At 57.6% G+C, this 115343-nt stretch carries 94 protein-coding genes and 1 pseudogene (1 of these 95 running past the window's edge); 58 read left to right on the forward strand and 37 right to left on the reverse strand.

The window, feature by feature from the left end; translation table 11 throughout:
* From GS611_RS16650 to GS611_RS16680, 7 genes are all read left to right on the forward strand, one after another.
* Positions 1–1229, forward strand: a 1229-nt coding sequence (locus tag GS611_RS16650) for an aldehyde dehydrogenase family protein (protein ID WP_171637491.1), incomplete at its 5' end; no start/stop codon positions are given.
* Positions 1230–1263: 34 nt separating this feature from the next.
* Positions 1264–2913 carry an acetolactate synthase large subunit gene (locus GS611_RS16655; protein ID WP_253285086.1) on the forward strand — a complete coding sequence of 550 codons (1650 nt, stop codon included), beginning with the start codon at positions 1264–1266 and terminating at the stop codon, positions 2911–2913.
* Between the two features lie 111 nt (positions 2914–3024).
* Positions 3025–3426 carry a glyoxalase gene (locus GS611_RS16660; RefSeq protein ID WP_171120004.1) on the forward strand — a complete coding sequence of 134 codons (402 nt, stop codon included), beginning with the start codon at positions 3025–3027 and terminating at the stop codon, positions 3424–3426.
* A complete protein-coding gene (locus tag GS611_RS16665) occupies positions 3416–4087 on the forward strand; it encodes an SDR family oxidoreductase (protein ID WP_171120005.1) in 672 nt (223 codons plus the stop codon). Before GS611_RS16660 ends, GS611_RS16665 begins: the two co-directional genes overlap by 11 nt.
* A gap of 146 nt (positions 4088–4233) precedes the next feature.
* Positions 4234–5088, forward strand: a complete 855-nt coding sequence (locus GS611_RS16670) for a DMT family transporter (RefSeq protein WP_253285088.1) — start codon at positions 4234–4236, stop codon at positions 5086–5088.
* Positions 5089–5309: 221 nt separating this feature from the next.
* On the forward strand, positions 5310–6464 hold the full coding sequence (locus tag GS611_RS16675) for an LVIVD repeat-containing protein (protein WP_216598318.1): 1155 nt from the start codon (positions 5310–5312) through the stop codon (positions 6462–6464).
* A 151-nt stretch (positions 6465–6615) separates the two neighbouring features.
* Entirely contained in the window at positions 6616–9420 is a 2805-nt protein-coding gene (locus GS611_RS16680; RefSeq protein WP_253285107.1) for an FAD-binding and (Fe-S)-binding domain-containing protein, read from the forward strand.
* 54 nt (positions 9421–9474) lie between these two features.
* On the opposite strand, the gene GS611_RS16685 is transcribed toward GS611_RS16680, so the two are convergent.
* The 3 genes from GS611_RS16685 to GS611_RS16695 form a co-directional block, all read right to left on the reverse strand.
* On the reverse strand, positions 9475–10188 hold the full coding sequence (locus GS611_RS16685; protein WP_170456304.1) for a cytochrome b561 domain-containing protein: 714 nt from the start codon (positions 10186–10188) through the stop codon (positions 9475–9477).
* 21 nt (positions 10189–10209) lie between these two features.
* Complete coding sequence (locus GS611_RS16690) at positions 10210–10698, reverse strand: YbhB/YbcL family Raf kinase inhibitor-like protein (protein ID WP_171120008.1); 489 nt, start codon at positions 10696–10698, stop codon at positions 10210–10212.
* Between the two features lie 248 nt (positions 10699–10946).
* Positions 10947–11756: a helix-turn-helix transcriptional regulator gene (locus GS611_RS16695; protein WP_171120009.1), complete on the reverse strand. Its 810-nt coding sequence runs from the start codon at positions 11754–11756 to the stop codon at positions 10947–10949.
* Between the two features lie 172 nt (positions 11757–11928).
* Here GS611_RS16695 and GS611_RS16700 point away from each other — a divergent pair, with 172 nt between their 5' ends.
* The 5 genes from GS611_RS16700 (at position 11929) to GS611_RS16720 (ending at position 16732) form a co-directional block, all read left to right on the forward strand.
* Positions 11929–13470, forward strand: a complete 1542-nt coding sequence (locus tag GS611_RS16700) for a sugar ABC transporter ATP-binding protein (protein WP_170456299.1) — start codon at positions 11929–11931, stop codon at positions 13468–13470.
* Entirely contained in the window at positions 13457–14530 is a 1074-nt protein-coding gene (locus GS611_RS16705; RefSeq protein WP_170456297.1) for an ABC transporter permease, read from the forward strand. The genes GS611_RS16700 and GS611_RS16705 overlap by 14 nt, the downstream gene beginning before the upstream one ends.
* 29 nt (positions 14531–14559) lie before the next feature.
* Positions 14560–15669, forward strand: coding sequence for a substrate-binding domain-containing protein (locus GS611_RS16710; RefSeq protein WP_171120010.1), 1110 nt, complete (start codon positions 14560–14562; stop codon positions 15667–15669).
* 176 nt (positions 15670–15845) lie between these two features.
* Positions 15846–16175: an NIPSNAP family protein gene (locus tag GS611_RS16715; protein ID WP_171637495.1), complete on the forward strand. Its 330-nt coding sequence runs from the start codon at positions 15846–15848 to the stop codon at positions 16173–16175.
* Positions 16172–16732 carry a thioredoxin domain-containing protein gene (locus tag GS611_RS16720; RefSeq protein ID WP_170456292.1) on the forward strand — a complete coding sequence of 187 codons (561 nt, stop codon included), beginning with the start codon at positions 16172–16174 and terminating at the stop codon, positions 16730–16732. The genes GS611_RS16715 and GS611_RS16720 overlap by 4 nt, the downstream gene beginning before the upstream one ends.
* Before the next feature lie 40 nt (positions 16733–16772).
* Here the strand turns inward: GS611_RS16720 and GS611_RS16725 are convergent, their stop codons facing one another.
* Complete coding sequence (locus GS611_RS16725; RefSeq protein ID WP_171120012.1) at positions 16773–17891, reverse strand: alkene reductase; 1119 nt, start codon at positions 17889–17891, stop codon at positions 16773–16775.
* 134 nt (positions 17892–18025) lie between these two features.
* Between GS611_RS16725 and GS611_RS16730 the strand changes: the two genes are divergently transcribed.
* Positions 18026–18985, forward strand: coding sequence for a LysR family transcriptional regulator (locus GS611_RS16730; RefSeq protein WP_171120013.1), 960 nt, complete (start codon positions 18026–18028; stop codon positions 18983–18985).
* Positions 18986–19092: 107 nt separating this feature from the next.
* Here GS611_RS16730 and GS611_RS16735 read toward each other — a convergent pair whose 3' ends face one another.
* The 8 genes from GS611_RS16735 to GS611_RS16770 form a co-directional block, all read right to left on the reverse strand.
* A complete protein-coding gene (locus GS611_RS16735) occupies positions 19093–19893 on the reverse strand; it encodes a glycine betaine ABC transporter substrate-binding protein (protein ID WP_171120014.1) in 801 nt (266 codons plus the stop codon).
* A gap of 235 nt (positions 19894–20128) precedes the next feature.
* Complete coding sequence (locus GS611_RS16740; RefSeq protein ID WP_171120015.1) at positions 20129–21136, reverse strand: zinc-binding alcohol dehydrogenase family protein; 1008 nt, start codon at positions 21134–21136, stop codon at positions 20129–20131.
* Positions 21137–21220: 84 nt separating this feature from the next.
* On the reverse strand, positions 21221–22117 hold the full coding sequence (locus tag GS611_RS16745; protein WP_253285090.1) for a LysR family transcriptional regulator: 897 nt from the start codon (positions 22115–22117) through the stop codon (positions 21221–21223).
* Positions 22118–22192: 75 nt separating this feature from the next.
* Entirely contained in the window at positions 22193–23188 is a 996-nt protein-coding gene (locus GS611_RS16750; RefSeq protein WP_171120017.1) for an NADPH:quinone reductase, read from the reverse strand.
* A 64-nt stretch (positions 23189–23252) separates the two neighbouring features.
* Positions 23253–24371, reverse strand: a complete 1119-nt coding sequence (locus tag GS611_RS16755; RefSeq protein ID WP_171120018.1) for an L-dopachrome tautomerase-related protein — start codon at positions 24369–24371, stop codon at positions 23253–23255.
* Positions 24372–24391: 20 nt separating this feature from the next.
* A complete protein-coding gene (locus GS611_RS16760) occupies positions 24392–26785 on the reverse strand; it encodes a transketolase (protein ID WP_171120019.1) in 2394 nt (797 codons plus the stop codon).
* Between the two features lie 142 nt (positions 26786–26927).
* Positions 26928–27437, reverse strand: a complete 510-nt coding sequence (locus tag GS611_RS16765; protein ID WP_253285092.1) for a YbhB/YbcL family Raf kinase inhibitor-like protein — start codon at positions 27435–27437, stop codon at positions 26928–26930.
* A 183-nt stretch (positions 27438–27620) separates the two neighbouring features.
* Positions 27621–28490 carry a polysaccharide deacetylase family protein gene (locus tag GS611_RS16770; protein ID WP_171120021.1) on the reverse strand — a complete coding sequence of 290 codons (870 nt, stop codon included), beginning with the start codon at positions 28488–28490 and terminating at the stop codon, positions 27621–27623.
* Positions 28491–29052: 562 nt separating this feature from the next.
* Between GS611_RS16770 and GS611_RS16775 the strand changes: the two genes are divergently transcribed.
* From GS611_RS16775 to GS611_RS16800, 6 genes are all read left to right on the forward strand, one after another.
* Complete coding sequence (locus tag GS611_RS16775) at positions 29053–29529, forward strand: RidA family protein (RefSeq protein WP_253285094.1); 477 nt, start codon at positions 29053–29055, stop codon at positions 29527–29529.
* A 151-nt stretch (positions 29530–29680) separates the two neighbouring features.
* Positions 29681–30772, forward strand: coding sequence for an NADH:flavin oxidoreductase/NADH oxidase (locus tag GS611_RS16780; RefSeq protein ID WP_171120023.1), 1092 nt, complete (start codon positions 29681–29683; stop codon positions 30770–30772).
* Positions 30773–30928: 156 nt separating this feature from the next.
* The gene (dctP, locus tag GS611_RS16785) at positions 30929–31939 is read left to right on the forward strand and encodes a TRAP transporter substrate-binding protein DctP (protein WP_170456270.1); all 1011 of its coding nucleotides are present in this window, start codon (positions 30929–30931) and stop codon (positions 31937–31939) included.
* Positions 31940–32027: 88 nt separating this feature from the next.
* Positions 32028–32543 (forward strand): TRAP transporter small permease, encoded by a 516-nt coding sequence (locus tag GS611_RS16790; protein WP_170456268.1) that lies wholly within the window; start codon positions 32028–32030, stop codon positions 32541–32543.
* A gap of 1 nt (position 32544) precedes the next feature.
* Positions 32545–33849: a TRAP transporter large permease gene (locus tag GS611_RS16795; protein ID WP_171120024.1), complete on the forward strand. Its 1305-nt coding sequence runs from the start codon at positions 32545–32547 to the stop codon at positions 33847–33849.
* Between the two features lie 527 nt (positions 33850–34376).
* Positions 34377–35171 (forward strand): IclR family transcriptional regulator, encoded by a 795-nt coding sequence (locus tag GS611_RS16800; RefSeq protein ID WP_170456264.1) that lies wholly within the window; start codon positions 34377–34379, stop codon positions 35169–35171.
* Positions 35172–35262: 91 nt separating this feature from the next.
* On the opposite strand, the pseudogene GS611_RS16805 reads toward GS611_RS16800, so the two are convergent.
* The 3 genes and pseudogenes from GS611_RS16805 to GS611_RS16815 all read right to left on the reverse strand — a co-directional run.
* Positions 35263–35409: pseudogene (locus tag GS611_RS16805) on the reverse strand (transposase); the annotation flags it as partial.
* 274 nt (positions 35410–35683) lie between these two features.
* Positions 35684–36265, reverse strand: a complete 582-nt coding sequence (locus GS611_RS16810; protein WP_171120025.1) for an SIS domain-containing protein — start codon at positions 36263–36265, stop codon at positions 35684–35686.
* An 8-nt stretch (positions 36266–36273) separates the two neighbouring features.
* Entirely contained in the window at positions 36274–36786 is a 513-nt protein-coding gene (locus tag GS611_RS16815; protein WP_171120026.1) for an HAD-IIIA family hydrolase, read from the reverse strand.
* A gap of 87 nt (positions 36787–36873) precedes the next feature.
* On the opposite strand from GS611_RS16815, the gene GS611_RS16820 reads away from it, so the two are divergent.
* From GS611_RS16820 to GS611_RS16855, 8 genes are all read left to right on the forward strand, one after another.
* Positions 36874–37812 carry a bifunctional heptose 7-phosphate kinase/heptose 1-phosphate adenyltransferase gene (locus tag GS611_RS16820; protein WP_256368190.1) on the forward strand — a complete coding sequence of 313 codons (939 nt, stop codon included), beginning with the start codon at positions 36874–36876 and terminating at the stop codon, positions 37810–37812.
* Between the two features lie 198 nt (positions 37813–38010).
* Positions 38011–38505, forward strand: coding sequence for an adenylyltransferase/cytidyltransferase family protein (locus GS611_RS16825; protein WP_216598319.1), 495 nt, complete (start codon positions 38011–38013; stop codon positions 38503–38505).
* Positions 38495–39334 carry a hypothetical protein gene (locus tag GS611_RS16830; protein ID WP_171120028.1) on the forward strand — a complete coding sequence of 280 codons (840 nt, stop codon included), beginning with the start codon at positions 38495–38497 and terminating at the stop codon, positions 39332–39334. Before GS611_RS16825 ends, GS611_RS16830 begins: the two co-directional genes overlap by 11 nt.
* A 144-nt stretch (positions 39335–39478) precedes the next feature.
* Positions 39479–40588 (forward strand): hypothetical protein, encoded by a 1110-nt coding sequence (locus GS611_RS16835; RefSeq protein WP_171637497.1) that lies wholly within the window; start codon positions 39479–39481, stop codon positions 40586–40588.
* 326 nt (positions 40589–40914) lie between these two features.
* Positions 40915–41790, forward strand: a complete 876-nt coding sequence (locus GS611_RS16840) for a hypothetical protein (RefSeq protein WP_171120030.1) — start codon at positions 40915–40917, stop codon at positions 41788–41790.
* Between the two features lie 25 nt (positions 41791–41815).
* Positions 41816–42355: a hypothetical protein gene (locus GS611_RS16845; RefSeq protein WP_171120031.1), complete on the forward strand. Its 540-nt coding sequence runs from the start codon at positions 41816–41818 to the stop codon at positions 42353–42355.
* Positions 42352–42984 carry a histidine phosphatase family protein gene (locus GS611_RS16850; RefSeq protein ID WP_171120032.1) on the forward strand — a complete coding sequence of 211 codons (633 nt, stop codon included), beginning with the start codon at positions 42352–42354 and terminating at the stop codon, positions 42982–42984. Before GS611_RS16845 ends, GS611_RS16850 begins: the two co-directional genes overlap by 4 nt.
* Entirely contained in the window at positions 42959–43942 is a 984-nt protein-coding gene (locus tag GS611_RS16855; protein ID WP_171120033.1) for an LD-carboxypeptidase, read from the forward strand. The genes GS611_RS16850 and GS611_RS16855 overlap by 26 nt, the downstream gene beginning before the upstream one ends.
* 130 nt (positions 43943–44072) lie before the next feature.
* On the opposite strand, the gene GS611_RS16860 is transcribed toward GS611_RS16855, so the two are convergent.
* The 6 genes from GS611_RS16860 to GS611_RS16885 all read right to left on the reverse strand — a co-directional run bounded on the left by GS611_RS16860 (position 44073) and on the right by GS611_RS16885 (position 57896).
* On the reverse strand, positions 44073–44744 hold the full coding sequence (locus GS611_RS16860) for an endonuclease III domain-containing protein (RefSeq protein WP_253285096.1): 672 nt from the start codon (positions 44742–44744) through the stop codon (positions 44073–44075).
* On the reverse strand, positions 44737–45894 hold the full coding sequence (locus tag GS611_RS16865) for an MvaI/BcnI family restriction endonuclease (RefSeq protein WP_171120035.1): 1158 nt from the start codon (positions 45892–45894) through the stop codon (positions 44737–44739). Before GS611_RS16865 ends, GS611_RS16860 begins: the two co-directional genes overlap by 8 nt.
* 35 nt (positions 45895–45929) lie before the next feature.
* Positions 45930–47351 carry a DNA cytosine methyltransferase gene (locus tag GS611_RS16870; protein WP_171120036.1) on the reverse strand — a complete coding sequence of 474 codons (1422 nt, stop codon included), beginning with the start codon at positions 47349–47351 and terminating at the stop codon, positions 45930–45932.
* 129 nt (positions 47352–47480) lie between these two features.
* Positions 47481–49448: an AAA family ATPase gene (locus tag GS611_RS16875; RefSeq protein ID WP_171120037.1), complete on the reverse strand. Its 1968-nt coding sequence runs from the start codon at positions 49446–49448 to the stop codon at positions 47481–47483.
* Positions 49445–54862, reverse strand: coding sequence for a DEAD/DEAH box helicase (locus GS611_RS16880; protein ID WP_171637499.1), 5418 nt, complete (start codon positions 54860–54862; stop codon positions 49445–49447). The genes GS611_RS16875 and GS611_RS16880 overlap by 4 nt, the downstream gene beginning before the upstream one ends.
* Entirely contained in the window at positions 54855–57896 is a 3042-nt protein-coding gene (locus GS611_RS16885; protein ID WP_171637501.1) for a hypothetical protein, read from the reverse strand. The genes GS611_RS16880 and GS611_RS16885 overlap by 8 nt, the downstream gene beginning before the upstream one ends.
* 132 nt (positions 57897–58028) lie before the next feature.
* Here GS611_RS16885 and GS611_RS16890 point away from each other — a divergent pair, with 132 nt between their 5' ends.
* Positions 58029–58943 (forward strand): hypothetical protein, encoded by a 915-nt coding sequence (locus GS611_RS16890; RefSeq protein ID WP_171120040.1) that lies wholly within the window; start codon positions 58029–58031, stop codon positions 58941–58943.
* Positions 58944–59373: 430 nt separating this feature from the next.
* Positions 59374–59919: a hypothetical protein gene (locus GS611_RS16895; protein ID WP_171637503.1), complete on the forward strand. Its 546-nt coding sequence runs from the start codon at positions 59374–59376 to the stop codon at positions 59917–59919.
* Positions 59920–59953: 34 nt separating this feature from the next.
* On the opposite strand, the gene GS611_RS16900 is transcribed toward GS611_RS16895, so the two are convergent.
* The 3 genes from GS611_RS16900 to GS611_RS16910 all read right to left on the reverse strand — a co-directional run bounded on the left by GS611_RS16900 (position 59954) and on the right by GS611_RS16910 (position 63033).
* Positions 59954–61258 carry a type II toxin-antitoxin system HipA family toxin gene (locus tag GS611_RS16900; RefSeq protein WP_171120042.1) on the reverse strand — a complete coding sequence of 435 codons (1305 nt, stop codon included), beginning with the start codon at positions 61256–61258 and terminating at the stop codon, positions 59954–59956.
* The gene (locus GS611_RS21335; protein WP_171120043.1) at positions 61251–61589 is read right to left on the reverse strand and encodes a helix-turn-helix transcriptional regulator; all 339 of its coding nucleotides are present in this window, start codon (positions 61587–61589) and stop codon (positions 61251–61253) included. Before GS611_RS21335 ends, GS611_RS16900 begins: the two co-directional genes overlap by 8 nt.
* Positions 61590–61752: 163 nt before the next feature.
* Positions 61753–63033 (reverse strand): hypothetical protein, encoded by a 1281-nt coding sequence (locus GS611_RS16910; protein WP_171120044.1) that lies wholly within the window; start codon positions 63031–63033, stop codon positions 61753–61755.
* 635 nt (positions 63034–63668) lie between these two features.
* Between GS611_RS16910 and GS611_RS16915 the strand changes: the two genes are divergently transcribed.
* Together GS611_RS16915 and GS611_RS16920 are read left to right on the forward strand one after the other, a co-directional pair.
* Positions 63669–64037, forward strand: a complete 369-nt coding sequence (locus tag GS611_RS16915; protein ID WP_171120045.1) for a phosphoglycerate kinase — start codon at positions 63669–63671, stop codon at positions 64035–64037.
* A gap of 125 nt (positions 64038–64162) precedes the next feature.
* Positions 64163–66028 carry a ParB/RepB/Spo0J family partition protein gene (locus tag GS611_RS16920; protein WP_171120046.1) on the forward strand — a complete coding sequence of 622 codons (1866 nt, stop codon included), beginning with the start codon at positions 64163–64165 and terminating at the stop codon, positions 66026–66028.
* Between the two features lie 297 nt (positions 66029–66325).
* On the opposite strand, the gene GS611_RS16925 is transcribed toward GS611_RS16920, so the two are convergent.
* Positions 66326–67264 carry a hypothetical protein gene (locus tag GS611_RS16925; RefSeq protein ID WP_171120047.1) on the reverse strand — a complete coding sequence of 313 codons (939 nt, stop codon included), beginning with the start codon at positions 67262–67264 and terminating at the stop codon, positions 66326–66328.
* 78 nt (positions 67265–67342) lie between these two features.
* Here GS611_RS16925 and GS611_RS16930 point away from each other — a divergent pair, with 78 nt between their 5' ends.
* The 5 genes from GS611_RS16930 (at position 67343) to repC (ending at position 72971) form a co-directional block, all read left to right on the forward strand.
* Positions 67343–68461, forward strand: coding sequence for a hypothetical protein (locus tag GS611_RS16930; protein WP_171120048.1), 1119 nt, complete (start codon positions 67343–67345; stop codon positions 68459–68461).
* Between the two features lie 281 nt (positions 68462–68742).
* On the forward strand, positions 68743–69078 hold the full coding sequence (locus tag GS611_RS16935; RefSeq protein ID WP_171120049.1) for a DUF736 family protein: 336 nt from the start codon (positions 68743–68745) through the stop codon (positions 69076–69078).
* A gap of 202 nt (positions 69079–69280) precedes the next feature.
* Entirely contained in the window at positions 69281–70465 is a 1185-nt protein-coding gene (gene repA, locus GS611_RS16940; RefSeq protein ID WP_171120050.1) for a plasmid partitioning protein RepA, read from the forward strand.
* Entirely contained in the window at positions 70465–71433 is a 969-nt protein-coding gene (gene repB, locus GS611_RS16945; RefSeq protein WP_171120051.1) for a plasmid partitioning protein RepB, read from the forward strand. Before repA ends, repB begins: the two co-directional genes overlap by 1 nt.
* 242 nt (positions 71434–71675) lie before the next feature.
* The gene (gene repC / locus GS611_RS16950) at positions 71676–72971 is read left to right on the forward strand and encodes a plasmid replication protein RepC (RefSeq protein ID WP_171120052.1); all 1296 of its coding nucleotides are present in this window, start codon (positions 71676–71678) and stop codon (positions 72969–72971) included.
* Positions 72972–72983: 12 nt separating this feature from the next.
* Here the strand turns inward: repC and GS611_RS16955 are convergent, their stop codons facing one another.
* Positions 72984–74102: a tyrosine-type recombinase/integrase gene (locus GS611_RS16955; protein WP_171120078.1), complete on the reverse strand. Its 1119-nt coding sequence runs from the start codon at positions 74100–74102 to the stop codon at positions 72984–72986.
* A 126-nt stretch (positions 74103–74228) separates the two neighbouring features.
* Here GS611_RS16955 and GS611_RS16960 point away from each other — a divergent pair, with 126 nt between their 5' ends.
* Both GS611_RS16960 and GS611_RS16965 read left to right on the forward strand, forming a co-directional pair.
* On the forward strand, positions 74229–75113 hold the full coding sequence (locus GS611_RS16960; protein WP_171637505.1) for a DUF1403 family protein: 885 nt from the start codon (positions 74229–74231) through the stop codon (positions 75111–75113).
* Positions 75114–75115: 2 nt separating this feature from the next.
* Positions 75116–75715, forward strand: coding sequence for an SMC-Scp complex subunit ScpB (locus tag GS611_RS16965; RefSeq protein ID WP_171120054.1), 600 nt, complete (start codon positions 75116–75118; stop codon positions 75713–75715).
* On the opposite strand, the gene GS611_RS16970 is transcribed toward GS611_RS16965, so the two are convergent.
* Positions 75712–77064, reverse strand: coding sequence for a hypothetical protein (locus tag GS611_RS16970; protein ID WP_253285097.1), 1353 nt, complete (start codon positions 77062–77064; stop codon positions 75712–75714). The two genes, GS611_RS16965 and GS611_RS16970, sit on opposite strands and share 4 nt — an antisense overlap.
* Positions 77065–77267: 203 nt before the next feature.
* Between GS611_RS16970 and GS611_RS16975 the strand changes: the two genes are divergently transcribed.
* The 5 genes from GS611_RS16975 to GS611_RS16995 all read left to right on the forward strand — a co-directional run bounded on the left by GS611_RS16975 (position 77268) and on the right by GS611_RS16995 (position 94307).
* On the forward strand, positions 77268–77912 hold the full coding sequence (locus GS611_RS16975) for a M23 family metallopeptidase (protein ID WP_171120056.1): 645 nt from the start codon (positions 77268–77270) through the stop codon (positions 77910–77912).
* Between the two features lie 127 nt (positions 77913–78039).
* Positions 78040–79497, forward strand: a complete 1458-nt coding sequence (locus GS611_RS16980; RefSeq protein ID WP_171120057.1) for a MotA/TolQ/ExbB proton channel family protein — start codon at positions 78040–78042, stop codon at positions 79495–79497.
* Entirely contained in the window at positions 79494–80105 is a 612-nt protein-coding gene (locus GS611_RS16985) for a hypothetical protein (RefSeq protein ID WP_171120058.1), read from the forward strand. Before GS611_RS16980 ends, GS611_RS16985 begins: the two co-directional genes overlap by 4 nt.
* Entirely contained in the window at positions 80105–80818 is a 714-nt protein-coding gene (locus GS611_RS16990) for a hypothetical protein (RefSeq protein ID WP_171120059.1), read from the forward strand. Before GS611_RS16985 ends, GS611_RS16990 begins: the two co-directional genes overlap by 1 nt.
* Positions 80799–94307: a hypothetical protein gene (locus GS611_RS16995; RefSeq protein ID WP_171637507.1), complete on the forward strand. Its 13509-nt coding sequence runs from the start codon at positions 80799–80801 to the stop codon at positions 94305–94307. Before GS611_RS16990 ends, GS611_RS16995 begins: the two co-directional genes overlap by 20 nt.
* Here GS611_RS16995 and GS611_RS17000 read toward each other — a convergent pair.
* A complete protein-coding gene (locus GS611_RS17000; RefSeq protein ID WP_253285099.1) occupies positions 94282–94926 on the reverse strand; it encodes a hypothetical protein in 645 nt (214 codons plus the stop codon). The genes GS611_RS16995 and GS611_RS17000 overlap by 26 nt on opposite strands.
* Positions 94927–95324: 398 nt before the next feature.
* Between GS611_RS17000 and GS611_RS17005 the strand changes: the two genes are divergently transcribed.
* The 6 genes from GS611_RS17005 to GS611_RS17030 all read left to right on the forward strand — a co-directional run bounded on the left by GS611_RS17005 (position 95325) and on the right by GS611_RS17030 (position 101101).
* A complete protein-coding gene (locus tag GS611_RS17005) occupies positions 95325–95525 on the forward strand; it encodes a hypothetical protein (RefSeq protein WP_171120061.1) in 201 nt (66 codons plus the stop codon).
* 70 nt (positions 95526–95595) lie between these two features.
* Positions 95596–95955 (forward strand): DUF2958 domain-containing protein, encoded by a 360-nt coding sequence (locus GS611_RS17010; protein ID WP_171120062.1) that lies wholly within the window; start codon positions 95596–95598, stop codon positions 95953–95955.
* Positions 95952–96179, forward strand: a complete 228-nt coding sequence (locus tag GS611_RS17015; protein WP_171120063.1) for a hypothetical protein — start codon at positions 95952–95954, stop codon at positions 96177–96179. Before GS611_RS17010 ends, GS611_RS17015 begins: the two co-directional genes overlap by 4 nt.
* A gap of 350 nt (positions 96180–96529) precedes the next feature.
* Positions 96530–97252, forward strand: a complete 723-nt coding sequence (locus GS611_RS17020; RefSeq protein WP_371732287.1) for a helix-turn-helix domain-containing protein — start codon at positions 96530–96532, stop codon at positions 97250–97252.
* Positions 97245–99173, forward strand: coding sequence for a relaxase/mobilization nuclease domain-containing protein (locus GS611_RS17025; RefSeq protein ID WP_171120064.1), 1929 nt, complete (start codon positions 97245–97247; stop codon positions 99171–99173). The genes GS611_RS17020 and GS611_RS17025 overlap by 8 nt, the downstream gene beginning before the upstream one ends.
* 14 nt (positions 99174–99187) lie before the next feature.
* On the forward strand, positions 99188–101101 hold the full coding sequence (locus tag GS611_RS17030; RefSeq protein ID WP_171120065.1) for a type IV secretory system conjugative DNA transfer family protein: 1914 nt from the start codon (positions 99188–99190) through the stop codon (positions 101099–101101).
* A 43-nt stretch (positions 101102–101144) separates the two neighbouring features.
* On the opposite strand, the gene betI is transcribed toward GS611_RS17030, so the two are convergent.
* Positions 101145–101810: a transcriptional regulator BetI gene (gene betI / locus GS611_RS17035; protein WP_171120066.1), complete on the reverse strand. Its 666-nt coding sequence runs from the start codon at positions 101808–101810 to the stop codon at positions 101145–101147.
* Positions 101811–101918: 108 nt separating this feature from the next.
* Between betI and choX the strand changes: the two genes are divergently transcribed.
* The 7 genes from choX (at position 101919) to GS611_RS17070 (ending at position 106974) form a co-directional block, all read left to right on the forward strand.
* Positions 101919–102845 carry a choline ABC transporter substrate-binding protein gene (choX, locus tag GS611_RS17040; RefSeq protein WP_171120067.1) on the forward strand — a complete coding sequence of 309 codons (927 nt, stop codon included), beginning with the start codon at positions 101919–101921 and terminating at the stop codon, positions 102843–102845.
* A 5-nt stretch (positions 102846–102850) separates the two neighbouring features.
* Positions 102851–103783: an alpha/beta fold hydrolase gene (locus GS611_RS17045; protein ID WP_171120068.1), complete on the forward strand. Its 933-nt coding sequence runs from the start codon at positions 102851–102853 to the stop codon at positions 103781–103783.
* Positions 103770–104603 carry a choline ABC transporter permease subunit gene (choW, locus tag GS611_RS17050; protein ID WP_171120069.1) on the forward strand — a complete coding sequence of 278 codons (834 nt, stop codon included), beginning with the start codon at positions 103770–103772 and terminating at the stop codon, positions 104601–104603. Before GS611_RS17045 ends, choW begins: the two co-directional genes overlap by 14 nt.
* A 1-nt stretch (position 104604) precedes the next feature.
* Positions 104605–105636: a choline ABC transporter ATP-binding protein gene (gene choV, locus GS611_RS17055; protein ID WP_171120070.1), complete on the forward strand. Its 1032-nt coding sequence runs from the start codon at positions 104605–104607 to the stop codon at positions 105634–105636.
* 125 nt (positions 105637–105761) lie between these two features.
* Complete coding sequence (locus GS611_RS17060) at positions 105762–106226, forward strand: MarR family winged helix-turn-helix transcriptional regulator (RefSeq protein ID WP_171120071.1); 465 nt, start codon at positions 105762–105764, stop codon at positions 106224–106226.
* Positions 106219–106593 carry a hypothetical protein gene (locus GS611_RS17065; RefSeq protein WP_171637508.1) on the forward strand — a complete coding sequence of 125 codons (375 nt, stop codon included), beginning with the start codon at positions 106219–106221 and terminating at the stop codon, positions 106591–106593. Before GS611_RS17060 ends, GS611_RS17065 begins: the two co-directional genes overlap by 8 nt.
* Before the next feature lie 60 nt (positions 106594–106653).
* Positions 106654–106974, forward strand: coding sequence for a monooxygenase (locus GS611_RS17070; RefSeq protein WP_171119978.1), 321 nt, complete (start codon positions 106654–106656; stop codon positions 106972–106974).
* Between the two features lie 149 nt (positions 106975–107123).
* On the opposite strand, the gene GS611_RS17075 is transcribed toward GS611_RS17070, so the two are convergent.
* From GS611_RS17075 to GS611_RS17095, 5 genes are read right to left on the reverse strand one after another with little or no spacing between them, the layout of a single operon-like run.
* On the reverse strand, positions 107124–107582 hold the full coding sequence (locus GS611_RS17075; RefSeq protein ID WP_171119979.1) for an SgcJ/EcaC family oxidoreductase: 459 nt from the start codon (positions 107580–107582) through the stop codon (positions 107124–107126).
* Positions 107569–108144 carry a hemerythrin domain-containing protein gene (locus GS611_RS17080; protein ID WP_171119980.1) on the reverse strand — a complete coding sequence of 192 codons (576 nt, stop codon included), beginning with the start codon at positions 108142–108144 and terminating at the stop codon, positions 107569–107571. The genes GS611_RS17075 and GS611_RS17080 overlap by 14 nt, the downstream gene beginning before the upstream one ends.
* Positions 108145–108146: 2 nt before the next feature.
* Positions 108147–108761, reverse strand: a complete 615-nt coding sequence (locus GS611_RS17085; RefSeq protein ID WP_171119981.1) for a glutathione S-transferase family protein — start codon at positions 108759–108761, stop codon at positions 108147–108149.
* Positions 108762–108787: 26 nt separating this feature from the next.
* Positions 108788–109624, reverse strand: a complete 837-nt coding sequence (locus tag GS611_RS17090) for an Ig-like domain-containing protein (protein WP_171119982.1) — start codon at positions 109622–109624, stop codon at positions 108788–108790.
* A gap of 7 nt (positions 109625–109631) precedes the next feature.
* A complete protein-coding gene (locus GS611_RS17095) occupies positions 109632–110873 on the reverse strand; it encodes a hypothetical protein (protein ID WP_216598321.1) in 1242 nt (413 codons plus the stop codon).
* Positions 110874–111114: 241 nt separating this feature from the next.
* On the opposite strand from GS611_RS17095, the gene GS611_RS17100 reads away from it, so the two are divergent.
* Complete coding sequence (locus GS611_RS17100; RefSeq protein ID WP_253285102.1) at positions 111115–111477, forward strand: helix-turn-helix domain-containing protein; 363 nt, start codon at positions 111115–111117, stop codon at positions 111475–111477.
* Between the two features lie 219 nt (positions 111478–111696).
* On the opposite strand, the gene GS611_RS17105 is transcribed toward GS611_RS17100, so the two are convergent.
* Both GS611_RS17105 and GS611_RS17110 read right to left on the reverse strand, forming a co-directional pair.
* Positions 111697–112833 (reverse strand): acyl-CoA dehydrogenase family protein, encoded by a 1137-nt coding sequence (locus tag GS611_RS17105; RefSeq protein ID WP_171119983.1) that lies wholly within the window; start codon positions 112831–112833, stop codon positions 111697–111699.
* Complete coding sequence (locus GS611_RS17110; RefSeq protein WP_171119984.1) at positions 112830–114005, reverse strand: CaiB/BaiF CoA-transferase family protein; 1176 nt, start codon at positions 114003–114005, stop codon at positions 112830–112832. Before GS611_RS17110 ends, GS611_RS17105 begins: the two co-directional genes overlap by 4 nt.
* 97 nt (positions 114006–114102) lie before the next feature.
* Here GS611_RS17110 and GS611_RS17115 point away from each other — a divergent pair, with 97 nt between their 5' ends.
* Positions 114103–114987, forward strand: a complete 885-nt coding sequence (locus tag GS611_RS17115; protein WP_253285104.1) for a LysR family transcriptional regulator — start codon at positions 114103–114105, stop codon at positions 114985–114987.
* Positions 114988–115103: 116 nt separating this feature from the next.
* Here the strand turns inward: GS611_RS17115 and GS611_RS17120 are convergent, their stop codons facing one another.
* A protein-coding gene (locus tag GS611_RS17120; RefSeq protein WP_171637510.1) for an ATPase, T2SS/T4P/T4SS family crosses the window boundary here: on the reverse strand, positions 115104–115343 show its 3' end. Its footprint extends 738 nt past the window's final position; 240 of the gene's 978 nt are visible here — the last part of the coding sequence; its start codon lies beyond the right edge, outside the window; its stop codon occupies positions 115104–115106.

The raw sequence follows: 115343 nt of genomic DNA on the forward strand, positions 1-115343 counted from the left end.
TCTTGGAGCGTTTGGCAGCGAGGATTCTAGAATGTCGTGAAGAACTTGCCCTGCAAATCGCCGTTGAGGGCGGCAAGCCTTTAAAGGACGCTTTGGTAGAAGTTGACCGCGCTGCTCAGAGCACGAAACTCGCATCGACAGTTTTGGCCGAGACTGGCGGTAGGGAAATCCCAATGGACCTCACTCCCGCTGGGCAGGGAAGGATAGCCTTTACGAGGCAAATCCCCATTGGACCAGTTGTTGCGGTTAGTGCCTTCAACCACCCTTTGAACTTGATTGCCCATCAGGTCGCACCCGCGGTCGCGGCCAACTGTCCTGTAATTATTAAGCCATCGATGCAAACACCGATGTCCTGCCTGAGCTATGTTCGCTTGCTGCACGAATCTGGTTTGCCGGAAGAGTGTTGTACTGTTGTGTTGGTGAAGCGAGATGTCGCAGAGCAATTGGTTACGGATCCACGGGTTGCGTTCTTTAGCTTTATCGGATCCGCCGATGTCGGTTGGTCATTGCGAAGCAAGCTTGCGCCTGGTGCCCGGTGCGCACTGGAACATGGTGGTGTAGCGCCAGTAGTGATTGCTGAGGATGCGTGTATCGGCTCTGCTGTGGAGAGTGTTGTCAAAGGCGGTTTTTATCACGCCGGGCAAGTTTGTGTTTCTGTGCAGAGGGTATTTGCGGTAGGGAACGCCGCAGATACATTTGTTGATGAACTGGTCGAAAAAACTTCCGAACTCGTCACTGGTGATCCGCGAGAACCGGACACGGATGTTGGTCCATTGATTTCAACTGGAGAAGTTGACCGAGTTTCTGGCTGGGTTGACGACGCAGTTCTGGGAGGTGCGAACCTGCGGTGTGGTGGTGCCCGAATATCAGAACGAACCTATGCACCGACCGTTTTGATTGATCCTCCCGAAGATAGTCAAGTCGCAAAGTCGGAGGTATTTGGTCCAGTTGTTTCGGTGTTCAGATGCGCGACAGTTGAAGAGGCGGTCTCCAGAGCAAATGACGTTGACGCTTCGTTTCAGGCCGCCGTGTTTAGCGAAAGCCTGGATACCGCACTAGCAGTTGCCGAAAACTTGCGTGGCTCTGCGGTGATGGTCAATGATCATACCGCCTTTCGTGTTGATTGGATGCCATTCGCTGGTTTGGGGACATCAGGTCTGGGCGTCGGCGGGATCAAAGGCACTTACCATGACATGACAGTCGAAAAGATGACTGTAATTCGACGTTGAGCATCTCGTCGGTCACCAACAGTATCAACAAAAAATGGCAGAGGTAGAAATGAAGGCTGCGGAACTGCTTGTGAAATGCCTTGAGAATGAAGGTGTCGAGTACATCTTTGGCGTCCCTGGCGAAGAGAATATCGATGTGATGGACGCACTTGTGGATAGTTCAATAGAGTTTGTCACGACACGCCATGAACAAGGGGCAGCGTTTATTGCGGACGTGTATGGACGCTTAACTGGACGCGCAGGAGTGTGCCTTTCAACGCTAGGGCCTGGTGCGACAAATCTGGTTACCGGGATTGCGGATGCAAACATGGATCGTGCGCCAGTTGTGGCGATTGCAGGGCAGGGTTCGACAGCGCGTATGCATAAGGAAAGCCATCAGATTTTGGATCTTGTGAACCTGTTCGAGCCTATCACCAAGTACGCAACGCAAATTCCTTTGCCCGAAATTATTCCTGAAGTTGTCAGAAAGGCCTTTAAGATCGCACAGACTGAAAAGCCGGGCTGTGCATTCATCGACCTGCCTGAAAACATTGCAGGCTCCAACCTCCCACCGGCAACGCCACTTCGTGTACAACAACCGGTCGATCCTATTGCACCGTCTGGAAAATGTGCGGAAGTAGCTCAAATGGTGGATGCTGCAAAATCAGTGATGATTATCGCTGGCAATGGCGTCATCCGGGAAAAAGCATCCTCTGCTTTGGTAGCCTTCGCAGAGGCAATCAATGCCCCTGTTGCAACAACGTTCATGGCTAAAGGGGCGATTCCATTCAGCCATCCATTGTGCCTTGGAGCTATCGGGTTGCAGGCAAAAGACTTCGTTAGCTATGGCGTTGACGCTGCTGACCTCGTGATTTGTGTGGGTGTGGATATGGTCGAGTATCATCCTCGCCTATGGAATCCTGAGTGTACCAAGAAAATAATTCACATCGATCGGAGCCCGGCTGAAGTTGATGAACACTACATTTTGGAAGCGGGCATCGTTGGTACAATTCGTGATACACTTGCCAGGATTTCTGCAAAGGTGAAGGCAAGGCCCGCCTCCCAGCTTCATGAACTCCGAATGAGCATTGCGACCGAGGTGTCGGAGTTCCAGAACGACGGCAGTTTCCCTGTTAAGCCTCAGAAGATTGTTTGGGATCTTAGGCAGGCGCTCGATGTGGAAGACATCGTCATTTCTGATGTGGGGGCGCACAAGATGTGGATGGCGCGCATGTATCAAGCCGAACGTCCAAATACCTGCATCATTTCGAACGGCTTTGCTTCAATGGGCATTGCGCTACCGGGCGCTATCGCTGCCAAACTGGCTTTCCCAGATCGTCATGCCGTTGCAGTGTGTGGAGACGCTGGCTTCATGATGAACAATCAGGAAATCGAAACCGCTATCCGACTGGGCCTTGATTTAGTGGTTCTGATTTTTAACGACAGCAAATATGGACTGATTGAATGGCATCAGCATCGGCATTTTGGACGTGCAACAGGCATTGAATTTGGCAATCCCGATTTTGTCAAGTTTGCAGAAAGCTTTGGCGCCAAAGGATATCGCGTAGAGAGTAGCGAAAGCTTGCTACCTATTCTGAGCGAAGCTCTGCACGACGGCACGGTGTCGATCATCGACTGTCCAGTGGACTACTCAGAGAACATGAAGCTTACCCGAAAGCTACAGAGTTTGGTGGTGCCTTTGTAGGAAGAGGTTTGTGCGAATTTTTTAAGTAACTCAAACTCTCATGTTTGCTTTAGCACTCTAATTGTCCGCACCCTTTTGCACCATCTTCTAATGAGAATGATGGGGGCATACATGCAACTTGATCACATCACAATTCGTACTTCTAACCTCCCAGAGGCGCGGGAGTTCTTCCTTGAGGTTTTTCCGGATTTGGAAGAACGCCCGCGACCCAAAGCGATTCAAGCAATCCCAGGTCATTGGCTCTTTGCGAAGGATGAACCCATCGTTCATCTCATCGGTTCCCACGATGGACACTTGGACCGGGGAGGAGAGGCGTGGGATCATATTGGCTTTCGTTTGAAGGGATATGAGGCGTTCCGTGCGCGGCTTGATCGGTTGAAGATACCATTTGCCCCGATGGAATTGCCTGAGTTGGGAGAGCGTCGGCTGTTTTTCAGAACGCCTGGCGGGCCCGTAATCGAAACAGTATTTCGCGAACCCCCAGAACAAGAAGGAACACTAGATGGGCTTTGAAAAAACCACGAAAACTATCGTTATTGGCGGCACCTCAGGGATTGGTCGTGCAGTGGCAGAGTTGTTGAGTGCGCGGCCGGGTGAGGTGGTGGTGGCCAGTCGTTCAAACGGGCTCGACATCTCAGACGAGGATCAAGTGAACGAGTTTTTTAAACGGCAAGGATTGTTTGACCATCTTGTGGTGACAGCTGGATCGCACGCCCCAAGTGGGAAATTGATCGGTCTGAATTTGAACAGCGCAAGATCAGCATTTGATACGAAATTCTGGGGAAGCGTGAATGCGGTTCACGCTGCCGCGTCAAATATTCGACCCGGAGGAACAATCACCTTAACGTCCGGTTTTCTGGCGCGGCGCACGGTGCCAGGGACGTTTGTCAAAACGGCAATGAATGCTGCCCTTGAGGCGACCGCCAAGATACTCGCGCGTGAGTTGGCACCGCTGCGCGTCAACGTAGTCAGTCCCGGTCTGACGGAGACAGAAGCCTACTCAGGAATGGAAGCCACCGCTCGCAGCCAGATGCTTCAAAATGCGGCGGCAAGCTTACCGGCCGGTCGAGTTGCGCAACCTCATGACCTCGCTGCGGGCTACTTGTTTGCCATTGATACGCCGTCTGTCACAGGCGCTGTCATTGATATCGAAGGCGGAGCACTTGTCGCATAGGTTTGACCTCAGTTCGATGTCAAAAATCTCGATTTTTGGACGTTAGGACTGTTAGCCCGATGATCCGGTCACCTGATACGAGAGAATCCTGCAAGCCAGGTCGGTGTACACGGCGCCGACCTGCGTCTTTTGATGCGCCGTATCTGATGCTATGGATTTCGATTGTCATTTTGGGGATTAACTGGCCCATCATGAAGCAGGCGTTGCTTCATGTGACCCCGTTTTGGATGGTCACGCTACGCTATTGCCTAAGCGTGCCAGTAATCGCTGTTTTTGTAATAGTCGCGCGGCATAGATTGCCGAAGTTTGAGCGGCGGGATCTGCGTGTTATTCTTGGCGTCGCGCTGCTTCAGTTTGTTGCGCAGATGGGGTTGGTGACGCTGGCCCTGCAATGGGTGCCAGCCAGCACCGCAAGTATTCTCATATACACCACGCCGGTGTGGTTGGTGCTGATTGACCGGATTTTATGTCGACAACAGGTTTCGCCACGTCGACTTTGGCCGACGCTGGCCTCTGCGACTGGCTGTGTTCTGGTCTTGTTAGGAGCCGGTCAGGTTGGAGACGTGGGGCCGCTGTTATTGATCTTGCTCGCCGCGCTATTCTGGTCATCTTCGATGAAGCTTATCGCGACGCATAACTGGATGGGCGATGTCCGGGATGCGCTTTTCTGGCAATTTCTGGTTGCAGGGGTGATCTCTCTTCCAATTGCGTTCTGGATGGAAGGGGGGATGAAGTTCCATTCTTTATCGTTCGCCGGGTTGGGGCTTCTTGCATTTGTCGGTCCGGTGGCCACGGGGCTTGGGTTCGGACTGATGGTGGCGGTAGGGCGAACGCTTCCTGTATCGCAAATCGCGTTGTTCAGTACGTTGTCACCGGTGATTGGCTTTGTGAGCTCTGCACTCTTGCTGGGTGACCCTTTGAATTTGATGATTGTGGTGGGTGCGGGAACGCTGCTTCTGGCGCTTGTGTGGGGAGCCTTATCAAGCAAGTCTTCTGCTTAGATTTAAATTGGCCGAAAATCTACAAAAACTGACCTGAGCGCGAATGCAGGCCAATCTTTCCTTTCGCAAAATATCGGCAACTCGGGGTGTGACCCCGCTTTCAGGAATTATCTGAGGATGTTGCGATGACCGTGCTGGATCTGCCCAAACCCGACTATGCAAACAATATGAAACTGATCGGTCATTCTGATCAAGGCGGTCGCCCGGATGGGGTGCAGTTGATGATCAACAAGGGTTTTGCGTTTACTGGGCATATGTTTTCAAAGGGGTTTAGCGTGATTGATGTGCGCGATCCCCACAACCCAAAACCCGTGGCATATGTGCCTGCACCGGCTAACACGTGGAATATCCACCTTCAGACCCATGAAGACCTGCTTCTGGTGATCAATGCAAAAGACATGTTCGCCTCGGCAGAGTTCCAGGATGAAACCGAGTATTACAAAGGGGCATTGGGCAAGAAGGTCGGCACAGCGCAGCAGACACGGCAGCGCGACTGGACCGCCGGTATGACGGTTTACGATATCTCCAACCCGGCTGAGCCAAGAAAGATTTCGTTCATGCCTGTTGAGGGCGGGGGGATTCATCGGATTTGGTATACAGGCGGGCGTTGGGCTTATGCGTCTGTGCTTCTGGACGGGTTCACAGATTACATCTTCATGACAATCGACATAGCCGATCCAGCTAATCCGAAAGAGGCAGGGCGTTTTTGGTTACCGGGCATGAACCTGGCTGCTGGTGAAGAACACAATGGCGAGCGGCGAGGTGGGTTGCACCATGCCATCATTCATGGCGATACGGCTTACGGAGCTTGGCGCGACGAGGGCATGGTGGTCATCGATGTGACAGACCGCAGCAATCCGGAATTGATTGTCCATAAAAACTGGTCCCCGCCGTTTGGTGGCGGCACGCACAACTGCCTTCCACTGCCGGACAGAGACCTGCTGGTTGTTGTAGACGAAGCGGTGCTCGACAACTGCGAAGACGGGATCAAGCACATCTGGATGTTTGATAACCGTGTGCCTTCAAGCCCGGTCAGTATCTCGACGTTCCCGATCCCGTCAGAGGCTGAGTATTGCAAGAAAGATGGGCATTTTGGGCCCCACAACATCTATGAGAACCGGCCCGATGGGTTGGTGAGCGATCAGTTAATTTTTTCAACCATGCAGAATGCAGGCATTCGCGTGACTGACATTTCAGACGCCTATCGCCCCATGGAAGTGGCGGCCTTTGTTCCGCCCAAGCCAAACCGGTTGATTGATCACCGTCCGGGCCGTCCATTGGTGATCCAGAACTGTGATGTCTATGTGGACAAACAGGGACTTGTATACGCAAACGACTACAATGGCGGGTTGTTCATTCTGGAGTATCAAGGCTGATATGAAAGATGTGCCTGTCGGAATACCCAGTGTAACGGAGACGGTTCAGAAATATCTTGCTGCGCTGCAAGGTGCGGGTTTTGTCGGAGAGGCGAAGTCTGATCTCGCGGATCGTGTTGCCTGTTCGACCGACAACTCAATTTACCAGATCATGCCGCAGGCCGTGATCTACCCGTTTGATGGGGATGATCTGACCCTTGCGGTTCAGGTCGCACAAAGGGCGGAGTTCACATCGGTGGTGTTCCTTCCAAGGGGGGGAGGGACATCAACCAATGGACAGTCATTGGGGGACGGTGTTGTCGTGGATACATCCCGGCATATGCGCCGTATTCACGACTATGATCCCGAGACAGGGCTGGTGCGTGTCGAACCCGGTCTGGTCCGTGATAAGCTGATTGATTTTCTGGCCCCACATGGGCGGTTCTTTGCGCCGCATGTCTCTACCACAAGCCGGGCGACGATCGGTGGCATGGTGTCAAATGACAGTTCGGGTAAAGGCTCCGTGGTTTATGGAAAGACCTCGGATCACATACACTCGATCGAGCTTGTTCTACCCGATGGAAACGTGGCGACGTTCGATGCGAAAGGTGCATTTGGCGACAACGACGTAACCCAAGCGGCCGACCGTATCTGTCGTGACGTTGAGAAAAAACTGGCGCCACATTTTGACGAGATAGCGTTGCGCTTCCCAATAATGAAACGTGGCTTTACCGGTTATAATCTGAAAGAGGCTCGGGCACGGGATGGGGGGCTCAACCTGCTAAAGCTCGTGGCCGGGTCAGAGGGGACCCTGGGGTTTATCAAATCTGTCACCCTAAAATCCGAACCGATCCCTGCCCATACGGCGCTTGCGGTGTTGGTGTATGACAGCCATGACACCGGACTAAGGGCGGTCCCGGATCTGCTGGAAGCTCGCCCTCATGCCATCGAATTTATAGACGACAAAATTCTCGGAGCGGCTCTTCGATCTCCTTTTGCTGAGGATGTTCGCCAGGTCCTGGGGATCACAAATGAAGGTGGTGCTTTTGCTGCGCATTTCTTCGAGATTTCAGATGAGGATGAGCAGGAACTTGCGCGTAGACTTGACAGTCTTAAGGAACATTTGGACAGCCGCATCGCACCTGCGTTGCGCCCCATCGGCATTAAGATCCTTGGATCACCTGATGATATCGCACGCGTCTGGGAAATCCGCCGGGCGTGTCAGGGGCTGCTCGCGGGATTTGACAAAAACAAACGCGCGGTCGCGTTTATCGAAGACTGCGCAGTGCCACCTGAAAACCTGGCTGACTTTGTCGCAGAGCTGGAAGCCGTTCTGGAAGCACGTAACATTCCTCTGGGGATGTATGGGCATGCTGATGTGGGGTGTGTGCATATCCGGCCGCTCATGAACCTAACGGCGGAAGATGAGCGCCGCCAGATCCGTCAGATTTCGGATGCAGTGTTCGCTCTTACGCAAAAATATGGTGGGCTGTTGTGGGGAGAGCACGGCAAGGGGCTGCGAAGCGAGTACTCCGAACAGGTGATTGGCAGCGACCTTGTTCAGGTTATGCGCCAGATAAAGACGGTGTTCGATCCGTCGAACCGGATGAACCCAGGAAAAATTGCGCGGCCAATAGATGACCGGGCACCTGTTTTGGCCTTGGATGAGGTTCCGATGCGCGGTGCCTTTGATGCACAAATTGGGCCCGTGTTGGCAGAGCAGTTTTCCAACACCCTGAGGTGTGATGGTAATGGCGCCTGCTTTAACCAAGATGCCGCACAGCCATTTTGTCCGTCATATAAGATCACAGGCGATCGCCGTCTCTCGCCCAAAGGTCGCGCCGGCATGCTGCGTGAATGGGCGCGAGCACGCTCGACTGGTGATACCGTCGGTGCGCGCGATATCGCCGACGAGCTCAACGTAATCCTCGAGACGTGCCTTGCATGCAAGGCCTGTGCAGGGGTGGGTTGCCCAGCGAAGGTGGATATCCCCGAGATGAAATCCCAGTTCCTGAACTGGTATCATGAGGACCACAAGCGACCCGCCGCAGATCTTCTCGTAGCCAACCTCGAGCGGGTGGCACCAATGTTGGATCGGATTGGCGGTCTGGTAAATTTTTTGCAATCTACCGTGTTGGTCAGGTGGAGCATGGCGCATGGATTTGGGTTGGTTGACTTGCCGAAGCTTCGCCATCGCCGCGGTTTCTTCGATCAGTTGCAAAAGCTGAATGTTCAGACCATGTCTGCGGCCACCCTGCTTAGGATGGGAGACGCGGAGCGGGCAGGGACTGTTGTAATTGTTCAGGACTGTTTCACAAGTTTCTATGACGCCGACGTTTTGCTGGCCCAGGTTGAACTGGTCAAAAGGCTTGGCTACACCCCGGTCCTGTTGCGCTATCGTACCGGGGGCAAACCCTTACATGTAAGAGGGATGTTGAAGCGGTTCAGGCAGATAGCGCAGCAGAACGCACATGATCTTGCGGAACTATCCAAAGCTGGATTTTCGATTGTTGGTGTCGATGCGGCAACCACGTTGATGTATCGACACGAATACCTAGAAACGCTGCCTGATTGCCCAGATCTAGGCGTGCGACTGCTCAGTGAATGGCTGGATGCGCAAGACTTGCCTCTGCTTGACGGAGATACCTGCTACACGATGATCCAGCATTGCACCGAGCGCTCGCTGGAACCGCAAACCTCTGTGCAATGGCAGAGTATTTTTGAACGCTCTGGTCTATCGGTCAATCTTGTCAAAGCCGGGTGCTGTGGAATGTCAGGCTTGTTTGGCCATGAGGCTAGCCATCAGGAGATGTCGCGTGGGCTTTATGACGAGAACTGGCGGGCGGTGGTCGAAGCCGAAGCGGAAGGGGGTTTGGTTGCAACCGGTTACTCCTGTCGCTCCCAGGTGAACCGTTTGTCAGACGTACAGGCGCTCCACCCAGCCCAGATCTTGTTAAGCCACCTAAGAAATCGTTGATGTTCATCTGATGAATACATCGGGTGCATATCTAGTGCACCCGATGTCATACATTCAAAGCTCTTCGCGCTCCTTGTTGTAAGGATGTGTCCGGTCATTCCCAAAAACCGAGCGATAGGTGTCGTATCGTTTCCCCAAATGCTCTCGCCAAACAGAAAGCCCAAGCAATAAGATGCTGACCACCACGAGAACTGCGGTCAGGATGGGCATCGGGTATTGCATCAGGCCGGAACCGACAGCTGCGGCAGCACAAAGCATGGTAAAGAACCCTGCGGTTTTGTGGTAAGATTCCATGCGGCGGCGGCGTGGGGTCATGCTGAAATGGTCTCCTTCCCAGGTTTTGGGATCTTCGGGGTCAGCGATCTCGTAGTACCGTCCCCCGTGGGAACCGCGAAAGAATGCCGAAATACCTTGCAGAACCCCAAGTCCGATTGTTGCAAGGCCAAAGATGGAATGCAGCGATCCGGAGACGCCTTGGCTGACGACCAGCGCAACCAACATGCCCGCCAGAGACAGAAGAATTGCCAAGTTCAGCCCCCACTGATGAATGTGAAACCAAACCCACTCCGGACGCCATATGGTTCGATAAGCGGTGATCCCAGTTTTGGTGGGTTTCGGTTTGAAATAGCGCAAAGAGATAATGCCAATGGGGACCAGCACGAACCACACGGTAACCATCAGGATGGCGTGATAATTCCAGTGGATTTCAACCGTGCGGCCAAGGAATTCGAGATAGACCTCTTCGGGGATGTTGTGTTGAGTTTTCATGGTTCCTCCCTCAAATGCGGCTTATTCTTCGCGTGGCCCCGCAATGACCGTAAAGCTGGCTTTGGCCAGTGTGTGCTGGTGAATAAAAAAACCGGCAAGGGCTCCTGTAGCGTTGTCCGGAATGTCCAATGTCTCGGCATCCAGTGCATGCAGATAGAACGTGTATCTGTGCTTACGACCCACCGGAGGGCATGGCCCAAAATAGCCTGGCTCACCAAAATCTGTATTCGCTTCTTTGATACCCTCCGGCAACGGCCCACTGTTTAATCGGGTAATATGCCTTGGAATGTCATAGGCGACCCAATGCCAAAATCCACTGCCTGTGGGGGCGTCTTGATCATAGAAGGTGAGAGCAAAGCTCTTGGTCCCAGCCGGTACGTTCTGCCATTCGAGCCTTGGGCGTTCGTTCTCACCGCTGCAACCAAAACTGTTCAGGTATTGTGCGGCCGAAATGTTGGCGTTTTCTTCAAGTGTGGTGCTGTTGAGTTGCAGTGTTTGCTGATCCGTCACATTTCTCTCCTAGGCCGGAAATTCTGACGACATCGGACCACTTGCGCATTTTAGCCACTGACTCGGTGGGGGTGCCTTCAACACTCATCTGTCCCAATATCGCCCATTTTCGGTATTTTTGCCAAAAACGGACACTCAGGCATGCGAGATTCGGACAAACTCCTTGGAAATTCGGTCAAAGGCTTCGCGCTGGATGTGCTGGAGGTCTCTTGCTTTGTCGACAGTGCATTGATCCATTCGTCAGCCTTTTAGAGGCTAGATATTTTTTCCGCACTTGGGCGCACCGATCTGGCAAACGCGGAAGGTGTCTTTCCGACATAGTCCAAGAAGGCGTTTGAAAAGGCGGAGCTGCTGGAAAATCCCACCTCAAAGGCAGTCTCGGTCACAGATTTCTTTTCTTTGCGCAGCAGTTCCATGGCCTTGTTCATGCGGAGTTCCCGAATGAACTCCCGCCAGCTTTGCCCTAGTTCGGTTTGCATATGGCGCCGCAGAGTACGTTCGGACATTCCAACATGTTCGGCGACTTCGGGCAAAGAGGTGGCTGGCCCGCGCGACCGCGCAAAATCTATGACCCTCTGGATGGCTGAGTTCTCTGCATAAGGTGTCCACATGATCCTCTCATGTTGGAACCAGCCCGGGACCATATCCCCCAATGTCACAAAAAAGGCCTTGCTTTTGCGTCGACTCCGCTCTTCTTCCGGGCTCCATTTCAGCGAATACTGCGCCATATGCGCCGCGATATCGGGGATTTGGCCAACCCAACAACCGTCGTGGTTCCAGGTTACTTCATGCTTGCAGAACTTCATCACCAAACCAGAAGAGGGCATTCGAATCCGAATTCGAAACATTCGGCCGGCTGGTATGAAAACCATGTAGTCGGCGGGGATCGCCCACTCACCATTGTGGCCGTAAAGCTCGATCTCTCCGGATTGACACATCACCAGTTGCCCGGCGGGTTCTTGCTCCGACTGAAATGAGCTGCGGTCGGCCTTGAACGCTATGGAATGGCTATGCTCCGGGTCGGTGATGCTAAACGGTTTATCCATCTGAATTTCCATAAAATAAGCTTCCCAGCAATGCGATAGAGTGGGTTCTTTGCACAAGTGTCGACGTGGCCGATTCAAGAAACATATTGGCCGATTATCGAATGCGGGACAAGTCCGAAATAGTGGATAAATGTCAAATCGTTTAATTTAGGACACCTGAGTTGGCGATGATGGGAGGAAGAACATGGACAAAGAGCGCATCAAAAATGCGGGCGTTCCAGTCTTGTCAATCGAAGGGTTGAACAAGCGGTTTGGTGGAACGAAAGCCGTGACAGATGTCAGCTTTACTGTTTCAAAAGGGGAGATTGTCGCGCTTCTCGGCGAGAATGGCGCGGGCAAGTCAACTCTGATCAAAATGCTCGCCGGGGTTTATTCGGCCGATAGCGGACGCTTCTTGTTTGAAGGTAGCAAATTTGATCCCAGAGGCTCAAATCCGGGCGTGGCATTCATTCACCAGGATTTGGGACTGATTGAATGGATGACCGTCGCCGAGAACATCGGCTTGATGCAGGGGTCGTTTGAACGTCGGTTTGGTCTGATCAACTGGCGATTGACCCGTAAGCGTGCCAGCGAAGCCCTTGCACTGGTTTCCGATGCAATTGACCCGGATATGCGGGTGCAAGAGTTGACGCGTACTGAGAAATCCCTAGTCGCGATTGCGCGGGCTCTCGCGCGCAATGCCAAGTTGCTTGTGTTGGATGAGCCCACGGCGAGCCTTCCGCAGTCAGATGTTGAAATGCTGCACGAGGTTTTATGCCGCCTCAGGGAAACCGGTGTGGCAATGATCTATGTGTCGCATCGCCTGGATGAGGTATTTGCGATCGGCGATCGTGCAGTGGTGTTGCGAGATGGGTTTCTGGTTGGAGATGAGCCAATTGGAAAGCTGGATGGCGATAGCCTGATCCAGTTGATCATTGGGCGCGCATTGGAAGAGGTGTTTGTGCACCCACCCGCGATGGAAAACAGCCCCGTTGCGCTTCGACTGTACGAGATGTGTACCGAAGATGTGGGACCAGTGAGTTTTGAACTGCGCCGCGGAGAGGTCCTGGGGTTGGTTGGGCTTCGCGGCGCGGGGCAGGACGCCGTCGGACACGCCTTGTTTGGACGCAGCCCGATTGAACAAGGCCGTGTCGAGCTTGAAAACGGCGCGCCTCTCAAAACCTCGCATCCACAACAATCCATCGAGCAAGGAATCTGCATGGTGGCTGGTGATCGGAACGCTGAATCCATCGCTCCAGGTCTGACCATTCAGGAGAACCTTTTCATCAACCCGGCGCTGACTGGGCGTAGTAACCTGTCGTTTCGCACACCTGCCGATGAGGCTCGCGAAGCGCGCAGCATTGGTGACGCGTTCGATATCCGCCCCAACGATCCAGCGGCACCCATTGAAACTCTGTCAGGTGGCAACCAGCAGAAAGTTGTGATGGCCAGGTGGATGAGCGTTGGAGGCTCGGTCCTGATCTTGGAAGATCCAACTGCGGGCGTGGATGTTGGGTCAAAAGCCGACATCTACGCACTTCTGGCCAAAGCGCTGGAAAACGGGCTTGCGGTGCTACTTATTTCGACCGATTTCGAAGAGGTGGCCGCATTGAGTCACCGCGCTTGCGTCTTTCATGACGGCCAAATTGTTGCGGAGATCCCGCAAGAAGACCTCTCAATCACATCCCTACTGAATGCCGCGTCTTTGGATCCGGCGAGCAAGGAGCCCAGCCATGCAATCGCTTGAATCCAACGCACTCGAACCGACACAGGCACAGTTGAAAGGCCTTTCGACCCCCGCAAAGATCATACGCTTCCTGCCAGTTTACGGTCTGCCGATCCTGACGCTCGGGTTAATCCTGCTGTTTTCAGTTTTGCTACCTCAAACTTTCCCGACCTATTTGAACTTGCGCGCAATTCTAGGGGAAAAGTCGGTAATCGCGTTGCTGTCGTTAGCCGCAATGATCCCGATGATGACGGGCCGGATCGACCTGACAGTAGGATATGGGATCGTCATTTGGCACGTGCTCGCGATCAGTTTGCAAACGGTCTATGGATTCGATTGGACCATTGCCGTCGTCATCGTGTTGCTTGGGGGCTGCGCTTTGGGTTTGCTGAATGGCCTGTTGGTCGAGGTGGCTCGGATTGACAGCTTTATCGCCACGCTAGGAACGGGCACGGTCATTTACGCATTGGCGCTTTGGCATACCGGCGGTCGACAAGTGATCGGTGCGTTGCCCGAGGCGTTTACTGGCATCTATGCACACACAATTTTCGGCCTGCCAATTGCAGCGTTCTATGTCCTGGCTATCGCAATCGTGCTGTGGGTGGTGTCCGAATACCTGCCAATTGGCCGCAATCTTTATGCCATTGGCGCAAACTCGAGAGCAGCTGAACTGAACGGTATCCGTACCCGCCGTTATGTGATCGGAGCATTTATCGCGTCTGGCCTGATCGGTGCGATTGCCGGGATTGTTCTGGCGGCGAAACTGCGCATTGGCCAGGCCAGTGTTGGGCTCGAATTCCTTCTGCCTGCCTTGGTCGGTGCATTTCTGGGATCCACGACCATCAAACCGGGGCGCGTGAATGTCTGGGGCACGATGGTTGGCGTGATCATCCTGGCTGTCGGCATCTCGGGGATCCAGCAACTTGGCGGTGCGTTCTTTGTGGAGCCACTCTTCAACGGGGCCACCCTTTTGATTGCGATCGGCATTGCTGGCTACGCACAGCGCAAGCGGAGCTCCGTGCGTCATGCCCGTGTTCCCGACGTGAAAGCGGAAGCCAACGACCAACAAAAACAAGCCTGAAACATAGACGTTCAACGAGGAGGAAAACCATGAACACGACACTTCAAAAAGCGGTCTTCGCCGCGATGCTGGCCGGATCGGCGTTTGGCGGACAAATGGCGCTGGCAGATGCGGTCAGCGATGCCAAAGCCTACGTTGCTGCTGCCTCGGCGCCCAATGCACCCTGGACTGGGCCGACGGCCGGCCCGGAAGCCCAGCAAGGCAAAACCGTGGTCTATGTCTCTGCGGATCAGCGGAACGGAGGCGCACTTGGAGTGAGCGAGGGCGTCAAGGAAGCGGTTGCAGCCATTGGTTGGGATCTTCGCATCATTGATGGACAAGGATCGGTTTCCGGGCGCTCATCCGCTATGCAACAGGCGATCGCGTTGCAACCTGACGGAATTATCCTGGGCACGATCGATGCCAATGAACAGGCCGAGGCGATCCGTCAGGCGGATGAGGCGGGCATTGTGGTTGTAGGATGGCATTCGACCGCCTCCACTGGACCGTCGGACAAACATCCGATTTTCACAAACATCACGACCGACCCTCTTGAGATTTCGCGAGCTGCGGCGTCGCTTGCGGTCGCCGACAGTGATGGCACGGCAAATGTGGTGATTTTCACGGACAGTGTGTACGAGATTGCGATCGCGAAATCCGATGCCATTGCCGAAGTGATCAGTGCCTGCGAAGGGTGTAAGATCCTCTCAGTCGAAGACACGCCTCTGGCCGAGGCTAGCACGCGGATGCCGCCCCTGACAAACGCGCTGCTGCAGCGTTTTGGGGATGACTGGACCTATTCTCTGACCATCAATGATCTGCCGTTTGATTTCATGGCTCCGGCTCTGATTTCGGCGGGCAAGGAGCAAGGTGGGTTCCCGAGGAATATTTCGGCAGGAGACGGGTCCGAGGCAGCATTCCAGCGCATCCAGCAGAACTTCTATCAATACGCGACTGTTGCGGAACCGCTTAATCTGCATGGCTGGCAGGCCGTTGATGAAATGAACCGTGCGCTGGCGGGAGAAGAGCACTCTGGATTTGTGGTGCCGGTTCATCTCTTCACTCCTGACAACGTGATGGAAGATGGTGGCGCCGATCTGTCTTATGATCCCGGCAATGGTTATCGCGATGTCTATCGCAGCATCTGGGGTGTGAACTAAGCCTTACAGGTCCAGGACTATGGCAGGCCCGCCTAATAGGGCCTGCGACTGGATCGGCTGCTTATGCATGATCCAGCCCCTGCCGGAAGTGACCTCTCCCCACGCTTCCGGCAGATTTCTGTTCAAAAAGGACCGAGTTCAGACGCACAAGATACATCTCACCGGAAGGAAACAGCATGTTATTTGACCTCAGAACATACCGCACCCGCCCCGGTACATTGCCAAAGCAATTGGCGCTATACGAAGAACTTGGGTTCGAAGCGCAAAAGCGGCATTTGGGAAACCCTGCCTTTTATGGTGTCGTCGAAAGTGGCGATGTGAATGCCTATGTACATCTTTGGCAGTATGAGAATGCGGCGGATCGCGAGACGCGCCGCAAGGCCCTTTATGACGACGCCGATTGGTTGGCGTATCGTCAAGCCGGCGCGGAGCTGGGCTATCAAACCGAACAACACAACACGTTGCTGAACCCTGCCAAGTTCTGGCTGCCCGGAACACGCAAATGAACCAGGATACAACAAAACCCGATCCGCTGGTTTGGGGGCAGGGAGGCCCTGTTTTCGAGGTGTTTCTAGAGCCAACTTGCCCGTTTTCAGCAATTGCTTTTGGAAAGCTCGCTTCTTTGCAAAAGGAGTTCGGAGAGAATGGGCTTGTTTTGCAGGTTTGGTTGCAGTCGCAACCCTGGCACATGTTCTCAGCAATTATCTGTCGCGCGATCCTGGCCGCGTCCTGCTGTGCTGATGGAAAAGCGTCTGCCTGGGCTGTGATGGAAGCCATTTACTCTCAACCTGAGAATTTCGAGTTTGAGCATCACTGCTCAGGTCCGAATATGGACGTGACGCCGAATGCTCTTATCGAGCGGATTGAATCTGTCAGCGGTGTCCCGTTGAAAGAGCAGTTTGCGCGGCATGATCTGGATCGGGAAATCAAAAAGCACGTCAAATATGCCCGGCAAAACGGCATTCACGCCTCCCCGACATTTATGGTCAACGGCATCGTAGATCCCGGTTTGGGAAGCCGCGATCCCATTGGAAACTGGGTGGATGCCCTGAGACAAGCGTAATGCGTTGGCGGCCCCATCAGGCCGCCAACCGTTGTTGGATTTATTCACCTGCGATTTCGAGCGCATCGTCGTGGTCAGGATAGTCGGAATACCCTACCGCAGTTCCACCAAACAGGGTTGCCGGGTCGAAATCGGCCAAAGGCAGACTTTCAGAAAACCGGCGAGGCAAGTCTGGATTGGCGATGAATGGTCGGCCATAGGCCACGATGTCGGCCAACCCATCGCTGATGATTTTCTCGCCACGTTCCTGAGTGTATTTTCCAGCAACGATAATGGTTCCCGAATACACCTTGCGTAGATCGTGGCGGAATTGTTCGGGTACGATAGGGGCATCATCCCAGTCGGCTTCGGACAGATGAACATACGCAATCCCGATGTCGTTCAAAGCCTCGGCGGCTTTCAGGATCACCTCGATGATCTCGTCATCTGCCATGTTGCGTTGGGTGATGTAGGGCGACAGCCGAATGCCGGTCTTGTCGGCGCCAATCTCATCGGCGACGGCTTTGGTGACCTCGCGCAGGAAACGGATACGGTTTTCCTGTGACCCGCCATAGTCATCCGTGCGCTGATTTGAAGACCGACGCAGGAACTCGTCGATCAGATATCCGTTTGCCCCATGAATTTCGACACCGTCAAATCCAGCGGCAATCGCATTGGCCGCACCTTGTCGGAAATCTTGAATGATGTCTGTGATCTCGGCTTTTGACAGCGCCCGCGGAACAGGGCAATCTACCATGCCACCTTCGCCAGTTTCCGGGTCAACGATCCAAACTTGTGCGTCTGGTGACAGAGCGGATGGCGCAACGGGTTTGCCATCAGTGTGAAAGCTTTCGTGGCTCATCCGCCCCACATGCCAAAGCTGCAAAAAGATGTGCCCTCCGACCTTGTGAACCGCATCTGTAACCAGTTTCCAGCCTTCGATCTGATCCGGGGTGAAGATGCCCGGGGTGAACGAGTATCCTTTGCCCTGGTTAGAGATTTGGGTGGCCTCGGTGATGATCAGGCCGGCGCTGGCACGCTGTGCGTAATACTCAGCCATCATTGCATTTGGGATATCGCCGGGTTGCGTTGTGCGGGCCCGCGTCATCGGCGCGACAGCAATGCGGTTGGGGAGGTTGAGGGGCCCCATCGTAAGGGGTTTGAACAGTTCTTTAGTCATGAACCTAGGTCCTTTTAGTTTTAAATTTGTTGCGAGCAGTTACCTGCTTGGCATTTCCAGTTGGACCTTCGCTTTTTTAGAAAAACTTGTTAATAATCGTGTCAGCATAAAACCTTTTAGGATTCTCAAAGAATATGATCGAGAAAATTTCTGATCTGAGGCTGTTTAAACGCATCGTGGAACTTGGTTCACTTAGCGCGGCTGCAGGTGATATTGGGATCTCTCCAGGCTCAGCCTCTCTTCGCTTGTCAGCCATGGAGAGATCAGTCGGTGCCACCTTGTTTCGCCGGACTACACGACAGTTGCACCTAACATCGGCAGGCGAAGAGTTTCTTGAAGTTTCGTTAAATATTCTCAATGATCTGGCTGCTTTTGACGAACAGATTTCGCGTGAAAAACGAGAACTGTCCGGAATGATCAAGGTGACGGCCCCAGTGGATCTAGGCCGAAACTATATCGCTCCGTCGTTGGATCGGTTTGTCGAAGCGAACCCCGGTATTTCGGTGGACCTGGTGTGTACCGACCGCGTGACAGACCTAACTGAACGCGGGATCGATATTGCAGTGCGATACGGGGCGCTAATGGATAGCAGCTTGCGCATTCGACGCGTGTCCTCAAACAAGCGGATTCCGGTCGCTTCTCCTGAATATGTGGAGCGGGAAGGCGTTCCGGAGCACCCGAAGGATCTCGGGAGCCATGACTGTATGCTGCTGTCTTCTTTGGGGGACAAGAATGATACTTGGACATTTGTTGAGAACACCAAGGCGCTGACGGTGCGGGTCTCAGGTTCCAGGGCAACAAATGATGGTGAGGTGTTAAGGCGGTGGGCTCTAGAAGGCAAAGGTATCGCGTTGAAGTCTGCCTGGGATGTGGCGGAAGATTTGAACTATGGCCGTCTTGTGCCACTTCTGGTCCCGTTCTGCCCCCCCTCCGTGGATTTGCAGCTAGTATTCCCTCCGCTCGCGCGTCAACCGACAAAGGTGCGACGTCTGGCAGATCATATCATCCGGGAACTGAAGATTCTCGACAGATGCCTGGAGACCATTAGTCTGAAGCCGCACTATTTGACCAATGACGGTGCCGCTTGTGAATGAGTAAGCCGAGGCGCTGCCGTCCACCTTGGAGAAATCAGATGTGCACAGAATTGGACCGAACGTGAAAGCGCTTCGGGTTATTTGAGTGGAAGTGGCAGATTGCCCAATTACCCTGTGGCAATCCAAGCCTCGCACAAATCGGGGTTTGCTGCGATCCACGAGCGGGCGACATCAGATAGATTACGCCCATCGATACAGATTTCGCGATCCAAGCGAGACACCGTTTCATTCCCGAGGTGCATACGGTCAAGAAGTGCGCGGCCTTGGGCATTCAGCTTGTGGACCGCATCCTTTCGTAGCATCAAGGTTGCGTCGTCTCGCCCACCAAGCAAGCCCAATGGATCCTCTAATTCACGCAATTTGGACTGCCCGTGCAGCCACTGAGGATGCCAGAGCGGCACGATCGCCAATTCGCCCTTGGCTTCTGCATCCAAGTAAGCAGAGGTACACTCATCAAGAGTTCCATTTTCAAAGTGGAACCCTAGCGTATCAAGTTGATAATCTCGAACCAATTGCTTCGAAAATCTGCTGATGCCAGCTCCGGGACCAATGCCCTGAATGCGCTTGCGAAACAGTGCGGCAACCTGTGGATCAGCCAGATCAGCAACCGAGCGAATGTGCTGCGGGGCCCGGTCTGAAACGCCCCAGATGCAATAAGGGTTATAGATGACAGAGAGTTTCAGCAGATCGTCTGCGTACGGCCCGATGTAAGGTCCATGACTTGCAGGAAGCCACGCGGATACGACAAGATCCACCCCACCTGCTTTTTGCATGGCGTACATGTCCTCATGGGGGGCTTCTTTCACGTCCACTTCATGGCCGGTTCTTGTTAGCAGCTCACAAAGAACTGCCGCCGCTGCCTTGTGAAAGCTAAGCGCGATTTGCCCAACAACCAAAGGTGTGCTCATCTGAAATTTCCTTTGTTCAATATGCAGTTCCGGTCCGGAGCCGAACGAACGTTTCGGAGTTTAGGCACATTGCCGGATCGGAACAGATCATGTGCGTGTGAGCTGTTTGCTCCACGGCACCTATCGTTGAACCAAGTGACATTGCAGCGATGTCAAAACAATCAGCCAGTTGGAAAATCACAATTTGCCAGATCTGAAGAATGGAGGAGGTGGGAGCCTCCTCCGCTACGCGACTTTAGTAAGTCACAGCGATCTTACCGATTGTAGCGCCTGTTTCGATGGATTGATGGGCCGCCTTGAAAGATTCAGCGCTCAACCCTGATAACTCCTGTGTAACGGTCGGACGCAGCTTGCCAGTATCAGCGAGGTCTGCAATTTGAGAAAGTATCTCTCCTTGCCGCGACAAATCGGACGTGCTGAACAAGGATCTCGTGAACATAAGTTCCCATACGAAGGTCACGGACTTGCCCTGAAGTTTTGAAAGATCAACGCCACCATTGAACTCAACAATGGCACCGATTGTACCCTGCGGCGCAATGAGGTCCGCCATGGCATCCCAATGCCCTTTGGTGTCTGCCGCGTTGAAAATGTAATCTACATTCTCAAACCCAAGATCGTGCACGGATGACACCAGATTGCGGTGATCAGCCACATGATCCGCGCCCATACGCTGAACCCAGTCACGGGTTTCCGAGCGTGAAGCCGTTGCGATGACCGTCATTTTCGTCAGGGCTTTTGCAAGCTGGATCATGGTTGAGCCAACACCGCCTGCTCCACCGATGATCAGCAGCGAGCCGCTCTGACCTTTGGACAGTTTCATGCGATCAAATAGCGCTTCATAGGCCGTCAAAGATACCAGAGGCAGGGCTGCGGCTTCTGCATTTGCCAGGGTTTGAGGAGCTTTTGCGGTAATCCTAGCATCCACCGCCTGATACTCTGCATAAGAGCCATCGCGGGTGACATCGCCAGCGTAAAACACGCGGTCCTCAAGCGTAAAGCCTGTTACCGCCGAGCCCATTGCTTCAATGGTTCCTACTGCGTCATATCCGAGGACCCGCGGGGTTTCCCTGTCTTGATCCTGCGCCGATCGAATGCGGATTTTGGCATCTGCAGGGTTCACGGAAACTGCATCAATCCGCACAATCAAATCGTGTTCAAGTGGCTCGGGCTTGGGTACTTGGTACTCTTTGAGTGAAGCAGGGTGATCGATAGGGTAAGAGCGAGTAAATCCAACGGCTTTCATTTGGTGTCCTTTTCGTTGCTGTTTTGGATGTAGGCAACGTTCAACGAAGGATAATCTCGGAGGAGCCCAAGTCAGATTTTGGGTTTATGAAACAATCGTTCCAAGGCCGGTTTTGCGAAACCGTTCCTCAAGAAAGCTGGTAAATGCCTGTACTCTTGGTGGAGTGGTCCGGCTGGCGGGGCGGACTGCCCATACCTGCCATTCTGGTGAAACGGTATGACTGGGCAAGACACGTTTCAGTCGCCGGGTCTTTAGGTGGTCTGATATGTCCCAGACAGATTTAAGCCCGATCCCTATCCCCTGAAGCGTAGTATCGGTCACCGCCTCGCCAAAGTTTGTGGTGAAGTTTCCGCCGACACGTACTTCTGTAATGTTCCCTGCCTCATCCTTGAGCGCCCAATTTCGCGTTTCGCCAAGCACGATACAGCGGTGTGATTTCAGGTCCGAGGGTTGCTGTGGAACGCCGAACTTCTCCAGATAGTCCGGCGAGGCGACAAGCAGCCGTGGATTGGGCGCAAGCTTGCGGGCCAACAGCGTTGATGAGTTCAGCATCCCAACCCGGATTGCCAGATCATACCCCTGCTCCACGATGTCTATGATGGAATCATTAAGGTCGAGTTTCAGTGTGACATCTGGGTATTGATTAAGGAATTCGCCGATATGGGGGACAATCTGTGAGCGCCCAAAAGAGGCCGAAGCGGTCACGCGCAGTTCACCTGCAACCTGTCCTTTGACAGTGGAAACCGCTGCTCTTGCTTCTTCGACGCTATCGAGAACCCTTTGCGCATGCTCCAGGAATAGCTCTCCGTCCGGCGTAAGAGACACTGCTCGGGTTGTCCGGTTGAGAAGCTTGGTTCCCAGATCCGCTTCGAGCATCTGTATGCGCTGGGTCGTAGCCGTGGGCGATAGCCGGAATTCTTCGCCCGCCCGTCCGAGGGCTCCAAGAGCGGCCACTCGGACGAAAAGTTCCAGCGATTTCAAGTCAAAGGTCATTCTTTGAGTGAGCCAAACAAAGCAGGCAAAATCAACCGCATTGTTTGCAGCGGCGGAATGGCCTCAAACGGTCAAAATGACTTTTCCGGCAAAGCCGCCCTGTTCAGCGAACTCATGCGCGGCCACAATCTGGTCCAGAGGGAAGGACCGCTCGATCTTGAGTTTTAGTGCACCAGTCTGAAGACATGCGTTTATGTCCTCAATCGCATCCTGTTGCGCTTGGGCGGGGATTGCATAGACAAACACGAACCTGACGACCGCATTTGTTACCAGAAGGGAACGATAGGGCAGGGGAGCGGCAGGGTCACTGGTAGCATAATGCGCAATAACACCGCCCTGTTTGAGGTAGAGATGGGCCTCCTTCATCGTATCGGATAGGGCCACATCGACAATCCGGTCAATTCTCTTTCCGCCAGTGATGGTTAGGACCGCAGCGGGCAGGTTTTCTTCCCGGTAATTGATGATGTAGTCTGCCCCGGCTTGGCGAGCGATCTCCGCTTTTTCGGGTCCGCTGACCGTGGCGATCACCCGCGCACCGGCCCATTTCGCCAGGGCGATGGCGCATTGGCCAACGGCACCGGCCCCTCCGGTAACCAGAACCCACTGGCCTTTGACCGGCCCGTCCGCCATCAGAGCGCGATGAGCGGTCATCGCAGGCACGCCTAGACAAGCACCCTGTTCGAAGGAGATGCCATCAGGCAGCGGGGCCGCAAGTTCGGCTTTGACCACGATCTGCTCCGCGGCGGTGCCCCTGTTGCCCTGGGCTAGGCCGTCTTCAGTACGGTTCACATTGAACAGCCAGACACGCTGGCCGATTTGGTCGGAGGAAATCCCCTTGCCCACAGCCTCAATGATGCCGGCACCATCTGAATGAGGGGTTACATCGCCATCAGGCAACGGGCCCTGAGCGCCCGAGCGGACCTTATAGTCTGACGGATTGATTCCACTGGCGTGAATACGCACGCGCACTTCGCCTGATCCAGGTTCAGGTACGGCGCCGTTTGTGATGCGGAAACTGTCTTTTGCGGCTCCTTGGCCAACTACGGATACGGTTTTCATGTGTGTGTCTACTTCAAAAAAGGGTCCGCGCGGATAACCGTGCGGACAAGTTTGGGGAGAGGTGTCAGTGTCCGATGCGCCCTGGTGCCTCAGGGCGGAATCGGTAGATCAGGTAAGGCGCCTCGTTTCTTGCCTCACCATCGTTGAACAGAGCGGCTTTGGAAATCTGGGCTGCGGAAACATACATGTAGCCGTCCAACGCATAGCTTACGCCATCTGGCCAGGACAGATCCTCTGCCACGGCGTAGCGGCGATATTCCCGGCTGTCTGCCGGGATGATCCCGACAGCGTTGGTTTCCACCTCGGTCAGATAGAGGTTTCCAGCCTGGTCGATTGACAGACCGCCATTGTTGGGCTTGTCGGCATAGCGTTCGACCCGCGCGCCGAGCTCAGTCTCGGTCAGGGTTTCATTCAGAAGATCGGCAAAACGAATGCGATAAATGGCGGAGCCGTTAAGCGGACCGTAATACAACCATTCGAATTCCGTATCCGCAGCGATACCGTCCGCACCCACCTTGATCACGGCCTGCCCCCCATTGCCATCCGGGACGGTCAGCGGTTTGCCATCCACTACGATCGCTACATCTTCGGGCAAGGTCGACACGTGACCTTGCAAAACGCGCCGCGTGGCGCCAGTCGTCATGTCGACGATGACCAATGCCGCCGTCGTTCCGTCGCCACCCGGTCCGATGCCTTCGTCGGCGATGACGAACACGCCATCCTTGTGATTGACGACAAAATCGTTGTGCTGGCTTTCGGGGCGCGAGGCAGGGGCTGGAATGTAGTAAATCTTTTCCAGGTGATCCTCCCAGGTGTTCCAGCCCACCAGCTTGGGTGTCAGCCCGGTGCGCTGACCCATGTCGAGGATCCAGACGATCCCGTTTTCATCGCCGCGAAGACCCAGCACGCTGTCGAAATAGCGGTCGGTTCCATCCCGTGGTGTGTTCCATTCGGTGTTGGGAAACGGGGCAAAGGATTTTCCGTCTTCGCCCAGTTCGGCCACCCGGATTTCAGGCGAAAAGAACGGGTGGTGGCTATAGATAATCCGATTATCCGGCGTGAATGTGATATTGCCGACAGATAGCGGGAGTTCGGCAACGACCTCAGCAGTTTGCGGGGCTTCGCTCCAGGCTGGAAAGGCGATGGCCGCACTCATGCAGAGCGAGGTGACAAGGTGTTTCATGGAGTCTTCCCTTCTTGGTTTCAGCTAATTCGGGCCAGACGGAGCGGGCGTCCGTTGAGCGCTAGTTCCGCCGCTCGCATGATCGCATCGGCGTCGATGCGGTGAGCGCGGTACAGATCTGCTATTGATCCAGTCTGCCCAAAATGCTCGACTCCAAGAGGGCGAACCCGCTGACCCAAGACCGACCCAAGCCAGGACAAGGCGAGGGGATGCCCATCCGTGACCGTGACGATGGCTGCATCTCTGCTGACCTCGGACAACAGCGTTTCGACATGGGATTGCGCATTGGGATGCCCCAGGGCGCGAGCTCGGTCTGCGGCGTGCCACCCCGCGTTAAGCCGATCTGCCGATGTGATAGCCAGGACGCCGATGTCGCGCTGATCCTGTCCAATTCGCCCGGCAGCGGCAATCGCTTCGGCTGCTACCACGCCGGTATAAGCTATCACGAGGGCGCAACCCGGACCCGGCTTGCGGAGCCAGTAACCACCATTGACGATGTCGCGCCTTAGCCCGTCATCCAATGTGCGTGTCGGCTGTTCCAGTTTGTGGGTGGTTAAGCGCAGATAGACTGATCCGCCGGTTTCATCGCGCAGCCAGTCGCCGGGTTCGGGGGCCTCTTCTCCGTCACGCTGCAAATAGTCGAATGACCATTCCAGGATGCAGCTAAGCTCGTCCACGAAGGCAGGTTCGAAACTGGCCAGGCCATCTTGTGACATGCCGATCAGCGGTGTTCCGATGGACTGATGCGCACCGCCCTCTGGCGCTAGGGTGATGCCGGATGGCGTCGCGGCCACGATGAATCGGGCATCCTGGTAACAGGCATAGTTCAGCGCATCCTTGCCGCGTTCGATGAAGGGGTCATAAAGCGTTCCTATAGGAATAAGCCGCTCGCCGAACAGTGCGTGCGACAGTCCTGCTGCACCGAGCAGGGTAAAGAGATTCATCTCGGCAATGCCCAGCTCGATATGCGCGCCTTCAGGCGAAGCAGCCCATTTCTGCATCGATGCAATGCCCCGATCCCGAAACTCATCCGCAATCGGGGTCTTGGCAAAAACCCCCTTACGGTTCACCCATCCAGCCAGCCCCGTTGAGGTTGCCACATCCGGCGCAATGGTCAGAATGCGATCCGATAGAGGGGATGAGCCGCGCGCAAGATCGTCCAGCAGCTTGCCGAACCCGTCCTGCGTCGACAGAGCGGCTTTTGCCGATATAGGCGTCAGACCCGGCACTTTGATACGCGCGGCGGTGTAACGTCGACAACCTTGCGCGATGAAGGGCACCTGATTCAGGAATGCATCGTATTCGGCGGTGGGGCGGGGCAGACCCTCGAAAAGGTTCCACTCATGCCCGGTACGAATTTGGTGTGCACCACGCAAGATTCCCAACTGGGCGCTGTTGATCTGGCCCGAGTGGTTATCCTTGTGACCCGCAAGAGGCAGGCCATAGCCCTTGACTGTGTAAAGGATGAAGCAAACGGGGCGATCATGGTCGATTGATGCAATAGTCTGCATCAAGCTGCGCTGGTCGTGACCACCGAGGTTGGTCATCAGCCTAGCCAGTTCGTCATCCGTGCGGCTCTCGATCAGGCGGCTAACATCGCCCTGATCACCAAGATCGTTCAACAGTTGTTCGCGCCAGGCGGCCCCGCCGGAAAAGGTCAGCGCCGCATAGGTCTGATTGGAACAGTCATCTATCCAGTCGCGCAACTGTTCGCCCCCTGGTTCGGCGAACGCTGCCTCTAGAAGCGATCCGTACTTGAGCTCGACCACTTCCCAGCCCATCGAAACAAAAACATCGCGAAAAAATGCATTCTGCGCATCTTTCGTGACTGCATCAAGGCTTTGCCGGTTATAGTCGATGAACCACCAGCAATTGCGAAGATCGTGTTTCTTGCCCTCAAGTAGCGCCTCGTAGAGGTTGCCCTCGTCCAGTTCGGCATCGCCGAGGATGGAGATCATGCGCCCCGGAGCCCGCTTGCCCCAACCCTTGGCAGCAACGTAGTCCTGCACCATTGCGGAAAACACCGCCATCGCCCCTCCCAGGCCGACCGAACCGGTCGAAAAATCCACGTCATCGGCATCCTTTGTACGGGACGGATAAGATTGCGCGCCGCCGAATCCACGGAAGTTTTCGAGGTTTTCGCGGGTCTGTCGCCCGAGAAGGTACTGCCAGGCATGAAAGATCGGAGAAGCGTGCGGTTTGACGGCGACCCGGTCCTCGGGCTGCAGCACCGCACCATAGAGTACCGCCATAAGGGTCGAGAGCGAAGCCGACGACGCCTGATGACCACCAACTTTGAGAGTATCCGGTTTCGGGCGGATGGAGTTGGCGTGGTGTATCGTCCATGTCGATAGCCAGAGTGCCTTTTTCTCGAGGTCTTCAAGAACGGTGGAGTGTGCGCGATGGTCCGACATCAGGTTTTCCTTAATTGTCGGGACAGCCTATGTGCGCGTTTCGGCCAGATAATCAGATCAGTTGCGAAATCTATTTTTGGGAATAGCAAACAAAGGTCGACCGAGGAGCCTCGGCCGACCCTGACCCGATCCAGGGGGACTGCTATTCCTCGCGCGGTCCGGCAATCACCTCAAGCGTTGCGGTTGCAAGCGTGTTGCTGTTGTAGAAGAAGCCCGCGAGTGCGGCCGAGGCGTTTTCTGGAAGATCCAGACTGGGAGTGGACAGAGCGTATACCGTATAAACATAGGAATGCGTCCGTCCGACAGGTGGACAAGGCCCAAAGAAACCAGGTTGATTCAGGTCAGTGTTGTTTTCAATCGCGCCTTTGGGAATGTCAGTTCCTATGCCAGTTGCGTTGAGGGGGATATTGTAGACGCTCCAATGCCAAAATCCACTGCCGGTCGGCGCGTCTTTGTCATAAAAGGTGACGGCAAAACTCTTTGTCCCCTTGGGTGCTCCTGACCAGATTAGTTCTGGGCGAGCGTTTTCACCAGAGCAACCGAAGTTGTTCCAGTAATACTTGGCCGGGATCGACTGGCCTGATGTGAGTTCGGGGCTCGACAAGATAAAGGGTTCGTCCGCATGCGCGGTGCCGAAAGCCAGAGTGGTCAAGATCGTGGCAGCTACGGTTATTAGGTGCATGATGGGCCTTTCTTTGATTTGGTGCCTGACGCGAAGCTAAGATCTGGGGGGAGAAAGCAAATCGTCTTCTTAGCAAAATCAGCATGTGGCATAGGCAAACAAAAAAGGGCGCAAGTGCGCCCTTTTGGTCTCCTGTAAAGAACTGAAAATTGATCAAAATTTGCGCGGAGGATTGATTGGTACATCGTCCTGTTGGAGTGTGTACTGCGCGATCTCATCCTTTCGCATGAAGATGACGCCTTCATGCTGTTTTGCATAGATGAGAAACCGATCCAGCGCACCGACAATTCCGGGAGCGCCACCAATGCGATCATGTGTGCTGATGGACATCATGCGCCGACGCCGGGCTCCCTCAGCATAGAGAATATCGAACTCATCTTTCAGTTCCTGCTCAAATGCCGCTGATGTCATGCCTTGCGAAGAAAAACGTCCGATGTCGTTGCAACGCAAAGTATAGGGAACCACAACGAGCGGTTTGTTGTTGACCAAAGTCAGAGCTGGCTCGTCGCGAGAAAGATCATCGGTGTGATAGAGAAAACCTAGTTCTTGAAGAATTTCGAATGTTGCACGTGTCTGACGCATCCAAAACGCGTTGAACCCCACTGGCCGATGACCGGTCACACGCTCCACCACCTCTATGTTTTTCTCATACGACAGGCGTTCTTCCCTTGGGTCCATGCCAAATTGTGGAGTCCAGTTGTAGCCATGAGCAGCAGCTTCATGTCCCCGAGACACGAGTTCTTTGGCAAGGTCCGGACGGCGCTCGACTGCTTGGCCTACCATATGAGAAGTGACCTTAACATCGTGCCGGTCCCAAAGGTCGAGCAATCTGGGAATACCTTCGTTCATCCCGTACTCGTACCATGTCGGTGTGATTGTATCGACGAGCCCAGCCTCCATTGGAGGGAAGGGCCCATCAGCGTCTTTTCCCTGCGCCCCTGCCTCAAACTGCATCGAAATCGAGATGGCAAGTTGCGCGCCACCTGGCCAGAAGCCGGTGTCATTTTGATGTTCTTCCGTCATACCCTTTGTCCCGTGTTTGGATAGATTTGAGCTTTCCGACAGAGACTAGGGGCCAGGCACGGACGAACAATTCCAAACACCTGAATTCATTTGTTGGTTACGTTAACGAAACCTAGGTGCTTTGGGGGCGCGGAGATCGGGAAAGCACATCTGGCTGGGGCTCATTTCCGAAAGATCTAGCAGGCCTGCCTCACCCAAAGAGGGCCAACACTTAGAGTGGCGAATCATAGTTAGCCGCCCGGTATAAAATATCTTTATTAGTAACTTATTCGCATTCCCTCGAGAGTGGTGTGTTGAGACAATCATGGTTGTTGGGCGAGTCGATGGGTGGCATGAGGCAGTGCGAAGCTTCTGCTTTCAAGTCAGTTCATCTGTGCTGATTTCGTCAAGAAAATTACTTATATTTAAATGCCTTATGTTGATGTTCTGTTGACCATTCTCGGCCGATTTGTGTCTGGTGTTGAAGGAGGTGGTCTCACTTGGCTGCGCTCTAGTTCTGCATGAAATTGTTTGTTGAAAACAAAAAAGTTTTCAAATAATGAAATATAAAAGGGAGGAAGCTATGCTTGATGAATTACTTACCCCAGAGCAGCGTTTGGAAGCGCTTGGCTTGGAGCTGCCGACTGTTCCGTCTGCAGTCGGAGATTATGAGCCCTGGGTCGAAGCCAACGGGATCATCTACACATCGGGCCAACTGCCGTGGATTGACGGCGACATGAAATACACAGGCAAACTGGGCGACGTGCTGACCGCCGAGGATGGCTATCAATCGTTCCGGATTTCTGCTTTGAATGCGATTGCCCAACTGAAATCGGCCGTGGGTGAGTTGAGCCGGATCAAGCGTGTCATCCGCCTTGAGGGCTCGGTTCAGGCCACGCCGGACTTCACCGAACAACCTCAGGCGCTGAACGGGGCATCGCACCTGATCAATGAGGTGTTTGGTGGCAGGGGGCGCCATTCGCGCATGATCTTCACTGATCCCGGTATGTGCCTGGATTGTACGACGCTGGTCGTGCTCTGGGCTCAGGTCGAACAGTAACGGTCCGATCTTCTCCCCGAAGGGCGCTGCCCCATTCCGCCCGTTGGACTCAAGGGGCGGCGCCTGACGGACAACTCAATATCAACCTCCATCGGGATCGCTGCGGTTGTTCGACGCAAGGGCGCTTGGCAACCGGTGGGGAGGGACAGCCATGAAACCGCTTCTTTTCGAGCCCTTGGAAATGCGTGGAATGACCCTTTCCAACAGGATCGTCGTTCCGCCAATGACCCAATACAGCGCTAATGACGGCGTGGCCGGGGATTGGCATCTGATGCATCTGGGCCAGTTCGCGGTTTCCGGTGCCGCCATGGTGTTCACCGAAAGCACCTATGTCGAGCCGCATGCCCGCAATAACCCGGCCTGTCTGGCACTCTACTCAGACCAGCAGGCGGAAGGGCTGGGCCGGGTAATCGATTTCGTTCATGCCAATTCAGATGCCAAGTTCTGTGTGCAGTTGTGTCACGCGGGCCGCAAGGCAGGCCACAAACCGCTATGGGAAGGCGCGGGCCCGTTGAATGAAGAGGATCGGTTCCAGTCATACGCGCCGACTGCCCTGGCTCTGCGCGAGGGGTTTGCCGTGCCACAAGAGATGTCGGTCGACCGCATCCAGGACACGATCGGGCATTTTGTGGCGGCTGCGCGTCGCGCGAACGAAGCGGGCGCAGATGCGCTGGAACTGCATGGGGCGCATGGCTATCTGATCCACCAGTTCCTATCACCGCTTTCGAACCAGCGTGGCGACAAATACGGCGGCGCGCTCGAGAACCGGATGAGGTTCGGGCTGGAGCTGTTCGAAGCGGTGCGGGCCGAGTGGCCGGATGACAAGCCTATGGGCATTCGTATCTCGGCCACTGATTGGGTCGAAGGCGGTTGGGACATCGAAGGATCGGTTGCCTTTGCCAAAGAGCTGGACCGACTGGGGTGCGACCATATCCACGTCTCCAGCGGCGGCAACAGCCCGCTTCAGAAAATCCCGGTCGGCCCGGGGTATCAGACCGGCTTTGCCGCCGCGGTCCGCCAGTCTGTTTCCGCGCGGGTCATAACGGTCGGGCAGATCGTCAACGGGCATCAGGCCGAAACCGTTCTGCGGCTGGGGGCAGCTGATCTTGTCGCTGTTGCCCGGCGCCATCTGCATGATCCGCGCTGGACCTGGCGCGCCGCCGAGGAGCTTGGCGTCGATCTGACATATCCGAAGCAATACGAGCGCGCTCATCCCGACGTCCTGAAGGGGCCGCCGCCCTAACCTTGCCGCAAGTAAAGATCCGCCCTGCCGAAAAGGAGGACAGGCAGGCGGAGCAAATCCACCCAAAAACGAAAATTCACCCGTGAACCCCGGCGACCGTCCTCAAGAGGAGCGTGGGCGGCTGCCTTTCACAAACCAACAGATAGGGAGGTCCAAATGATCTCGATTACCAAATTCGCCGCCGCCTTGACCTTTGCGGCCACCACCGTCGCAGGCGCTGCAAACGCCGCTGACCACAACCTGACTTTCCACTCTCCCTTTGGAGAGGCGGGGCTTAATGAGTCCGTTCGGGTCTGGATGGACGAGGTTGAGAAACGCACCGATGGCCGCGTTGGCTTCAACCGCGTCTTTGGCGGTGCGTTGGGCAAACTGTCCGGCCAGCCGACTGGCCTTCAGGCACGTTCCTTTGACGTGGGGCAGGTCTCTTCCGTTTACAATCCCGGCCTTTACCCCCGTGCGACTCTGGGCATCCTGCCGTTCCTCTCCGATGACGTGCTTGAACACAACAAGATCATGCACGGGCTCTACACCTCGGCGGATTTCCAACAAGAGTTCGATGCGCTGGATCAGAAGTTCATGTTCAACGGTACGTGGATCTGGATGCAGATGATGGCCTTTGACGAAGTCAAGACCATGGAGGACCTCAGCAAAATCAAGATACGCGCCCATGGCGGCTCGGCAGATGCGCTGACTGCGGCGGGCATCACGTCCTACGCCATTCCGTTTGGCGAACTGCCTGCGGCCGCTGAAAAGAGAGTGGTCGAAGCGGTCACCATGGGCGGGCCCTCGGACATGGTTGATTTCGGTTTCGGCGACATCTTCCCTTACTGGTACGAGGGGCTCGACTGGTACTACATGCCGATGTCGGTGGTCATCAACAAGGATGCATGGGCGGATCTTCCCGAAGACATCCAGCAGATCATTGAAGAGCTGAACGCTGAAATGGTCGACCGGTCAATGGAACTCATGCTGGCGCAACAAGAGGCCGCGGCTGAAACACTGACCGGTGAATTGGGTGTGAAAAGCGTGACCTTCAGCGACACCGCCAAGCTGGTTGCGGCGGGCGAAGCATCCTGGGCGACCTGGGTCGACAGCATGAAGGATGCCGGGATCGACGGTCGGGCGCTGCTCGATCTTTACAAGTCCATGGCCGATGACCAGGGCTGATGCTTTCTGAAACCAGGGACAGCCCGCCCCTTGAGGCGGGCTGTTTCGCAAACGCCAATTAGGCGTTTCAACAAGGGAGGACACCGCGTTGTTCAGACTTCAAAGACAGTTGGAAAACACACTCAGCTATATCTCCGCCGCCGCCGTGGCCTTCATGATGATCATTACCGTGGCAGATGTGCTGGTGCGATATCTGACCCCATGGAACGTGCCGGGTTCCTACTCTTTTGTCAGCCTCGCCTTTGTGTTTGTGATCTACCTCGGACTGGCATTGGCGCAACGGGAAAACGCGCATATCGCTATCGAGGCGCTCTATGGCAAGATGCCTCGCTCGGCGCGCAAGGTGGTGCAAGGCCTACAACTTGCTGTGTTGTTTGGCTTTATCGCCGCGCTGACTTGGTACACGGGCGTGTCGGCTTGGAAGAACTATTCCATGGGCGACACCATCCTTGGCGCGATTGCCGTTGTGACCTGGCCTGCGAGGATCATGATCCCGATCGGGTTGTTCTTTCTGGCAGCGCGCTTCCTCAAACAATTTTACCAGTTGGTGTTTCAGGATTCCCTGATTGAAGAGCGTCACGAACCCCAGCACGAGGAGGTGTAAGATGGACCCCACGATCCCAGTTCTGGTCGTTGCTGGCGCAGGTTTGCTTTTGGCTTTGCGCGTGCCAGTCGGATTTTCTTTGTTGCTGGCCGGAGCGGTCGGGTTCGCGGCAACACGAGGTGTTGAATCGGCACTGAAGACCCTTGGCGCGCGCCTGTTCGACATTGGCTCCGGCTACTCTCTGAGCGCCGTACCGCTTTTTCTGTTGATGGGGCATATGGCAATTGCTTCGGGCGTCACGGATGACATGTTCCGCGCCGCTCGGTCTCTGGTTGGGCACATCCGGGGAAGTCTTGTTTTGGCAACCACCATGGCTGCGGTCGGTTTTGCGGCATGCTCCGGGTCCACCACCTCGACCACCGCGATTTTTGGCAAGGTCGCTCTGCCCGAGATGATGAAGGCAAATATCGACCGCCGGCTGGCTGCTGGGTGCATTGCCACGGTGGGGACGCTCGCAGGGATGATTCCGCCCAGCGTTGTTTTGATTGTGTTCGGCATCATTGCTCAGGAATCCATTCCGCGCCTTTTCATTGCTGGGATCATTCCGGGACTACTGACTGCATTGGCCTTTGGTCTCATGATCTATGTGCGCGTTTTGCGGCAGCCGGAGCTTGCCCCGCCACTGCCGCCCGCGACGAAGCCCGAGAAAATCGCAGCGATCAAGAATATCTGGGCCGCTGTCCTTCTGGCGGTCATTGTGATCGGCGGGATCTATGCCGGGATCTTCACCCCAACGGAAGCCGGTGCAATGGGGGCGGCGGGAGCATTTCTGATTGCCCTGTGCCGCGGAAACTTGAGCTGGAAAATCCTTGGTAACGTGTTTCTTGAAACCGCTAAGACCACGTCGGTGATATTCATCATCATGGTCGGCGCTCTGATCTTTACCTCGTTCCTTGCGGTCAGCGGTACATCCCATGCCATCACCGAGGCCATTGTCGGAATGGAGGTGCACCCGCATGTGCTTATGATCCTCTATTTGATCCTCATGCTAATCCTTGGGCTCTTCATCGATCCGATTTCGGTGATGTTCCTGACGGTTCCAATATTCCTGCCCGCGCTGACGAAACTCGGGTTTGATGCGATTTGGATTGGTGTGCTTGTCACAAAGGCCCTGGAAATCGGGCTGATCACACCACCGGTGGGATTGAATGCTTTTGTTCTAAAAAGCGTGGCGCCGAATTTCAGTTTTGGCGAAATCTACAGAGGGATCTGGTGGTTTTTGCAGGTCGAGTTCATCGTTCTAGCGATCATCTTCGCCTTTCCAGTCCTGTCCCTTTTTCTGCCAAATCTGATGTATGGTGGATGACGCACTACGTGCAGAGGTACCGCAAGGTCCCCCCCTCTGCGCAATGCGTGTGTGCTACGTGCTTCCAAGCTGATTTGGATTGAGCAAGTGGCAAAAAACAGCGCGCATCCTGCGCAGGGGGGCGGTCCGGAAGCACCTTGCTCGAACTTTTCGGTGTTGTTTATACGAGAGTGGTTTCTGAAACGCCGTCACGCACACGTTGAGCAACTTGCAGGTGTAGTTTTTTCGGAGAGACGTAGGCTGGAAGAATTGTAAATAAGACAATTTTTTAGAATTTCGGATTCGACATTCTGGAAAGTGTGGCAAAGCAGGTTGCTTCAATCCAAATTACAGTTCAAAATTCGTTGAATCAGTTGGTATAAGCAATAACTCTCGAGCTACTGATGCGCACTCGTCTTGAGTGCAGAAGGGAACTCGTGGCAGAAGCCGAGAAAGGCTTTGAGAAATAAATTTCTATTGAAGAAAGTTGTGGCCGGGCTTAGGTCTGGCCTAAGTGCAGAAATCTGAGGTCTCTTCGAAGGTTCTTTATGGTTGGCAAGTCTTCAAAATCACTTCCCGCACAATCTCTTGCACGTGGATTGGAAGTTCTGGAGTTTATAGCGTTTAGCCGTCGGTCCGTCCGTCTCAAAGACATTGCGGAGGCCTTTGATATGGATATGGCAAGCACGCACCGAGTACTGAGAACTCTCGAAACACTTGACTATGTCGCTCGCCTGCCGATTGGCAAGACATACGGCCCAGGGAACAAGCTGCGTGACATTTCGCAGAGCTTCTCGGCCGTCGATCGGATGATCGAGAGCCTGCATCCTATTGTCGTGGAACTGGCAGAAGTCACCGGTCAGATCGCACATATTGCCATTTTGAGAGAGAAGCACGCGGTGCTGGCAGAGGTAGCGCTGTCAAAAGATGCAAAAGTATCGATCCGCCAGGCTCCCGGCGACGTGGATGAGCTGTATTGCAGTGCTGTTGGAAAGTCTTTGTTAGCCTTCTTACCAAATTTCGAGAGGAACGCGCTCCTGCGTTCGATCCACTTTGAACAACTGACAAAAAATACGATCACCAGCATGGCTGCCCTAAAACGCGAATTGGATGCGGTTGTTGATGGGGGCATTTCCTATGATGATCGTGAAAACAACTCAGAGATAGCGTGTATTGGTGCTCCCATTCTCGATAAAGACGGATTTGCGGTTGCATCACTTGGGATTTCTACTTTGGCTAGGCTTCTTCCCGGAACGATACGGGAGGAAAGTGCTCTAGCTGAGCAGGTTAGAGAGTCGGCTACAGCTGCCTCAAAATTGCTGCAAGACTCCGAACAGATGTGAGCGATAGTTGAACTCCAGCTTCTACTACCTCTGACCTGCCGCCCGGTCGTCCCTCGTTCATAACGAGAGTGGGGTAGATTCCGGCAGGGGGCAGGATTGTATCGGCCAGCAACCGCTTCAGCTTGGCGTTCTCGTCCTCCAGCGCCTTTAGCTGCGCGGCCTCCGACACCTCCATGCCGCCGTACTTGGACTTCAGCTTGTAGAATGTTGCTGGGCTGAGCCCGTGCCCGCGGCACATTGCTGGCAAGTGGCAGTTCGGAGCGCCCGCCGAGGACGGTAACTAGGGCAGACGTGCTGAGTTGGTTTGGGGGGAAGTTCGGCTTTGTGGTATTATCAACATAAGACAGATTATGTGTTTGAATTTTGCGTCTAACCTTCTAGTAAAAACAATATGTTATTGGGATTTCCTTGGAGTCCAATACGGTTTATTATGTTCATTTTAATTGCCTGGTTTCATTGAGGACCTTCAGCGAAAACGACCTAGAATCGTAGTACAAGTGTGCGATGGGGTTTCAGGAAGAAAACACTGAATCCAGTTTCGCGCAAATAGCATGCAACGCGACAAGGTGTGCCTCTTGAACGAAAGCAGTTCGTTCAGAACTGGCTTCGAATACTACATCACATAGACGCTTGAATTTAGCCTCTCCGACGCCTGTGAATCCTAGACATTTGATATCCAAGTCCTTGGCAGTTTCAAGTGCCATGACAATGTTTGAAGAAGTTCCGGATGTCGACATCGCAATCAATACGTCACCCGTTTTTGATTGTGCCGTAAGTTCACGTGCAAATACGTGGTTGTAGCCGAAATCATTTGAAAGTGCTGTCAATGTGGCCCCATTCGAACCCAATGTATGAGCTCGAAATCCTGAGCGGTCGGCTTCGAATTTACCAGACATTTCTGCAGCGAAGTGTTGCGCCATTGAAAACGAGCCGCCATTTCCACACAAAAAAACCGTACGTTGCTCGCTCACTGCTTCTGCGATACACGAGGTCATTCTCAACAGCACACTTGATGAGTTTCGCACATGCTTTACGGTATCAATACTTTGCTCTAGATACTTCTCGATAACGCAAGGCTCATTCTTTATCTTCATAACTTAACCTATTGATAAACTGCGACTATCTTTTTAATTAACTGCATCATATTTTGCCCCGGTCGATAAAGATACCCGGCAATACCAGCGTTGTGTGCGGCTTCAATGTCAGTATCTCTGTCCCCAACCAGAAATGATTTTTGACGGTGTTGCTTCATCTTGGGCAGGTGCCTGTGAATCATACCTGGATTGGGTTTGCGATCCGGATGGTTAGAGCTTCGAAAACTTGCTAGCGGTGCACCTGGTAGAAAGGGGCAGAATTCGAAAGCGTCAATAGTGGCTCCGACTTCATTTGCACTGCGAACCATCGCCGCGTGAAAATTCATCACCTCGGACTCAGTGCAAAAACCACGTGCTACCGCTGATTGGTTAGTGACCACAACTATCTTCCAACCGTTTGATTTAAGGTGGCATATTGCGTCAAGGGCACCAGGGTGCCAAACAAATTTGTTCTCATCAAATTGGTAGCTTTGATCTTCGATAAGCGTGCCATCTCGATCAAAAAAGGCGACTGGTGACAAGTGCCCCTCCTGGGCTAATACAGACCATGTACCCAATAGATTGTGAGGCGTACTCTAAAGTGACGCCGCTAGAAAGATTTGAACGTGATGTCTGATTGTACAAAACCCGTCTTTGTTGTCGGTGACGTTATGCTCGATCGATATGTTCACGGCCAGGTAACGCGACTCTCTCCTGAGGCACCTGTTCCTATCCTCTCCGTTGATAAAACACAGGTTGCTTTAGGCGGCGGTGCAAATGTTGCGGCCAACTTGAAGGGCTTGGGTGCGGATGTCAAAGCATTTGGGTTGGTTGGGCAAGACCCAGAAGCTGCGCAACTTCGATCCATGATGAGCGCTTTGGGGATAGTATCTTGTCTTGAATCGACCTCTGCTCCGACCATTGTGAAGACACGGTTGATTCAAAATGGGCGCCACCTATTTCGCGTCGATTTTGAGAGACAGTTTTCTGCTGTGGACGCTTCAAAACTAGCTTGCGATTTCACGTCACAAATTCACAGTGCGAAGATTGTTGTGCTGTCAGACTACGACAAGGGTACACTCGTAGATCCACAAGTCTACATTCAAGCTGCAAGGAAAGCGGGCCTTAGAATTTGTGTCGATCCTAAACGACAAGAGTTTGAATGCTACCGAGGAGCTTCTGTTGCAACACCCAACGCGGTTGAGTTTGAGCAGGCAACAGGCACGCCTGTTTCAAGCGCAGAGTTCCCCCACGAAGCCGAAACCCTCCGCCGATCGCTTTCGCTCGATGCACTCCTGGTTACAGCTGGGGTCAGCGGCGGATACTTGTTGGAGGCGGGTAGAGACATGCTTCACATTTCGGCGAATAGGGTATCGGCTCGGGATGTAACGGGTGCTGGCGATGTCGTGATTGCTTCGTTGGCAGACGGCCTTGCTAGAAACCTAAGTATGGAAGACGCAGCGCGAAGAGCAATAAAGGCGGGTACCATTTCAGTGATGCAAAGTGGCACAGGCGTTGTAACCAGGGAAATGCTGGAAACACAGCCGGCTATGAATCACGCGCCTTGAGATTGTTGATGATGCTTCACGAAGAAACGTTGCCCACCGAACCGGCGAGTTTTCCCGTAGAAGTTGCTTTGCAATGGCTTGACTTGGCGATACTCTGGCTTTGTTTGGCTGAGCGTTTTCCGCCGCCCAACTTACAATAGTTTAGCTTCGCAATCATTGCGCGAGGTGCATCGTATTTTGAAAGTCCATGGGATCGATGTGAAGCAGGATAGTATTTTGAAATCTATAGAGATGGCTCGGGCGGCTGGCGGAATTATTGTGATGACGAACGGATGTTTTGATCTTTTGCATGTGGGGCATGTGCGATCACTGCAAGAAGCTCGCAGTCTTGGGACACATCTGGTGGTGGCCGTCAACAACGATGAGTCGGTGCGCCGGCTTAAAGGTGAAGACCGCCCGATTGTTTCTCTGGCGGATCGGGTGGAAACCTTGCAAGCACTGAGACCGGTTGATTGGGTGTTGACCTTCGGCTCTGAAAGCGATGACACGCCAAAGTCGGTCGTCGAAAAGGTTCGTCCCGACGTATTGGCGAAGGGCGGTGACTATAGTTTAGACGAAATCGTAGGTTCAGAGTTTGTTAGGAGCTATGGTGGAGTTGTGAAGGCGCTCAACTTTCATGACAGTTGGTCAACATCGAAAACCATCGAACATATCACTTCAATCGTAAGGAGGAGAAAGACCAGTGACTCCTGAAACTCTCTCAGTCAAGCGCAGGCGATTCCTCTACTTCTACGTAGCAGTTCTAGCGATATCGTCAGTTATTCTGTTCACCGGGTTCTTATTGAAAGCACTCTTTGCTGATCCTCAGCAAGCTTTGGTGACGGAGGTTTGGGATGGAATAATCTTCGAAACAGCTGTGTTTATCGGAGCGACAATAGCAGGCGCGGCGCTTGTCGCCTTGATCATCGACCATCATCAGCAGCGACTCGGAGCGGAAAGTGACGAGTTGAAAACGGTAATTGAACAGGAGGGTCTCTTGGGCGTTTACCAAGATGCCAATGACCCAAAATTAATCGCAAGACTCATCGAGGCTATTTCGGGTGCCCACAGAGAATTTTACGCGTTTGGTCTCGGTCTAGGAATTTTGTTCAATAATAGAAGCATCCTTCAACGGCTTTCTGAACAGATCAATCAAAACGCTGCGATGTCAGCCACCATACTTACCGGGTCAGGGACAAACCCAGGCGTTGCCAATCGCATTGAAGAAGAAAAATCATGGCATGAGAGCAAGAATATTAACTACAATGTAAACTGGGCAGACAATTTCCCAGCCGAAATCAGCACGTCGCTCGCCAACTGGGTGAACGAAAATAGCCGAAGCCGTGTCAAAGTCGAAACAGTTGATAGCTGCTTCATGTTTGGTGCGATAGTCGTCGATGATGTAGTTTTCCTTTTTCCTTACGGAAGCCCGGATGTTCGCGGTTCTGAAAGCCCTTGGTACGAACTGGTTTACAAGTCAGGTTCAGAAGGCAAACTGGCTAGCTTTGTTCGTAGATGTGTAAGCTATTACAAAAAGAATTAGAGAAATGTGCACATGGATAGGAAACCCTCTTGGAGCGAATTGCTCCTCAGTGATGCACATAAGCTCATATCTCACTCTGATGCCATTAGTTCATGGCTAGTTTTTGAGAGGTATTGGAATGATGGCTCGCCTAGTGGACACAAAGTGTCCGGAGAATGGGCGCACGGGCCATTTCGTAAGGAGCAGCTCTTTCGTCTGCCCGCTTTGGGCGTTGCTTCTCGAGATGTTACTTTGAAGGGAAGTGATCTACTCGATCTTCAATCTGGAGAAATAGAAACTGGGACTACACTACTTCCATGTCACCCCGACGTAGCGGCCGATTTGTCAAAATTAGCGCATGCGGACGTTCATGAGACGGATCTAAGGTTTTCGCCAACGGGGTCAGGGCGCACAGTTGTAATCTACCGTGATAGCGTCCCAGTACTTCAGTTGAAACTGCACTACCCCAACAAAATAGGGCGCTTCGAACGAGATTTGTATTTGTACAAGTGGATGGCTTCATTAGAAAGGTCGAGGCTCTTTAGTGAAGCTTACGACGAAAGAAACGAAGACTGGAGCTACTATGAAGAAGCCACGGGCCATTTTCTTGATTCCGGGCTTCACAAGGGATTTGGCAACATCATTCGTCCGCTGTTCCCACGCGGTCTCTCGGTAGCAGAGTTCAAATTTGTTCCCGGATTCTCGCTATTTGCAAAACCAGTTTACGGAAAACACTCGGTGTTTTCAGCCCTGCAAACTCACTTCGCATGGACTGAGGAGATTGCGGTTAAGAAAATTCTGATCTCTTTAATCGAGTTGTACTTCAATCTGGCACTACGATATGGATTGATGCCTGAACTAAACGCGCAAAACGTTGTTTTCGCTTTCTCTAATGATGGGCGGCGCGTTGTTCCATGTATTCGTGATATGCAAGATGTTTATGTCGATCAATCCTTTGCCAAAAGCGATAATTTTCTCACATACAAATATTTGAGTGCTGACGATGCCGATCTAGAAAAACGACGAAGCTTTTCGTTTGATTTTAAACTCTGTGAGTACTTTCTGGTGCCGATGGCGAGAGAAATAGCACGTCACTCGAGGTGTCCTGACGCAAGGTTCAATGAGATTGTCGATTTTTTGCGACAAACGGTGCGTAACTGCCTCTCCACTCAAGGGGACTACTTTGGGGACACCTCAATGTACGCTTATTCAAAGTCGGCGGATGCGTCTGCGATTGGTTTCGTAACTCACTCCAGCGCAAGGTTGAGGAGCTAGACGTGGTTTGTATGACTATCGGAAATTGGTCGAATCTTGAGAGATTGATCAATGATGGTTCTCCAAACAAGGTAAGCCATGTAAGAAGTGTCTCACCACCAACGCACCCGAGGTACAGCAAGAGATCGTTTGGAGTGGTTTGCATTTCTCCAGGCGAAGACAGTGGGTTCAATTTCTCCGGCGCGCATCCGGATGGAGCCTCTTTGGATACGTTTGGAATACCAATTCACCCGGATTGTTCTAGGTTCTTGAAGCCAGACTATCTCGACCAGTATCGGCAAAGCGACGGGGATTTGAGATGTGTTGCGTCTGCGGCACCCCGAACGATGTTCGTTTCGCTTAACTCTCCAGAACCCTATTTTGTCAAATTAAGTTACCCAATGGTCTTGGGAAGGTTTAGTTCCCCGCTGACGTTGAGAAAGGCAAAGGATTCACTAGGCCTAAGCGAATATATCAAGCAAACGCTTATTGATTGCGATGCAGAGATTTCCTGGTTCCAAGAAACAGGCTTTGTTAGCGCGGATTTGTTTGAGGGAATAGGACCAATTGGACAATCTGTTTGTATTTTTCGCAACCTACTTCCCGATACCAAAAATGGTACAGTTGAGATGCCGGATGCAATCGTTCCATTGTTCTCACTGATGGCCAGAGATTATTCTCCCATTGTAGCCGATTTCATCGAGCCACCAGCAGGAAAGTCGCTAGTGGACCATATTTGGGAGAGTGTCCTACTGCCTCTGATAGATTCCGTATTTTTGTTCATTTCTGAGTTTGGATTAATACCCGAGCCTCATGCGCAGAATGTCGTGCTGTACAAGGACAGAGTTTCTGGAGAGCTCAAAATTGCGTGGAGAGATGCTCTTTCGTTTAAGATTTTATCAAGACATGAAAGGATAGCCGGCATCAATAGCTCGTGGGGGCGAACTGTCGACGATCCAGAAAACGAAGTGGTTGAGCTGAGTTGCAGCTTGGATGGTATGTTCGACGAGTACATCTTGGTGCCGTTGATCACGAAGGTTAGGAGCTTGAGCGACGGATCGGCCGAACTTCGGCACCGTACTCGCGCTGTTATTCGCGACTGGATTGGAACTTCAAAATTGGAGTTTCCCGTCGATGGCTGGTACAATCGCGACAGTTCACCGATCGAGCCGGGCCAGAAGTTGAAGCCGGATTTCATTCGTGGAAGGTCTGGAATTAGATGACAAAAAATAGAAGGAGAGAAGATACATGTCAGCTCTGGCATTCGTTTTGGCTTTTGGCGACACTGAGAACAAAGAATGGATAAGTTACAGCGAGTTAAGTAAGAATTCGTACACCTCAGAGTTTGCACTTGGCGAGGATTATTTGCCCCACGCCACCATAGTTCAGTTTCGTGGTTCCGTTGGGGATGCAAATATGATCTGGAAGGAGGCGACCTCTAAGGGGCTCAATGGTACAATTGAGGTTGTTGCTGCGGGAATGTGCTTTTTGCCTGCACCGGATAACAGCGAGGTGTGGATCGAAGTACCCTTCTTGAAGAGTGAAGCACTGTCCCAGCTTCAAGATTCGCTTCTAGGTTTGGACTCCTTGGCGGGACGCGAGATTTTGAATGGATGTGGTGATTCATTTCGACCACATGTGACCCTGGGGTATACCTCAGAAGAGGCTGTTCTTCGCGTTTCAGGGCTTGATTTGCCAGGCTCCTTGTTGCGCCGGAAATTTACAGCGCGTGTAGCTCTTGCAGATACTGGACCACATTATTCTGTACCGCGGATATTACACGGATGAACACACCTCCATTCTTGGATCGTTTGATCTTGATTAGGCATTGTTCAACTGAACTAAATGAACAGGCAAAAGTAATCGGTTCAAGCGATCCTTGCCTTTCCAAGCTGGGGCTAATGCAGCTGGAAGAGTTGAGGGTTTGGGTGAGTTCCCGTGGGTCTGATGCGGCGCTGGCGTTAAGCTCAGACTTGCGTCGCTGTCGCGAGACGGCGGATCTCTTGTCTAACCGTGTGCATGCTTCCGAATTGTTGCGGGAAAGGGATCTTGGAGACCTAGAAGGTCTAACCTCAGAGCAGCTGATTGACTGGAAAAAAAGCCGTGGTCTGCCGCTTGAAGACCCTTCATTGGTTTGGGACGGAGTTGGTGAGGTTGAAAGCGATGAAGCGATGGTCGAAAGGTTCTCGCAAGCACTTGGTCAGTTGGATGAAACAAGTGGTCGAGAAGTTTTCGTAGTGACCCACGCTGGTATGCTTAAGTCGGTAGTATATCATTTTCTGGATATTCCTTCAGAACGTCCTTACGCAATCAAGTTTGGTTTGGGCAGCGCTATAGTGCTTTCTCGACAAGGAAGCAGATTTGAATTGCATCAGCTTTGGGAAAACCCGCATGCCAGAAAGAGAAATTCCGCATAAACGTTTCGCAACTCAGGTTCGCCTCAACCTGCCGGGTCACAATGGTAGTATAGGCGTATTCAACCCCTCGGACGCGCTAAATGAGCGCCGCTTTGCGTCGCTTGAGAAGAACATTGATCATTTACGAAAAATAGGATGGCGGGTTGACCTTGGTCAAAGCGTCTATTTGAAAGATATTAAATTTGATGAAGAATCAATTAGTTGCAGAGCTGACGACATCTCGAACTTCCTTTCGAGGTCGGAGATCCGGTTGCTTTTGGCCGCATGGGGAGGAAAAGGAGCCAATCATCTTATTGGGCGTGTTCCGTATGATCTAGCGCGATCAGCTGCTAAACCAATCCTAGGGTTTAGCGACACGACAGTACTATTGAACGATCTAACGGACCGAACCAACTTGGTTACGTTTCTAGGGCCAAACGTGGCGGGAAAGCTACATGAAACGAGCTTTGGCGACCTGCGGCAGTTTAGATCAGATTTCGATTGGGTTGGCTTTTCGCCAATTCCCGCAGCAGAGTTCCATGCCGTTTGTGATGGGAGCGCGACAGGCAAGTTGTTTGGGGGAAACTTGAAGTGCTTTTGCCTCGGCCTACTACTCGCAAACGTACGTATGGATACACTACGTAGGGGCATCTTCTTTGTAGAAGACACAAACACAAGCCCATCCGAAATTGAGCAGATTCTTGTGAGTTTGCGCCATTCTGGTTTCCTCTCTGGTTTGAAGGGGATTGTTTTCTCTCCTTCCTCCAATTCCGAGCGTCCCGAAGAGGTGCAGAAATCAATGACTGTAAACGACATCTTGGCCAGAATAGGATCTGATTTAGGTATTCCTATCGTAACTACTGATGTCGTGGGGCACGGTACTAGGAAAAATCCTGCAATCCCTATTGGGGCGGACGTTGTGATTTCTACGGACCAGAAATTGTTTTCAGTCAACAGCGACGTTTCCCATAGGTCCTGAACAGAAATACCTTTTGCGCAGCGATGAAGTTGGGAAAAACGACACGTTCGCCTAAATTGAGAGCTGATCTAGAGTGGTTTACCATCCGTTTTGGAGCAGAGTTTTGCGTAATCAATGGCTAAAGTTTGGTTCATAATGTGATCCGTTTAGAGCACTTAGTTTGGATATTACATTGATGGCAGCTTGGTACTGGGCGGCGACAGACCGATGAAGCAAAATCCAAAACCGCCCAGTTCGTTTCAATTGGATTGCCTTCCCTAACCAACCAATGGGCAGCAGATTGTAGCCATGGGTCATGACGGATGTCCGCAAGCCTGCGCGGGCGAACGTACCTTTCGATGAGACGCGCCATGTTCACGTCGAGAAGCGGTTTACGTTGCCCGTGCTGGAAGAGAAGAACGGCATTGGCCACGTATTGGCCAACCGCGGGAACGTTCTCGAGTTCGGCCTCGTTTCCGGGGAAGAGGCCGTCTCGATCCGCCGCGTACGTGGCCAGTTTCTTAAGACTTGTTGCGCGGCGGCGCCACAATCCAAGCGGCTTTAAGAACTCGCCTAGGTCCTGCTCTTCCGTTTGGGCGATTTCTTCCCAATCGGGAAAACGCGCGAAAAAATCCTCGTAAATCTTGGCCACCGTTTGCGCCCTGGTGCGCTGGAGCAATACCTCGACGCAAATCCTTTCGTAGTCCCCGGTGCCCGGCTCGCGCCACGGAAACTCCCGGCTGTTGTCCTGGAACCACGCCCGCAGGAAGCGGCCAAGGTTCGTAATCTTCCGCTTTTCACCCCGGGTTGGAAGGTCAGGCAACGAGCCCATGGTATTCAGAGGGTGGGAACAACGCGTTGAAGTCCTTCGGGTTCACCTTGAACAGGTAACCATGGTCGCCAACCGAACCACCCTTTCCCCTTTCGTATAACGTGTAGTCCAAGGTTATCACGCCCGCCTCCACAAGGGCTTCGAAATTTCGCACCCGGGGCGCGCGCGTGTGTTCGACTTGCACGTAGTGGAATTCCTCGCTTTCCCCCCTGCCCCTCGTCTCGGCGGAAATCCAGAACGTTTGGCGATGCTTGGATGTCAATCGATCTCTTAGCTTGGAAAGCTCCCACACCGCCATGCGCGTGACCCTCTCGGCCTCCACGTGGTTTTGCCGCAGCCAGTCCTTCTCGCCGTCGATCGACAACACGAAACCGTTTGGATTGGCCATCTTCCCAGAGATCGTGCAGTAGAGCTGCCTGCGGCCGTCAACCTCATAGCCATGGGCATCAAGCAAGGCCTTGTTCGACCCGAGCGGCGATAGCTTCCAGTTGGGGACCTGGCTAAACAGGTTCACGCGGTTCTTGCGCTTGCGCCCTGCCCTCTTTGCCTTGATCTCGATCCCCTTGAAATCGGGAAGCTTGCTCGAATTGGCCTCGATCCCCAACAAGGTCTCTAACGTCATCCCGATACCCGTATCGCCCGGGCGCATGGTTGGAATCCACCCGCGTGCACCGATGTCACGTAGCAGGTCGAGCAATTCTTCTGCCTCGGGTGATAGTCCCGGTCGTGCGGCTTGCGCGATTGCCCCAAGCGGCGAACCCGGGTCCTTTATTGATCGTAGGATTTCAGGGTCGCTGCAATTAACGACGTGCAACAAGCCATCCCAAACAAACAGGGCCAGCAAGTTGTAAGGAACCGCGTGCGCCTTGAGGCCGTAAACGCAGATACGAGGGTCGCCCTTCTTCGTGGTGGGCCGGTAAAGGGACACTTTCGTCGGCTTCGACCCCTTCGCGAAAACCATCCTCGCCGGGACAACGACCTTGTGTTCTTGGCCCTGGGCTTGGGTCGAAAAGTCATGGACCTTTGCATCGAGCAGGAAATCCCGAAACGTTGCCGTGGCATCCATGATCGATTTCTTCAAGCCGGTCGGCGTCGGGACAAGCAGGCCCACGTCCAAGCCGGTTTCGTTGAAGAGGGTCAATACCTCTCCAACGCTCGTGTCCGATTTTTCGAGCATTACCCTATAGCTTCGTCCAAGATTCTTTTGAAATGAGACCCCACGCGTTCCGCAAGGCCAACCGGCACGGCATTGCCGATCTGGGTGTACTTGGGGACCTCGCGGTCAAAAATACCCTCGCGCGGATTGCCCGCACGTCGAATTCCACCCGTGGTTCGCTTACCCGCGAAACGGTACCAATCCGGGAAGAGTTGTAGGCGCGCCCACTCCCTCACGGTCAAGATACGCGGCTGCGAGTAATGAACGTAATCATCTGGTAGCGACGTGGCCGTGATATTTGGCTCCTGGTTGCCCCAGCTCGGTTTCAATAGGCGTTGGGAAAACTTCTTGGTGCGCCACTCTTCGGGAATTTCGCCCGCGTTCCTGATCATGTGGTCGAACTTCTCGACCACGGCCGGCTTGTGCTTTGAATACTCCTGCTCGGTCAAGCGAATGCCCCGGCCCTCGTACCAAGAAGGCGCGGTGCGAAGGGACTTCTGGATCGCGGTGCGCGCGGGTCGCGGGTAAGCCGTTGTTTCAAAGGTGCCGCGCTCGAAGTTTCGACTGCGCAGAACCTCGGCCACCGTGTCATCGACGAGATCGCCGAGAAGGTCTTTCAGGTCGGGAAACTCGCCCGGGCTTCCCGCCGGAAGGAACCCGCAGGCGACCGCGTCTTCCGGGTCGGCCTTGGGATCGAGAAAGTCGCAGGCTTCCAACACGTCGCGACGCACGCCAACAAGCAAGACCCGCGGCCGGTTCTGGGGAACGCCGTAGTCCTTGGCATAGACCAAGGACCAGCGTACCTCGTAGCCAGGAATGGCCCGAAACTCGTCCCGGACATCCGGGAAAATGCGCTCGCCGCCGTCCCGGGTCCACTTGGAGGTCAGTAGGCCGCGCACGTTCTCGAAAAGAAAAACACGGGGCCGCATCCGGCGAATTACGCTGGCCATCCGCTGGTAAAGCTGGTTCGACGGCAGGTCTTTCTTGTCAACGGAATACGAACGGCGGATGCCAATGCCGGAATAGCCCTGGCAAGGCGGGCCGCCGGTCAAGACATCGAGGTTGCTGCCGCCCCCGCTCTTCTTTGACGCGGTATCGAAAGCCAATTCAACACCGGGAACCTGGGATAGGTCGCTGACCAACTGTTCGAGCCGCTTTCCCTTCAACTCGTGCGCGTCGTTGCAGTGCAACGCGTCGTTTTCCGAGAATTTCATCCCGCCAAGCGAATGATGGCGGTTCATGAGGTAAGTGGCCTGGGCATCCTCGTTCAACTCGTTGACGAATACCGGCGTAAAACCCGCGTTCTCGAATCCAAGAGACAGGCCGCCACACCCGGCGAAGAGATCGATCATGTTGTACTGGCGATGCGTCGCCTCGTGCCGGGGAACTCCCGCCTGGGTAGGGTTTTCGTTTACGTCTCTCGCAAGGGTTTCCTGAAGCATCTATCGTCCGGCCAAGTTTCATGGTTTTTGAAAATAGCTAGCATATCTGGAGTGGGCTGTCCAGGCAGTTACTACATGTTGGGGGCAATTCGGGCGTTTCGTCACCCGCTTTGCCGCGCGCAAGTTCGCCTAGTCGTCCAAGATTTCAACGAAATCTGGGAACTTTCTCGCCGCTTCAAGGACTTGGGTTCCGAACCGTCCGCCGGGGTCGTCGAGCTGGATCACCAACGTATCGATTGGACGTGTTAGGGCGATCAGTCCCCAACGCCACGCTTCGCCCTGCGCTGCCTTTTTCAGGTCAACGAATCCCTCTTCCTCGGATGCATCGAGACCAGATGAAATCTTGGCTTCAAACATCTCTTCAAGGAATCGATCAAACCCGTCGAGAACTACGGTCCACCCTTCCAAGCCCCGGCAAGAAGCGTATTGAACGATCCTCACCTGGCCTGGCGCGCGAGGAAAATCCGACCTTGCCGTCGGATCAACGCCATCCCAGAACTCCTGGCCCCTAGATGCCATTCCCCGGCCCACCAGGCTCGACCGCCGGGAGCCATCATCAACAACGCCGTCCGGCGGAACGCAGACCAGCATGTCGACACAGTCATTGCCGTCAGACCTTAAGTCGTCAACGAGTCTCTCGTGTAACCCGGCAGCCTGCGCGTATGGCGCGTTCAGGATGATTATCCGGCCACCGCCGGCGGCCGGGTTAGGCTCCGCCTCCCACGCACTTCCCGTTTCCCGTGCAACCTCGGATACGAAGAGCGACAAGTTGCGCTTGAGGCGCAGGCATTTTCCCAATGGCAAGGTGCTTCGCTTGTCGCGGGGCAGACCGGCACGCCAATTGGCACGTGCACCCCTGACAAGCTGGTCCACGCCATCGGCAACACATAGCCGGGTCGGGTCGTAAAGGGCTTTCAACAAGGCGGTCTCCCCGCTTGGCCAATCTTGCCCCTCGTCAACGAACACCTGGTCGAAATCGAAAAAATCGGGATCGTCGTAAATGATTGCCTCGATGTCCTCCCGCGTAACGGCTTCCGCCTTGACGAGATCGAGCGCCTCTGTGCAAAGCTCGGGGTACCGCGAGAAATCCAAGGGACCATCGCCGAGCAATCCAAGCTTCGAAAACCAAGTGTAGAGGAATGACATCACGGTGCCGACGCGGATACCACCCGCTTCCACCGATGACGGGATGCTTGCTAGGGACATCAGGCGACGCATGTCCGCGGCCAGGGCGTGGTTGTAGGTCAAGACCAACGTCCGCTTGCCTTCCGCGCGAAAGAGTTTCCACGCCGCCTGGAGAAGCAGAACCGTCTTCCCGGTTCCCGCGAAGCCACGCAGGAACACCGTACCGTCTCCCAGGGAATCGATGATGCCGTCGATCGCGGGGTTCTTCGCCGCCAAGCGATCCATGCGTTCGCGGTCAAGCCGCGTTGGGATCGCTTTCTTGAATATCGGCGCAGCTAGGGCCTTCTCGATCGTTTCCCTGTCACCTGCCGCAAGAAGCCCCTGCCCCCGGCGTTCCAGGAGTGGCGAGGACGCCGCGATCGCGCTCATCAGTTGGTGACCATTGAAAGCACCCGCGACAGCGCTTGGCGCGGAAATCGAGCCGAGACTGGGGAAAACCATGCAACGGCGCGCGAAGACATCGACATGCATGTCCGAAAGGTATGTCTTAAGGGCGTGCATTTGCTTGACGTTTTGGTCTGTCGCGCTCTTCCATTGCAGTGGGCCGCCACGCGAGTACCTGACCTCGACCTGGTCATCCATGATGCGAACACCACGATCATCATGATCCTTGACCTCGATCGCGACCACGAAGCTTTCGACCATGATCGGGCGCGCGTTTAACTTGTTCCCCGAGGATCCACGGATAACGCGCATGGGCTTAAACATGCGCGGCTTCGATAAACGGCCAGCCAAGACAACATCGATGTCTTGCACCTGGTAACCCGAGAGCTTCGTGCTGACCGCGATCCGGATGTCGTCAACCTCCCTGGGTGTCGTTGCCACGCCCGGCCAAGACGCCTCTAGTGCATTCTTCACCAGGATCGCGGCCTGGTACTCGCTTGACCCCTCGGCGCCCGTGATCGTGATCATTGGGCCTCCAGCATCTTGACGATGTAAGTCTGCGGGTGGTGCGCAAAGTCACGGATATCCACGAACTCGACCTTTAGGCCCATGCCATGGTTGGCCTCCAGCAAGAGTTTCGCGTTCTTCTGGATATCTTGCGCCAGCCCCTCCCGCATGTGCCACAGCGGGTGCGATAGCACGAGGGATAGCTTGTTGCCGCCCGTAACCGCGACGAGACCATCGGCTTGCTCAACCTGCACGCTGCCCTCGTGGTGGTTACACAAGTCGGCAAACCTTTGACCGATGCCCCGGGCGTCCCCGAGCCATCGCGTCGTGTCCAGGGGCTCACCCAGGACCAGCTCGGCCACGTCCAGCGCCAACCGCCAATCCAGCGAAGCATGCAAAAAGCGGTTATTGTAGTTACGAAGACAATCCGGGCACGAGCGATCACAATCGGCGTGTGACGGGTCGTGCCAGTTTTTCTTAACATCCTCGTAATGGGTCGCGATTAACCCGCGAAGCCGGCCTGGATCACAAATGTGCCGGCTGTACCCGGCACCGTTTTCCAGCGCATCTGCAACGTAGAGCTGCCGTGTCACGCAGCTATCCATGCGCCATTTCTGCGTACCAACCCTAAGCTCTGCCGGGTCCACGTCGAGTTCCCGGGCCGCGGCGACCTTCAGGAATTCACCGAAAGACGTAAGGGCCGAGCCGGCGGCCTTTTGGCCCTCGACGTCCAAGACGCCGTTGTAACCCACGCCGGGCAAGTTCTCGAGAAGCATCGTCATGACGTCCGTCTTGAACACGGCTCCAATGGCACCTTCCGCTTCCGGATCACCGTCGAGCTCGGGATAGGGTTGGCGATCGCGGTAGAGGTGCTCGTCGTTCACGATCATCGCGTTGTACTTCCGGCGGAACTTGAAGAATTCTCCACCGTTGTCATTGACCAGCGCGATCGGTTCGTCCGATGCAAGCGCCACGCGGGCAGGGCCAAGGGAGAACCCGTCGGCGTACTTGGGCTTGAAGGCAAGTACCGGGGGTGAAAGCGAGGGACCACGTTGGCGCTGGCCATCGTAGTCGCGCGGCTGGCCCGGGGTCGTTATGAAACCTTTCGGCTGGTAGAGGTCGAATTTCATCGCGAACTGACCGCAAACCTCGCAGGTCTCCTCTACGCCTTGCATGATGTGGCCGCAATCGGGATCGCTGCACTTCGAAAACTCGAGGCTCGGACCAAGCGGATCGGGGTCGCTTTCGACCCGGCCACGGATTTCCCGAAGCAACTCGAACCCACAGGCCGTGTGGATTTGCTTGTCCTTGGGTATCTCGGAACCGGGTGAGAAGGCCCAAACCGCATGGTCCAGTGCCCGGTCACTCAACACCATGTCGTCCAGGCGTGCGTCGCGCTTGTACTTGAAGAGGTTCCGGCTTTGCGTCGGGAAACCAAACATTGGAAGCACCCCAGCCGTCGCAAGGCGCTCGCTAAGTTCAACCTGGATGTAACGGCCATCGGAAACAACGCTGGAGACGTGATCCGCCAGCTCCGCCCGGCAATAGTTCGCGATCTTGGCGGGTTGATCTTCCGCGAGTGGTGCAAGGTAACAAAGCGCCTCCACGACCTCGTCGACACCGGGGTCGACCGCGAGCCATGTAGAGATATCCGCCTTGTAGACCGTTTCCCATTCGGCGGCCTTGCCAAAGGCGCCATGCGTGCTGGCTGCGCCAACCGGTGGTTCGTCCAGTGCCGAAAATGCGCGTCGAAGGCATTCCGCTGCCGCGACCCGTTTCACGATCTCCGGCCTCGAAAGGTCCAGGTATGGCTGCGGTGGGGTATCGCCCGTGATCCGTTCCGGGTTGCCGTAGTAGAAATCGTCGTGCGAGCCACCGCGACAAATGGTGAGCGCGTAGGAAAAGCTCTGTCCCATGCGCCCGGCCCGGCCAACCCTTTGCTGGTAGTTGAACCTCTGCGGCGGCATGTTGGCCATCATCACCAGCTCCAAGGAACCGATGTCGACGCCGACCTCCATCGTCGTCGTGACGCTCAAGGTGTCGATCCCGTGCACGGGTTCAATCTCGTCTTCAAGGAAGGCCTTCTTGAAAAGGCGTTGGCGTCGCCGCTGCTCGGAAAGCGGTTTCGTCTGGCCCGTCAACTCCTCGACGTTGAGCCGGTGCGCTGGTTCTTCCGACAGCCAGCGGTAGTAGTCGTCTTCGGGCCCCGAGATTGGCTCGAACCCCGTGGTCGTGCAGTTCACCGAGGTACACGCCTTGAGCGCGACGTTGGCCGAAACCCGTGAGCACCTGTTGCACCGGTGCAAGCCGTCGAGAATGGGTACAAGCTCCAGTTTCAGGCTCGAGTAGCGACCGACCTGGATGACCCAGTTGTCGTTCACGATACCCTCGTCGCGCAACAACGCCCCGATGATCTCGCCAAGATCGGACGCGTCACGGTTAAGGGAGGGTGCAACCTTTTCGACGTAGCGCCGAACCCCGGTTGGGATGTTGGTTGAAGATTGGCTGCTGCCACCGCCCTGGTAAAGCCGCGCTTGGCCTAGCAAGCGGATCACGTTTGCAAGCAAGTCCCTGGCATCGTTGGCCGCCATTCCCAGCCTCGTCGAGTGGTCGCCCACCGGGCAGGCGAAGGCGAGTCCAAGGGATTCCAGGTCGCGTCCACCGGCATCGAAAAGGGCCGCGGCAATGAGCGAGGACAAGGTCTCCCTGATTTGCCGCCTGCCCTCGTTTTCCACGGAAGGGTCAAGCCGGGTCACGGGAGCCGGTCGGGTTTGATCAAAGTAACGCCACCATGGCTCGTTACCGATCTCTTGCTTGGAGGCGTCGGTGCCCGCGGGGTTCTCGCCAAGTGCCAGGAGATCGTTCATGACCCCGGAAACAAGGGCGCTCCAAGAAATACCCCGGGCATTGACGACGTCTTCCTCGAAGGTTTTGACAAGTGCGTCTTGGTCCGCGTTCGACATGGACATCGATTGCATGAGCAACGCGGTTTGAAGCTCAGACCCCTGCGCCTTGATCGCCGTTGCTATTTCCACTTCCCGCTTGTCGAGGTCTTCACCCTTTTGGATCTTCGCGGCGGTTGATCTCGCGTCGTCGACGGTGAAGCTGGCACCCGGTTTCAGGGCCCGGAAGACTAGTTGCCTCAAAAGTGATCGGAAGTGGTTGAGTTCCAGCCCCGCCGCAACATCCGCGGCATCGTCTCGGCTGTCCGTGAACGCGATCATCTGCGCGGTACGTTCGGGCGTGCCAAGCTTGGTGGACGCACGGTCGGCAATTACCTGGGTCGTGACGTTCAAACCCGTTCGAAGGCCTCTTATCGGGCTGTTCACCCGGCTCCCTGAGAAAAAGGCCTTGAGGATCCTTTGCTGGCTTTTCTTGGACTCGCAGGCCGGGCACTTCTCCGGAAGGGCGGGCGCGTTCACGTCCCCCGGGCAGGTAAACAAGGTACCTGTCGGCGTGTCTCCGTGCTGGGCTTTCTCCAGGAGCCCGTAGAGCGGATCGTAATTGGCGGCGGCGTATCCAAAAGTTTTTTGTTTCTTCGTGCTAGGCTCAGAGTGCTGCCAGGTCGGGGTGACCCCGGCATCCACCTGTTTGCCCGGCCAGTACCATCGGAACTTGGAATGCGGCCGCTCGTTGACCAACCCGGGTACGGTGCTCGAAAGATCCGTCGGACCGGATTCCAAGAAGACTTGTCCGTCCTCGGCTCCCTCCGCCCGAGGCGTCACGTAGCCACCGAGATATGCTTCACCGCAGTCGTAGCAATACAGCAGTTCAAGGACTTGCCCGCCGCAGCCGCACTTGATGGCCGGGTGCTTGAACAGTTTGCCAATCTTGCGCCCCGGGTCACGGTAAGCGTCTTCGACCTGGTCGCAGTCGGGGTTCGAACAAGCCCACATTCCCTGGATTTGACGCAGGAACATGTGGGAACGAAACGAGGGATGCGGCTCCTTGAATGACGGGGAGTCTTCTCGCGCGGCCGCGTGAAGGATGGCCTGGAAGACGGTATCGCTTCCATGTTCTCCGAGCAGGCCTTGCTTGATCGCGCCAAGCCTCGCGGGCACGACCGCGTCGTCTTCTTCCCGTCTGCCCGCTTCGCGACAAGCGGCCCCGAGCGCTTGCCGGGGGGAGGCAATGCCGATGATCTCGTCGAGCGCGTCCTCGTTTCCCGCGATCGCCTCATCGGCCAGGGGAGCAATTTTGCCCGCGTCGATTGGCAATGTCGCTTCCGGAATACGCGGCTCGCCGGGATAGACCTCGAACGTGTTTCGGTCCACGCCGAAGAATTGCTCGAGGTATTCCTTTCCCTCTTCACCATCAAGCGACGCGCTCGTGCCAAGGCAGCGTAACTGCGGGGAGCCCGGTTCCAGCCCCAGTCGCATCAACAAGTTGCGGATGACGAGTGCAACTTCCGTTCCCGCCGTGCCCCGGTACCCGTGCAACTCGTCGACTACCAGGGAGAAATGGTTGTCCGCCGATGCCGCCAGCCAGTCACGGGTCTGTTGGAACAAGCGTGCCTCGTGTTCGCGCATCAACATCACGTTCAACATCGAGACGTTGGTGATCATGATATCTGGTGGCGCATCGATCATGTCCCACCGGGTCAGCATCTCCCCGCAGGAAGGATCTTGGAACTGGCCGCGAATCTCTTCGTCTCGATCGGCAAGTCGTGCTGCCTCGGCCTCGATTTGCTTGATGTCGCGGGCGACTTCCTTGACGATGCGGCGACCCTTGGCGTCCAGGTGTCCACCCGGGTCAAACGTACCGCCCGGCGTCGCGCCCGTGTAGCGCCCAAAGTAGAACATGGGCGCCCCGTGAATGTCCCGCGCACGGGTCGCAGCGCGTCGCAAGCGGGAGACCTGGTCTTCCACGAGGGCATTCGTCGGGTAAAGTAACAGCGCGCGAAGTGCCGGTTGGGGACCGTTCTCGATCCTCGATCGACTTCCCCGCCACGTGCTCGCGCTCCCCCAGTTCTCGTTCCACCATTCGTGCAACCCGCCCTGGCCAACGCCACTTAACCGTTCCCTGAGAAGCCGCGCGATCACGGGAACCAGGAAGCTCTCAGTCTTGCCGGAACCCGTGCCCGAGGTCACGACAACGTTCCGCTTGGCGGCCGAGTTCGAGGCCAGCGATGTTTCAAGAGACTGCGCCTGGTGCTTCCGCAAATCGTAGTTGGCGCCGAAGACGATCTGGCCTAGGTGCTCCGCGACCGCCGGCGAAAGGCCCGCTACAGCGCAGGCATCGGCAACCGGCACCTCGGATGGGTAGGCCAACACCGCTTCCAGCAGGATCTCCTGCGCGGTCAAACCGGGTTCGTCGAGCAAGTTGCGCCGTTCACGCATGAGGTACTCGTCACGCAGCCAGAACGCGCTGTCGTAATACTTGTGGTAGGCTTCCTGGATGTAGTCGAGAACCTCTCCCGGCGTTGCTTTACCCAATGCTATCGTCCTTTCCATACATCTTGTCCAAGATGGCTGCTCCAACCCGCGGGTCGACGCGCCCGTAGACAACCCGCCCACCGTCCCTTCTCGGCAGGGACCCGCCCGATACGACGAGCGCCCGCGCGAATAGCCATGGGGGTTCAACCCCGAGCGCGGCCGTGAACCTACCCGTGGACGTGTCGTACCCGTGCAACCAGCGCTCCTCTTCTCGCGCCGACAATGTCTTGGCGACCTGGTGTCCAACTTGCCTTGTCGTTCCATCCCGGTCCCGGAAAACGTAACGCGTTCCGTGCAGCCCGATCCTGTAAGCCCCCGGTCCGTCCAGTCGTTCGACCCTGCGCCAGCGAGCCTTCATCGTGTCGTACTTGGCAAGCCCATCGGCTTGCTCAACGTGAACCGGCGTTGCTTGTTCGAACACGTTCGTGAACGACGGTAGTCCCCGGGTGATCGACGCGGCAAGGTTGCGTGCGACCGCGACCTTGCGCCCATGGGCGTCTTCCACGGTCTCCAGCAAGGCCTCAAGGTCCATCCCTCCAAGACCCGTCCAACGGTGCACCGTCACCTGGTTCGGCTCCATGCAAGGTGCATGGACCGCCCCCGCGGATGACAAGGTAGAATTAACAGCTTCAACGAGACTGTCCGACTGGAACCCGGCAAGGTAGCCATTGCCATCCATGCCGATGACCAGGGCGGGTGGCGCCACTGACCAATCGCCACCTGTTGCGTTTAGGCGTCCACGCATCTCGACATGCCCAAGGGAATAAAGATCGCTTGCGAGGGAATGGGCATACCACGGTTCCGGCGATACGGCCGTCGCGAGGCGTTGGAATGCAGGCCAAGAGCCGTGACCCAGGTAGCAAAGCCCATCGAGTACCGTGTCCGCCGAAACTCCCTCGTGATCCGTTTCGGAGACTTGCAAGGTGTCTTCCCCGCGTTTCGCCAAGCGGCGCGCCGGGGCGAAAACCTGGTGCTGCACCATTTTCTTGGCATTTCCCTTCGCAACCTCGCGGGTACGCGAAAGCGCCTTTACCTGGCAATCCTTGCACTCTGCCATCTTGGCGTCGTAGCGGTCGTCCCCTTTCTCGAAAGCCTCGTAGACCCAGTAGTGGTATCCCCGGATGACGCAGCTTTCGCTGGCCACCACGGCCGCGTCGTTCGAGTGGCACCATTCCAGGTCGCTTGCCTCTTCCAATGTGCCCTCGGGAACGTCACCAGCGGTCCCTACCCCGTGATGGATTGCCCCAACGGGAACATTATCCAACGCGCCCTTCAGAACACAGCCCTCGAGGTTTACCGGTGCCCTTTCGAGTTCGATCGCGGGATCCAATGCAAACCCGTTGCCAAGATGCACGTGGTAAAGCCGCTTGCTCCCGAGTGGTCGTGGAATATCAGCGGACCGAAGGGAAAAGGACGTCTCCGCAAGCTCCGTCGACTTGTGCTTGACGACCGCCCGAAGGTTTGTTCCAGCTTCAACGCAGGAAGCGTCCAGGCTTGCTTCCATGAAGTCCCCAACGGCGCCTTCCTTCGCGATCACCTCGTCTTTCTTACCGAACTGTTCACGAATGACCTCGATCGTCGATCCAGGTCTTTCCGATGTTGCTTCCACGTGGGGCGGGGCGGCAACGTGCCAGGTCCCATGTCCAAGCTTCAAGCCATCCACGCAGGCAATTGCCGCGGCGCTGGCAATGGGACTTAACGCGTGGAAATTGTCATGGGCATTGTCGACCGCCCGGACGATCTCCACACCACGCAAGATGCACCAGCCCTCCGGAATGCCGGCCATGTCATTGGCTCGAAGGACCGAATGCCCTGGTCTCGCGCACCTGGATAGGTGTCCTTCTACCTTGTCCAGCCAGGCCTCGTGGCACAGGATCGCGTGCTCCTCGAAAAGGCTGACCCGGGATACCTCCCGGTAAACGGGACCGTCCGGGGCCCGCGCAAGGGCCACGATGGGCTTGGCGATGTAGGCGTAGTTGACGCCGCTAGAAGCACCCGTGAAAGACCGGGACTTCAACAAGAGCGTGTCGAGGTTGATAGACCCAACCGGCCCTAGGAACCGTGTTCCCTGCTCTAATCCATCCTCTAGGAAGAGTTGATCCCCTGTCTCCGTTCCAGCGCCGGTTTCCTCCAGGGCCTCGGCCTCACCACCCCTGGACACGGCCAGGGACAGTCTTGCCCGTTTCCTGGGGAACCCGGTGAAACCGACTTGCCACTGCAGGCGCGCCTTGCGGGGACCGTCTCCAGTTACGCCCGCCGTCCTTTCCCAGGTCTCGAACGCATCTAGTGCAGCGGAAACAACCCGTGGCCTCAGGTCGCTGGATTGCCAAAGCTTGCGTAGCCAAGGAGTTGGGCCGGTGGCCCCGTGCGAAGACATCCAATCGTGCACGAGTAACGCCATTTCTGCATCTGGCACCGGTTCGCCCGGCACGAGGTCGTATTTCTCGAACAGCCCCGAAAGGCGTTTCCTGTCCGCGTCCCGAACGAGCGCTTGCGACAGGCCGAAACTCGCGTATTTCCAATGGCCGATGACCGCGCGCGCGGTCGGCCTGCCGAGCTGGAAGTCGTTTTCCGCAAGCCACATGTTCAAGGCACGCCAAAACTGGCGCGTGGACTTGGCATATTGGCGAAGCTTTTGCTGCGATGTCGCGTCCTTGATCCCGAGAAGTTCGAACAATCGTTCCGAGTAGTTGTTCGGTGAAAAATTCTCGTCGGTTCCCATTCTCTCCGCCGCGATCGAAAGCGCGCAGAGTAGCGCCGTGAACGGTGGTGGGTCTCGACGGCCTTCAAGGCTCCATTCCAATAACCACCTCGCCTGGTCGACGTAAGGGTCCCTCTTGTCAAACCTCAGGGATCGTGCGGCGGTCAGGCCAATGAAATCGCAAAGCTCGTTCGCATCAACCCCCAGGGCCTCGGCGACCTGCTCCTCGGCATCGCCCTCGAGATCGAGGTAAACCGGGTGCATTTCAAAACGCCCCCGGAAGAAAAAGTCATTCAAAGCACTATTTACGGAATTGTATTCTTGGTCTTCCATTCGTGATCTTTGCGAAAAGCGCGCCTCGTTTCTTGTTCGGGGTCGCGAGAGCTAAAAATTCTTTCTTGCAACCCTAGGGTTTAGAGGTTCGAATTGTAAACCACTTACATGGATTGTCTCGGAGCGTAATTGGTGGTCGCGGCCATCGACATGATATCGATCAATTTCCACTGGTTGCAGGTAGTCCTTTCAAAACACGATGGTCGTTTAGTTTTTGGGAAAGGTGCACCAGGTATGCCCCACGAATTCACTTCCCTCAGGTACCCGCTCTTGAGGCTCCAGGAGGCCGAGTATTTCCTCGCACAGCTTTCCACCAAGGACGGTTCGGAGTTTCAATTCCATCTCAACGCATTCTTGAGCGCGGGTCGTAGCGTGACCTTCGTGCTGCAAAAGAGCATGAAGCGCGTTCGAGGTTTCCCCGAATGGTACGAGGGGCAACAGTCGACGATGAGATCGGATGCGGCGATGGGATTTTTTCTCGAACTCAGGAACATCTCGCAAAAGGAGGGTCCTGTTTCGGTAGTTGGTGGTTCTGCCTTACACGGGTGGACACACCGTTTCGCCGGGAACTCGGTACCAGTACCCCGCGAACTCGTCGGAAAGGACGTGGTGTCTGCTTGCGCAGAACATCTCGCCAAGCTCGGAAAGTTGCTCCTGGATTGCCATGCGCGGTTCCCATACGATTGTTGCCCGGCGACGGCCCTTAGCACCGAGGGAATGCAGGTCTTGGGTTATGACTTGGATGACATTGCCCGTTGCCTAGGTTTGCCAAGCGGCTACTTGGATGTTGCAGCCGAAATTCCGATGGCCGAAAAATTGGCTTACTTGGCCAAGGAATTCGAGCCCTTGGAAATCGATGATCTAAAGCGTCTCGCATCAGGGCAATTCTTGCGGGGGGACCAACCCTTGGTCTTGCCGCCTTCCGATGAGTGGGATCTTGTTGATGACATCGCGGAGATGTTGGAAGGCAAGGGAAACGAACACGCAAATCCGAGAGAGGTATTCATCCGGGCAATCGCGAAACGAATTGGACCCGGGGACGAGTGATCCAGTGGACCCTTGTTGACGTTTCTAAGATTTGGACGGCACGAATTCCTCGACAAGTCCCTCGACCTCACCCCTCGAAATCGCAAGAGACGTTGAAAACTGACCGACTTCCCCGGAATCTCGCACGATGACTGCAAGAAGGTTGCCCCACTTGTAGAGCGTCTCGCCGTTTCGCCTTGCCACGCTAGGCGCGCGGGATAGTTCGATGGGTTTTGCCAACATGACGATAGCTTCGCGGCGGGAGCTTAAGGTTTGATTAACCCGCTAACAGGAATTTTCCGGGCCCCGGGTTGAAGTCCCGTTCTCCCGTCTTGGTTGAGCGAGGCCGCCGTTTCGTGCAACCATGTTCTCGACACTTAGTAATTTTGAACATGGATTGCCGAATGGGTTGGCCCAAAATTGCCGCCCACCATTGAAAAGGAGTACTTAGATGACAAGGATTTCGTTCGTGGTCCTCGCGGCCTTCATTTTCCTGGTTTCATTCATGGGTCCCCGACCGGCGCAGGCCCAATGTGTAAACACGGCAACGCCAAGCTGCGGCGTCTACGAGGCGTGTTTCGCAAAGTACTGCCCCTGCAAGAACGACGCGGACGAGTATTTCATCACATACGGCAAGAAGTACTGCGAAAGGTTCCTTTCAAAGACAAGTCTCTCCGATGCCGGGAAAACCTGGCGCGACAAAACCCTGAACTGTCTCCAGGAAACGATCGTTCCGAAGCTGGACATCTCTACCAACCCAAGCTGCAACTGCAGCTCCATGCGCAAGTTCGCCTTCGATAGCCACGTGCAATGCTACACCCAGCCCGGGGCGTCCATATGTGACCTGCCGGTCGATGATATCATCGAGATCGGGATGACCGTGGACCTCTCCACCATCTGGACCTCCGAGAGCATGCGGCAGATAAAGGCGGTGGCAGCCGTTTGCGCGAAGACGGCGACGGATCCCGCGCGCAAGAAACTCTGGTCAAGTTTCTGAAGCCGAATTTAGCCCGTTAAGCGGGCAAGACGCATTACTTGCCGCGCAGTTCCAAGCGAAATGTATTCTCGATCCGGGAAATGTCCGACGGCTCGACATCGGCTTCCCCCGCGTGCCGGGACCACCTCGCCACGGAACCCGCGACATCCTCGATGACCTGTCTCGCCCTGGCAGGCTTCAGGCCCGCGTTCGACGCGAATTCCATGAGGTCATCGTGGTCGAAGTCGTTTCGTTTCCCCGCCAAGCTCATCTGGTGATCACGCGTCCAGGCACCGGAAGGATTGTAGGAATAAGCCACGTCGTAGGCGGGTGATAGTCGCCATGATCCGGACCGGTCCATGAGGAACGAGATATTCTTGACGTGATCATCCTGGTTGCGGGCGAAGACATTGAAAACGGCGCGCTTGTATTGCTGCTCAACCACGTCCATCCCCAGCCCCAGGTCCCGGATCGTTAAGATCGCCTGCTCGTAGGAATACGAGGCCGGGTCGTTGAAATCGAAGTGCTGCATCGCGCCCAGAGATTGCATGTGAACCTTGCGGCCGCGCCCATCCCGGTCGAACCGGCGGGTCATGAAATGGCTGCGCCCACCCTCGTGGTGAAGCCTGCATTCCGACATGTCTATGCCGGCTTCCTTCGCCATCAGGTGATACGCGAACTCGATCTTTCCGAACCCTTGCGGATCGGCAAGTTCCTTGTCGCGGTTGTTGGACACACCATCGAACTTCAAGAGCCAGTGCTCGTATCCCTCGTCAACCTTGACTTGCCCAGATCTGAACTCGCCGGTTTCCCTGTTCCAGGCGAGCACGGCCTTGGCGCGTGCGCCCCCCGCCGAGGTTCCAACGCTCAGGATATCTTCCATGGCCCCGGCATCGTCTTCACCACCGAGCCTGCCGACAAGGTTCTCACGCTCGTCCAAAACCCGGTTGGCGAGGTCCACCAACTGGGCCACTTCTAGCTTCTTCGAGCGTGTTGCCTTGCGAACCGTCGGCTCGAACTCCAGTGCGCCGATCCCACGATTGCCGATGTAACACAGCCGGTCGACTGGGCTGAACCGGTCCGCGCTGCGGCCCGTTTCGGCAAGCCAAGCATCGATCAACCGGTTGCCGAACTTGTCCGGGAGCGCGTCGGCCAGCATGCCCGGCAGCCCCTTGAAGGTTTCCTTTCGGAGGGCGGGAAACTCGTAGGGTGCTTCACGGGTCGGCATTTTCAATGGCGCGACCTCGATACCTGCACCCACGAAACCCGGCTCGTATTGAAAGACGCCGAGTGCGCGGGCCTCGTCCCAGCTCACGGCGCCGATACGTCGCCCCCACAACATGACGCTCGCGTCAGTCATCTACCTCGTCACCCCATGTCCATGTTGATTTCGTCGGGCGTTCCGATGCCGGGCTGGCCCTCCTGCGCTCACTCCCCTTCTGTGAAACGCGTTCAATTGGACGGATGTCTCCCTCCGGCAATGCCGAGAGAATGGCCTCCTCGAGGTCAAGGGCCGTGGCAACGCGGAGGAACGTGTCCAGTGTCGAGGGTTCCCCGGCCTCGAGGCGACGCAGGGTACGCACGCCTATGCCCGCCTTCTCGGCAAGCGTGGCCTGCGTCACGTTTCGAGCGAGCCGTAGGCGCGCGAGGCGTTGCCCGATTTCCAGTTCCACTTGCCTTGAGGTCACCATGTTGTTCCTATCGGCCACAAGTTGCCGGTTGTGGCCATTTTAGACTCACTATAGGCCGTATATGACCTTTTAATACAAGATTTGTCAATAGGCCATAAATGGCCTCTTTGGGGGTGTTTCCGGCATCAAGAGGCCGTATCTAGCCCTTTATGGAAAATTCCCATCATGATCCAGGACCCTTGGGCGCATGGTTCAGGGCTATTTCCCGGACACCCGTTGTCTCGTTGGCATTGGTCACGAGAAGCACTGCCCCGGCTGAGGCGACCGCGCGCGTTACCCTGGCGGCCGGGTGTTGCCAGTTCTTCACCGCGTCCGCCGCGACCGGGTAGAAGCTAGGTTTCACGCGGGCCAGGAGCTTCTCGTTGAAGTCATGGGCGGAGCCATGGTGAGGCAAGGTGAAGGTCGATACCTTGTCCAAGTGACCCTTGAAATGCTTCAGGAAGGCATTGCATTTCGCGACCTTTGAAAGCTTGGCATCTCCCGTTGCCAACCAAGCAACGCGACCATTTTGCAAAGTGGAGGTCCAGGGGCCGTGGGTTGATTGGCAGCCGTGTTGTTCTCCAACCTCACCAGCCGGCCCGGAATAGAGGCAGAGCGAGGTCAGGTTAAGGTTGCCATGGCAAGCCGTGTAGGCTGTCTTCAGATCCCTGGGATGATCGGCCAGGAGTTCCAGGACGAAACTCGCGTCCGAAAGGCTGGTTTCGAGGTCCTTGACCGTCATCGATCGTTCGTTCGCGAGGGTGGCCAAGAACAGGTCAGTCTGCTTGACGATCTCCTGGTCCACGTAAGGCGCCAGGAGCCATGCCTCTTCCCATGCACCCGGTGCAAAAACCTTCGCCGCGGAACTATCGGGGATTTCCAAGACCCGGTGGTCCTCTGCCTCCCTCGGCCTCTCGACCGCGGTTCCCTGCCCGACGAGTTTCCAGGTGTACCCGCGACCCTCACCGAGTAGGCCTGGGTCCCCGTCCAGTGGGCCATCGTCACGCGTGCCGCTTCCCGGGGAACCACCGTCTCCCCGTCGAACAAGTACGATGTTTCTTGGGTCGAACCTCGAAACCGCGGAAACGGGGTCAGCGATGAACTCCCTGTAGAAAGGTGAGCGGGCCGACAGGGGATCATGGTGCGCCACGGAAGCGAATGCGAGCAACCGCTCCTTCATGCCAACCAGGGGCATCATGATCGTGTCGACTTGGAACGCCCCATCGGTGATGAGTTTCTCAACCCCGTTCACATGGTCGGCGTGCATGTGCGAGATGGCGAGGAGGTCAAGTCTCGTACGCCTTCCGACATGCGCAACGAGCTTTTCGATTTCCCGGTCGCGAGCCTTTGCATACTTGTTCATCGCGCCGCAGTCGTAGACGTAGAAAAAACTCTCTGCGGCGTCCGAAGGTTGCACCCAACCAGCGTGGAAAAAGCCTTGTCCCACCGGCAGCTGGAGTCTCATGTTAGCTATCACTGGGAATACACCTTTTGAAATCGACAAACTCGCTTAAGTTCAAGGTGTTCTAGCATGGTGACAAGGAAGAGTAATCGGGTAATCGGTTAGGATGAAATCCTTCGATCCGGGGCACGTCAACGCCCTGGCGCTGACCAGGCTCTTGGCTACGCCCGGAGCCACCTGCTGGTGTCTCCGCCAATTCTGGAGACGATCCCTCGTGCACATTTCAGGTGAGATCGCGGGCGAGACCGCGATCGCTTGAGCCAGCGGTCAGCCGGGTCTCCGCTCCGCTCTAACCCGGCTGGCAGGTTTCCATTTTTGAGTTCCGCCTGCCATCTGGCCGGCGCCCCGAACAGGGGCCCTGGTGTCGCGTTCCGCGCCAGCCTCCACGGAGAAATCCGGTTCCTCCCACGCGGATGCGCGGGTCCCTCCCGATTTCAACGCTTCGGCCCCCTGTGTCGGGTCGCCGTCCGGCCGCAGGACGGGCTATCGCCCTCTCCTGCTCTGCCCAGCCGAAAAGCACGGGGGCTTTTCGGACTGTGAGATCAGTCGAGGCCTCCGCCACTGGCGGAAGCGGACAGGACCAAGAGGTCACAAGAACAAGATTCCGCGCCGCTCCCACTTTGAGAAGGAGACTGGCCATGGGCCTTGATCAATATGCATATGTCAAAACCCCCGATAGCGGAGACGAGGGCGAAAGCCCGAAATTCGTCTGGCGCAAGCATTCCAAGCTGCAAACCTTCATGGAAGCGCTCTACACCGAACGCACGGGGCTTTCGGCGTCCGATCTCAACTGCGGTGAGTTGAAACTGGAAACCGCCGACATCGACACGCTGGAACAGGCCGTGAAGGGAAGCGCCCTGCCCCATTGCGAGGGCGGGTTCTTCTATGGGCATCAGTTCCAAGATGAGCAGGCCACCGAATACCGTGACTACGATCTCGAGTTCTGCGCTTGGGCGCGGGCTGAAATCGCACGAGGGTCAACCGTGATCTATTCTTGCTGGTGGTGACGCTATCGAGGCCGGAACCTCACGCGTTCCGGCCCCCCTCCCTTACCCCATCAACAAAACCAGCCGCCGAGCGCCTATGCCGCGCTCCGAGCGGGCCTGACATCTATCCGAAAGGAACAAATCTAATGACCAAGCAACAGACCATCCAAGCCGACACCGCATCCGCCGTGATCCTGCAAATCCCCTTGGAGATGCTCTACATCTCTGATCTGAACCCGCGCAAAACGGTTTCCGAGGCACATATCGAAAGCCTCGCAGATAGCATTGAGCGCTTCGGCCTCATCCACAATCTCGCAGGCCTCATGGACGAGGATGGCAAGGTAGGCATGGTCGCGGGTGGGTGCCGTCTCCGGGCCATCCAGATGATCGCGGAGCGCTCTAAGACCCATCCCTTCGCCACGGTGCCGGTTAAGCTGGCCACCGATGCCGCCGAGGCCGAAGATTGGGCCAGCGCCGAGAACGCGGCCCGCGAGGATATGACTCCAGCCGATGAAATCCGCGCCTTCGGTCGCATGAAATCACGCGGGGCCAGTGTGCCGGAGATCGCGCTTGCCTTTGCCGTGACCGAAGCCCGCGTCTACCAGCGTTTGGCACTGGCAGGCTTGCCTGAGCCGGTGCTGGACGCGCTGGCGGCGGGTGAGATCAGCCTTGGCACCGCCAAGGCCTTCACCCTTTCCGATGATGAAGCTCTCACCCTGAGCCTTCTGGATCAGGTCAAGGGTCAAGCCGTTTCCGAGAGCGCGATCAAGAACGCGCTGCACCCCGACGCCATCAAGGCCACGGACCGCCGCGCCAAGTTCGTCGGTCTTGAGACCTACGAGGCCGAGGGCGGCACGGTCACACGCGACCTCTTCTCAGACGAGGTCTTCCTCGCCTCCCCTGCCCTTCTGGATCGGCTTTTTACCGAGAAGCTGGACGCGGCCCGGGCCGATCTGGTCGACACCCAAGGCTGGGGGTGGGTCGAAGCACGACACGAGGCCTGGCTCAACTACTACGAATTGGACCAGATGAAGCTGGCCCGCCTCTACCCAATCGAGGGCGATCTGAGCGAGGAAGAAGCCGAGGAATACGACGAACTGGCAAACCTCTCCAATGGCGGGGTTCTTGACGAGAACGGTGAAGCGCGGCTCTCGGAATTGCAGGTCATTCTCGACGGTGACTATTCCGAGGATCAGAAAGCCCATGCGGGCTGCATCATCCTCGTGAATGGGTCGGGCAACCCCGAGATCACAGCCGGTCTGGTCCGCCCCGAGGACAAGAAAGCCGCCATCGAGGCCGGTTTCCTGCAAGCGCCGCAAACCACCAAATCAGACGCCCCGAAATCCCCCTACTCACAAAAACTCGTAGCGGACATGCAGGCCATCCGGCTGACCTCGGTTCAGGCAGCCCTTCTGGCCAAGCCGGAACTGGTTTTGGACTTGCTTGGTTTCGGTCTGTCCGAGGCGTCGGGCAGCTTTGAGAGTGTCTTCGGTATTCGGCTGGACCGCCCGACCAACGTGCCAAGCGTTGTGGATGGCTTCGCCCGTGAGCCGCGCCTCGAGCACGGGATCGATTCCAGCGAATACTGGCAGAAAAGCACTCGTGTCGAAGACCTGCCGGAAGCCTTCGCCGCCTTCCGCGAGACCGGCAAGAAAGCCCGCAATGCCCAGGTCACCGAGGCGATGGCACGCACCCTGCCCTATCGGGCTGGCGGCGCAGAGTTCTTTGGCTTGATCGCGGACGAGGCCGGGGCCGATATCCGCAAGCACTGGACGCCGACAGCAGAGAATTTCTTCTCGCGGGTGTCAGCGGGTCACCTGGTCGACCTGCTCTGCGAATTCCTCGGCTGCGATGCCCGCGACGAACGTGTTGCCGGTTTCGCCAAGCTCAAGAAGGTAGAAAAGGCCGAGAAGATGGAAAAGCTCCTAGGCGATCCCACCACCCAGAAGCTCATGGGGCTGACCTCAGAACAGAAATCCAAACTCGACAAATGGGTGCCCGACTGCACCTGACGGCTCCTTCGTGGGGAGACCCAACTGGCCCCGCATCACGCGGGGTCTTTTTTGTTCAGCGCTTTTTCAGGGGTAAGGCCTAGAAAATTGTCCGGCGGCGGGACAGAAGGACAAGCCCCCCCGCCCCGCAGCCGGACCGGCGCTATCCGCGCCAAGAAATCGCTTAGATAGAGCAAGGAAATGCTCCTTATCAGGTCTTTAGTTCTTGATGTCGCCAAGCGCGCCCAGAAATAAACCGAGTGCTTGTGCATGTTTCTCGATCGAAACCATGCCATTCTTGGGTTGTTTGTACCCTGTCTATTTCTTGACGGGTGACAATGGCGGTCCTTCGGGCGGTGGCGGCACATTCAAAATTTCGGTTTGAGAAACTGAGCGGAAGCGCCGTGGTAGAACTGTCGCTTTCAGAAGCGTTTCTTGATTTGTCACCATTTCCTGTTCCATCAAGCGCAGTAGGTGAGCCACGCGTCCAGATGCGCTCAGAATGTCCTCAATCGAAACTTCTTCATTCATTGAAACGGCCCAAATCAGCTGATTCAACTCGCGCTCGGCGGCAAAAAGGTGCTGGTGAATTCTGCTCAGCTTTGGAAAATACAGCCGAACAAGCATAACCATATTTTTTCCGTGGATGAGGCCATAAACGTTTAGATCATCGGCCTCCTCAAGTTCCTTTTTAGATACCAGACACCCTCCTGCAATTGATGCAAGGATCTTAAACAAGCGAGTGTTTCGCTCTCCGATCTCATTCAGCATCATGTAGAGATCTTCAAGTTTGGGCTGGAGAAATTGTACCCTTTGTTGTCGCCTCGAAAAAATCTGGTTCGACAACAATACCAGCATGGCGACCGTTGCTGCAATTATCGCAGACAGCAGCGAAGTAAATGTTGATGGGTTTTGCAAAATAGATTCAAAGAGCTCTTTCAATGTTTGCCTCGTTTTCATGGCGACGAGCCAAACCCGTTGGGGCCAAGGTCTCGTTAGACATTTGTGTCTTTTATGGCGGAATGGCACAACACCACGTGACGGTATGCATCTGAAATTGGCCTTGCGATAGGAGAGTTTGCAAGTGGTCACAGGTCTTTCGCCGATTGAGAATGGTGGATTCCTGCTTGACTGAAGCCCTAGAATTTTCCAGCGGCGAGGCAGGAGCAGGACTGGCAACAGCCCCACAGGGGCGGCGGAACTAATCTTGGGGGCATTCTCGTCGCGATGGAGTAAGTCGGATTTCGCTTCCGTCATGAAAGCCACCCTAACAACTTGAAAAACAACCACTATTCGTGCCAACCGTCACCGGGAGCGCTAATCGGGAGGCATGGAATGCAGGAATTCACGCGCGAAGAACTCTACGAGCTCGCTTGGCAGAAACCAATGGCCCGGTTGGCCCAAGAGTTTGGTCTATCTGACCAAGGCTTGGCCAAGATTTGTGCCAAGCATGCGATACCTCGTCCTCCACGGGGGTACTGGGCCAAGCTCGAAGCGGGCAAGCCCGTGGAAAAGACAGCCTTGCCCCCACAACCGGATGGAGTTTCCCGGGTGATCCGGATAGCCGGACCGAGCCAGTTCAAGGCGAAGGCGATGGAAAACGCTTCGAACGTAAGGAAAGCGGCGAAAGTCGTTGGCGAGGTCACCATCCCGGGCACGCTGCGGGCTCTTCACCCCGTTGTATCTGCCTGGGTATCGGATCACCGGGAAGAGCAAGCGAAACGGCGCGCAGAGCATCGTGCGAATAGACACGATACCTGGTGGGTCACACGGGTTCCCATCGACCTCACGGAACGGGATCGTTACCGCTTCCGGGTCACGAGCGCGCTTTTGAAGTCCTTCGAGGCCGCGGGTGGGCGCGCCCTCGAGGGAAATGTTCGGGGCAAACTCACGCCCGACGCATCGGGAGAGCGGTTTGAAATGTCCGTGGTCGAGAAAATGCGGCAGTTCAGGGGAAAGCCCTCGGAAGAGCCCGGGGACTGGACCGCCTTTCCCCATTTTCACGGCGGCAACCTTGCGCCGACGGGTTACCTTCGCTTCACGATAACTACCTATATCGGCGAGGGCATGAGAAAGGAGTGGCTGGAAACCCAAAAGTCGCTGGCCCCGAAGATCCTTCCCTCGGTGGTCGCAGGATTGCTCGCGGTGGGGCCAGCCCTGGTGGAACGGCGGCGTGACCGCGAGGATTGGCAGCGGCGCTACGAGGAAGAACAGCGAGAACGCGCGGAACGTCAACGCCTAGCGCGCCTGGAGGAAGAACGATGGGAGCGGTTCAGGTCGCTCGCATCCGACTGGCACGAAGTTCAGCGCTTGCGATCCTTCATGGCCGCACTCGAGCAAAAAGGCGACCACGTGGCTGCAGAAATCGATGGAATGACCCGAGCTGAATGGCTTGCCTGGGCGCGCAATCGGATCGATGGCATGGACCCACTCAAGTTAAGCTCGAAAGGCTGATCTTGGCCCTGCGCAAACAGTTCCAAGACACCTGGTCGAAACTGGCCCTGCCCGCCCTTGGCATCGGTGTTGCATGAACTGCTGGTCGCATGTGTCTCATCGAGGGCAAAGGGAGCGTGGCAAGGATCTTCCCCTGTCACGTCACCGCTGGTGCCGGACATTCCCCGCGGAACAAGATCCAGGCCCCCTACCCTTCTCCGTTGCGCTGCGCCGCTGGTGCCCTCGATGCTTAGACACCTGCCGGATGACCATCATTGCAACAACAGCCAAGGGAGCAAGCAATGACCACCAACTCGATCAAGTTTGAAACCGCCGACATCGCGAAGGCCAAGGGTGCGGGTTCGATCTCCACGCTAACGTTCGACATCGATATCACGGTTGAGCCCGTGACGAGCGACAAATTGATGTCGCCAACCCACCGCGTCCTGGGCCGGTCGCCGCGCGGCCGCCTCGTGGAGTGTGGCGGGATCTGGAAGAAACAGAACCGCGAGACGGGTGCGGACTACTTTACTCTGACGATCCGCGATTTCGGTTTCAACGCAAACCTCGGTAAGGCCGCTCACCAGCACGACGAAACACTTCAAGCCGTGATTCCATGGGGTCCAAAAGACGGCTGAACAATGCCTCCGGCGGGGCCTATTTGCCCTGCCGGAGGGTTTACAGCTGTAAACCCTCGTGGTTATCTTGGCAGTGCATGTAGTCTATTCCTGCCTAACTAGACACTATATAGGCGAAAAATCTTGACTTAAGCGGGTGAATCACACCTTTTATCCCCAAGTGGCGCGAAAAAGGCCACATTTTTGAATTTGGGGCAACCACATGATTCCCGTGACACCACTTGATACCGAAAGGCCATCAGCCCTCGCAACCGAGATTTCGGAACGGTTGAACGCCGCGATTAGGGAGCATTTGCTCGCGGCCTTCGCTCCCGACAATACCAAGTCCCTACGCAGCTTCGCGGCCCCCGAGGTAGCCGAGTTGCTTGGTGTTTCCGGCCAATTCATGCGCAAGGTGCACGCCGAGGGCACGGTTCCCGAGCCAAGTGATATCCGGGCTGGCCGCCGCTACTACTCCGCGCAGGAAATCTGGAATGCGCGTGACATCCTCGAGCGATCCTCTCGTACGAAGGGCCGCTACGTGCCCCGGCGATCCCCGGGAGAAAAGCTGCAAGTCTGGCAGCTCATGAACTTCAAGGGCGGATCGAGCAAGAGTACAACGACCATACACCTCGCCCATTACTTTGCACTTCGAGGCTACCGGGTGCTAGCCGTGGACCTCGACCCGCAAGGTTCCTTGACCTCGATGTGTGGGATCAGCCCGGAAATCGAGTTCGATGGGCTCACGATCTACGACGCGATCCGCTACGATGATCCCGTGGACATGGCGCAAGTCGTTCAGGAAACCTATTTCCCGGGCCTGTCCATCGCGCCCTCGCGGTTGATCCTCTCCGAGTTCGAAACGGAATCCGCCGTTCACTCGAACCCAGACCAGCCGTTTTTCACGCGTATTCGCAATGCGCTTGCCCAGGTTGAAGGAGATTTCGACCTGGTCCTGGTGGATAGTCCTCCCCAGCTCGGTTTCCTTACCATCGCGGGTATGGCTGCCGCGAGCTCGTTGGTCGTGCCGCTCACGCCGTCCATGTTGGACGTATCGTCCACCGCGCAGTTCTTGGAACTCGCCGGCGCGTACATGGGCGTTATCGAGGACGCAGGTGCAACGCTGCAATACGATCACTTCAAGTTCCTCGTCACGCGAGACGAGCCCACCGATGTGCCCTCGCAACAACTCACTTCGTTCATGCGCGCACTGTTCCAGGAAAGGGTCATGTCGGCGACCGCGTTGAAGAGCACGGCGATCAGTGATGCCACGATGCTGAAGCAATCGATTTACGAGGTCGTGCGCTCCGAGATGACACGGGCGACATACGATCGCGCCAAGGGATCGATGGATGCCGTTGGCAACGAGGTCGAGCGCATGATCCACCAAGCATGGGGACGTTCGTAATGGCCAGGAAATCACTGCAGGAAATGTCTGGTATCGCGAGCACGATCGCTCGGTCGGGTGCGAAGCCAACAGACAAGGTCGCGAAAACGAGCGCACCCGCGCTAGGAGCGCTGCAGGGGTCGCTCGCCGCGATACGCGAAATCGATCCCGCCCTCGTGGATGACTGGGGGCCGGCGGACCGGTTGGACGAGTTTACAGCTGTAAACCCGGAAGATGACGGTGAAAGCTTCGAAGCACTGAAAAATAGCATTCGGGAGGGTGGCCAACAAGTTCCGATCCTGGTGCGGCGTTCGAATACGGAGGGCCGTTTCGAGGCGATTTATGGCCGCCGGCGCCTAAAGGCCTGCCGCGATCTCGGCATCAAGGTTCGCGCGAATGTTCAGGATCTCGATGACGCGACCGCTCTCTTGGCAAAAGGGCTGGAGAATGCCGCTCGCCGAAACCTTTCGTTTTACGAGAAAGCGCGGTTCGCGGAGGCCATTCTCGAGGCCGGGCATGATAGTGCGACGGTCAAGCAGGTCCTGAACTTGTCAAAGTCGGGCCTGTCACATCTCGCAAAGGTAACCCAAAACGTTCCGGCGAAAGTTGGCGATCTCGTTGGGTCGGCGCCCAAGTCTGGTCGGCCGAAATGGACAGCCCTGGCGGAGCTTTTCATTGCCGGGAAACTGACCGAACAGGCCGCACTCAAGTTCTTGGAAAATAGCGGACCCGCCTTGGGGTCCGACGACAGGCTGGAGGCGTTGCTCAAGGAAGCAACTCGTCGCGGCGCCCGGCAGGGGAGCGGTACGACCGAGGTCAACCCGGTGGACGGCGTGACGATCAAGACGGGTCGCGGGTCGCTGTCCATGTCGGTGAAGAAATCCGGCGCAAGCGCGGGATTCGCCGAGTGGTTGGACGAGAACCTGGCCGACATCATCAAGAAATACTACGCTGAGTTTACAGCTGTAAACCAGCGGGATGAAAACTGAGGACGAGCAGAAAGGAGGAAGGCGAGCAAGTAAAAACCCCCGAAACCGGAGCTTCGAGGGCTGCTGCGCAAAGCGCAATTCTTAGATTAGACACCTAGAATCTAGCAGTCACCGAATCACCACACAAGAGAAAACGCTCCTGGGCGAACGGGTTTTCTATGCCTGCCAGATAAAAAATGACAGGATTTAGCGATGTCCCAAGCGGGGCAACCGGGACTCCCATGTCTCGGAGCGGTGGAGATATGCCCGGAGGCAATCAACCATCGGGATGGAGAAAGGCAACCGCTGGTCTCGCCGTCGCGGAGCGGCATGCGAAAGCCGGCGAACGGGTTGCCGTACCCAAAACTCAAGCCTTCGTTGCCGTTAAGCGCGTGGGCGCCCATATTGGCCTCAAGGCCGGTGACATGCTGCTTCTCGATACGCTTGGGGCGTTCACCCAAGGACAGGATTGGGAAGAGGGGCAGCGTCCGATCGTTTGGGCGTCCAACGCTTACCTGGTGGAGCAGACGGGCTTCTCGCTCTCTGCGCTCAAGCGCCATGCCCGGCGCTTGGCCGAGATCGGGGTGATTTCCTTCAAGGATAGCCCCAATGGCAAGCGGTGGGGCCACAGGGACGCAGACGGGCGCATCATCGAGGCCTACGGCTTTGATCTGTCGCCGCTCTCCGCCCGTGTCGAAGAATTCGAGCAGCTCCATACCGAACTGCAAGCCGAGCGCGAGCTCTGCCAGCGCCTGAAGCGCCAGATCACGGTTGCGCGCCGAATGATCCGTGCCCGGATCGAAGCGGCGTCTCACGCGGCGCTGAGAGGGCCCTGGGAGCATCTTGCAGGGCTGTTCGAGGATCTCCTGGGCCGTCTTCCGCGCCGGAACACCGCCTCTGGGACGCTTGAGCGGCTCCTGGCATGGTTCAGGGAGCTGCAGGAGCGCGTCGAGGCGACCTATCTCAATGCAATTCGGGCGGATGAGGTTGTGGAAAACACGGCTGAAACCACCGAACAAGTCAGTGAAAAGACTCAAGAATTGAACCCCAGGGAGGTCAATTCTGAACCTCATATACTAATTACAACCCAACTTAATCCTGTAACCTGTAATCGCTCAGAAACTGAGCAAGCGGCGGGCGTGGTGCCCAATGCGCCACCGGAAGAGCGGGTTGATAGGGAGTTGGAAGATTGGGTTGCCGAGACGCGGAAAAAACGCGGTGCAGCGCTTGATTTGCCGACGGTGATGCAGGCTTGCCCTGAATTCGCATCCTGGGCGCGCAACATGGGCGGTTACCTGCAGGATTGGGGCGATCTGCACCGGGTTGCCGGGCAGTTGAGGCCGATGATTGGCGTTTCAGAACACGCTTGGAATCTCGCGCAGGACCGGCTTGGACCTCAAATCGCGACAGCAGCCCTGGTTCTGACCTTCGACAAGCACTGTGCAGGCGAAGTGGCGTCTCCGGGCGGCTACTTGCGTGGCATTGTGCAAAAGGCCGGGGCAGGGGAGTTGCATCTCGAGCGCAGTTTCTACGGTAGGCTCAGCGGACAGGCGGCGTGATGGATCAGAGGATTAGAGTCCAGCAGCCTTGGTCAGGTTCACCCGGAACCGATCCCGGCGGCGCTGGTAGCGGCGGGTCATCTCGGCCGAAGCGTGCCCGAGCTGCTTCTGGACATAGCGTTCATCGACCTCGGCGGAACTGGCTAGCCCGGCGCGCAAGCTGTGGCCCGAGAACAGGGCGAGGCGGTCTTTCTCGGGGAGTTCTGCGCGGATGCCGGATTTCAGCACGGTCGCCTTGATAAGTCGTGCGACATGTTTGTCTGACAGGCGCGCTTCCAAGGCCTTTTTTCCATCGCGAGTGGTCCGTACGAAGACAGGCCCGAAATCGATCTTGGCGAAATGCAGCCACTCATTCAGCGCATGCACCGGACAGGTTTGGTCCGAAGATCCGCAGCCGATCTCTACTTCACGCCAGCCGGTCTTGGCATTCAGATTCAGCACTGCGCCGTTATCGAGGGTTTCGATCCAGCCACCCGAATCCAGGGTGTCATCCTTGCCGACATCGAGGCTGACAATTTCTGAGCGTCTGAGTCCACCGGCATATCCCAGGAGGAGGATCGCCCTGTCCCTGAGCCCTCGCAGGTCGAAACCCAAGGTGGCGACCATGGCGAGGATATCCTCGGGCAGGATGGCCTCTTTCTGCACTGGCGGGCGGGCATGTCTGCGCTTGATCCCGGCCAGCACGGTCGCGATATGGCGGTCCTTTCGGTTGAGGGTGAATCCACGCTGCGCGTAGTTCCAGGCAAGTCCGGACAGGCGGCGGTCTATCGTACTGACGGAAAGAGCAGGGGAGGGGCCTGTCGGCGCGGCGAGATCGGTCAGATACAAGCCGATCATTTCCGGCGACGGGGGGAGGGGGTCTGTTCCCTTGAGCCTGCACCAGCGCGTGAAGTGTTTCCAATCGGCGGCGTAGGCCTTGTTGGTATTCTCGGCCGTCGAGGCCCTGGCGTAGTCGCGCGCCGTGTCGACCAGCCGGTCGAGGGTGCCGGAGCCGGCGACATGCGCAGGTAGGGTGATTTGATCGCCCCCATAAGACTCTCTCTCGTCACGCTCGTCTTCGTTTGACGCACCAGAGGACGCTGAACTCGAAATCTTGGGCTCTGGGGGCTGGTTTTTTGGTGTTTCTTCCATGCTTCGAAGCATACTTTAAATATGTCCGATAATTCAACATTATTGGACATAGATAAGAGCGACAAGGTGGGGCGGTTTCTACACTATATTGTGGTGGAAAGCGCCGCCATGGGATAGTCTTGTGGCATGACATACGCCCGGCATGATCACATAGACGACCCTGACACCCTACCTCGGATGCCCTCTTGGGTCACCTCGACACGCGCGGAAACCCTTGAAGATGTGGCCTTTTTGTCAGGTGCGGCGCTCAGCCACCTGCATCTTGTGTTGAACCTGGAAGAGGTCCCCCAGAGCTTGTTGCGTGAGAGGTTGGCGCTACGTGCGGCGGAGGCCTGCGTTGCCCATTCAGGGCGGCCAGAAAGGGTAGGGGAGCTGCGGGATGCAGTTCAACTGCTGCGCCCCGGCGATTTGCCGGGACCCGCAGGGGAAACCTACCTGTCCTGGCGGCGGGCCGTGGAGCGGCCGACCTCGGTTAGGGCGCTGCGTCGCGCCTTGCCTACTATCGAGGCTGGGCAGATTGCCGAATGGCTGGATGTCGGGCAGGGCGCTCCGGTGACCCGCGCCGCGATGGTGTTGGAAACCGTGTTGGCCGACGTACCGCGTCAGGATGTGGCGGCATTGGTTCTGGCGGATGCCGCGCTGGCACAGGCGCTCGGTTGGAACTATGTCCTGCCGTTCCTGGCGCCCGGTCTCAAGCGGACCGACTTGAGAAAGGGCGGCACAGAGCTGGGAATGGCCTGTCATCGTGCCGTGACCAAGTCGGCAATCGAGGTCGTACGGCTTGCCTCGGAACTGGAGCGCCGGACAGCGCATTTGAAAGAGGTCGCGCCAAGGCTCCGGGCCAAGGGCGCCGGGGACGCCGTTGATATGTTCCTGGCTCGCGATGCCGTGGCCCCTTCGGCCTTGCCCTTGCCGGATCGCGCCGCGCGGCGGCTTTGCGACCGGCTGGTTGACCTCGGCGCGATCTATGAACTTACGGGTCGCGATACCTTCCGGCTCTACGGGGTGTAGAGATGGCCAAAGACCATGCCGAACCCGACCTTGATAGAGAGCTCGAGGAATTGCCCACGGAATTGCGCTGGCGCGAATGGATGCGCCGGATCGAGGCGGTTCTGTTCGCCTCTGCGTCACCAGTATCGCGCGAAGACCTCGCCCGCGTGGTGGGACAGGAGGTTTCAGTAGACCTCCTCGTCGAGGATCTCGTGGCCGACCTTGAAGGAAGAGCCTTCGAACTCGCCGAGGTCGCAGGTGGTTGGATGTTCCGTACACGCGCCGCCTATGCTCCCGCGATCCGGTCGGCGGCCGACGTTGGAGATCAATTGCTGGACTTATCCGAATTCGACGTCGCGGTGTTGGCCGCCATTGCCTACCACCAGCCGATCACCCGCGATGGGCTGAAGGACATATTCGGCAAGGAGATCAGTCGTGACCTGGTAGGTCGATTACATGACCGGGGCCTGGTTGGAACAGGACCCCGTGCGCCCCGGCGCGGGGCTCCGTACACGTTCGTGACCACCGAGCAGTTCCTGGTCACCTTTGGGTTGGAAACCCTACGCGACCTACCCGACCGTGAGCAACTCGACGATGCCGGTTTCTCTAGCCGTGCTGGCTAGCCATCTCGCGCGTCGTGCTCGTCTTCGAGCGTGACAATGCTTTGCGAAACGAAAGGGTGAAAGTCGGGCAACAGTGACATGATGCTTCCGTCTTCTTGGAGGAATTCATGCGCCGCCCCCGCTATGAGACCTGGATCAAGTGGAATACGTGCATTCGGGTTGTGTAGGACCACCATTCCCTCCACCCATGTCTCGGTCGATCTTGGCCCAACTTCTTCTTCGAACGGTGTTGGAAAGGGGGCCTGCGAATTGTTGTCGTTACGTTTCATTCCCATGCGTACCATCTTGACCCGCGGATCGCCGAACCCGGCCGCTATGCCCAGTCGGTTGAACTTGGTGATGGTGCCCTGTGGATTGATCAAAACGGCACTGACGTTCTCGGAACCCGCGAGGTCAAAGAACCCAGATTGCGCCCGTTTCCTTCCGTGGCGGTGCGTACCAATCCTGGCAATCTTGCATTCACCTCCCTCCATCCAGTGCCGTACTCCGAAGACGTATTCCGTGGCCGCGGGCGTCAGGTACCTCATGGAACCCTGGAGATGAAAATCCTGCACGGCGATACAAAAGGGAATGTCCCCGGTGCCTGCTTGTTCCCAGTAAGGTGGCCTGTGATTGAGCTTTGACCTGAGAGCCGTGGAAAGCCGGATCGGAACGTAGTTCTCGAGGTATGCCTTGAATGCCTCGGGATCTTCGGGCACCGCGTTTGGCCCAGCACTGGATGGGTTCACGCTCGTGGCTTCGATGGCGAGACTTCCCTGGTTTCCCCGTAAGACGAAATCAGGGGTCGGACCTTGGCCCACGCGAACGAAACCAAGCTCGTTGAAAGTCGCGAATAGGTAGAGTTCCCAGAGCAGGGAATCCCAGCCAGCCGCTTGGAACTTTTGCACGAAGTTTCCATCTACGTCTTCGTGGTAACGCATCATGGCCGCGATTATTTCCCGTGCGGGCGAGTACCTTCTGTCTTCGAGCAACATGCGGAAGGACGGGTGGAAACGATCCTCGTCGATCACGGGCACAAAGAAATCAACGGCGGGGCCGGTTTCATCGCCCTGGTGAAAGGCCTCGTCGGGCTTGGCCGCGTTTAGTGCCATGGCTTGCATGAGCGCGTCGTAGGCTTCGCGGGAAGTCGCGTAAGAAGTGTTGGCTTGGACCGCCCGAAACCGATCGGCGGCATCGCGCCCGAAAACCGCCCAACCGTAGTCATCGTCAACCCGGTCCCAAACGAGCGTGCCGAGAACGCGCTCTCCGGGATCGCTGAACCAATCCAATTCCTTCGTTAGCAACGTGATCGCGGGATGCCGCGTGTAGCCCGCCAGGGCCTCGAACCGGCGACGATCCAACTGGGTCATTATCATTTTCTCGATTCATGTCCCTGCTAGTCTTTTGCCAATCGAGACATTCGATAGACCCCGGTAATCCGTCGGCCATGAACGTGTAGGCACCATTGAAAGCAACCCTCTTCAAAACCCAGGGTTGACTCGTTTCGCAACGAGTGCCCTAATAAATTCGTTTTAACAACGGTAAAAAACTAGTCGTTTCATGGAAATTCATTATGAAGAAGAGAATAGGGTTATTTCTTACAGCCATTGTCGCGTTTTCGTGGATGGGAACCGTACAAGCCGGGACTAACGCGGATTACGCTTCGGCCAATATCAATGTTCCCGATGGCGAGATTTGCCAACCCGACGACGTGATGAGGGCACTCAAGGAACGTTTCCTTGTTGCCCCGGTAGACCTAGAGGTTAGGGGCCTGTCGAACAGAATTCCCCTGCAGCTTGACGACGTAGGCTCCCACGGCGAAACACGCGTTGGTGCGGACGGGCAACCTAGGTTTCATGCCGGTACCGATTTACTCGCGGATGAGAACGAGCCCGTGTTCGCTGTTGCCGATGGCCTCGTCGTGGCGGAGGGGAATAGCAACATACTCGGCAACTACGTGATCCTCAGGGTGCTCGTCGCGGTTCCTCCGCTGAAGGCTTGCGTGAACGATTTCTTATATGCCCACCTATCCGAAACGGCCGGGTTGTCCGGCAAAGAGGTAACGGCTGGAACTACCCTTGGCAAAGTTGGCCGGACCGGGAACGTCGCGGGGACTCCCACGCACCTGCATATTGAATATTGGACGAGGAGCTACCTTTCGGGCGCGCAGAATCGAAAGGATTGGACGCGCGACCTGATCGACCTCTTCTCCTGGTAAAGGTTGTCTAGCCGCCTGCCGGCGGCCGGAAAATGGCAAAACGCATGAGAACGGGGCTGCCGTTTGTTTTTACCCGAATTCCCATGTCGGGTGTCGCAATTGGCGTGCTGAATAGGGGGGCAGGGCGATGAGACACGCGATTCTGGGGCGTTCGGGCGATCGGGGAAAACTGGAGAGATGGTTCAAGCGAAGCAGGCGGCAGTTCCGGTACCTGAATGTCTTGGGTGTGGCGCTGCTGTCACTGTCCTTGTGGGTTGCAACGTTGATCACTCTGTTCCTGCTCCTTGCCTATCGTCCAACCTTGGACACCGCTCCGGACGACGCGTTGTTCGCTTACACTGGCGGCATACACTTCTATACGGTCGGATCGGCGCCGGCCCGAGCCGTGGTCATGGAAAACAGGTATGCGGCGCACGATTTTACCGAATACCTCGCGCGCACTGCGGGGCTCGTTCCAGCCGCCTGCACGGTGTCCGATAGAACGGTCCGGATACCCTATGTGCCGACTGGGTCGGGCGAGGTTGCGGACGCTGCGGATGGGGGTACTGGCGTCGCGCGGTCGGTCCCACCCGATACGACCTTGGCGCCCGGCCTGCTTGGCTTCTGGATGGGTGAGGACACCCGGGAAATGCTGGGCGGCTGTCAATGGCGCGGCGAGCCCAGCAGCATTCTGGCTGTCGTGTCGCCCGTCGGTGCGGTGCAGAAGCTGACGCTTTTCCTGATGATCCTGGGGCTGGTCCTCGTGCGCAAGGGCGCGCTGCAAATCCGGATGGACGCCGTGTGTTTTCCCGGTCGATCCAGGGCAAGAGCTTGGAAGGAAAGTCAGATTCAGGACATCGAGATGATCGTCCATCCGGTTCTGACCCCGCCGGACGGGGATAGCGAGATGCTGCCATTGTATCCTACCAAGCCGATTTCGCTGGACGGGGCATCCGCGGCCCGCGAAGAAGTCGTCACCTATCGCAACAATGTCTATTCGACACGGCTTGCCATGGGTGAAAACCAGCTTCGTCAGCCCTTCGACCTGATCCTCAACGTGCTTGATTCCGGAGTCAAACACCGCCGGGTCGGGCCGATGACCGACAGGATCGCCTCCGCCATTTTCGATTTTCGCGAAAGGATCGGCAACCGTTTCTGGTTTGTCGACTATATCCTGTGGTTCCTGCCGACGATCGGGTTTCTGGGCACCATTTACGGGATCAGCGTCAGCCTCGTGCGGGCCAAGGGCTTGTTCGACGAGGAAAACGAGTTTTCCCAGGTCATCCGGCAGGTTGTCGATGGGTTGGGGGTCGCCTTCGACACCACCTCGATGGCGCTTATCTGTTCTGCCATTCTCTATTTCTTCCTGCGCCGGACGGAGGCGAAGATCGGGCCGTTGGTGGACCGCGCGGAAGAGACTTTGACCGAATTGCTGGTGGGAGCAGTCGTGGATACGGCGGCAACGGCGCCGACGGAAACCGAAGGGGAAAATCAGGACATCCTCGTTGAGGAAAACGCTGCCGAAGTCGAAGAAGTGGAAGAGGCGGACGCACCCGCCGACGTGTCAGGGGAGGCCGCTGGTGGTGAACCGCGGTCCGGCGAATGATTGACGCGCGCCGGGCCCGCAAACCCAAGATCCGGCCAGAGGTGTTCGGGTTATCTACTCTGGACACTGTCACCTGTGCGTTGGGCGGCTCGATCATGCTGCTTGTCATGTTGGCGGCCGGTACCATTCCCGAAGCGCCCGTTGCTCTGGTTGACATCCGAAGGCTTTTTCAGACCGGCGCCGGTACGGACGGCTTGACCCTGGCTGAACAGAGCGAAGTGGAAGAGGCCGTTGAGATTCGCAATCTCGCGATGATCTACATTGACACCGGGAACAAAACCGTCCTGAAACTGAAACCGGCGCGGTGCACGGCGTTGGAGCCGAGTATCATCTCGATGGCCGGTGCGAAGGTGCAGTATTCCCCGACGCCTGCTGGCCATCAGCATGCCTTCGCGATCTGGCCCGAAAATGCCTCGACGATCAATTGCGGCAATCTTGCGCTGGAACTCGATTTCGACGCCCCGCCTGGGGGCTGCCGGATCACATTGGTTTCGGGAAACCACTATCAGCTAAGGCCCGACGACGGTCTCGGTTACGTCACGTGCCCCCAGAGGATCAGATTGCGGAGCAATGGCCAGGGTGTCTTCCAATTTGACGGGAGGCCGTGATGCAACGCGCCAAGGTCCAATTGCCCTGGATTTCCATGATGGACCTGCTGTTCGGCCTCTTTGGCGGACTGATCATCCTGGCGATGATCATCACGCTCAAGCTGGGCCAGAATGCCGGTATTGAATCTCGTCCCTACGCGCTGATTACCGTCTCGGTAGTTCCGGCGGCCGCAGGGGACACGGGTGTGCAAGCCGTGCTCGAACGCATGCACCTTGCCTTCGATGTCAAGAGCCGGGTGGACGCGAGCGGACCCGTTTGCCTGTTTAGTGCGGCCGCCGACTACGGCGATTGCGAAGATTTCGAGCGCGAGCTCGACGGTGCGCCCGTGCGCTTTTCCACAAGTGCGAAGGGGACATTGTCGGCAAGTCTGTTCATCGGCTCGGTCGAGGACACTCTACCCGCGACACACATTCGCCCTGCGCTACGCGATATTGCCCAGTTTTTGGGCGGCCCTGCAAATTACGAGTCGATAAGGGGCCAAAGCATTCAATTCCGGCTCAGCGTGAAATTCGGCGGGGCCTTTTTTGAGCCGACATTCGCGCCAATGACGATCGAGCACCTCATCGAGCTGGCATCTGCCAGCCCGCATCTGGGAAAGGACGTGCCGATCGTACCCGAGGGCACTTTCGATTGTTCGAAGGCCCAAAACCAAGCCGCAAGGGAAGCTTGCGCCAGGCTGAAGGTGATGCCCGATGGTTTCGTTTTCGAGTAGTTTCAAAAAGTTCGGCCGTGTTGCCACACTCATACTGGCTTGCGGTACGCAGCCGGTCACGGCCGAGATCCTTCCCGGCACGGCAGAACGGATCACCCAGCTCAGCCAATCTTTCCATCGGCTCGGACTTCCCGGCAATTTTCCTCAGGCATCGGTGATCGCGACGGACATGCTGTTTGTCCTCGAAGAGTTGGAGCGCCTTTCCGGCCTGGTCGATGTGGTCGGCGAAGACCTCTCCATCTGTGGAATTTCGGATGGATCGGGTGGCTTGTCGCTTGACGTGTTGGGCCGCCAGGATTGTCTGACCGTCCTGCTTGGCGCCGAGCGTGCCCGGTGGCGCACCGCGGCGGAATTGTCGGCGCAGGTTCATCTGCTGGCGCGCGACTCCTTGATCGAGTCCCTTCCACTGGAAGGCCTCGAGGATCTGGAAGAATCCGCTCGCCGTACTGCCAGGGCCTGGTGGCGCGAGGCCGGCCCAGCAACGCTTGAGGCCTACGCCCGGATCGGTCGCGAGTGGATCAAGCACGTCGAGAACGACGTGGAGGAGGAGCGGGAAAGAGCGAAAGCCGAGATTTTGGATGCCCTCGACCGGATTGCATTGGAACCCGGCGCGCTGCAGCTGCGCCAGGTCCTGACGCAAACCCCCGTACACGAGACTCTGCGTGAGGCCTTCATGCCCTTGGTGGAAGAGGCGACCGGACCGGGGGGGCAGGCCGCCAAACTCAAGGCGGCTGCGCGGTTTGCGGGGGCGCTCGACAGTCTCATGTCCCGTCAGATACGCGACATCTATGGGCAGGACGCGGCTGCGACTTGCGCGGCGCTCCGGCTCAGAAAGATGACGTGGGACGACAGATTGCCGCCGCTTGGGAAACACTGTCGCGCGGCCATCGCCCTGCTTCAGGATGTTGACGAGGGCGCGGGTGTTGCAGATGCAGAAGCGTTTCAACAGCTTCTGATTCTGGCCTTCGAGGAACGCATCCTGACGATGCGGCTCTTGCTGGCGAAGCTTGGCCGCGTGAACGCGTTGGAAGGCGAAATCTCTTGCTCCGGCGTCATGGGCGCGCTCAACGCATCGCTGGACGACCGTGGGCGCAGACCGTTGGGGCGGCAAAGTCTCGACCAAGACCTGATCGATCAGGCGGCTGGCGGTTTTGCCCGCTTATCGGCTGCCTGCCTTGCAAATTCCAGCGCAACGTTACTCTCCAGAAGTTGCCAGGCAGGTAGCGAAGCCGTTCGGGCAGAGGCAGTGTTCGGTCGCATGCCTCCACGGATCGCCGAGCGGTTGCGCCCCAATTGGGACGCTCTGGTAGAGGCTGCCGACACCGCTACACTCGCACAGTTTTGCGATGATCCGGTCGGGTTTCGAAATGCTGTCGCCGCAGGCAAACTCGACCCGGCACAGGCGGTGGTGGAGGCCGTCGAAGAACTTGCCGCCACGGCACAGGACGTGACACTGAATGCCAGCATTTCAGAGCTTCGCCCCTTTCTGGACGGCTATGAACTTCCGGTTCAGGTGTTCAGCGACATTGTCGATCGGCTCGATCTGCTCTGCACCGAGATCACGGATATTCTGCCGTCTGATCCTTCGGACGCCCCCGATCGCGCCGAGCCGCTTACCGCGCAGATGTTGCGTGCGACGCTGGTGGATGCCGGAATTCTCACGTCAGAGGGCAAGCGGCCTCCGGAGTTGACAACGCTTTGCGAGGTCTTGTCACGGAAGGATCGTCAAAGGGACGGCACCCCGTTGGATGTCATCCTGACAAGCGCTCTGGCGGATGTGGAGGATACCACTATTTCGGCCGACGAGGCCGCAGCCTGGGCGCAAGGCGTCATGGAACGGCTGAACAAAGACGGTGACCGTTTGGCCACGCGATTGGCGGCAGGGGTGGCCGTTGCGAAGGGCGTGGACAAGGTCAGGCAGACCCTTTCCTTGACCGATTCGGCGGACGGCGATCGCCGCTGCAACGCACCCGGACGTGATGAGGCGCCACAGGATGCGCCCGCCTCGCTCGCCCCGGGGATCAGGATCGCCGATTTCAGCTCCAGTCTGGATACATCGGGCGAGGTGTGGAGCGTCGGTGTTTCCGCGACGGTGAACCTGGTCCTCTGCGGTCCGATCGCGCACGGTCAAGGGGGCACCGAGGGTGCCGTCGGCGGGGGGCAGATGCAACGGACGCTTTCGCTCGGACCAAAGGACGACAAAGGCGAAATTATCCCGGTGAAGGCCCCCCTGGCCCTCGCCCCCATCCCGCTGGATGGGAATGCCAAGGCGGATGAAATCGTCGAGGCGATTGTGGCCGGTGCACGGGATGCTGCCGCGGACATTGAAATCGACGAAGAGGTGCTGCTGGACGCCCTGGCTGAATATCTGCGGGTCGCCGGGATCAGCGACCTCAACGTGATCCGAAGTTTCGAAGCCAGTAGCGCGACGATTGAATGGGATGAGGGTGGCTGGGTGCGCGTGCGGACGACGATTGCCGCGCCGCGCCCGGATGACATCGGGATGACTGTGCCGAATGTCGAGCTGTGCCTGCTGCTTCCCGTCTTGGCCGTGAATGACACCGACGAAGACGCCGATTGCATTCCGATCGAGCACCTCGAGGACCGAATAACCAAAATTCTGGTCGAACAGATCGCCAGACCGGTCTTTGACAAAGTCCTGAGCGACCTCGGCATCTCGGTGCAGGGAGCGTTCAGAGAGGCGGGCATCACCCCTGACATTAGCATCGGTTACGCACGGACCGATGGTGGGTACGCTCCGACGGTCGTTTCAAGGATTGCCCTCAAGTCGGAAGACCTGAATGCGCTTGCGGGCGTCGCCGCTGCCGACACCGAGCCTTTTCAGGATGCGCTGGTCATCAATGTCGCGATCCAGCCTGACGGCCAATATGACGTCACGGTGGATCCGCCGAGGCTGAACGACAGCTTTTTCCTTGCGCTGCTACCCGACCTCGCGGAGACGGGTTTTCTGCGGCTTTCACGCCTGTCCAGACTTCCGGATGGGGCGCGCGCATCGCAGAGGGACCGATGCGATCCAATACCGGCGAACGCAACCGAACCGCAAGCGGGCCAGCCTGCTATCGGGGTCCCGAAGGAGGCCGTCCGGCGCATTTACCGTCTGGCCCTGACCGAAGAAGCGCCTCTGTCCGGTGTTCTCGGCTATGTCTGCGCAGAGATCGGCTCGACGCCCAGCTTCGTCGCTCCGCAGAGCGGCGAATTGCGCACGCCCGATGAAAACTGGCGCTTGGTGTTTCAGACAGGTGACAAGGTCGAATTCGTCGCGAAGGATGACGAAGGCTCGAACAACCACCTGCTTCTAGAATTGGAATTACGGGTGTCGGACCCGGATTTCCGGAAATTGGACGGGAAGTCGGTTGCTGTCGAATTTGACCTGACTACGGGGGCATGGCGTCTGCCAGCAGCGGCCCGGGCCAACCGCGTCGCGTATGCGATGATCGAAGAGCAGTTGAGCCGCCAGTTGCCGCAGGGCGTGCGGGTGTACGGTGTGGAGTTTTCCAGCGATGGCATCAAGTTGCGACTGGCTCCCCCTGATGCGGATGACATCGTCGCCATTCTCGCCGATGGAACGTTGTCCGATGTCGATCTCAGCGGGCTGCGCGACACGCTGAATACGGCATGTGAGGGCTACGCGCCCTTCGTGGGGCTGGCCCGGATGATCGAGACCGGCGAGGCGCAAGACGAGGTGCCCGGTTGCGAAGGCATGTACGATCCGCTGGTCCACGACATGACCATGCGCGGTGCGGATATCTCGTGGAGCTGCGCCCCCATCAGCGGCAACTCGAAGCTTCTGCGGACATGTGACATCGTTTTCGATGATGAACTGACGATCTGCGAAACCAAGCTGAATATCGAGGTCAATTGGGACAACGCACGCAATCGTGCCTTCGAGGATGGCGAATTGATCGAATGTCTGGAGGATCACGTCGGCAGCATAGTTCCCGAACAGCTGGGGCCGCGGATCGCGGTCGGGCGCCCCGGCCTCAGCCCGGATTGCCTGGCCGCCCCGGCGCGCTGTCGCCTGACCACGGAGATCACGGCTGATTTCTCCGACGCTTTCGATGACCTCGACACCGATCAGCTCGGTCTGGCTGGTCTCGGACTGGAGGCGACAACCTGTGGCCAGCTGAGCGACGATCTGGTTGCGACACTGCACGCCGAGTTTGGTCTGGACGGCACCAGCCGCTTCCGCTTTTCCGGTGCCGAGGGCGACTTCGATGCGGTGCTTGACCAATGCGCCGCCGACCTGTCCCTGGCCGTCGCGGAAGCGGCGTTCCGGGAAACCCGCGCTGACGAGACGCTTGATGAGCTCTGGGACGAAGTCTCTCGTCATGGACGGGAGCTGCTTGCCGCGACATCGGCCGAATTGACCGAGGTCACGGGAGAGACCGTCAGGTGTGAGCTCGCGCTTCGCGACGGTGGCACGCCTTCGTGCGACGCATTGTCAGAAGAAATGCTGCAATCTGGCACCCTGCGCGGTGCCCACTTCGTGAGTGATTTTGTCATCTTCGAGACCAAGGTCGAGGTGCGTGTCGGGTTCGCCTTCGAGTTGGCGGCGCTCACGCCCGAGAATTTCCTGTCCGGGCGCACCCAGCCCGAAGAGGTCTGGAAGGGTTTGCGCGACAGCGCCAAGGTGACATTCGATCTCGGCTGCAAAGATCAGACGAGTTCGGAATGCCTGTCCGGCATCGGGCACAAGCTGGCCGAGGAACTGCCGGAAGGTTTCGTTTCCTACGAGGGCGGATTGCAGATCGAACCTGGCCCTGCGCGCACCGCGATCAAGATACCGCTGAGGATAAGATACGAGGATTTCGGCTTGGACCTGCCGGTGGTTGTCGACTGCGGGCTGGAGACTCCGAGGTGGAACGACATTTCGCTGAGCTGCGCGGCCGACCCCGATGCGGTCATCCTGGAAGCCGTCGCGCAGGGACTACGCGCGCTAGTCCCCCTTGAGATGGATCTCGGGCTCGCCTCCATCAGTGTGTCTGATCCGGAATACAAGGCCGACCGGGGATTGGTGATTATGAAGGCGCAGGCCAGTTTCAAGGGGTTGGATGTACTGCCGCAGGGTTTCGATGAAGCTGGGGGCGCCGTGACCATCGACCGCGATCTGAGGCCGAACATCGAAATCGAGTGGACTGAGCTGGTCAATGGCGCCAGTGAGCATCTGGCGGATGCCGTGAACGGAGTCATCGGGGATTTCCTGCCCGTCGAAATCGTCAAGATCGAAATTGACAGCACCGATGCCAAAACTGGGATTCCCGACAAGATCGGTATCGAAAGCCAGGCCAACATCATCGAAGTGATCTCTCTATCCGCACCAAGGCTGGTGTTGTCGGAAAGCGGGCTGGAGGTCGAGGGCCCGAACCGGTTTTCGATCGAATTGCCCGATGGCTTCTCGATCCCCGTCCCGCCGATCGCCATCTGCCCCAATGGCGGGGCCATCGAAGACAAGGAACTGACGCTCAAAGCCAATATTACGATCGGCGAATGCACCGCCTCCGGCATCCTGAAATTTGCCGGTTCCGTTACGGTCTTCCTTGATCGGCCGAAGGTCGAGACCCTGGGGCGGCTGGTGGTGCTCACGGTCTTGCCGCTCGGTCACAGCGAAGGCGTGTTCGATCTCGGCAAACGTATCATCAGCCATGAAACCGAGATCGGCGGCGTTATGTCCGACATTATTCGGATGCGCACGATGTTCGTCGCCAATGGCCAATTGATGACCGTGAAGGCCGAAGGTGACATCGACGTCTTCAAGACACGTGTCGGAGAGGGGGTGTTCGACCTCGACCTGAGATCTGGTGTTCTGAACACGGCCTTTGAGGCCGACATCGGAATTGCCAAGGGCCAGGGGTTTGTCCGTACCGAAGCCGGGTTTTCGCGACCCGAAGCCGAAATCGACGGCAAAATGGGGATTGGCGGGTTCCCGGTCTTCGGGACTTACATCAAGGCGCGGGCACGGTTTGCCAAGGTCGGTATCTCGATATTCGGCCTCCGACTCGCAGTGGCGTTTCCGGGCCTCGACCTTCTCGATCCCAGCAAGATCGCCGATCTCCTCAAGGACCTCCTGACGCCTAACTTCGAGAACCTCGATGAGGCGCTCGAGGCGCTGTTGAGCGGCAATATCACGATTAACCCGTTCGCGGATTTTGGCTCCGGGGGCGACGGGATGGGCGATTCCTCGGACGGCGACGCAGGCGAGAGCGCCGGAGGGGACGGCGCGTCGGACGGCGGGGAAGGAGATCCCGGTGAGGGATTGGGTAATGAGGAAAACCCGTCCGAGGCGGAAAACCCCGCGGGACCGCCGACACCTGTCCCGCCGGAGGGTGTGCTTGCCGGTGGCCTGGCTGGGACAGCGCCCGCACCGCTCTGGTTCGAGATCGATGAGACGACGGAGTTTGTGCGCATCGGAACGGGAACACAAGGCGGGGAGGATGAAAAGGTCGTGGCACTTGCGGTCCATGACTCGAAACACTTCGACACGTCCGGGACGCGCCAAGGCAAGACTCTCGTGTTGCTCGACCAAGGATACACGCAGATTTTGGAAAGCGCGCCCCATGCGGGGCCGCCATGCGACATCGCCGCGCAGACGGACAGGATCGTGGTCGTCTATGCAGGCACCGATGCGCCCCGGCAGGGCATGTACGAACTCTGCCGTCTGCGCGACATCAATGGCACGCCGGTCACCGAGAGTTTCTTTGCACAGGCCGACGCCGAAACACTGAGCGATGTGGCGGCCCTCCAGGATGCGCTTACTGCTGAATTGCTCAGCCGCAGTCAGCTGGATGGACATGACCATCGGCGCCTCCTGCTGAAGGCGCGGCTGATCGCTTCGGGCGATCCGTCGGGCCTGCGCGGAGCGGCCGCGTTTCAGCGCCCCGGCGAGCTTCTGGTAGCGATGCGCGGCAAGTTCAAGGAGAGCAAATGTGGTGGGCAAGCCGAGCCGGACCCGGCTGGTGAGTTGGCTCATCGGATCTATCTTCTGAAAGGGTTCCGCGCCGCCGATCTCGACGAACCCGCCACCGTTCTGAGGGCCGTGCGTTCCGTCTGGGGATGCGAGCCGGGGGCCCTGGCGCGGTTCGACCCCAAGACCAGGGAGTTGGCGACCTCTTCGGCGATCAGTCGGGAAGGGGACAATGGGTTCGACATCGTGGCCGTGCTTCCGGATGTCGAAACCCCGGAAGAGCCCACCTCATTCTGGGCCGCCACGTTGGTTTCGCAGGTCGAAGAACGCAGGGAAGAGCAACAGGAGCAGGAAGAACAGGACAGGAAGAGCAAGCAACTCCGCGAAGACGTCGACCAATCCGCGGCGCAGGGCCAGTTGGTTGCCCCGGCGTGCGAAGTGGGGTGCACGCCTGTGACCGTCAGCTTCCAGACGGACGGAGACGGCTGCCTCCTGATGATCGGCGCCACTCCATACCCATTCGCGAAAGACGGCGACCTTTTCGGGAATGACTGTCGACCGGCGCGTCCCGAGTTCACTTGGCTCGATCTGTTCCCGACACCTTTTGCGGTTCTGGCCGCCAACCCGGAAGCGGCGCCCGCCACTATAACGCTGGGCCAGTTCGCCCAGAACCGGCTGGACAAATCCGGCGCGCTTGGGTTCGGCGTCGTGCTGCAAAAATACACTTTCGCACAGCACAATTTCCTTTCCGGATTGCCGGGGCTGGTAAACCCGCGCGGGGCAACGCTGGGGCAATTGCAGAGCCTCTATCACCCATCGGGCGCCATCGCGGCGGTCCTGCCCGGCACAGATGGGCGCGACAGTTACTGGCACATCCTGAAGGGTGACGCCTGGTTCAACCTGGGCTTCTCCGGCTCCGACCTCGCACCCGACCGCGCGGCGGCCTTGCTCCCTCATCTGGCACCGAACACAACCGGCGCGCAGATCCGCAAGAACGGTGATGTGTTGCTGGTCACCTCCGGCGCCCATAAACTGCTCGAATGGATCGGCGACAACTGGCAGCTTGTATTCAAGCTGGATCAAGACAGATGGCAAGCGCGGTTTAGGGATCACGTCCTTACGCATGTTTCCGACACGCTAGCAGACCCGACGTGGACGCGGGACGGTCGCCCTGTTCCCTATAACGAGAGAATTGGCGGCTGGGGCTTCACGGCGGTCGACAGAGACAGTGGCGATGGTGAGCTGATCCTCAAACGGGTTTCGGCACCTGACTACGAAGCCGCGTTGACCCCGCTTGAAACGTGGGGTGGTGCGGACAGGTTCGATGAATTCCCCGAGGGCAATCGGTTCTGGTTCAAACTGGACCTGCCAGAAGAGATGACCGGGTTCCGGATCACATCAGTTCATGACACCGCAGACAGCGTCATTTGCCTTTTTGACGCAGGCCTGAATCGGCTTGCCGGAGACGATGACAGCCATACCAAAAGACATTCGGCGCAACTCGACTATCGCATCGACCCGTCCCGCAGACCTGCGTGGCTTCGCATTACGGAGTACAATAACGATAACGCGCTGCCCTCGGATCTGACGGTGGAGCTCAGTCCGCTCGAAAATGCGGAAACATCCGGCCACCCTAATGAGCAATGCGACGAGGTCTCGCCCGAAAAGACGGAGCTGGATTTCTTCGGCGAGCTTTTCGTCCGAACCACAATCAAAGGGTTGGGTGCTGCCAACGGTGATCCGGCGATGTTGGCCACGCTAGCGAAGGGGATCCTGTCCGATGAATTGCCGAGTGCGTTCGATCTGGTTGCGGTGCCCATGGGAGACGGGCATCAGAAAAGCTTCGTGATGGTTCGCGAAGACGATGCGCAACGGATCCTGAGACCGGACGCAGATAGCCTTGAATTCATGCCTTTCCTGCGGATCGAGGGCGATCAGGCGCCCAATAAAGGAACGCTCATCCGGGCTGTGAGCAAGGTCTTGACCCGGTTCGGCACCACGGAAAGAGTGCTGTCGGGGCAATCCATCGAGGTCGAAGGCGTCAACGCCTGGAGCGTGACGACAGCGCAGGATGGCCAATCCAGGCAGTTTCTGTTCCTCGAGCAGGACGAAAACGTGGCCACCGTCGATTTGCGCCAGCCCAATGCAGAGCCGGCACTGCTGGCCAGGCTTGTCGATTATGTGGTCCTGAACGGTTGGCCGTCGGTGTCCGATGCGCAGGTCGATCCACTGATCCTGGAGGTGCGCGGCGAGGATTGTGCGACGGCAGTCGGCGCATGCCCGCGCCGCTTCGTGCATCTCGAACCCGGGGAAGAGGTGGCGTTTCCCGAAGTCGTGATAGGCGAGGAAGCGTTCGGCAGCTCGATCTATTCGCGCTGGCTCGAAGTGTTTTCCGCGACCGTTGCGACGCGACGCGACGCGGTTTTTAACCGGGATGCCTATGAAGGGATCAAAACGGACACGATTGGGGCGTTCCGGTTCTTGCGCGATGGTCCGATCTATTTGGTAAGCGACGCAGGATGGGCCTGCGCGAACCTGACCGGGTTGACCGTCCGCAGCGCCGAGATGGCAGAGGTTCTGTCGTCCATGGCAGGCAAGCTCGACGCCGATTGGCAGGACGGCCCGGCCCTTCTCTGCGATGAGCCACATTTTAGCATACAGGCGGGCCCTGCGGGGACGCCGGATGCCGTACTGCTGACGCAGTTTGCCGCGGATGGCCGCCTCCGCATGATGAAGGTGCCGCTGCGCAATCCGGCCGCTGCGACAGTGATCGAGCCGACCGAGAGTCTGCCCCTTCCCTTGGCGATGACCGTCCGGGACGATTTCGCTGCGCGCACCGGGGCGCTGGGCGTCGGTGCGTTCTCGGGTATGGATCTGCTGGCTGAAACCGAACTGGTAGATGGGCGCGACATCTGGGTCTTCGGCGATGGCAGCGTCGATGTCGGGTCTGGCAACTCGCTGGCCGCATGGTCAGTTGCGTTCATGAATCCGAATCCGCTCGCAGGTACGGCAGACGATGAACCTCAGTTGCTGCCCTGCTTGTTGACCGGCGTCAGCGTCGCGTTGCCGCAAGGCGCGGAAGGCAATACCAGCGTCGTGGAGGCCGCAGTGGAGAGCATCCGCGAGGCGCTGGTCGATGCGGACACGTGCCATGGCGCGAACGGTGCCGTGATCAATGTCTGGCAAAACCCGGATGGCGGCTATTCCGCCTTCTTCCAGGAAATCCTCGACTTCGGTGCATTGGAGGAGGGGCCGGGCACCGCCGATATCTTTGTTGCGAGTCTGACGACACCCAGAATCCGAGCCGACGTGTTTCGCATGCTCGACGATCGGCGCCGCAATCTGCACGTGGCGGGCACGAAACGCAAGATCGTCGCGACGTTCGGCGATCAAAAGATCAAGGTCGATTATCGTGTGATGGAAGGCCTGTTCGAGACCGAGCAATCAGACCTCATGCGTCTCTTGGTCGAACGTCTGGATGCGCTGAGCAAGACGACACTGGAATTGGGCTTCACCACGCTCGATCTGGTCTGCGCCTCTGACGCCGAATGCGAGACCTTGGTGGGGAGATGGAGCGCCGGGGCCTCGGTGGCGCTGCAATTGAACGCGGGCGGCCGGGATGTGCGATCCCTGGCGATTGCCCTGAATGCACGACCCGCGATTGACGCCGCAGTTGCCCTCGCGCAGCGGTTCGCTACGCCGGAGGGCGCGGTCTACGAGGTCTTGACTCGGTCCGAACGCCTGTTGGCCGCCGAAGTTCGCAACGGCGACGTATGGCTCCGCGAAGATGCCAGCCAGGGATGGCAAAAGTTGGGAGTGTTTTCTCGGCGGCCACCGGGCGCGTCGGCAGGAACGATCCCCTCAGTCGGGGAAGCGTCGATCCGGGATGCGGCGCTGCGCCGAATACTCAAGGTGGCGCAACCGTTCGAACCTCCGGAATGGTTGGTGAAAACGGGCGCGGTCTCTTCGCCTGCTGGGCTCGCCATGTCTTTTGAACACCGCCGGGGGCCCGGGAACCTGACGATGTGGGAAACCATTACGGCGCGCAGTTCTGTCGGCCCGATCTACTGGCGCGCGGCAGGCAGTCCCTTGCCCGTGGCCTTAATCATCGCCCACATCGAAACCGGCAGGCTGAAGGGCGGGCGAAAGGGGCTGTGGCTCCCCGACAAGGACGCTGACGAGCCGCAGTTGATTGCGCCGCTCTCCGCCACGCCGAAACAAACGCTCAGCATCGCGTCGTTGCATGCCGTTGAGGGCGCGGCCCTCGTGCCCAGGGTGACTTTCCTGCCAAACTGCGAGGGTACTCCCGATCGGTTGCAAAATCTCGTGCGGGGATTGTCGCGGCTCAATGGCGCAGCATCAGCGACCTGCACCTCGGTGGGCGGCGACATCTCGCTGCTCGTTTCTGCCCCCAGAATATCTGAGGGTCTGGTCGCTATGGTGTCGGGCTGGCAGTGGTTCGATGTCTCGGACCTCGGGCAGGAGCGGGAAGCCAACATGCGCGCCTTTGCCCTGGCTGTTTCGGGACAGAGCCCCGATGTCGACATCAAGCTGGCCCAACGGGAGGGTCGCGTTCTGGCATTGGCCCAGAGTGCCAGGGTGTGGTGGAAAACTGCCGGCCGCGACGTTGCCGAGCTGGGGCAGTTCCACGATGTCGATACGCGAGAGGACAAGCATCTGATCTTGCTGTCCCGTGTTGCCGGGATGGAGCTGGCGCAGCCGCCGCAGGATGCGCGTATCGTCAGGACGGCTCAGGTCCTGAGGGCTGACCTGATGCCGACGCGGACGGCAATCCTCGGCGGGGTCGGGATCATCGACCTGCGAACGTTCGAGCCACGGTCCGCGCCGCTCCCGTCGCTTCCTGATCACTTCGCGGAAGAGGGAACCGTCCTTTTGCGTCAGGACGGATCGTTCCCGGTGTTGTTTTGGCTGGATGCCAATGGCGCGGTATCGGGCGAGTTTTTCATGCGTGACGTGGATCAGGCCTGGCAAGCCATGGGCGACCTTGCCGCCGGTATGTCGCACACCGACGCGCGAACGCTCGCGGATATGCTGATCTATATTGCAAAGCAGTACGGCCGCCCGCCGGAGTACCTGGGCCGCACCGACGATGGCAGTTTTACCGCGTGCCAGGATGCGGCGCACGTCGGGAATGTCGATGTGTTCAAATCACGCACGGGTCAGGGCGTTGCGGTCGTGGAGGTCGAGAACACCGATTGCAGCCAGCTCCAGACAGATATGAGTCCAAGTATCGGCGCGGCATTCATGCAGTTGGAAACGCCCGCTTGTACCGGCAGCAAAGCCCTTTTGTTCAAGATCGGATCAAGACCCTTCCTTGGGGTGCAGGCAGGCACCGGCCCAACCGACGCCGGTTGCCTCTTTGCCGAAGAGGCCACGGGTGATTTCACTCTGATATGTGATCGTTTCCCCCTTATGCACCCGGCACGCGACCAACTCGTGGTTCTGTTCCAGACATCCATGTCGTGCGACTTGCAGGCGTTGTCGGCGACCCACGCCTTGGTCGAAAACGCCAACGGCGGGTTTTTGGCGGTTTCAAGGCATGCCTCAAGAATGCTTCGGCTGGTCGACACGGATCCGGGACATGTCCGCCGGAACGCCACGCCGCTCGTGAACTGGGCTTCGGGCCTTTCGTCGAACTGCCGGTCGGAGTTAACGGTGATGGACCTTCGCCCAGCGACCGATGACACGCTTCTGGAAGAACCGTGTCGCGGCCTCGACGTCCTCGACGGAAACGGTCACCAGACATTGGTGAATTATGTCCCCGCGACAGGGGTTCCGCTGGCCGAAGAGATATTGGGCGAGGTCGCCGATTTGTTCGGTGAATTGCGCGACCTGGCACCGTTGGAGTCATTGCCTACGTCCGAGGCCCTACTGATCCAGCTGCGCCACCGAGATATTCTGGTGCTTTCCAAGGACAGCCCTGTGATGAGACACAAGGCGCCCTTGTCGGCCTCGACTATGCTGCTTGGCAAGATAGACGGTAAGACCGATGACCTGACGCATGTGCTCTATCAAAAGGTTGCGGACCCTAGTAATGGCGGCGACGCCGTGCATGTTGCAGCGTTGTTCACGCCTGCGGCGCCCCTGCCGCTCAACGAGGCGCTCGATCCGGCAGAACATACCATCAAAAAGACATTGGCATGGTCGAACGGCCCGGTTCAGCCGATCAAGTTGGGCTTTGCCTTGTTCGAATCCGCCAAGATGACCTCTGTTGCGTTCGAATGGTTGAAGCAGCAGACATTCGGTCAGACCGATCTCGCCAGAGCGTGGCTTAACCAGGAGGGCCTCCCCGAATTCTACGTGATACGACGCGGAGACCTGTTGCTGTTCCGTCTGATCGACAACACGCAACACCGTCCTTGCACCAGGCTGGAACTGACAAATGCACAGAGTATTCTGGAAGACCTCTCAGTGAAGCCGCAGCCGATCGGCTTTTCCTCATCCTGGCCGGGTTCGGCAACGATCGGCGAGCCCGGTTGGTACGCGCCTTTGAGCCAAGACCCGCGCCTTGCCTTGTATTTCAGTCTCGACGCGAAGCGGTGCTGAGCTGGAGACAGGCGTGCCAAAACGGCGTCTTCCAATAGGTCTCGTCGGACCGTTTCGTGCTCTTGCGTGTCTCCACCAGAAAACCGATCCAGCTCAGGGGCCGTAAGACGTGGCTGAATAGAAACCCCGCGTGATCGTAGTATTCCCGATCATAGACGCCGTACTTTTCCAAGCCGTAGAGCGTCTTCACCAGATGCGGCTCGGTAAGGCCTTGCTCCGCCTCGACATTGATGATGTTGAGGAAGATGTCCCAGTTGCCCGGTGCGGTGAACTCGGACCGGGCGGTGCGGGCGTGATTGTAGCGAAAGAGGTAGGTCTCGGCGAGGTCGGCGAAGAAGGCGCCACGGTTTGAGGCCAAAGTTTTGGCTTTCTTTGAGACCTGGAACTTGCCCTTCAAGTGCCGACCCAGCTTCATGACGATCATGAGGTCATGCACGACCATGGCCGGTGCGACATCCCATTCATTGAGCACCTTGTTCAATCGCAACAGTTCCTCTGCCTTGTAATCCGGCCAGGGCGAGTTCGCCGCCATCCAATGCGCGAACTTCCGGTTGAACGCCTTGGTCTGTGTCAGCCCGATCCCGCCGTGTGTGTCGGCATAGGCAAAGGCGAGCTCCATGGCCCGAAGCAGTCAGGACTGGTCCAGGACGAGATCGTCATCGGCAATGGGTCGAAGCTTGATCATGCCCCGCCATATCAGGTTGCGCAGGGACATGTCATTCCGGTCGTGGCAGGGTCATCCAACTTCAGGCGTCATCCATCGTGGACGTAGCCAGTCCTCCTGCGGTCTGGCGTGATCGGCACGCAGCCCGGCCACCCCGGTTCCCCTCTCGTTTTCTTCCTGATGCAATCTCCGTGACCTGGCCCGTCTGTCGGGCGCGGCTTTCAGCCACCCCCTTCAAGCAGAACTTTCCCCTGCCTGCTTCGCAGTCATTCCTCGCGCGCCAAAGTTCAGCCTGACAGCCGGTCCGGGCGGTCCCGGTCTCCCGTTTGCATCGAAAACGAAGGAGAACCGAAATGACCAAGTACTACACCGTCAACACTCCCGACACCGGCAAGGATGGCAAGACCCGCTTCCACAAGGTGGGCGTCGCCTTCCCGCAGAACGAAGGCGCCAAGTCCTTCATGACCATCCAGCTCTTCGCAACCCCGGTGAATGGCGAGCTCGTCCTCTTCGAGCCCAAAGCCGACAGCGACGACGGCCAGGTCACCGAGTGACCCGGCCGGGGAGGGGCCTCGTGCCCCTCCCGCCAAACCTCACCGACATCTCACACGAAGGACAGACACAATGGAACTTCTGCCCCAATCCATCCTCGACCAGCTGGCCGCCAATGGCCGCGCCAACCAGACCCGCATCGAAGCTGGCGAGGACACCATCGACTTCGAGCCGGTGGTAAAGCTCTTCACTCCAGACGGCGGCGCCACTTGGCTCCTGAGCGAAACCGACCCTGAAGACGCAGATATCGCATTCGGACTCTGCGATCTCGGCCTCGGCTATCCGGAACTGGGTTCAGTTCGGCTCAGCGTCCTTATGGCGCATCGCGGTCGTCTCGGCCTACCGATCGAGCGCGACCTCCACTTCACAGCCGAGGCACCGCTCAGCACCTATGCCGAACGCGCACGCGAAGCCGGAGGGATCGTCACATGAGCACTAATATCCAACCCGAACATATCAGCGCCTTTGAGGCGCTGACTTCCGGAGAGCACGACAATTTCGCGCTGTTCTCCTGCTTCCTCGACGGAGCACCTGCGGTTGCGATTGTTGCCGTGACGCCCCCGGAAATCGAGGACGGTGAGTACCAGATCACGCCGCTCTTTGTGGGTATCACGGAAAACATGGTTCTGACGGATCATGAAGTAACTGCCGCCTGACGGTTGCGCGTCGCATAGCATTCAGAAGAAAAGGTCGCCCATTTCTGTGCGGCCTTTCTCAGTCTTGTTGATGTTCCCACGCGAACAAAGCTGGACGAAATTTTGGCGGCGTCCTGGCGAAACAGAAGGGCTCACTGTTCCCCGGCTGGTGTTGGTTTGAAGCGTGTTGAGTGGTCCGACGTCGTATCACTCCGTTGATCGAGATGTGCCAGCACCGGCCAGCAAAAAGACACGACATGCAAAACGTAATATTGCGCAATGTGATGTATTGAAGTATAAGCGAAGGAGAGAAGGAAGACATTGGCAGGATATGGCCAATGTTTGCACATTTTGTCCGAGGGGTCTGACCCGTGCCGAAGCCAGCGAAAAACCTGAAGCTTGAAGAGCGCATCGAAGTCGCGCGGCGCTTCGCGGCGGGCGAGAGCGCCAAGGAGCTGGCGGCGGCGTTTGGCATCTCCCCGCGCCATGTGAACCGGCTGGCGAAAGAGGAGGCGGGCGAGGGCATCGCGGTGCGCGATCCGAGCGAGACAGTGGCCTTCCGGGCAAGCCGATCAGAGCTGGACGCCTTCGACGCGGAGTGGCGCGAGCGGGGCTATGCCAACCGGTCGCAGGCGCTCAATGCGGTGCTGCGCGGGCGGTGCGGGTTCCTCGATGTGCCGCGTGATCTGGTCGCCGAATTCTGCGCTGCATGGCGTCAGGCGAAGGATGTGAGCGACGCTGGTTTGGTGCTTGCCAAGGCGGTCCATCGCGGTCGGCTGGCGGTCTCGGAAGCGGATCGCGCGGTGCTGATCGAACTTCTCGATCTTGTGCAGTCCATGAGCCGTGAGCTGGGTCGGATGAAAGATGCGGCGCAGGCACTGCGTCACCAGGAGTGGCCGCAAAAGGAAGAAGGGCAGGGGGCGGAGAGCGCGGTTCTGGAGGACGGCCCGCGCACGATCGAGTGCGGATTGAGGCTAGTGCGTGAGAGTTCCGGTTCAGAATTGGATCGCCCTTCGCTGCCTCTCGGCAAGCCTCGAACGCGAACGGCGATACCCGATGATTTTCTGAAGAACCGGAACTCTCGAAATGGCTGATCCGCTCGCACTCTACACTTCGGTCATGGGGCGGCTCTGGGAGGATGAGCGCATCCGGGGCCAGGCCGCGGCGCGGATCGATGCGCGGCTGGCGGGCCGTCGGCAGGGCCGCAGTTTCACGCGCGTCGGATCCCTGTCGGCGCGCAACGCGCTGAAGGCGGCCTCGGGCCAGAGCCGGGCGGCGGTGTTCAAACGGATCCGGGCCGGGGGCTGCAAGACGCGCGCTTCGCTCGGGGCGCAGATCTCCTACATCAACGACAAGGCGGTCTACACCTATTCGACGATGACCAACGCGCTGACCGATGCGGCGGTGCTTTCTGAGGAGCAGAAGGAAGACATCATCGAGGACTGGGCCGGGACCTGGCGCGGCTCGACCAAGCTCGGCTTCACCTCGCACATGTTGCTGTCCTTCCCGACCGACGTAACCGTCGACCAGGTGCGCGACATCGCGATGGACTGGACGGAGCATTTCTTCGAGAGCGGCGAATACGGCGACCAGTGGGATTATGTGCTCGCAGTCCATGACGACCGGGCGCACAAGCACGCTCACATTATCCTGAACAATCGCGGCGTCGAGAAGGGCACCTGGTTCTCCTGCTGGGCCGAAGGCGTGATGTCGCCGCAGCTGATGCGCGAAAAGCAGGCCGAGATCGCGGAAGGCTACGGCGTGATGCTCGACGCCACCACCCGGCTTGAGCGCGGCATCTTCGAGAAAGCCGCCGGGATCGAGGAAATCTACCGCGCTAAGGAAGAGGCCCGCCTGCCGCGCGAGATCGCCCTGACTGCCAAGGAATCCGCCATCGCGCAGGCGCAGGTGGTGGGCTTCGCCAAGGACTACAAGACCCTTGCCGACCTGCTGGACCGGATGGACCAGCGTCACATGGCGCGCGCCGTACGCGGCATGGCGGACGGGCTTGGCTCGGTCACGCCGTGGAACTTCACCGAAGGAGAGATAGACATGAAGGACATCAAGACCGTCGGTGATGCGATCGACTATTCCGAGCGCACGATCGAGGCGCTGAGGCTCAAAGCCGAGGAACTGGACCCGACCGAGCGCGCCGTTTTTGAAGCCAAGGCCGCGCCGATCATCGCGGACCTCTCGCAGATGGTGCCGGACCCGGAACTGCGCGCGCGTTTCGGCAAGCAGCTCGAGGAACCCTATCCGCCGGGGGCGGGCAGCGAGGTGCTGATCACCGCGCTGCAGCCCGGCAATGACGAGGGGCTACGCGATGTGCTCGAGCGCGCCGAGGAGGCAGGCATGGACAGCGTGGAACTGGTGGCCCGGATCGCAGCGGGCGGCACGCGGAACTACGGCATGGCGCAGGACTGGGTCGAGCGCGACATGAACGCGGTGCTGGCGAAGGACGGTCTGAGCGTGGAGACCGCCAATGACGAGCAGCTTGATGCCGCGCTCGAGAAGGTCGATGGGGTGATGGACGCGTTGATGGAGCGCGCGAAAGAACTGGGCGTCGAGATTGGCCGGACCCTTGCCGATGAGGAAGAGGCGACACTGCCGCTCATCGACGAGGATGACCGGACGCCCAATTCCTACCTGCAGGACCTCGCCGACATGCTGCGGGACGGTAAGCTCACCGAGGAACAGGAAGAAACGGTCGAGCGGACCCTGCAATCCGAGCTCTTCAGGGAATTGGGTGAAGAGGGCTTGGCCGAGCTTCGTCGCGGGAACTACGAGGTGCTGGACGCAGCCCTTCCGAGCAAGCTCGACCAGATCACCGTCACGCAGGAATTCCTCGAGATGACTTTCGAGGAGACCGGCGACCAGGTCTTCACCGACCGCGCTGCCGGGTTGCAGCAGGACAAGGCGACCGAAGTGGCGCGGCTGCGCGGCCAGCAGGAGGCGCAGGAAATGGGGCGCGATCTCGGTCGGGACCGCGGTCTCGATGACGAGATGGAATTCTGAAGGGGATGACCACCATGACCAAGACACTTCCCCTCTGGGCTGCGCTTCTTTTCGGTGTGATCTGCGGTGCCGTCATCGGAACCATCATAGCCGCTTTCTACCTGACCCTGGCCCTGAAAACCGGCTTTGGCAGCTTCGACATGTTGGCGCTCTGGACGGCGAGCGCGGGCACGCGCGCGGCACATCCGGAGGCTTTCAAGGTTGGATTCGGCGCCGTCGGCTTCGGGGCGATCGGGCTTGGCGCTTTGGCGCTGGCCTGGACCTGGAAGAAGGAGCGCGACGACTACGGCTCGGCCCATTGGCAGACCAAGGTGGAGTTGAAGAAGAACGATATGCTTCAGGCACCCGGCAAGGGATTCGTCTGTGGCAAGCTCGGCGCGCCGAGTTCCAAGGCTGAGTTCATCTCCTCGACCACCATCCCGCATGTGATGATGGTGGCCCCGACCCGCGCGGGTAAGGGCGTCGGCTTCGTGATCCCGAACCTTCTGAGCTTCGCTGGCTCGGTCGTGGTGCTCGACGTGAAGGGTGAGAACTTCGAGAAGACCGCGCGGCTCCGGGCGCTGAACGGTGACGAGGTCTATCGGTTCAGCCCCTTCGACTGGGCCAATGCCACGCACCGGTACAACCCGCTCGCCCGGATCGCCAAGGCCCCGACATTCGCGCAGCGCTTCACTGAAGTCTCGATCCTCGCCGACCTCTTCCTCGACAAGGACAACAAGCAACTCGACACCTTCTCTGAGGCTGGAAAGTCAATCTTTGTCGCGGCCTGCCTGCTCGCAATACAGCGCGGCACACCGAACCTCGGCGAGGTGAACAAGATCGTCGCCGGGGGCGACTACAAGAACGCGCAGTACAAGACCTACGCTGACGAGGCCAAAGAAGACATTTTGCGCGAGCTCTGGACCAATGCCGCCTCGGCCTCTTCACGGCTCCTAACCTCGAACATCCAGGCGCTGATGACTGCAGGCCTCAAGCAATGGGACAACCCGGCGGTCCGTTCGGCCACCGAGGCGAGTGACTTTGATTTCTCGACCTTCCGGAAGACTCCGCAGTCGCTCTACATCGCGGTGTCTGAAGATCACATCGCGACGCTGGCGCCGCTTCTGCGCCTGATGTTCGCCGATCTCATCGCCTCGATCCGGCTGAACGAGCCCGGCCAGGACGAGCCCTGGCCCGTCATGATGATGATCGACGAATTCCAGCAGATGGGGGCGATGCCCTACCTCGAACGCGCGATCCATTCGCTGGCGAGCTATGGTGGGCGCGTCGCGATGATCGCGCAGTCTCTGGCCTCGCTCGACCGGATCTACGGTCCCGAGGGCCGCGAAAGCCTCGAGAACGGGTCAGGGCTCAAGCTCTACATCACCCCGCGCGACCAGCGCACAGTGAAAGAGGTTTCGGCCGCCGTTGGCAGCACCACCCGCGAGGCCGTGACCCGCATGTATGGCCGCAACAAGGGTTTCCTCGGCGCGACCTCGACATCGGCGCGGCTGGAAGAGCGGCCGCTACTTTCTGAGACCGAGGCTCGGCTGATGGATCCTGACGAGGTGATCATCCTCGCCTCGCCCCAACATCCGATCAAAGCGAGCCGGATCAAATATTACGATGATCCGTTCTTCAAGGACATGCTCGCCCGCCAGGAGGGCAAGCCCTTCCCCTATCCGCCGAGTGTGCAGGGCGTTGGGCCCTGGGGCGGCGATGGTGATGACGAGGCAAGTACTGATGAGCCGGTGAAACCAGCCGATCGCGCGCCTGTCCGGGACCGCTCGCAGCGCCGCGAAGCACGCGCAATGAGCGTTATGGCGATGGAGGCTGGGCGCGGGCAGCCTGAGCCGGAGATGTTCGGGCGGGATGCGGCGGTGCCGAAGGAGTGGGAAGCTGCGCTCGACCGGCAGGAGGATTTCATTGAGGAGTTGTTGGGTGGGTGATAGCGGATGCTTTGCGCAAAGCCCTCACCTGTCATTGATCTGATCAAATTTCCCGTCGCAGAGGGGCTTCATAGGGCGTCAAAATCGATTGGATCTCTTCAATGCGAGCCTTTGCAGCCAACCGTTCAGGGCAGTCAGGGAACAGAGACTCCATCAGTAACTCCATCTGCTGCAGGGCGGTGTCGCGGCCAATGCCCCCTTCATGCAGGCCGCAACGCAACCATAGGCCATCAATCATCGCCGATATCGCCAGAGCGATTTCTTCTGCCCTCTCCTGCTCGGTCAGTTGCTTTAGTGCATGCATCAGGTTCGAGTGCATCCGCTGGTGAATGGCCGTCTGTATCCTCTGGTAGCTCGGATTGTACGGGATTTCAGCGAGCAGCGACAACCAGGCGTGTGAGAGTTTGGGCGTGAAATACTGCCGCGAAAAATTAGCTTCGATCACTGAGTAGACCCTTTCCCAAGGCGTATTTGAGCGAATCATCAGCGCTCGTACATCTCGGGCCAAGTCGGCATTAGCGTAGCGTAAAGCCATTTCCAGTAGCCGGGCCTTGTTTCCGAAGTAGTGCAGGACGTTGGTCTTCGAGACGCCCGCACGCTTGGCGACCTTCTCCACGGTGGTTCCGGAAAGCCCTTCGTCACTAAGGACTTCGAAGGCTGCTTTGGAATACTCCTCGGTCCTTAGCCGCCACAGTTTCGTCCGCTTCATCTCGCTCTCCCAGAATTGCTCAAAGTAAATATTTTGTTGACTCGGGTGTCAAATAGTACCTAACAGACTATTAATAGACCATCGAGTCTATAAACTTGGGAGGACAAAATGAAAACATTCTCGATTTCAGCTGCCCTTGGCATTTCGCTTCTGGGGGCGGGTTTGGCCGAAGCATCCTGTGAGAAAGTCCGGATGGCGGAGCCGGGCTGGACGGACTTGGCGCTCACTTCTGGTGTGGCATCCGTGCTGCTGAAGGGGCTGGGGTATGAGGCGGAAACAAAGGTGCTCGGCACCACGGTCACATACGAGGCGATGGTCAACGGCGATTTGGACCTGTTCCTGGGATATTGGGACCCTGCCATGGCAACCTATTTCGCACCCTATATCGAAGGCGATGCCATCGAGACGGTGAACCAGAACCTGGAAGGGGCGAAATACACTTTTGCCGTGCCGAAGTACGTGTATGACGCGGGCGTTACCAGCTTTGCCGACCTCGCCGCGCATGCGGACAAGTTCGGCAGCCGCTTCTACGGCATCGAGCCCGGCTCAAACACGCAGATGATGGATATCATCGAAACGAATGCCTTCGGGCTGGGCGGCTGGAACGTTGTAGAGAGCTCGGAACAAGGCATGCTGGCGCAGGTGCGCAGGGCCGTGTCGCGGGAGGATTGGGTCGTCTTTCTGGGCTGGGCGCCGCACCCGATGAATGTGGAATTTGACATCGAGTATCTGAGCGGCGGCGACGACTATTTCGGTCCGGACTTCGGGGCTGCGACCGTGCATACCCAGACCCGCGCGGGTTATTCCGGGGAATGCCCGAACATCGGGCGCCTGATCGCCCAGCTGGACTTTACCGTGCCGATGGAAAGCGAGGGCATGGGGTATATCATCAACGATGGCGAAGATCCCGAAGAGGCGGCGCTGCGGCTGATCAAGCAGCACCCGGATATGCTGGATGGCTGGCTGGACGGAGTTGACACGCTTGCAGGCGCCCCGGGCCTGCCCGCAGTCCGAGCCTATGCGGGGCTGGAGTGACCATCGTGCAGTGGCTCGTTCCTCACACCGCCAAGGCAAGCGGCCAGCCGGTGCAGCTCGGCTACTGGGAAGCCGGTGATCCGGCGGCCTATCCGGTCGTCCTCCTTGTAGGACTGGGCATGCAGGCAATCGAATGGCCCGCGGAATTTATCCGGCAGCTGTCGGAAACCCGCCGGGTCATCTGCATTGACAACCGCGATGCCGGGAAATCCCCGCGTTGCGGTGAGGACAGCGAGCCGCTTGCGGCCGGGATCTGGATGCAAGGCGATGCCGTAGCCGCCCAGGATCTGGCCCCCTATTCGCTCTTTGACATGCGGGATGATGTCCTGGCCCTGCTGGACTGCCTGCAGATCGGCACCTTTGACATCATCGGATTCTCCATGGGCGGCATGATCAGCCAGCTGGTGGCCGCTGCCGCGGGCCCGCGGGCCGGACGCTTTGTGCAACTTGCCAGCAACGACGGCACGGCCGAAGTCGATGGCGATGCGGATTCCAAGTGCCGGATGGCCCGGCTGTTTACCCGGCCTTCGGATCCGGACCTGATCCGGACATACCTTCTGGAGGATGCCCTAGTCTACGGCGCAGGACGGATCTTGGATACGCCGGAATTGCGGGCCGAAATAGATGCCATCTATGCTGCTGGTTACTCTTGCGGCGGTGCAGCCCGCCACGCGCTGGCTGTCCTCACCACGCCGGACCGGCGGCAGCTGCTCAAGTCAATCCAAAGCCGGACACTGGTTCTGCACGGCGACCGCGACAGCTGTATTTCCCCGCAACGGGGCACGGCAGCGGCTGCGCTGATCCCGGAGGCCCGCTTCGAGCTGCTGCCGGGCGTCGGGCATGTTCTGGATCCCAAGATGTGCGATGCCGCTCTCAATTGGCTGGAGCCGGCTTCAGGCACAAGGTCAAGAATTGGAGAAAGCCATGGAGTGGCTTGAAACACATAAGATCCCGGTCGGCCATTGGGCAAAGCTGATGGTTGACTGGCTGACCGGCAATATGGCCTGGTTCTTTGACGGGCTGTCAGAGGGTATCGGAACCATCGTGGCAGCCACCCTGTGGCTTTTGCAGATGCCGCATCCGCTGGTGCTGGTTGGCCTCGTATCAGGGCTGGCCTGGTATCTGCACCGCTCGCTGGCCTTGACTGCCTTTGCGGCACTCGGCCTGCTTTTGGTCATCAACCAAGGGTACTGGATCGAGACCACAGAAACACTGTCTCTGGTGCTCGCGGCAACCACTATGTCGATGCTGATCGGCGTGCCTGTCGGGGTTCTGGCTGCCGGGCGGCCTTGGCTCTACCGGCTTCTGCAGCCGCTTCTGGATCTGATGCAGACGATCCCCACCTTCGTTTACCTGATTCCGGCGCTGGTGCTGTTTGGTCTCGGTGCGGTTCCGGCCCTGATTGCAACAGTTGTGTTTGCCGTCCCTGCCCCGATCCGGCTGACTTACCTTGGCATCTCCTCGACGCCGCATGCGCTGGTGGAAACGGCGGATGCTTTTGGCGCCACCCCGGCGATGGTGCTGTGGAAGGTGAAGCTGCCCTGGGCCATGCCTCAGATCCTGGCCGGATTGACCCAGACCATCATGCTGTCGCTGTCGATGGTCGTTGTAGCTGCGCTTGTCGGCGCCAGCGGGCTTGGCGTTCCCACCCTGCGCGCGCTCAACCAGGTCAACGTCGGCAAGGGCTTCGAAGTTGGCGTTGTAATTGTTATCGTTGCGATCCTTCTGGACCGCCTTCTGAAAGCCGGGAGGGGCTGATATGACACAGCCGGTCATCAAGTTCGAGAACGCCAGCATCGTGTTCGGGGACAATCCGAAATCCGCCTTGCCGCTGATGGATGCGGGCCGGAGCCGGGAAGAGGTCCGGGCGGAAACCGGGCAGATCCTGGGGGTCCACAACTGTTCGCTGGACGTGCAGGAAGGTGAGATCGTCGTGCTGATGGGCCTGTCCGGCTCCGGCAAGTCGACCCTGCTGCGCGCCTCCAACCGGCTCAATCCATTGGCCGCCGGTTCCGTGCATCTGCGGAGCAACGGGGGGCTTGTGGACCTTGCCGCCGCCTCTGCTGCAAAATTGCGGAGCCTCCGCCGCCGTGACGTGTCGATGGTATTTCAGCAGTTTGGCCTGCTGCCCTGGCGTAGGGTTCTGGAAAACGCGGCCTTCGGGCTGGAGGCTGCTGGCGTGCCACGGGAAGAGCGGCTTCAGCGGGCCATGCGGCAGCTGGAAAAGGTGCATCTTGGGCAATGGGCCAATACCAATGTCTCAGAGTTGTCGGGTGGTATGCAGCAGCGGGTGGGCCTGGCCCGCGCCTTTGCCACCGACGCGCCGCTGCTGCTGATGGATGAGCCGTTCTCGGCGCTGGACCCGCTGATCCGCAACGAGCTGCAGGACGAACTGCTGGAGCTTCAAGCGGACCTGAAGAAGACGATCCTTTTCGTCAGCCACGATCTGGACGAGGCGATTAAACTTGGCAACCGGATTGCGATCATGGAAGGCGGCCGCATCGTGCAGCTGGGCACACCGCAGGAGATCGTGCTGAAGCCAGCCACGGATTACGTTCGGAGTTTCGTGTCCCATATGAATCCGATGAATGTGCTTCGTGCAGCGGAAATCATGAAGCCGGTCAACGGCACCATTCCTGCTGGCGCGCGGGTGCGCGATGCCGGCACAACGGTAAAGGACCTGATGCGGGCGCAGCTGAACGACGGCGGAGAGTACTTCGTGTCCAATGGCCGCGACATCATTGGCAGGCTGGATCATTCCGATATCTTCAAGGCCCTGCTGCGCGAATAGCGCAGCAGGCTTTCCCGGCGCAAATCCAACTTATTGCTTAAAAAAAACAAAGGGGTGGCGGCCCGCTCCCAATTTCCTTAAAGGCGCAACTTGAAATATCCCTACATAGGGATAAATATCAAAGTATGAAACGAAACACACATGACCGCGAAAACATGGCCTTGGTTCTGGCCCTCCTGCGCAGTGCCCAGCAGTTCCACCGGGCAATCGGCCCGGTATTCCGGGCCGCAGGACTGACAGCGTCGCAATGGGACGTGCTGGAAACTCTCAGCAACAAAGGCCCGATGACCGTGAATACGCTGCTGGAACGGGCGCTGGGAACCTCCGGCAACCTGGATGTGGTGATCAAGAACCTGATCCGCTCCGGGCTTGTCGAAAAATCGGCTAGCGATACGGACCGGCGCAGCCGCGTCCTGTCCCTGACAACCGAAGGCAGGGCAAAGGTCGAAACCTTCCTGCCCATCCACAACGCCGCATTGGCGGAGATCTTTGAAGGTCTGCCCGCCGACGGCAAGCGCCAGACCATACGGATGCTGAACCGGCTCCGCCGCAGCGTGCACCACACCCGAAAGGATCATACTGATGAGTAATCGCACCTTCCTGACAGCGCACAGCGTGATCTACGCTTTCTTCGCTCTGGCCCTGTTTTTTGCGCCCGGCCTGCTGTGGCCGAACTATGGTGTTGAGCTGAACGACCGCTACGCCTGGTTTCTGTCGCAGCACAACAGCATCTTTCTCGGCGGCATCGCCGTCATCAGCTTCCTGTTTCGCGATGCGCCCTCCGGCAGCGTCGAGGGCCGCAAGATCCTGACCGGCCTGATGTGGACCAACCTGCTGGGCCTCGCTGTCACTTTCTACGCCGGTGCCGCAGGTATTTTCACCGGCTTTGGCTGGTCGGATCCGGCATTCTTCGCCCTGCTCTCGGCTCTCTGCTTCCTGCAACTCCGCAAGGGCTGAGCCCGCCCCAATGCAACCTCAACCACACGTTTCTCGCAACTCCTCAAGAAGGACCAAATCATGAGCACTCAGAAAATCTGGGACATCCATCTGACCTACGATGGCCCCGTCACCGAAGATTTCCGCCAAGGCGCCAAACAGCTAGCCGAAAGCATCGCCCAGGAACCCGGCGTTGTCTGGAAAATCTGGACCCATGAGGCCGGCACCAATCACTTCGGCTCCACCTATCTGTTCAAAAGCCTTGAGCAACTGGAGGCCTACAAGACCATGCACATTCCCCGCCTGAACGCGATCGGCATCGAGGTCGTCAGCGACCACGTGTTCGACGTGATGGAAGAACTCAGCCAGATCAACCGCGCGCCAGTTGGGACAAGTTCGTAGACCGGCCCGCTGGTCCTGAGTGCCTCTCCTGACCGCAACAGGAGAGGCCTTCCAAATCCGGGTTCATTCTACAATTTCTTCCCGCCTGCGCCTCAATTGCGGCAAATAAACCTTGGTTCCAGGGCTAGAACGAACAAGTGGGGTAGCCGCTATTCGCCATCCCGGTAGTTTACAGCAAATGCCGACCCGTCCTTGGCAGCAATGGTCTCCATGCCCGGTATGACGTCGGTGTTGTGCGCAGCCAGGACGGTCCAGCCATTGGCCAGACGCTGTGCAAAGAACACCATTATTGCAAACCGGTCCTCAAGGGTTTCACCTGCCTTGCCAATCTGCCCTGCTAGCTTCCAGCGGGTGTGAATGATCGAGGTGTCGCCGCCAACCCGCCGGACCTTGATACCCCGGGCAGTAATCTCTGAGTGCTGGAAAAACGTACTGAGCCCGTAGGCGTGCGCTTTTTCAATGTTGACGCGGTTGTGCCACCACAGGCCAACCACGTTGACGAAATCAGCGTCCTCAGCAAAGAGGGCAGCCAGGGCGCGAGCGTCCCTGGCATTCCAGGCCTCGGCAAAAAGCCGGGGGATGTCATCCGGTGTTTCAGGCATAGGCATGCAGCACCGCCGGGATCAGGATATCTTCCTCGTCATAGGTATGCCGGTTCAGGATCTTGTTCAGAACTTTCGCCTGCTCCAGCGCCTTGCCGATCTGCGATTTGGAGATTTCCCCGCCACGAAGCAGGGCAAAGACCTGTTCCGATTGGTCCAGCGCCTGCTCCAGGACCTGGTGGTCGTTTTCCAGGAGGTCAATGGCCGAAGCCAGCTGCGGGAAGCGCCCCAGGAACCCGGGCAGCACATTGCTGTCCTCGAAGCTGTGATGGCCGTGAACATGCGAGACCAGATCAAGCCCCAGGCGGTTCATGCCGGTCAGGCCCATCAACTCCTGCGCGCTGCCCTCCGGCTCCACCAATACGACTTCCAGCCCGCCGATCAGTCGGGCACTGGCCTCAGAGATCGAGGCGTGAAGGCGCTGAAGATGCGCGGGCCAGCCAAGAAACCGGGGATCATCGTCCCATGCCGAACGGTCCGCTGGAAACAGGCCGTGCAGCAGGTCCGGGCCAATCCGGCCGCGCGAAGCAATGTGGTAGTCGGGTGCGTTGTAGTCGTAGCTGTGCATTGTCAGCTCAATCCCTGCGTCTTCATCGCAGCTTGCACGCCGCTGTCTTCCAGCATGGTTTCCATGAAGCGTTTCACCGGCGGGTAGTCCTGCCAGGGTTTCGGCGTGTGTGCCGTCCAGCGGACCATTGCAAAAGCATAGGGGTCGGCAATCGTGCGCTTGCTGCCTGCAACATGCGGGCCGCCGTCCAGCAATGTGCCGAGATGGCTCATCACCCGGTCAATCCTGGCGTATGCCGCTTCACGGACTTCATTCTGCGCGCCCTCGCTGCGGTTGACCGTGTACCGGTCCGGCACAAAGAAAGGCCAGAACGCGGGATGGAAATCGCCTGTCAGAAAGGCCAGCGCCTCATCCAGCCCGAATTGGCTGAGCGGATCCTTGGCGACGCCCAGGCCGGCCTCCGGGTATTTGGCCTCGATATACTTCAGGATCGCATCTGCCTGCGTCATGATACGGAAGCCATCATCCTTCAGCGCCGGGACCATTCCCATAGGATTGATCTTGAGATATTCCTCGGATCCGAGTTCGACCCGCTCTGCTTCGTAAGGCTTGCCCGTCCATTCCAGGGCGATATGCGGTGCCAGGGCACAGGTGCCGGGTGCGTAGTAGAGTTTCATGACCGGTGTCCTTTCCATGCAGCTCTTCAGTTGTTGCGCGGCTTGAAGGTGAGGCTTTCTGTCTTTTGTCCCGGCTGGCTGTAGCCATCGCTGTCCAGCGGCCGGTCGAACAAGCCGGTCAGCCTGTTTCCAGCGATATCTTCCAGCGTGGTATCCACCTCAATCCGGTAATTGGCGTTTGCCCAGGGATCGCGGGGTGTGAATATCCACTCCCGCTCATCCGGCCCAAGCCGCAGCGAGCCGCCGAGCTTTGCACCGGTTTCATCGGTTACCCGCACCCTGTAGGCCAGGGAGACGTGATCCATCGGGCCATTCAGTGTCACCAGAAGCGGCTCAGTTGAATCCGCCATGGGTGCCTGCACCTGCCATTTCGCCAAATCAGGCGCCTCGAAATCTGCTTTGGCGGCAACGAAGGTCTTCTTATAGCTGCGCGTTAACGTGCAGCCACTCCTGGTTTCCGCGCTGTTCCTGACTTGCAGCGTATAAGTCTTTCCCGGCTCCAGCGCCCGGCCCAGCTTATTGTGTGCAACCAGCCCAGTTTTTACCCGGCCCGGATCAAACAGCACCGTCAGCCTCCGGTCATCCGGCGACCAGAGATCGAATTTGTTCTCGATAAAAGCCCCCGGAACCACCTTGCCGTCTTCATCGAGCAGCACGACGGAGTCCCATATGCCCTCCCGTGCCATCGGTTCGGAGAAGTAGACATAGAAGCGCAGCAGGTTTTCCGGCAGCACATCAGCATTGGGGTAGACTTGGGTTACCCCGGCAGGACCTGGCACGCTTTCCTCGCAGGCCTGGGCCGCTGAACTGGCCGCAAGAAGCGCGGCCAGCCAGAGGGATGAAGTTTTCAGATTGCGGAGCATCTTCACTTTACCTTGCCAGATCAGCGTAGCCCGCGTCTGCCTTCAGCATGTTCTGGAAGTTGCGGAAAAACTCCTGCTCCTCCACATACTGATAGTCGGGGAAATTGTATTCGCTGACGAAATCGCTGAGCCGGAAGTAGGCGCCCTTGCGGAAGGAGACCAGGTCGACGTCGCCGGTATCCAGGTTGCGCTTGAGCGTAACCAGAAACTGCTCATCCTGATCATCGGCCTGCAGGACTGCCCCCAGCGGGCGGGCAGCGGTTTTGACCCCTGCGTCGCCCCAAAGCTCGGGGGACGACAGCCCTTCGCTTTTGGCAGCCTCGGCCAGGTCAGCCACCCGGATCAGATCGGCATCGCGTTCCTTGTTGATGACCAGCACATACTCTTCCGGCTGGAACTCCTCATTCGGCGCAGTGAAATGCAGCACCTCAAGCGGGGTGTTGCCATAGCCCAGTTCGGCTACGGTTTTGCCGGATACATGGGCACCATCAGCCAGATCGGAAGAGGGGATCGTGACCAGCGGTGTACAGGTGTAGGCGGCAACAACCGTTTTCACGCCATCCAGCTCGACCACGCTCATAGCCCGGATCGGTGCCCGGGTTTCGGTTTGATTGTGAACGGTATGGTAGATTTCGATGCTGGACGCGGAAGCGGTGTCGGTGAACGGGTATGGGATCTGCCGCAGGGTTGAGGCGAACTCTCCGGTCGACAGCCCGGCAGCGAACAGCGTGCCATCCACGAAATCAAGATCCGTGACGGTGAAGGTGGCAGCCGGAATGTCATGCCAGAAAGTGACGCTGTCATCGGGTGTGCCGTTCAGTTCCACCGACGTGCCCTCCAATGCGGCCAGATCCAGCGGTGTGATACTGCCATCCTGATCCACGCGCACAATCATCGGCGACTTGCTGCCGCCCGAGCGCAGGGACATCGAAATATAGGTTTCCTTGGAGACGGGATGCACAGCGATGTCGTGATAGCTGATGCTGTACGGATCAGCGCCGGTTGTGGCGGCCAGCCGGGCGCCCAGGCCAATCAGGTTGTAACTGCGTGATTCCGCTGCCGGGGCAGATTCGGGCAGCGTGTAGGCAAAGATCCTTCCACCGTCGGAGTCAGCTACAAACAGCGTATTGCTGTCGGCAAACTCCAGCACGGTGGTGGACTGAGGCGTTTCAAGCGCGGCAGCGCCTGTTGCAAACGACAGGGACAGAATTCCTGCCGCCAGGGCGGGTGAGGTGGATTTCAGTTTCATGGTGCCTCCAGGCAGGTCGTGGGCTGGCGACTCCAAGACAGTTTCTGCCTTGCCGCCGCGCCCCAATTTAGCACCTATGGCCCAATGTGGTGAGTAGGAACACTTTGGATACTATTGAAGATGTCAGTTCGCTTCTGCACAGTGGCTGTTCATGACGCAGAACCCGGCGCCCTGCGAGGGAGCAAACCTTGGCAGGGAAGCGCAACCACGGGTACATTTCTGAAGCGGGGAGCTTAATGGGATGTTCGAAGACAAGATGAAGGATTCAAAAGAGGAAGATGCAGGTGCGCATGAATGCCCGGTCGAAACCGTCATCGAGATCATCGGCGGGAAGTGGAAGTGCCAGATCATTCATTTTCTGATTGGCGGCACCCGGCGGTTCGGTGAAATCCGCCGTCAAATCCCCGACGTTTCTCAGCGTGTTCTGACCCGCAAATTGCGGGAACTGGAAGCGCATGGAATCGTCATCCGTACAGTTTATGCAGAGGTTCCGCCCCGCACGGAGTATTCCCTTACGCCGACCGGGCAGTCGCTTGAGCCCGTAATGCAGGAGCTTGACCGTTGGGCACAGGCAAATCTGGGCAGTTCCGGTGGCGTAGTCTAGTTAGAATAAGCGGTGGCGAAACCGGGTGCGCCTGTTGAATGCCGCACTGTCCTGGCGCAACAGACCAGTGCCGTTGGCACAAAAAAGATCTTGGAAGGCTGTACGGGTTGCAGGCCAAGGCCAGAACCATTGCAACAGCCTTCACAATTCCTGTTCAGTTCACTCCGCTGGAGCAATTTTCGAAAACGGCGCTAACTGACATAACGCCCGCCTAAGCCGTTAGCTCAGCAGTTCGCGCGCAATGATGGTTCGCTGTATCTCCGATGATCCTTCATAGATCCGGAAGATCCGTAAGTCGCGCAAGTAGCGTTCCACCGGAAAATCGCGGGTATAGCCATAGCCGCCGTGAATCTGCAGCGCCCGGTCCGCAATGCGCCAGGCTGCCTCACTGGCATAAAGCTTGGCGAAGGCAGACTCAGGCGAATAACGCTCGCCGGTGCCCCGCTTGCGGGCGGCTTGCAGCCCCAATGCCCGCGCCGCGGCCAGCTCAGTGGCACTGTCGGCCAGCATCCACTGCAGCCCCTGGAAATTGCCGATCGGCTGTCCGCCGACCTCTCGTTCCTTGGCATAGGACACAGCTGCGCCCAGTGCAGCGCGCGCAATGCCAGTGGCCTGCGCGGCCACTTCGATACGGCCGTTATCCAGCACCTTCATCGCGGTTCGGAACCCAGTGCCCTCTTCGCCAAGCCGGTTTTCCGCCGGCACATGGCAATCAAATGAGATCGGGAACACATGGCCGCCGCGCAGACCCATGGTCTCCTCGTGTTTGCCGACCTCCACCCCGCCGGTCTTGCCGGGTTCCACCACAAAGGCGCTGACCCCGCGGGCGCCGGCTGCGCCGTCGGTCTTGGCATAGACCACGATAAAATCTGCATCACCCGCATTGGAGATGAAGCATTTGGAGCCCTTCAGCCGGTAGCCGTCGCCTTCGCGGCTGGCGGTACTGCGCATATCAGCGGGGTTGGAACCCGCCATCGGCTCAGTCAGCGCAAAGGCGCCAAGTGCCTCACCCGCTGCGGCGGCCGGCAGGAAGCGCTGTTTGAGCGTCTTCCCCCCGCCCAGCAGCAGCGAATCCGTTGCCAGGAAGTGCGCCGTCAGCATCGAGGCTGTGGAGCCGCAGGCACCTGCGATAGCCTCCACCGCGCCATAGAGAGCGGGCCCGGACAGGCCGATGCCGCCATAGGTTTCGGGCAGGTTCATCCCCATGATGCCCATTTCTGCCAGCGCCGCGCGGTGCAGGGTTGCAAACTTCCCTTTGGCATCGATGTCGGCGGCGGCCGGTGCCAGCACCTCGCTGGAAAACCGTTCAATCTGGCTGATGACAGCCTGCTCTTCGCTGTTCAGGTCGCCGGTCATTCGGCCTCTCCTTCCTGTAACTTTTGCAGAATTTCCTGTGTGTGCGCGCCCAGTTCCGGGGCCGCCTGCCGGTGACCTCTTGCCGCTCCACTGAAATGGACGGGCTGTTCCGGCACAGAAAATTCACCGAGAATGGGATGTTTCACCGGGGATGCCAGCCCGCGCGCCTGCGCCTGAGGCGAGGCCCAGGCTTCAGACACTGTACTCAGGGCCGCGGCTGGAATGCCCGCCTCTGTCAGGACCGTCACCGCATCCTGCGCGCAGCGCGCGGCGGCCCAATCTTCGATATGCCGGGCCAGGGCCGATTCATTCTGTCGCCGCAACACATCACTGGCAAAACGCTCGTCCTCCGCCAGATCCGACGCGCCAATGGCTTCTGCGAAACGGGCAAACAGCCGGTCGTTCAGTACCGCTACGGAAAAACTGCCATCTTTAGCCGGATAGGTGCCAAATGGCGCTGATAGCGCATGTTTACTGCCCGTCCGCTTTGGCGTCTCACCCGCCATCAGCGCCCGGCAGGCCGCCACCGGCATCATCGACACCAGCGAGTCATAAAGCGCCAGATCAACATGCCGCCCCCTGCCGCTGCGTTCCCGGTCAAACAGTGCCACCATCGCCCCAAATGCAGCAAACATGCCGCCTGCAACGTCAGCAAAGGCATCTCCGGCCATCATCGGCGGGCCGTCCTCGGCGCCGGTCATATCCATCAGCCCGCTCATCGCCTGGATGATGATGTCATAGGCCGGCAGCATCCGGTTCGGGCCTGTCTGGCCGAACCCGGACACAGACACATAGACCAGTTGCGGACACACCGCGCACAGCTCTTCTGCACCCAGTCCGAACCGCTCCATCACGCCGGGACGGAAGTTTTCGATCAGCACGTCGCACTCCGCCGCCAGCGCCCGCGCCGCTGCCGCGCCGTCCTCGGATTTCAGATCCAGAACGATGGATTTCTTGCCGCGGTTCACCGATTGGAACAGCAGGCTTTCGCCGTCCTTGAAGGGGCCGATATGGCGGTAGTCATCGCCCGCAGGGGGTTCGACCTTGATCACTTCCGCACCAAGATCAGCCATCAGTGCCGTGCAGTAGGGCCCGGCCAGAACGCGCGAGAAATCCAGCACTCTGACACCCTCGAGCGGCCTGTGGCCTGCCATTTTGTCATCTTCAAGCATGTATCCACCATCAATTGCTTGCTGGAGGATAGCGTCCGATAAGATATACTTGGAAATGCGATATGCATATAAAGGGTATTCTCAGTTGAATATACCATTGAACTTCCGCCAGGTTGAAATCCTGCTGGCGGTCGCGGACACCGGCAGCACCGCCGCCGCGAGCCGCGCGCTGAACACCTCGCAGCCCTCGGTTTCGCTGGCCATTGCCCGCTGTGAGGAGGTGTTCGGACAGAAGCTCTTTCTTCGCATCCCAGGGCGCGGGATGGAGCTGACCCCGTTCGGGCGGCACAAGGTCGCCCAGCTGCGCGAACTGGAAAAGCAAGCGCGTTGGGTACTGAGCGGCGGTGGCGGAACACCGGAATTCATGAACCTGGGAGTGTTTTCCACCCTCGGCCCGCGCTATGCCCCACGGCTGGTACGCCGGTTCCTGGACGACCGCCCGGACGCCAAAGTCCGTATCCTCGAAGGTGACCTGCAAACGCTGTTCGACTGGCTCAGCGAAGGCCGGATTGACATGGCGCTGCTTTACGACTTTGGCATTCCATCTGATTTTGTCATCACACCTCTGATGGCGGCGGTACCCTATGCCTTGCTGCCGCAGGGGCACCGGCTCGCGCAGCAGCCCAGCGTCAACGCCGAAGACCTGGCACAGGAACCGGTAATCCTGATGAACCTGCATCACAGCCGCGGCTATTTCCTGTCCCTGCTGCAGAATGCCAGAAGTCCAGTGCAGGTCGCCCACGAAACCAGCTCAATTGAAATGCTGCGGGCGATGGTTGCCAACGGATTCGGCGTTGGTCTGCTGGCCACCGATCTGCCCGATACCGCCTGCTATGACGGGACTCCGGTGGCCCGTGTCCCCCTTTCCGGCAGCCCCCCCCTTCATCAGATCGCTCTTGCCCATCGTGGTGCAGCTCTCAAACGGCCAATCCTCCAAGCGTTCACCGCCTTAGCAGAAGCCTTTTTCAATCAGCGCTCCTGAGCGTAACGCGCCACTTCGGCGCAAGGTCCCAACAAATTTGGACTTCAGTTTTCCGTCTTGCTGGCCGTTTGCAGCGGTGGCGGCCTTATTTCAAGGCGCTTTTGTGAAAATCGCCATCAGCCCGGCAGATAGAACTCCGTAATCCCCCGCTTCCCCTCGGTTCGCCCGAGCTGCACGATCACATCGATGGATTTCCGGATGTATTCTCGTACCTCGGCGAAAGTCAGCGGGGTCCCGGCCTGTAGAACCATTATCGCTAGCCGGTCGATGGCGAGCTCTGCGGTTTCGGCGTGGATGGTGGAAACTGACCCGCCATGGCCTGTGTTGATCGCCTCGAGATAGGTCAGGGCCTCGGC

It is taken from the genome of Ruegeria sp. HKCCD6119, from assembly GCF_013110585.1.
GTDB lineage: Bacteria > Pseudomonadota > Alphaproteobacteria > Rhodobacterales > Rhodobacteraceae > Ruegeria.

Coding starts and splice junctions, on each gene's coding strand:
- GS611_RS16655 (WP_253285086.1), top strand. CDS start 1,264: ATGGCAGAGGTAGAAATGAAGGCTGCGGAACTGCTTGTGAAATGCCTT.
- GS611_RS16660 (WP_171120004.1), top strand. CDS start 3,025: ATGCAACTTGATCACATCACAATTCGTACTTCTAACCTCCCAGAGGCG.
- GS611_RS16665 (WP_171120005.1), top strand. CDS start 3,416: ATGGGCTTTGAAAAAACCACGAAAACTATCGTTATTGGCGGCACCTCA.
- GS611_RS16670 (WP_253285088.1), top strand. CDS start 4,234: ATGCTATGGATTTCGATTGTCATTTTGGGGATTAACTGGCCCATCATG.
- GS611_RS16675 (WP_216598318.1), top strand. CDS start 5,310: ATGATCAACAAGGGTTTTGCGTTTACTGGGCATATGTTTTCAAAGGGG.
- GS611_RS16680 (WP_253285107.1), top strand. CDS start 6,616: ATGCCGCAGGCCGTGATCTACCCGTTTGATGGGGATGATCTGACCCTT.
- GS611_RS16685 (WP_170456304.1), bottom strand. CDS start 10,188: ATGAAAACTCAACACAACATCCCCGAAGAGGTCTATCTCGAATTCCTT.
- GS611_RS16695 (WP_171120009.1), bottom strand. CDS start 11,756: ATGGAAATTCAGATGGATAAACCGTTTAGCATCACCGACCCGGAGCAT.
- GS611_RS16700 (WP_170456299.1), top strand. CDS start 11,929: ATGGACAAAGAGCGCATCAAAAATGCGGGCGTTCCAGTCTTGTCAATC.
- GS611_RS16705 (WP_170456297.1), top strand. CDS start 13,457: ATGCAATCGCTTGAATCCAACGCACTCGAACCGACACAGGCACAGTTG.
- GS611_RS16710 (WP_171120010.1), top strand. CDS start 14,560: ATGAACACGACACTTCAAAAAGCGGTCTTCGCCGCGATGCTGGCCGGA.
- GS611_RS16715 (WP_171637495.1), top strand. CDS start 15,846: ATGTTATTTGACCTCAGAACATACCGCACCCGCCCCGGTACATTGCCA.
- GS611_RS16720 (WP_170456292.1), top strand. CDS start 16,172: ATGAACCAGGATACAACAAAACCCGATCCGCTGGTTTGGGGGCAGGGA.
- GS611_RS16725 (WP_171120012.1), bottom strand. CDS start 17,891: ATGACTAAAGAACTGTTCAAACCCCTTACGATGGGGCCCCTCAACCTC.
- GS611_RS16730 (WP_171120013.1), top strand. CDS start 18,026: ATGATCGAGAAAATTTCTGATCTGAGGCTGTTTAAACGCATCGTGGAA.
- GS611_RS16735 (WP_171120014.1), bottom strand. CDS start 19,893: ATGAGCACACCTTTGGTTGTTGGGCAAATCGCGCTTAGCTTTCACAAG.
- GS611_RS16740 (WP_171120015.1), bottom strand. CDS start 21,136: ATGAAAGCCGTTGGATTTACTCGCTCTTACCCTATCGATCACCCTGCT.
- GS611_RS16750 (WP_171120017.1), bottom strand. CDS start 23,188: ATGAAAACCGTATCCGTAGTTGGCCAAGGAGCCGCAAAAGACAGTTTC.
- GS611_RS16755 (WP_171120018.1), bottom strand. CDS start 24,371: ATGAAACACCTTGTCACCTCGCTCTGCATGAGTGCGGCCATCGCCTTT.
- GS611_RS16760 (WP_171120019.1), bottom strand. CDS start 26,785: ATGTCGGACCATCGCGCACACTCCACCGTTCTTGAAGACCTCGAGAAA.
- GS611_RS16770 (WP_171120021.1), bottom strand. CDS start 28,490: ATGACGGAAGAACATCAAAATGACACCGGCTTCTGGCCAGGTGGCGCG.
- GS611_RS16775 (WP_253285094.1), top strand. CDS start 29,053: ATGCTTGATGAATTACTTACCCCAGAGCAGCGTTTGGAAGCGCTTGGC.
- GS611_RS16780 (WP_171120023.1), top strand. CDS start 29,681: ATGAAACCGCTTCTTTTCGAGCCCTTGGAAATGCGTGGAATGACCCTT.
- dctP (WP_170456270.1), top strand. CDS start 30,929: ATGATCTCGATTACCAAATTCGCCGCCGCCTTGACCTTTGCGGCCACC.
- GS611_RS16795 (WP_171120024.1), top strand. CDS start 32,545: ATGGACCCCACGATCCCAGTTCTGGTCGTTGCTGGCGCAGGTTTGCTT.
- GS611_RS16800 (WP_170456264.1), top strand. CDS start 34,377: ATGGTTGGCAAGTCTTCAAAATCACTTCCCGCACAATCTCTTGCACGT.
- GS611_RS16810 (WP_171120025.1), bottom strand. CDS start 36,265: ATGAAGATAAAGAATGAGCCTTGCGTTATCGAGAAGTATCTAGAGCAA.
- GS611_RS16820 (WP_256368190.1), top strand. CDS start 36,874: ATGTCTGATTGTACAAAACCCGTCTTTGTTGTCGGTGACGTTATGCTC.
- GS611_RS16840 (WP_171120030.1), top strand. CDS start 40,915: ATGTTCGTTTCGCTTAACTCTCCAGAACCCTATTTTGTCAAATTAAGT.
- GS611_RS16845 (WP_171120031.1), top strand. CDS start 41,816: ATGTCAGCTCTGGCATTCGTTTTGGCTTTTGGCGACACTGAGAACAAA.
- GS611_RS16850 (WP_171120032.1), top strand. CDS start 42,352: ATGAACACACCTCCATTCTTGGATCGTTTGATCTTGATTAGGCATTGT.
- GS611_RS16855 (WP_171120033.1), top strand. CDS start 42,959: ATGCCAGAAAGAGAAATTCCGCATAAACGTTTCGCAACTCAGGTTCGC.
- GS611_RS16870 (WP_171120036.1), bottom strand. CDS start 47,351: ATGCTTCAGGAAACCCTTGCGAGAGACGTAAACGAAAACCCTACCCAG.
- GS611_RS16875 (WP_171120037.1), bottom strand. CDS start 49,448: ATGATCACGATCACGGGCGCCGAGGGGTCAAGCGAGTACCAGGCCGCG.
- GS611_RS16885 (WP_171637501.1), bottom strand. CDS start 57,896: ATGGAAGACCAAGAATACAATTCCGTAAATAGTGCTTTGAATGACTTT.
- GS611_RS16895 (WP_171637503.1), top strand. CDS start 59,374: ATGACAAGGATTTCGTTCGTGGTCCTCGCGGCCTTCATTTTCCTGGTT.
- GS611_RS16900 (WP_171120042.1), bottom strand. CDS start 61,258: ATGACTGACGCGAGCGTCATGTTGTGGGGGCGACGTATCGGCGCCGTG.
- GS611_RS21335 (WP_171120043.1), bottom strand. CDS start 61,589: ATGGTGACCTCAAGGCAAGTGGAACTGGAAATCGGGCAACGCCTCGCG.
- GS611_RS16910 (WP_171120044.1), bottom strand. CDS start 63,033: ATGAGACTCCAGCTGCCGGTGGGACAAGGCTTTTTCCACGCTGGTTGG.
- GS611_RS16915 (WP_171120045.1), top strand. CDS start 63,669: ATGGGCCTTGATCAATATGCATATGTCAAAACCCCCGATAGCGGAGAC.
- GS611_RS16920 (WP_171120046.1), top strand. CDS start 64,163: ATGACCAAGCAACAGACCATCCAAGCCGACACCGCATCCGCCGTGATC.
- GS611_RS16925 (WP_171120047.1), bottom strand. CDS start 67,264: ATGACGGAAGCGAAATCCGACTTACTCCATCGCGACGAGAATGCCCCC.
- GS611_RS16930 (WP_171120048.1), top strand. CDS start 67,343: ATGCAGGAATTCACGCGCGAAGAACTCTACGAGCTCGCTTGGCAGAAA.
- GS611_RS16935 (WP_171120049.1), top strand. CDS start 68,743: ATGACCACCAACTCGATCAAGTTTGAAACCGCCGACATCGCGAAGGCC.
- repA (WP_171120050.1), top strand. CDS start 69,281: ATGATTCCCGTGACACCACTTGATACCGAAAGGCCATCAGCCCTCGCA.
- repB (WP_171120051.1), top strand. CDS start 70,465: ATGGCCAGGAAATCACTGCAGGAAATGTCTGGTATCGCGAGCACGATC.
- repC (WP_171120052.1), top strand. CDS start 71,676: ATGCCCGGAGGCAATCAACCATCGGGATGGAGAAAGGCAACCGCTGGT.
- GS611_RS16955 (WP_171120078.1), bottom strand. CDS start 74,102: ATGGAAGAAACACCAAAAAACCAGCCCCCAGAGCCCAAGATTTCGAGT.
- GS611_RS16960 (WP_171637505.1), top strand. CDS start 74,229: ATGACATACGCCCGGCATGATCACATAGACGACCCTGACACCCTACCT.
- GS611_RS16965 (WP_171120054.1), top strand. CDS start 75,116: ATGGCCAAAGACCATGCCGAACCCGACCTTGATAGAGAGCTCGAGGAA.
- GS611_RS16970 (WP_253285097.1), bottom strand. CDS start 77,064: ATGACCCAGTTGGATCGTCGCCGGTTCGAGGCCCTGGCGGGCTACACG.
- GS611_RS16975 (WP_171120056.1), top strand. CDS start 77,268: ATGAAGAAGAGAATAGGGTTATTTCTTACAGCCATTGTCGCGTTTTCG.
- GS611_RS16980 (WP_171120057.1), top strand. CDS start 78,040: ATGAGACACGCGATTCTGGGGCGTTCGGGCGATCGGGGAAAACTGGAG.
- GS611_RS16985 (WP_171120058.1), top strand. CDS start 79,494: ATGATTGACGCGCGCCGGGCCCGCAAACCCAAGATCCGGCCAGAGGTG.
- GS611_RS16990 (WP_171120059.1), top strand. CDS start 80,105: ATGCAACGCGCCAAGGTCCAATTGCCCTGGATTTCCATGATGGACCTG.
- GS611_RS16995 (WP_171637507.1), top strand. CDS start 80,799: ATGGTTTCGTTTTCGAGTAGTTTCAAAAAGTTCGGCCGTGTTGCCACA.
- GS611_RS17000 (WP_253285099.1), bottom strand. CDS start 94,926: ATGGAGCTCGCCTTTGCCTATGCCGACACACACGGCGGGATCGGGCTG.
- GS611_RS17005 (WP_171120061.1), top strand. CDS start 95,325: ATGACCAAGTACTACACCGTCAACACTCCCGACACCGGCAAGGATGGC.
- GS611_RS17010 (WP_171120062.1), top strand. CDS start 95,596: ATGGAACTTCTGCCCCAATCCATCCTCGACCAGCTGGCCGCCAATGGC.
- GS611_RS17015 (WP_171120063.1), top strand. CDS start 95,952: ATGAGCACTAATATCCAACCCGAACATATCAGCGCCTTTGAGGCGCTG.
- GS611_RS17025 (WP_171120064.1), top strand. CDS start 97,245: ATGGCTGATCCGCTCGCACTCTACACTTCGGTCATGGGGCGGCTCTGG.
- GS611_RS17030 (WP_171120065.1), top strand. CDS start 99,188: ATGACCAAGACACTTCCCCTCTGGGCTGCGCTTCTTTTCGGTGTGATC.
- betI (WP_171120066.1), bottom strand. CDS start 101,810: ATGAAGCGGACGAAACTGTGGCGGCTAAGGACCGAGGAGTATTCCAAA.
- choX (WP_171120067.1), top strand. CDS start 101,919: ATGAAAACATTCTCGATTTCAGCTGCCCTTGGCATTTCGCTTCTGGGG.
- choW (WP_171120069.1), top strand. CDS start 103,770: ATGGAGTGGCTTGAAACACATAAGATCCCGGTCGGCCATTGGGCAAAG.
- choV (WP_171120070.1), top strand. CDS start 104,605: ATGACACAGCCGGTCATCAAGTTCGAGAACGCCAGCATCGTGTTCGGG.
- GS611_RS17060 (WP_171120071.1), top strand. CDS start 105,762: ATGAAACGAAACACACATGACCGCGAAAACATGGCCTTGGTTCTGGCC.
- GS611_RS17065 (WP_171637508.1), top strand. CDS start 106,219: ATGAGTAATCGCACCTTCCTGACAGCGCACAGCGTGATCTACGCTTTC.
- GS611_RS17070 (WP_171119978.1), top strand. CDS start 106,654: ATGAGCACTCAGAAAATCTGGGACATCCATCTGACCTACGATGGCCCC.
- GS611_RS17075 (WP_171119979.1), bottom strand. CDS start 107,582: ATGCCTATGCCTGAAACACCGGATGACATCCCCCGGCTTTTTGCCGAG.
- GS611_RS17080 (WP_171119980.1), bottom strand. CDS start 108,144: ATGCACAGCTACGACTACAACGCACCCGACTACCACATTGCTTCGCGC.
- GS611_RS17085 (WP_171119981.1), bottom strand. CDS start 108,761: ATGAAACTCTACTACGCACCCGGCACCTGTGCCCTGGCACCGCATATC.
- GS611_RS17090 (WP_171119982.1), bottom strand. CDS start 109,624: ATGCTCCGCAATCTGAAAACTTCATCCCTCTGGCTGGCCGCGCTTCTT.
- GS611_RS17095 (WP_216598321.1), bottom strand. CDS start 110,873: ATGAAACTGAAATCCACCTCACCCGCCCTGGCGGCAGGAATTCTGTCC.
- GS611_RS17100 (WP_253285102.1), top strand. CDS start 111,115: ATGTTCGAAGACAAGATGAAGGATTCAAAAGAGGAAGATGCAGGTGCG.
- GS611_RS17105 (WP_171119983.1), bottom strand. CDS start 112,833: ATGACCGGCGACCTGAACAGCGAAGAGCAGGCTGTCATCAGCCAGATT.
- GS611_RS17110 (WP_171119984.1), bottom strand. CDS start 114,005: ATGCTTGAAGATGACAAAATGGCAGGCCACAGGCCGCTCGAGGGTGTC.